Source organism: Pedobacter psychrotolerans (assembly GCF_004340665.1).
Classification (GTDB): domain Bacteria; phylum Bacteroidota; class Bacteroidia; order Sphingobacteriales; family Sphingobacteriaceae; genus Pedobacter; species Pedobacter psychrotolerans.
In genome coordinates, this window is sequence record NZ_SLWO01000004.1 from 403700 (window position 1) to 519042 (window position 115343).

Sequence of the window (115343 nt, forward strand, 5' to 3'; positions counted from 1 at the left end):
ACAAATAGCGCCGTACCTGACGTTTCTTTTCCACCAAAATGATTGGGATCATGTAAACTTACATTCCAGAAGCCATCGGCACGTTGCAAAGGCACCAAAGCTTTAATCATTTCATGATAGGTTTTTAAATATTCATCATATCCAATTGCATCTTTAGGCATCGTTTCCATCACCCGAACCAAGGCCGCAACTACCCAGCCATTTCCACGCGACCAGTAACAATCTTCGCCATTAGGCTCTTTATATGGAGGCACAAAATCCTTATCCCGCCACCAGAGTCCATCTTTTGCGTTATATAAACCACCGCCCTCTACGTTTTTACTGTGGAGGTACATTTTGTACATATATTCATAATAAACAGTATCTTGATATACTTTACCCAATTTTGCAAAAACCGGCATAGCCATTTGTAAAGCATCAATCCAGGTCCAGTCTTTTATTTTATTGGATAAAATCATCAAATCCATTGAAGCTTTAATGTCTCTGATGCGTTCCGGCTTTTTATCGATGTTATATAAATCAATATAGGTTTGGCCGCAAGCCTGGTTATCTGCATCTCGGGTTTTAACACCATCCCTCAATCCCCATTGATGTTTCTCACCCCATTGAACGGCATAATCATAATAAGTCTGATCAGGATGAATCTGATATAAAGCCATTAAACCTTCGTAATAAACCGCCCTCGTCCAAAGATTACTTGGTCTTTCCTTATTGGTGATGATGGATTTACCAGCATCCGGCCACTTATTCATAAAATAAGCATTGGTCGATTTCAAGGCTTTCAACACTCCTTTTTTATTCGGGATTTTTTGAGCAAAAAGCATTTGGGTTGATAGCCCAATTAATAAGGCTGAACTAAATATAAATTTCTTCATAGTAATGTATTCGTTAATATCTTGAATGCGGTGAAATGATAAAGTCTACTTGCATATTTCAACTCCTGCTTTAAGATTGCTTCATTCCTCGCTATGGCGATTTTTTGATTTTAATTGTTTTTTGATTTTGGTTTTAATTCATCCGGACTATCTTTCGTAAAGGTATTGAACTGAATTTTGGATGGACTTTCAAAGATGTCTTTCACCGTTTCGAAGGCAACTTCATATTTTGGATTAAATTTCTCTGACATCATATATTTTTCCAAGCTAAAATACAGTTGTTGGGCAGCAGGTACATCTTTTAAATTGGGAGATAAGTTAGCACTGGAAATCAAAAGCTTCCCCTTCCCTACTTTAGCTTCCATCACCAAAGCTAACCTGCGGTTTAAAAACCAGGTATCGATCGGCTGGATAATTGGCCTGAAACCTGAAGGGAAATCTTCAAGGTTCATCACCTGCGCTTTATTTACAATTTCCCACCATTGCATATCGCTGTGATTTTCGGTCGGGAAATTTTCAAGTGCTGGATTTTTGGGATCACAAAGAATGCCCAAGGTATGTGGCGGACGCATCTTAAACCAGGAAGTGTTCCAGAAAACAGGCAAAAACGTTTGAACCACTTCCTTCCCTTTCACCACTTTGCCTGCAACATTTAAAAATACATTTCCACCCTCATCTAATATTTTTCTGGCCTGATCATCCAGCTGTTCGGTATAATAAAAACTGGTTTTCAACTTTGGAAGTTCTGCAGGATAAACCCAGAAGTTCCAGTCATTGGCGAACTTAGTTCCATTGATAGATACCTCTAAATTTAGCTGTGTAGCTTTTTGAATCGAATTAAGCGCAAAACGAATGTCTCCAATCTGAATACAATTGCCTATAGGTAGAGATTTTTGGTCAAATGTTCCTTTTTCTAAAATCGATCCTGATACATCTTTAATTCGCCATGAGATTTTGGCGTTCACTAATGGTGCCTGGCCAAAATGAGCCACTTCGATTGAAGCATTGAGGATTTCATTATTCGTATAAACAAATTTCGGAACCTTAAGCAATGGAACTGTACTGTTAGAAAACCGTTTAAATTCTTTGGCCGTGATGTAACCTTTCTCATCCCAAAAAGCATCCAATACACCAACCAGAGCAGTTCCTTGTCCGGGATAATCATTTAATGAAAGCAGCTGAAAGCCATTATAGTTTGGTGTTCTTAATGCTTTCTCAATTTCGTTTTTATAACACAAAGCCTGCAATTTGCCTGAAGCCATTAAGAAATCCTTCGCCTGATCGGCCATATCATGATCAGCTAGATCTTCCTGAAACATTTCAAAATTCTTCGCCTTGTAAACACCTGTGTATTTTTTAATCTCCTCAAAATTTGGAAAAACACAGTACTGCCCCATTTCATGTGCAACAAATGGTACGGTAAATTGCTCAATCTGTTTGGCATAGTTAGAAATGCTTTCTGGTTTGTTCCCCCAGTCTAAGCCCCTCGCCCCTGCCCGAACCATGAACTCATTATTTGGAATTACAGGCCAACTGCCACCAACGGAGGCACCCGTATATAATCGACGTGAGTCTTTCGCTTTCCAGTAATTATTAAATTTAGTTAAATATTCTACTTGCCTGCCCCGAGGTTCGTTGCCATAAGCCATCATACAAAACGATGCATAATTGCCATAATTTTTGCTCATCCGGTTAGTTTCATCATAAATGAACTGATCAATGGGTTTTCCTTCACCTATAGATGTACCATGATTGGCCCAACTTGGCCCTTCTGGTTGCAAATAGAATCCTGTCAAATCTGCGGCAATAAAAGCAGCTTCAGGAGGGCACCAGGAATGAAAACGCATGTGATTTAAGCCATGTGCTTTAGAAATTTTAAAAATTCTTTCCCAAGCTGCCACATCCATTGATGGATAGCCTGTTAGTGGAAATTCGCAATTGTTTACGGTTCCACGCAGAAATACCGGGCGACCGTTGATTTCAAAACTTCTGCCCACAGCTTTAAATTCACGCATACCAAACTGAATTTCCTTTTCATCTTTTTTGCCATCATCAGCGAGCAAAGTAGCGGTTAAGCGATACAGCGCCGGATCAAATTCATCCCATGTCGCAATTTTATCTCCCATCGGCAAATCAATTTCTAGCAGACCAGTTCCATTTTTGAGCTGATAAGGGACCGTCACAGGCTTCACCTGAATGATATTATTTGTGTTGAAGCTTTTGGCTGACAAGGTAATTCTACCTTTTGAAGCCAGATGATCTCCGGATTTTAATTCTATCTTAACTTTTGCAGATTTTTCCTTTAGATCGGGATAAACCTGAACATCTTCAAAATAAACCGGTGAGCCTGCCTGTAAAAACATTTTACCCACAACCCCATTCCAATTTCCCTGTGTATGATCCGTCAAGCTATGTGAATCCTGGCCAACATTTATAGCCTTAATCCGATTATCAATCAAAAGGGTAATTGTATGCTTTCCAGGCTTTAAATTGATCGGTAGCTCGAAATTTTGTGCGACCACAAACGTATACTGCGTGCCAATTTCTACATGATCAATCCACACACGTGTTTCTGAATGTGGATATTCTAATGATAGAACCACTCTCTTATCTTTCCAGCTTGCTGGAATTTCAACATCTTTTTGATACCATGCTGCGCCCGTGTAGTGCTTGGCTGGCGTGAGCCAAAATGGAATTTTGATGTTTCCTGGTTTACGATATTTTTCCAATCGGGGATGGAAAAAGTAGGAGCTATCGTAAATACTTCCTGTCCATTTTGTTTTTAAGGTGATGTCGTCTCCTTTCAAATTCTCGGCCATAGAACCCGGTAAATTAACGGTCTCTGACAAAACTGATGAATACCATTTTGCCTTGATTCCTTCATCTCCGGCATCCATTTTAAACCTCCATTTACCCTTTAGTGAAATCGTTTGCGCAGAAGCAACTATTGAAAATATGGAAAGGAAGCAAACCACAACAAAAATCCACTTAGGGAATAAAAATTTTATTATTTGCATAATTTTTAAGCGAAATAAATGCAAAAGCATTCGATATACTTGGTTAAAGTCTCTATTATAGGATTAAAAACATGCCTGGGCAACCTGTAGTGTCCTGCTTTATTTGGATCAATTGCCTAAAAACGTTAAAATTAGGTTGATAGCTTCTGTAAAATATTTGAGACGGTGCGAATGTGTATGGTTTTTGATTTAGACTGACGAAGTTTCCCAGCACGCCCATCTATCGGTTGGTGTCTCACCAACCGAAAAGATCATGCATATAAATTCAAGTATATTAACGTAATACTTAAGCTCGTTGGTGAGACACCAACCAGTAGGTAAGTAAGTCGAACAGCCAACTTGCAAAGTTTCAAAGGCCTTAGCGAAGCAGAACTTCGTCAGTTTTACATATGATTTCTATTTTAGACCCATCTTTCGGTTGGTGCCTCACCAACCGAAAAGATAATGCATATAAATTTAAGAATATTAACAGAATACTCAAGCTGGTTGGTGAGACACCAACCATTAGGTAAGCACGCTTTCCCAACGAAACTTCGTAAGTCGGTTAACCTACGAAATCATTTCAAATAACTTTTAAGCGGGTTTGATTTTAGCGCTCTTACGCCTTCAGCAACCAGAGATGCATTTAATTTGGCACCGGCCTCATTCGTATGCGTATGATCTTTTTCTGTAAAATAAGCCTGCACTTGCGCTGCTGATAGGTTTGCATATTTATCCTTAATCAGCTGATTTAAGGGTATAAAATCTACTTTTTCTGCTTTGGCTACTTCCTGCGCCCAGGTAGCATATGAATCATCCACTAAAACCACATTCCCATCTTTTACCGGATTGCGTGGAATAGAAGAACAAACTATTGGTGTGGCACCTTTAGCTTTAATGTCGCTGATAAATTTACGCATATACCAGCCGTAAGTATAAACCACTTCTTGCTTTTTCTTGATGGGATTGTAGATATTTCTGCTTTCTATCCCGATGCCTTTAATGGTTCCGCGGGCACGGGCGGTATCGTCCAGCGGACTGCTATCATTATGTCCGAACTGCATCATCACAAAATCTCCTTTTTTTATTTTTGCCAGAATAGGTTCCCACAAACCATTGGTTTGAAAAGTTCGGCTGCTTGTTCCGCCAAGGGCATCATTTTCGACATTAATTTTATCGTTATTAAAAAAGTCGCTGATGAAACTTCCCCAGCCCCATAAAGAGCCGTCGCCTTTTCCTTTCCCATTTTTGACTGTAGAATCGCCAATCAAAAATAAAGTAGGTTTATCTTTTTGCTTTAAAACGATACAGGATGAAAAGATGATGAATGCAGCCAATAAGAGCAGACTAAAGTATTTATTTTTTGATTTCATTTCATGATAATACTAAGTAGATGATGATACCGATTTTTAGATTAAGTATGCGAGTTCAACCTGGTAGGTTTACAGTAGATAATTTTTAAGCTTACAACTTTTTAATTTTTTAATTCCTTTAACCACCGATTGTGCATTCAATTTAGCACCTTCCAGATTGGTATGGGTATGATCGCCCGGAAAAAAAGCTTTAACTTTCTCTGGTCCCATGGCATCATACTGATCTGCCACGATTTTATTCAGGTCGACAAAGTAAGCATTTTCCTCTTTTGCGACAGTTGCTGCCCATTTCCCAAAATCCTGATCGGCACGAATGACCTTGCCATTTTTAAATTCATTTCTTGGAATCATTGAAACCACAATTGGCGTGGCACCTTTGGCTTTCGTATCCCGAACAAACTTCCTGAGATACCAACCATAAGTATGTACAGTTTCAACTTTTCCATCCGGCCAGGTTAGTACTTTTATTTCTTCACCTGTTCCTTTTAAAACGCCTCTTCTACCCGCTTTGGTGGTATCTGGTACGCTGCCATCGTTATGTCCGAATTGCATGGTGACAAAATCTCCTGGTTTTAAAGTTTGTAAAACCTGATCCCATCTTCCTTCTGATAAATATGTTCTCGTGCTTCTTCCAGCTATTGCATTATTTTCAACTGTAATTTTAGTCGTATCAAAAAGCAAAGCAATCGGTGTTCCCCATCCCCAGGTTTCCTTGTTCAAATTTCGAACAGTAGAGTCGCCAATGATATGCAAAGTGGGTTTAGCCGGCTTAATAAAATCGAATGTAACCATCATGATTGCAGCTACAAGCAGGAATTTTAATGTTGGTGAATTCATTTAATTTTTAATATTATTTCAATTCTTGTATCCTTTTAATACGATCATCATATATTCGATGACACCATTATTTCACAGGTTCTACGAGTACAATATTAGGTTTTGGTGCTTTTTTCATTCCTTTCCCGAAATAAAAACCTGTATGTGGTGGTTGGTTATAACCTACATTTTGCCAGGCAATACTCAATCGATATTGAGGATCGTGCATTAAGGTATAATTTCTGAGATCGGTTGGAATGGTTGTGGTGTAAATCCGGAGGCTTTGATTATCATAAGACCGAAGAATAAGCTCTTCACGCCAATCGCCCAGAATATCTGCACTTAATGCTGGCGTAGCCTTGGTTCCATTATTGGCGATAGCGCCATCAGCGGTTAAAAGTCTCTTTCCATTGTATTTATCAATATGGTTGCCATCCAAAAGTTCACGCGAAAGATCATCATCCCAATAAATTAAAAAGTTGGTAGAACGTGGTTCCTCCCCAATTCTATGCCCTTTTATATCAAACAATCCATTTGAACCAGACCACCACATCTGTGCACCTACCCGTGTGTTGTCGATATTATCGGCCACACCTCTACCCACATCTTCATCCTCTGATCCACGCCATAAAATTTTGCCTGTTCTGGCATCATAAAGTGCCGCCCCCGGTCCTTTTGTGCCTTCTTCAATTTCGTGAACACCAAAAACTTCCAGACCGGGCCGTTCAGGATCGAGATCAGAAACATGCAATGCATCCCCATGTCTTAAACCAGTGGTGTATAAACCCTTGCCATTGTCATCCACACACATAGAACCATAGATGATTTCATCTTTTCCATCGCCATCCACATCAGCAACCGTTAAATTATGGTTTCCCATACCTGAATAAGGATTGCGCCCATCTTTGGTATCAAATACCCATCGGGAGGTTAGTTTTCCATTTCGCCAATCCCACGCTGCCAGTACTGTACGACCATAATAGCCACGGCACATGACCACACTTGGATGGATGCCATCCAAATAGGCAATACAGGCCGTAAACCGATCTACCCGGTTACCCGAACTATCATTTTTTCCGTTTCCGCCCCTGCCGCCCCAGGCACCGATATTCCCTCGGGAAGGAATATAGTTTGTAGTGGCTAAAGCCTGACCCGTTTTACCACTGAAAATGGTGAAGAACTCAGGGCCGTCCAACACCTTTCCATTTTGGTTTCGGTAATCTTTAGTGGCATCGCCTATTACTTTTCCCTTTCCATCAACTGTACCATCGGCCGTTTTGCAGGCAAATTCTGCAATGCCATCGCCATCTAAATCATACACCATAAACTGGGTGTAATGTGCCCCTTCTCTAATGTTTTTACCCAAATTAATTTCCCATAAAAAAGTGCCATCTAGTTTATAAGCCTGGAAAATTGGTGGATCTGTTATTCCATTGGAAGCGTTATCGCGGCTTCGACCAGTTTGATGCAAAATAATTTCGTATTCTCCATCGCCATCAAGGTCGCCAACCGATGCATCATTTGGTGTATAGCCCTCTGGGGTTCTTAATGGAATAGTCAGGTATTGCCGAATAGGCGTATTTGCAGCTAAAACAAAAGGTTTATCGGCTGCCAGTTCATGAGTATTTAAGATAGGCTTGATGAAATAGCGATTAACCTTATTGAGATCAGCACCAACATCATAAAAACAAGTACCTTTAGTTAAAGGCGATGCATTCAACTTTTTTTCAGCTTCGTTTCCTGTTTTGCGGTAAAGATTAAAGGTAATATCTTCAGGTTCAGTCCCTAAAATACGCCAGCTCACAAAAACGGAATCTGCACTTTTCCGAACTGCGACAATTCCACGATCTAATTTCTCCATCTGGCGTTGCGCAAGTGCGTTTATTGTGCAGCAGAGTATGATGATCAACAAAATAAACTTTGATCTAATTTGCCTAAATGCGGACATTGAACTGATGCTATTGACCGGATGTAAATGAAATTTCATAGATCTTGCCTGGACTTGTTTCCATCGTATTGCTGTAATATCCATTCTTTTTAATCTGCTGATTGCCTTTTGCTTTGATATCCACATTTGTCAGAAGGTTTAAAGCACCTCCATTTTTAGATAAGACGGATGCTTTGGTAAGCTGGCCATTGTCCCAATACAGGTCTATCACGAAACCACCACGGGCAACCAAACCTTTAACATTCCCTTTTTTCCAGGCATTTGGAAGTGCAGGTAATAATTGTACTTTCCCCAAATGACTCTGCAAAAGCATCTCTGCTATTCCTGCTGTTGCACCAAAGTTTCCATCAATCTGAAATGGCGGATGCGTATCAAACAGATTATTTAATGTCGAATTTTTAAGTAATTCCTGATACATTTTGTAGGCATGGTTTCCATCCAGCAATCTGGCCCAAAAATTAATTTTCCAGGCTTTACTCCAGCCTGTTCCTTCATCACCTCTTAATAAAAGCGTTTTAGTGGCCGCATTTGAATAAACGGTATCTATTAGGGGTGAAATCTCTCTGCCAGGATGTAAACCAAATAAATGTGAAACATGACGGTGCTGGGGTTCTACATCTTCAAAATCACCATACCATTCCTGCAAATTGCCTTTTTTTCCAATCTGAAGGGGACGAAGCTGATCTCGTTTTTGTTTGATAAGCTTTGCAAAAGCCTGATCCGTATTCAAAACTTTAGATGCGTCAATGATATTGTTAAAAAGATCACGAATAATAGACAGATCCATCGTAGAACCAATGGTTACCACCTCTTTACTTCCATTAGGCAATAAATAGCTATTTTCAGGTGAAGTAGATGGAGCAGTAACCAGGTAACCATCTTTTTCTACCAGCCAATCCAGACAAAAAAGTGCTGCTCCTTTCATTAAGGGGTATGCTGTGTCTTTCAGGTATTTCTGATCTCCCGTAAAAAGATAATGTTCGTAAAGGTGCTGTGAAACCCAAGGACTTCCTAAGGCCCAGTTGGCCCATTTTGGATCGCCTGTTCCTTCCCCAACCGGATTAGTCTGCGCCCAGATATCAGAGTTGTGGTGCAATGCCCAGCCCTTTGCACCATAATAATTTTTGGCTGTTTTTTCGCCATTTATCGCCATGTGTTTAATTTGGGTGATTAAAGGCTCTGTTAATTCAGAAAGATTGGTCATTTCAGCTGGCCAGTAATTCATTTGGAGGTTAATGTTGGTGGTGAAATTACTTCGCCATGGTGGCCTGATGGAAGCATTCCAGATGCCTTGTAAATTCGCTGCGATTCCACCTGGTCTTGAGCAGGAAATCAACAAATATCTGCCAAATTGGAAATAGAGTTCTTCTAATCCAAAGTCTGGCTGACCATTCTTATAGGCTTTTAAACGTTCATCTGTTGGTACATCCGTCAATAAACCTCCGGCATCATTAAGATTGATGGATAAGCGGTTAAAATAATTTTGATAATCCTTAACATGAGCTTTCTTTAAGATTTCAAACGGCTTTATCTCAGCATTTTTAATAAAACCATTTGCCTTTGCGTTTTCGTCGAGCCCGTTCTGATCCGGATACTGGTCAAAACCGTTGTAGCTGGTCGCACCAGAAATCATCACTAGAATTTCTGAAGCGCCACTTACATTCAAGAGACTATCATAGCTTAATTTTCCATCTGTTTTTATAATTTTTAACCTGGCTTGGTAACGCATTCCATTGTGGTGAAGGCTATCTGCGTAAATTAATGGTCTAGTGTTACCTGGTTCATCAGAGGTGATTCTGGCTTTACCCGTAAGTATAATTTGATTCTTTCCTTCGTGCTTCACTTGATGTTCAAGCTCATGCCCCAAGCCAAAACTCATATTTAACTTATTTTTTTGACTTGCTGTTAAACGCATAACCATCACCTGATCGGGATAAGAAGAAAATATTTCTCTTTTATAATTGATCCCATTTACGGTGAACGATGTCGTTGCAACTGCATCAGCAATATTCAGGGTTCTGAGGTAATTACTCACTTCTCCATCAATTTTTTGCTTCAGAAAAAGATTGGCCAGGGGTTGATACATATTCGTATTAGGTCCCTGCATTTTCTGCATCAGTTTTACTACCTGATCATTATTTCCACTAAATAGCTGCTTTCTAACTTCCGGCAAATATTTAATGGCATCAGGATTTGGATTGGTATCTGCCGGGCCACCAGTCCATAAGGTTTCTTCATTAAGTTGAATCAGTTCATTCTCCACCCGGCCAAAAACCATAGCACCTAACCTTCCATTCCCAATAGGTAATGCCTCATTCCAGTTTTTGGCTGGCTGCTTGTACCATAAAGTTTTACTTCGATCAGATTGTTGTGCCTTTAAAGTGGTGCAAAAAGGAATCATTAACACCAGTAAATTGAGGTATAAAAGTCTCATAAATTTTAGTGATTTAGGTGTTGAAAGATACTGATATTTGATATGAATATGATTTCAAATGCCCAATATAACTTGTAACTTAACAAGTTCCATCCTGTATCATCCTGCCTTCATAAACTTTAGATACCATCTGAGACACTAATAATAGATGAGCATAAATCTTTAAAAAATAATCGTATATATAACGTTTATTATCTGAAATATTTTACTTTTACATTTAGAAACGATTTAAAATTGAATAAAATTTCTAAGTAATCTTTGGTAGCCTGACTTGCTTTGGATTGGTCGAAAAACCTTTCCATAATAAGTAAGAGATTCGGCAAATTTAAAGAAGATGAAAACTGAAATTTATGCAGTTTCTGAATAATCAACCAAATATTAAATTTAATGAAATCAAGTACGACATTAAAAAGCATACTTTTCGGATGCATTTCCGCTTCGTTTAGTATGATTGCTTGCCCAACAGTTTTAAAAGCACAGACTAAAATTGTTAAAGTTAACATCGATCAATCTATCGCCAAAGTTCAGCCTAATATGTGGGGTGTCTTTTTCGAGGATATCAATTTTGGTGCTGATGGAGGAATCTATGCTGAATTGATCAAAAACAGGTCTTTTGAATTTACAAAGCCATTAATGGGCTGGACAGTTCAACGCAAAAAAGCGAATGAAGGAGAGATTTTGGTTGTTAACCGAGCGGATGTTAACTCCACCAATCCACGGTATATTCAAATCAACAATGAAAATGGTGTCTTCGGGATAACCAATGAGGGTTTCAAAGGAATAGGCGTTAAAAAAGGTCTCAAATATAATTTCTCAGTGATGTATCGTCAGCTGGCAGCTGGTGTAAAACTACGTCTTCAACTTCTTGATGCTAATAATCAGGTAATTGGTGAGGGCAACCTTGTTCCAGCTGACACTGGCAATGAATGGAAAAAGCAATCTACCAGTTTTACGGCTACCCAAACAGATCCAAAAGCAAAATTTGCCATTACTTTTGAAGGAAAGGGTAAGATAGATTTAGATATGATTTCCTTATTTCCGGGCGACACCTGGAAAAATCGTCCACAAGGTTTGAGATCGGATATGGTGCAGCTTCTGGCGGATATGAAACCTGGTTTTATCCGTTTCCCAGGCGGTTGTATTGTAGAAGGAACAGATTTGGCCAATCGCTATCAATGGAAAAACACGATTGGTCCGATAGAAGACAGAAAGTTAATCATCAACCGTTGGAATACAGAATTTGCAGACCGTTCAGCTCCCGATTATTTTCAGAGTTTCGGACTTGGCTTCTTTGAATATTTCCAGCTGGCAGAAGATATTGGCTCAGATGCATTGCCGATTTTGAATTGCGGAATGGCTTGTCAGTTTAATTCTGGTGAAGTAGCTGCATTGGATGAATTGGACCCTTACGTTCAAGACGCACTTGATTTGATCGAATTTGCGAATGGAGATGTAAGCACCAAATGGGGTAAAAAAAGAGCAGATCTTGGACATCCTAAGCCCTTTAATTTAAAAATGATGGGAGTTGGAAATGAGAATTGGGGGCCTCAGTATTTAGAGCGACTGGCCATTTTCACCAAAGCCATTAAAGCAAAATACCCTGATTTTAAACTGATTAACAGCTCAGGAACAGATCCACAAGGTGATCGCTTTAATTTACTTAATACCACATTGAGAGAAAATAAAGCTGATTTTATAGATGAACATTACTATCGTCCGGCTGATTGGTTTTTAAAAAATGCAGGTCGCTATGATAATTACCCAAGAAACGACACTAAAGTTTTTGTAGGAGAATATGCAGTTCATGCCGATCAAAGCCATGTAGGCAGCAACCGCAACAACTGGCAAAGTGCGCTGGCCTCTGCTTCATTAATGACTGGTTTGGAAAGAAATGCAGATGTGGTTCAAATGGCTTCCTATGCACCACTCTTCGCACATATTGATGCATGGCAATGGGCACCTGATATGATTTGGGTAGATAATCTCCAATCTTACGGAACTCCAGATTATTATGTACAGAAATTATTTTCTACCAATAAGGGAACCGATGTGGTTTCCATTACGCTGGATGGAAAGAATATCATTGGCCAGGACGGAATTTACGCCTCTTCTGTGATAGATTCTAAGAAAAAAGAATTGATTATTAAAATCTCAAATAGCTCTGATCAGCCAAAAACCATAGATTTTGATCTGGAAGGAAAACGAAAATTACAAAGTAAGGGCACTGTAGAAGAATTGACCAGCAGCAATTTAAACCAGGTAAATTCTTTTACTAATCCTGAAGCCGTTAGCCCTAAAATATCAGCTATAAAAATTAAAGATAAGAAACTGAATATCAACTTAAAACCCTATTCATTCAACGTATTTAAGATTCCATTTAATTAATCATCCTAACCAAATATAATGAAAAAGACACTTCTCTCCATAGCACTGTTTTGCAGTGCTATGTTTGCCTGTGCGCAAACAGAAACCTTGCTGACCATAAAATCATCAGGAGATCAAACCGTGAGCAGGCATATTTATGGTCACTTCTCTGAACATTTAGGCCGCTGTATTTATGACGGTTTCTGGGTGGATGAAAATTCTACCATCCCAAATAAAGGCCGAATCAGACTGGATGTGGTTGAGGCTTTAAAAAAGATTAAGGTACCCAATTTGCGCTGGCCTGGTGGTTGCTTTGCAGATGAATACCATTGGAGAGATGGCATCGGCCCTAGAGATCAGCGCCCGAAAATGGTCAATACAAACTGGGGCGGCGTAATTGAAGACAATAGTTTTGGTACACATGAATTTCTTGATCTTTGTAAAATGCTGGATTGTGAACCTTACATCGCCGGTAACGTGGGCAGCGGCACCGTTGAAGAAATGGCCAAATGGGTAGAATATTTAAATTTTGATGGGGTAAGCCCTATGACGGCTATTCGCAAGCAAAACGGAATGGATAAACCCTGGAAGGTTTCTTTTTGGGGCGTTGGAAATGAAAGCTGGGGCTGTGGTGGCAACATGACGGCCGATTATTATAGTGACCTTTACAGAAGATATGCCACATATGCGAGAGATTATGCAGGCGCTCCATTAAAGCGGATTGCCAGTGGTGCCAATGCAGAAGATTATAACTGGACAGAAACCTGTATGAAAAATATTGGTCCTGGCAGGATGTGGGGACTTACCTTACACTATTATACCTTACCTACAGGAAACTGGAAATCGAAGGGTTCGGCAACAAAATTTGATGAGGAACAATATTTCAACACCATGAAAAATTGTTTACGCATGGAAGAAATTGTTAGCAAACATGCTGCAATTATGGATAAATATGATCCGAAAAAGAGGGTTGCCCTAGTGGTAGACGAATGGGGAATCTGGACGGATGTGGAGCCAGGTACAAACCCAGGATTTCTTTATCAGCAAAATAGCTTGCGTGATGCCCTCATTGCCGGAACAACGCTGAATATTTTCAATAACCATTCAGACCGGGTTAAAATGGCAAACCTGGCGCAGACAATCAATGTTTTGCAAGCACTTATCTTAACCGAGAAAGATAAAATGTTGCTCACCCCTACTTATCATGTATTTGACTTATATAAACTACATATGGATGCAAAGTATTTACCGATTAATTTCGCCAGTCCAGATTATAAATTAGGCGATAAAAAGATTGCAGCCTTAAATGTTTCAGCTTCACAGGATTCTACAGGTGCCGTTCATATTTCACTGGTTAACCTCGATCCAAAAAATAAAATTTCTTTAAATACCGATCTGGGTAATCTGAAATGGAAAACTGTAACTGGCCAAATTTTAACTTCAGCTCAATTAACGGATATCAACACATTTGCTGTATCAAATAAGGTGGTAAACGCAAAATTTAGTGGCGCTAAAAAATCAGGAAATATGCTTAAAGTAGAACTTCCTGCGAAATCTATAGTGGTTCTGGAATTAAAATAACTAAACATGAAATACAAAATTATCACCATTGCCCTTTCTATATTTACGGTTTTACAAACGGTTAAAGCCCAAACTAAATATGAAATCAGCAGTCCTGATCAAACACTAAAGGTTAACGTTTTTTTAAAAGACCAGCAGCTGTTGTACACGATAAGTAAAAACGGAGCACAAGTTTTGAACACGTCAACATTAGGTTTAGTTAGAACTGATGAAGATTTTTCTAAAAATCTTCGCCTGCTTTCCGTTTCTAAAAATGAAACTGTAAAGGATATTTACACGCTAAAAAATGCCAAACGATTGGTCAATAATTATTTAGCCAATAAGAGAATCATCCATCTTGAAAGTCAATCTAAAAAGAAAATGGATTTGATCTTTCAGGTATCGAATGATGGTATTGCCTTCCGGTATTATTTTCCAGATCGCGATGCAAATGTTAAAGCCTTATCAGAAGAAAAAACCTCTTTTCATTTCTTTGAAAATTCAAAAGCATGGATGCAGCCCATGTCAGTTGCTAAAACTGGCTGGGAAGGCACCAACCCATCTTATGAGGAAAATTATAAAAAGGAGATTAATGTAGGTACACCTTCGCCAACACAAGCGGGGTGGGTTTATCCGGCTTTATTCCATTATAAAGACACTTGGTTATTGGTTTCGGAAACTGGTTTAGATGGTAATTACTGTGCTACCCGCCTGAAACAAAATTCTCCAGATGGCAACTACCAGATCGGCTTTCCGGATCAAAGGGAGGCATTTACCGGACAGAATGTAAATCCTGAATCTTCATTGCCATGGTATACGCCTTGGCGGATTATCGCTGTGGGCAGCTTGAAAACAGTAACAGAATCTACCTTAGGCACAGATCTGGCCTATCCGGCTAAAAGCAATATTAATCCCGATCAGTTTAAGCTGGGTAAGGCTTCCTGGAGCTGGATTATTTTAAAAGATAATTCCATTGTTTACGATGTTCAAAGAAGGTATATAGATTTTGCTGCCGATATGAAATGGGAATATTGCTTAATTGATGCCGATTGGGATAGAAAAATTGGCTATGAAAAAATGCAGGAACTGGCCGATTATGCAAAAACAAAAAATGTTGGACTGCTCCTTTGGTATAATTCTGCCGGCGACTGGAACACCGTAAAATATACACCCAAAAATAAGCTGACCATTAAAGAAAGCCGTGAGAAAGAATTCGCTATGCTCCAAAAAATGGGAATTAAAGGCATTAAGGTAGATTTCTTCGGTGGCGATGGGCAATCGATGATTAAATATTACTTAGAAATTTTTGAAGATGCAGCGAAATTTGGTTTGAGTGTAAATTGCCATGGCGCTACTTTGCCAAGAGGCTGGCAACGCACCTATCCAAACCTGGTTACCATGGAATCAATTAAGGGAATGGAATTTATCACTTTCGAACAGGACAATGCAAATGAAGAGCCTGCTCATGCTACCACCATTCCATTTACCAGAAATGTGTTCGATCCGATGGATTTTACGCCAATGTCGCTAAATAAACTGCCAAACATTAACCTTAAAACCACCAGTACCTTTGAACTGGCTTTACCAATCATTTTCCATTCTGGCATACAACACCTGGCAGAAACACCTGAAGGAATGGCGAAAGTTCCTGCCTATGTAAAAACCTTTTTACAAGAGTTTCCAGCAAGCTGGACAGATACCAAACTAATTGATGGTTATCCTGGAAAGTTTGTGGTAATGGCTAGAAAGGCTGGAAATAAATGGTATATCGCTGGAATTAACGGTGAAAATAATGCGAAAGAAATATCCTTCGACAGCACTAAATTTGGTAAAAAAGGAAAGTTGATTCTCGATGGTAACGAAGATCGTTCATTTGTTCAAAGTGATCTAACATCAAGCACCAACACTAAAATAATGATGAAACCTTATGGTGGATTCGTGATGGTTATAGAATAATAAATTAGCTGATGAGAAAACTGTTCTATATAACTTTATTATTGCTTTGTGCACATTTTGATGGGCAGGCTCAATTGAATAAGGATGTTTATTTATTTGCTTATTTTAAAAATAACGGGCAAGATGGTTTGCATCTGGCCTACAGCCATGATGCCTATCAATGGAAGGCTTTAAAAAATGATTCATCCTTTTTAAAGCCTTCCGTAAGTAAGGATAAGTTAATGAGAGATCCTTGTATCATTCGTGGCGCAGATGGATTATTTCATATGGTATGGACAGTGAGCTGGAAAGATAAGGGCATCGGCTACGCCAGTTCAAAGGACTTAATTAACTGGAGTGAACAACAATTTATTCCGGTTATGGCTAAAGAAGAAGGTACCCGAAATACCTGGGCACCTGAAATTACTTATGACAGTGGCACCAAAACCTACATGATTTATTGGGCTTCTACGGTTACAGGTAAATTTCCCGAAACGGCATCGAAAATGGAAGATGCTTATAACCATAGAATATATTATACTACTACCAAGGATTTTAAAAATTTCTCTGAAACGAGATTGCTTTACGAGCCTGGATTTAATGTAATTGATGCATCCATCGTAAAGGATCATGGAAAATTCATAATGTTTATAAAAGATGAAACCCGGGAGCCAGTGCAAAAGAATATTAAAATTGCTTACGCAGATCAACTTATTGGCCCTTATTCAACAGCCATTGAGCCGATAACAGGGAATTATTGGGCCGAGGGACCAACTACTGTTAAGGTGGGAAAAGATTGGCTGGTGTACTTTGATAAATACCGCGACCATCAATATGGCGCAATCCTGTCATCAGATTTAAAAAACTGGAAAGATGTTTCGGATCGGATTTCTTTACCAAAAGGATTAAGACATGGAACAATTTTAATCATAAAACAGAAAGAACTTAACCTGTTGCTAAAGCAGTAAACCAACTTGCGAAGTTTCAAAGGCCTGAAGCGTAGCAGAACTTCGCCAGTTTTACGAACTCATTATAATTTACATTTAGATTGACGAAGCTTTCCCATCTCACCTATCTACCTAAACTTTGTAAACCAAGTGCTAACTTGCGAAGTTTCAAAGGCCTGAAGCGTGGCAGAACTTCGCCAGTTTTACGAACTCATTATAATTTAAATCTACATTTAGACTTACGAAGTTTTGCCTTCCACATACCCACCAAAACTTCGTAAGTCGGTGATAAATTTAATTCCCATCAGGCTTAACCAAACTGCTTTTAGGACTTTCAGACCAAACCCAACTCATTGGATCATCTGGCTGAGTTGGATCAAAATTTGGTTGATCATTTATTAAATATTTGCTTAAGCCTAATTTTTGCTGCTTAATTCCAAGAACCACACATTTAGCAATTTCATAAGCGCCATATGGGTTAAAATGGGTATTATCAGCTAAAGGCTTATCTTGCCCAGGATAACGGTTTGCAGGATAATGTACGAAAGCTTTTTTTGATCTCTCTTCAGCTAATGCATTAAACAATTGGGTAGTCATCTTATTCAAATCGATTAAAGCGACGTTTTCAGATTTAGCCACCTTCCTGGCAGCATCAGGAAAATCGCCTAAAGTATTTTGAATTTTACCTGTCGAATCAAATGACCTTCTGCTGGTTGAAGTGACAATTACCGGAATCCCACCTTTTTTTCTGGTTTCGGCAATAAACATTTTAAGCCTTTCGGTATAAGATTGATAGGCACCATTATTCGCTCCTTTCTCTTTTTGGTCGTTGTGTCCGAATTCGATAAATAAATAATCTCCGGGTTTCATTACACTCAAGACTTTGCTTAAACGCTTGCTCCCGATAAAAGAACCCAAGGTTAATCCAGATTCTGCATGATTGGCAATGGCTACGCCGGGTTTAAAAAACCGGGGAATCATTTGTCCCCACGAGGCCCAGGGTTCATCATCCTGATTGACCACCGTAGAGTTTCCAGCCAAAAACACAGTGATCTGATTATCCACTTTTTCAATTTCTATAGTCTTCAGCACAGTATGACCGTCAAATTCCAAAGTTAGCTTATCATCCCAATCCAGTTTGGTGAGTTCGCGGGGTTTTAGAGCTACTAACTGGCCGCCTGCAATATTTCGATTTTTAATATTTACAATAAAAGTTTTTTTTAGAAACTGGCCGGCTTTCGTTTGTACATTTTCTAACATCAACCTGCGAGATTCCGCCTTAACAGTGGTTGATGTTGCTATTTTTGCATCTCCCATGGTTAGCGTTACCTGGTAATTCCCTTCGGGTACAGCCACTGAAAAGTAAAAAGGTTGATCACCCATTACGCCATCAGTCAAATGGGTATTTTTACCTTTCTGTTTTATACCTTGAACTTTAGAGTTAAAATCGAAACCATATTTTCCATTGCTTTCAAATCTGGTTTCAGGTAAAACATTTAGGCTAACTTTAGAAATTTTTCCAGAACCAAAATCAAATTTATAATGCGTTTGCTGTGCAAATGATGAAAATACCGTAAGCAGGAAAATTTTGAGGAGCATTACAGGCTTATAATTCATGAGGGTTCTTGAATTGAAGGTTAAAATTTTTGCTGTTCACCAAAATTCCTTGCTGATTTACGAAGCCCGAAATGTTTTATAAACATTAATATTTGGTTGCACTAAACTAAAAATTTAGCGTTCAAATGTGCAAAAACTATTGTACCGAACTATCCTGTAGTAACCTGTTCTATTGAAAAATAACCTAATTTTTAAATCAGCTGGGATAAAAATCAGCTTTATAGCATATTGATGATGCTGTGGTAATACACACTTGATTTTGGCGATTGGTCTTGTTCAAACGCCATTAGGGCAAATTTAACTTTATGTACTTTCTTCGGACTAAGGTTTAGTTTAGCATAAGGTATAAAAATAAATAGTCCTTCATTTCCAATTGAATTCTGGGATGATGAATATCCAGCCGAAGCAATTTTCCCACTTTCGCAACAATAAAAGTTGTTAAATCTATTTAATTCCTTTCCATTTTCAAGATAAAAACAGGTATTAAATAACAAATCTGCATGATCATTTCTTCTACCTTGAATTTTCGGATAAATTTTCATTCCCTTTTCTGCTTGATAAACCGCGTCATATACCACTTTTGCAGTAAGCGCTTTTGGTTTTTGCTGTGCATTTAGCTTTACAAAAGCGGATAGGAGCAAAAATAAAATGGACAATTGTTTCATAATCAGATAATTTGACGCAAAATTAATGCTGATCGGCAGCAATTCATCAATATCATCTGATTATGATCAAAAATTGTAAAGCCAAGTTTACACTATTATACAGATTTACACAGAATTGTGTTGCCTGATTCTATGAATTCGAGATTATGCATGTTTTAGAATTATATAAACGGCTATAAAAAAAGAAAAAGGCCTTTCAATCCTGAAAAGGCCTTTTTTTAGTTGTCTATCCCTATAAGTAGGAACTCAAAACTAAATAATCACTTTAACATTCTAGGGGGTTGAATAAACTGAACAGAAAAAAATTCAGTTCATTTTAATCTGCATAAATGAATAGAATATAATATACACATCAAGAGCTTATTATTCAACACCTTTCATGGTCGTTTTTATCATGTATAAAGACTTAGATGCTGTGATAAAAAGGATATTTCGATCTTTTCCACCAAAGCAGATATTGCCACACCATTCTTCCGGCACATCAATATGTCCGATTTTTTCACCATCTGACTGATAAATATCCACACCCTTTCCAGTAATATAAATGTTTCCAGCCCTATCTAATGTCATCCCATCTGATCCTTGTTTAAAAAGAAGTTTCCGATTGCTTAATGAACCATCAGGATTGATCTCATATCGATAGGTAACATCAGCATTTCTATCGGCAACATATATATATTTTCCATCAGGCGTACCCACAATACCATTTGGCCGTACCATTCCTTCTGCTACTATTTTTGCTGACTTTTTCCCTTTTGCCAGATAATATACCTTTTCACCATCAAGCTCTGGCGATTTTCTTGTCCAGTAATCACGCTGGTAATAAGGATCAGTAAAATAAATCCCACCTTTGGCGTCTATCCAAAGATCATTCGGACCATTTACCTTTTTCCCTTCAAAATCGGAAAATAAAACAGTTACCTTTTTATTCTGATCAATTGCCCAGATCTCATTGTGTTCATCAGCGCAAACGATCAAATTGCCTTTTTTATCAAAATAAGTGCCATTGGCCCTACCCGATTTTCCCATAAACAAGCTCAGTTTTCCATTGATGTCATATTTCCAGATTTTATCATTCGGCTGATCGGTAAAGTAAACATTGCCCAGCCTGTCAACAGATGCGCCTTCGGTAAACTTAAATTGCGAAGAAATTAGTTTTAAACTATCCTGAATAAATATAGGACGGGTTGCCTGTGCAAAAACTATGGAATAAATTCCGGTCATACACCACAGCATCAAGAAGTATTTTTTCATCATATGATATTTGGCTCGCAATGTGGAGATTTAATTTTCGGCATACAAGTGAAAAGATCATTATTGATGCTGGTTTCTCCGCCTAATTTATGCCTTCAAATTTAAAAAAGTCATCACATTTGCTGCTGTCTGATTACCATTTAAATCTGCTTTCCAATTTCATTTACAGGAAAATAGGGTCAGACTTAAACCCAAAAATCATTTTAACAGCTTTTATCATTGAAGAACAATGCCTTATCATTTCTCTTTGAAAAATGACCATCCACAAGAGTTTTAGCGCAATATTTTATAATTTTACCGCTTATGGAAAACAAAACCATCGCCCGTACGCTACGCTTTTTATCGCAGTTAATGGAATTGCATGAGGAGAATCCTTTTAAAATAAAATCAATCGCCAATGCTTATTTTAAAGTAGATAAATTACCTTTTGCACTGAAGGATAAGCCCATAAATGAAATTGATCAGATTGAAGGGATAGGCAAAGGTTTAGCCGCAAAAATAGTAGAGTTACTGCAAACCGGCGAGTTGAAAGAACTCAATGATATCATTGGGCAAACGCCGGAAGGTGTGATTGAAATGCTTGGTATTAAAGGTATTGGCCCTAAAAAAATCCTGATCATCTGGAGAACACTGGGTATTGAGAGCATTGGTGAGCTGTATTACGCCTGTAATGAAAACCGCTTGATTGAGGCTAAAGGTTTTGGTTTAAAAACCCAGGAAGAGATCAAAAATGCCATTGAATTTAAACTGGCAGCGAATGGCAGATTTCTTTTTGCACAAGTGGAAGGCTATGCCAACACATTGTTTACACAGATTTCAGAGTGGTTGATCACCATAGATAACCATTCGTTACTGGGATTTGCAGGGCAATACCGCCGGGCCTGTGAAATTATTGACGAGCTTGAAATTGTTATCGGAGCGGAAAATATAGAACATGTTCAGGATCAATTAACATTTTTTAAGCCCTTATCACTCATTGCTGGTGAAGAAGCTTTTATGACCACTACTGAGGCCGGTTTAAGAGTTAAAATCTTTGTAGTTAATAAATCAGATTTTTATCTGGAATGGTTTAAGCTTACCGGAAATCCTGAGCATGCAGAAAAAGTACTTAAACTTGCTGGTGATGGTCCTTTTGCTAATGAAAATGAAATTTACACCAAAGCTGGACTATCTTTTATCGAACCTGAACTTCGTGAAGATTTTGATGAAATTGAATTGGCTAAAGCCGATAAGCTACCAGTTTTAATAACCGACAAGGATTTAAAAGGCAGCCTGCACAATCACTCTACCTGGAGTGACGGCGTACATACTTTAGAGCAGATGGCGGTTTATTGTAAGGATGTTTTAAATCTCGAATACCTGGGAATCTGCGATCACTCCAAAACTGCGGTTTATGCCAAGGGGTTAAATGAGCAACGGGTATTTGGCCAACATCAGGAAATCGACGAATTGAATCAAAAACTGGCTCCTTTTAAAATCTTCAAGGGGATTGAGAGTGATATTTTAAGTGATGGCTCTCTTGATTATTCAGATGATGTTTTAAAAACATTTGATTTCGTAGTGGCATCGGTGCACAGTAATTTAAGAATGGATGAAGCGAAAGCAACAGCCCGTTTATTGAAAGCGATTGAAAATCCATACACCACTATTTTAGGGCATCCAACAGGCCGCCTGTTGTTGAGTCGTGCGGGTTATCCCATTGATTATAAAAAAATTATTGATGCCTGTGCTGCAAACCAGGTGGTGATCGAAATTAATGCAAATCCACTAAGATTAGATTTAGATTGGCGCTGGCATCGTTACGCGCTTGAAAAAGGTGTGCTGCTTTCTATAAACCCAGATGCCCACAGAACTGATGGTTTTCATGATACACGTTATGGCGTTCTGGTTGCCCGGAAAGGTGGCTTAAGTGCAGATAAATGCTTGAATGCTTTTTCTTTAGAAGAAATTTCGAAGTATTTTGATAGTAGAAAAAGATAGCCGCAGATGCGCATATTAAAATTTTTTAATAAAACGGCTTAGTTATAAAAATCTGCGAATCTGCGGCTGAAAAATATTTGTGCTAGGTTTAGGGTTTAGGGAAAAGTTAATTCCCATTATGAGGTTTAATCTTCTGAAAGAATCTATCCAATCAAATAAAAAATCTGTGTAATCTTATCATCTGTGTAATCATCCTAAATTTAATATCTTTGCCCTCATGATCAGTGAAATTGCCAACCGCATATTTAATCAGGTTATTACCGATTACCATCAATTCGACGATATTGACTACCCTGTTGAAAATCCGTACGATGCAGAAAGCCTGGAGCATCTTTTATATGTAAAAAACTGGATCGATACCGCACAATGGCATATGGAAGATGTGGTTCGTAATCCAAACATTGATCCGGTTGAAGGTTTAAGCTGGAAAAGACGGATAGATGCACAAAACCAGGTACGTACAGATATGGTTGAATTTATTGATGGCTATTTCCTGAATCTTTACCGCGGAATTACTGCTCTGCCAGAAGCTAAAATCAATACAGAAAGTCCGGCATGGGCTATTGACAGACTTTCGATCCTGGCGCTGAAAATTTACCACATGCAGGAGGAAGCAGAACGTGTAACAGCTACAGCCGAACACCGTTTACAATGCCAAACTAAACTTAATATTCTATTATCGCAGCGCGAAGATTTATCAACCAGTATTGATGAATTACTGGCAGATATTGAAGCAGGCAAGAAATACATGAAAGTGTATAAACAGATGAAAATGTATAACGATCCGAGTTTAAATCCGGTGTTGTATAATAAAGCTTAGTTCTAAATTCTTCATTGAACAAAGAAGAAATCTTTTCGCAATGAGGAGCAATTGACATCAACATGGCATCAACAGAAAAAATTATCGTTTTACGTTTTTCAGCCATGGGCGATGTAGCGATGGTAGCTTCTGTATTGAAAGAATTTTCACAGCAAAATCCAACTGTGGAAATCATCATGGTTAGTCGGGAAGCTTTTCAGGCATTTTTTGGAGGAATCGAAAACCTCACCTTCCATGCCATTCAGCCTAAAACAACCCATAAAGGTATTTTAGGATTGTTCAAACTTTATCAAGAACTTCAAAAATATAAACCTACCGCTATAGCTGATTTGCATGATAATCTCCGCAGCAGGGCAGTTTCAACTTTCTTCCGTTTTACAGGAATAAAAATTAAAAGAATTGATAAAGGAAGAGCTGAAAAGAAAGCATTAACGCGTTCAGTCAATAAAATCTTTAAACCCCTTCGTCAAACCGTTGAACGCTATGCAGATGTTTTTCGAGCATTGGGTTTTAAGCTTGAGTTAAGCCAAAGGCTAAATCACAAGCCGCAAATAATACCAGAAAAAGCTAAACATTTATTTGCCGATAAGCTTAAAAAAAAAATAGGGATCTCCCCTTTCGCACAACATATTTATAAAGTTTATCCCATAGAAAAGATGGGGGAAGTAATCGCGAATTTATCGGAATCTGGTTGTGAAATTTTCATCTTTGGAGGAGGTCGGCAAGAGCAGGAAACTGCTGAAAAGTGGGCTTCAAATTTCCCTAACATTCATAATTTAATTGGTGATTTCAATCTTTCTGAAGAACTCGCTATTATTTCTAATCTCGATTTGATGGTAAGCATGGATTCTTCCGGCATGCATATGGCATCATTGGTAGGCGTACCTGTAGTTTCCATTTGGGGACCAACACATCCTTATGCTGGTTTCTTAGGCTATGGGCAATCCGAAAGCAATTGTGTTCAGATCGAACATCCCTCAAGGCCAAATTCTATTTATGGAAACAAACCTTGCCTATGTGGTGTTGAAAGTTGCATGGACATTATTGAGCCACAAACCATTGTAAATAAAATTAACGAAAACTTAAATGGCTAAGCAATTATTGTTGGTTCGACATGGAAAATCTGACTGGGGAAATGCAGGTTTAACAGATTTTGATCGTCCGCTGAATAAACGGGGCAAAGAGAACGCACCGGAAATGGCAGAGCGATTGATCAACCGTGGTTTCAAATTTGATTTGATAGTAAGTAGTCCTGCAAAACGGGCAAAATCTACTGCAAAATATTTTGCAGAAGCGTATCAGGTTGATGAGATACAATTTGAAGAATTAATTTATGAAGCAAATTCTAAAACGCTTCTAAAAGTAATTAATGGTTTGGATGATGCTGCAGATACTATTGTGATGTTCGGCCATAACCCTGGATTTACAGATTTAGCGAACGAATTAAGCGATGCTGATATTTATAATATTCCAACTGCCGGAATGGTGTTGATGAATTTCCCTTTTGATTCATGGCAAATGGTCAGTAAAGGCACCGGAGAATTGGTATTTTTTGATTATCCGAAAAATAGTGATGAAATGTAATTTTTGGTTGGTGATTACACCTCAGTTGTTCGGAAGATTAATGGTAGTTTACATTATAGAGCTATGAGGGGAACTCCCCTCCTAATTTAGGAGGGGCAGGGGGTGGTTAACCATCTGTAACAGTTTTCAAGTGACAATTCATAATCTTCAGAACACTTATGATAATTACACCAACTTTAAATTAAGTAAAAAGCAATTTTACTTGTCGTCATTTCGACCGCAGTAGAGAAATCTTTGTAACTAACTGATAGGAGTACTTATCTTAAAGATCTCCCCATTCCGCTGCACTCCAGTCGAGAAGACGATGCACAGTTTCAAAAGCACTAATGAACGTACATTCCCAAAAAATAAAAATAATAACATTTGTTATAAAAAGATTATCTTTGAACTATAAATAACGAAAGTCCGGCAATAGACATTTCGGTGAATTCATAACCTTATCTCCTTTGGTTATTTCATAATTCGTATCGCCGGAAGATTTATCCATTAAATTATCTATACATGAATTTTGATTATAATACGACGCGCAGTCACCTGATTTTATCAGAATATGGCCGCAACGTTCAGAATATGGTGAAGTATATTTGCGAATTACCTACCATTGAAGAACGCAATAAATATGCCCAGGCAGTAATCGACCTGATGGGATTTTTACAACCTCATTTACGTGATGTTGCCGATTTTAAACACAAGCTTTGGGATCACCTCCACATCATTTCTGGTTATCAGATCGATGTGGAAAGTCCATATCCGAAACCACTTCCAGAAAACGCCTTTAAAAAACCAGAGCCTCTTCCCTATCCGCAGCAGCGAATTACCTACAAACACTATGGTAAAACGGTGGAAAACTTAATTGAGAAAGCTATGCGTGAAGAGAACCCGGAAAATAAAAAAGCCATGGTTCAAGGTATCGCAAACTTTATGAAAATGGCTTATGTTACCTGGAACAAGGATAATGTAAGTGACGATACCATCATTAAAGATTTAAAATATCTTTCCGGAGGCTTGTTATCTCTCGATGAAGGCGTAAATTTGGCTAAAGTAGAATTTAGAGCACAGAATCCGCGTCAGAATAACAATAATAACAACAACCGCGGAAGAACAAATAACAACAACAACGGAAAAAACCGCCAGAACAATACCAATAACAATAATAACCGCGGAAGGACTAATAACAACAATAAACCAAAATATTAATAACCACACTTCATTCTGAACTTGATTCAGAATCTTTGAAAATAGATGCTGAAATAAATCCGATAGCTATCGGATCATGATGACGAACGGGTTAGTAAAAGAAAAATATATGAACGCATTTGAAATAACAGGCGGAATTAAATTAAAAGGTGAAATCACCCCACAAGGCGCTAAAAATGAGGCTTTGCAGATTTTATCAGCAGTATTGCTTACCGAGCAAAAGGTAACCATCAGCAATATTCCGGATATTAAAGATGTAAATAAATTAATCGAACTACTGGGCGATTTAGGTGTTTTGGTTGAACGGATCAATAAAGACACTTACACTTTTGAAGCTAAAAACATCAATCTAAACTTCTTCGAATCCGAAACTTTTAAAGCTAAAGGTGGCGGTTTACGGGGTTCAATTATGATTGTTGGTCCGCTTTTGGCCCGTTTTGGTAAAGCTGCTATTCCTAAACCAGGTGGCGACAAAATCGGCCGCAGAAGGTTGGATACACACTTTATCGGTTTCGAAAAATTGGGTGCTAAATTCGTTTATGATAGCAAAAAGGCTTTCTTTAATGTAGATGCCACCAACCTGCAAGGTGCTTATATTTTATTGGATGAAGCTTCAGTAACCGGAACAGCCAACATTGTGATGGCTGCAGTTTTAGCTAAAGGAACAACCACCATTTATAACGCAGCCTGCGAACCTTATTTACAACAGCTTTGCAAAATGCTGAATCGTATGGGTGCAAAGATTACTGGTATAGGTTCAAATTTATTAACTATCGAAGGCGTTAAAGTTTTAGGTGGAACAGAACACAGAATGTTGCCTGATATGATTGAAATTGGCTCTTTCATTGGAATGGCTGCAATGACGGAATCTGAAATTACCATCAAAAATGTGTGTTACGATGAGCTTGGCGTAATTCCGGAAGTATTCAAGAAACTGGGGATTAAACTTGAGCGCAGAGGTGATGATATTTACGTTCCTTCACAAAAACATTATGAAATTGATACATTTATAGATGGTTCTATTTTAACCATTGCAGATTCTCCATGGCCAGGATTTACACCAGATTTATTGAGTATCGTTCTAGTTGTGGCTACACAAGCGAAAGGAAATGTTTTAATCCACCAGAAAATGTTCGAAAGCCGTTTGTTTTTTGTGGATAAATTGATAGATATGGGTGCGCAGATTATTCTTTGTGATCCACACCGTGCAACCGTTAATGGTATTGATAAAAAATATAAACTTCGTGGAATCAGCATGACTTCTCCTGATATCAGAGCTGGAGTTTCCCTGTTGATTGCAGCATTATCTGCTGAAGGTAAATCCACCATTTACAACATCGAACAGATTGAACGTGGTTACCAGGATATTGATACGCGTTTACGTGTCTTAGGTGCGCAGATTAAACGAGTGAATGCTGATGCGCCAAGCCACTAGAAAGGTGGAAGGTTAGAAGGCAGAAGGTTGGAAGGTTAAGACTAAAACCGAAAGACCAAAGCTTAAAGCGAAGATAGTGATAAAATAAAAGAGCCTTAGATAAACAGATATTTGATAAAATCCATTTAGCTAAGGCTCTAATCTGGTTGAAATCGATTATTTTTTTCCAGCAAAAGAGCGTAGCATCCAGGTATTTTTCTCTTTAAACTGCATGAAACGGTTCACCATATCATTTGATCCGTCATCTCCAGCCTCATCTGTAGCATCTAAAATTTCTCTTTCCAGCTCAATTAGTTTAGCCATATCATCTAAAATAGCATCAACCATATCAAGATCCTTCATTCCAATGGTATCTATCTCTTTAATGCTAGATTCTTTGATGTAATCTGCAAAACGACTATGTGGTGGTTTTCCAAGGGTGAGCACACGCTCAGCAATTTCATCAATGGTTAATTGTGCATTGGTATACAACTCTTCAAATTTAACGTGTAGCGTAAAGAAGTTTTGGCCTTTAATATTCCAGTGGCAACCTCTTAATTTTTGATAATGGATATGATAATTAGCCAAGTAATCATTTAGAAGATCAACTACCGGTTTAACCTCTTTTTCGTTTAAGCTTATTTCTTTAGCGTCCATATTAATTGTTTTTTAATGTATTTAATGAGTTCGTAACAATTGAAATCTTTAAAAGTTTTAACCTTAAAAGTGCATTGAATACAATACCTTATTTATATGTGCGTTTATAATTCAACAAGGCAGTAATTAACCCCTTTACAAGTAATTGTGAATGAATTATATACCATTAAAATAAAGCTTAAGTTATTTTAATTTTACAAAACACTGGTTAACTGATGTGAATATGGTTAATTATATTATTCGTATAATTGCTTTCTTTGACTTAGAAATTACATAAAATAAATGCATAAAATATATTTATCTGCTGTTGTTTTATTTGCATTAAATATTGCAAATGCGAAAGCCAACACAGCGAGAGATTCCATCGGCGTGGAAAATAACAATGGCAAAAAACTGATCGTTCATCAAATCGTAGCCAAAGACACTTATTATTCTGTTGGAAGAAGATACAATGTATCACCAAAGGATATAATGGCTTTCAATGAAAATAAATTTTTGCAAGTAGGTGTAATCATTAAAGTTCCAACCAATATTCCTTGGGGATCAAACAACACACCTAATCCTGCCACTACATTTTCTACTGATGGCGGTATTATAGAATATACGGTTAAAGCAAAAGATAACCTGAATGCCATTGCAGAAAAATACGGCACAACGGTAAATGAGATTAAGAGATTAAATAATCTTAAAGGAAACAATTTAAGCATTGGTCAACTGCTTAAAATTCCGGCAAAGAATGGTTCGGCATCAAATACTCAGGAAACTCCAATACAGACTGTAAAGGCTGATCCGACACCTACAGTACAGCCTACTACTACTACTACTACTACTACTACTACCGATCAAACTATGATTGAACATACTGTAGCACCAAAAGAGTTTTTAGGGAAAATTGCAGAAAAATATGGCACAACAGTGGAAGAAGTTAAAAAGGCCAATAACCTTTCTGGCAACAATCTTCGTATCGGTCAGAAATTAAAAATTCCGGCCACCAAAAATGTTGATGAAAATAAAGTAGTCAGTGTGTCTGAACAAACCACACCTGTAACGGATGCAGCAAAACCTGTAGATGCTGTAGGTACTCATACCGTTTTAAGAAACGAAACCATTTTTACTGTTGCTAAACAATATGGCATTACAGCTTATCAACTAAGAAAATTAAATAACCTACCAGATAATGCCATTGCAATTGGTCAGGTATTAAAAGTACCTGGAGGCATTATCACTGATGTACAGGTACCTAAAGATAAGCAGGCAGAACAAATTACAAAGCCAGCTTCATCTAAAGAAGAGAGCTTTATCCATACCGTTGCTGATGGTGAAAATATTTTTACCATTGCCAAAAAATATAATGTAACGGCCTATCAGATCAGAACAGCAAATAAAATGGATGATAATACCATTAAGACTGATCAAAAATTAATTATCCCAAGGCCACCACAGGCAAGATCTGTAAATGATTTATCAAAAGAAGAGCAGGTTAACGAGCCGGACAGTACCATGGTAAAAGATCCAAAACTTCGTCGTGATCCGAGTGTTTATGGCTTAAGCCAGATTGAAGAAAAGGGTACTGCAATATGGATTGCTGATGCAGACTTAGATAGTTCAAAAATGTTGGTATTACACCGCACTGCACCTGTTGGGCGGGTTATTAAACTTACCAACCCGATGACAAACCGCACTACCTTCGCCAAGGTTGTTGGTAAATTTACAGAGAACGAATCAACAAAAGATGTTATCATTGTAATGACTAAAGCTGTTGCAGATTCGTTAGGCGCTTTAGACAAGCGTTTTTTATGCAATTTAACCTATAGTGCTCAATGAGTTTAAACAAAAAACCATTTGTAATTGGTATAGCCGGTGGTAGCGGATCTGGCAAAACTTTTTTTCTAAACTGTTTCCTTCATCATTTTAAACAGGATGAAGTAACACTGGTTTCTCAGGATGATTATTACATTCCTGCCGGAGACATGAGTCAGGAAGAAAATAAACTTTATAATTTTGATCTTCCATCTACAATAGATAGTCAGCAATTTTTGAAAGACATTAAACAATTGTTAGATGGTGAAGTAGTTTATAAAAAGGAATATAGTTTTAATAACCCATTGGCTGTTGTCAAAATCCTGGAGATTAAATCAGCACCTATCATAATTGTCGAAGGACTCTTTATTCTACATTTCAAAGAAATTTCAGACTTATTGGATCATACCATTTTTGTTGATGCAGATGAACAGGTAGCCTTAGACAGGCGTGTAAAACGGGACGGTTTAGAACGCGGTTATCCTGAAGATGATGTAATTTACAAATGGCATAATCATGTGGTACCTGCCTATAAGGAATATCTTCTACCCTACAGAGAAAGTTGCAATAAAGTGGTGATGAACAATACCAATGAACCGGATGAACTGATTGCCATTACGGAAGACATTTCAAATGACCTTCGAAATAATATTTTGGTAAACATATATTAGAACACTGTATCATAATTATGAATTTGTATTAAAATTTGTCATGTTGAGCTTGTCGAAACACTTTTAAGAACAGTTTTTAAAAGTCCTTCGACTGGCACAGGATGACAGCAAAGGTTGAAAGATTACTTTACGCATTCATTCTCGCGATCGGCACCCTATTATTCACTCCATGCTATCCAAATTCTACTCCCTCTCCATTCAAATCGATCCTCCTTCAACCAAATGCGACTCATCAATAATGGTTTGTGCGAATGAACTTCCGGCAATACAGCGCATCATTCTGTTTAAGGCAAGTTTCCCCAACTTAAAACCGCTGGTTTCGGCATAAGTAATCTCTGGATAGAATAATTTCGGTATCATACCATCACTGATGCTGATAATGCCTATATCCTGTGGAAACTTCAAGCCCTTGCGCTGTACAGCTTTCATTACGCCAGCAAGGATTTCATCACTCATGCAGAATATGGCAAGATACCTCCCTTTAAAATCGGCGAGTGCAGTTAAAACGATCTGTTCTGCCTCATCAGCACTGCTTGCATTCACGCTTTGCAGTTGAATCTTCTGATTACCTTCATTAAGCACCTTATGAAAGGTATGATAACGAACCTGGGTGATCGACATATTTGGATCACCAAAAATACCCAATACATTTTGAACACCCTTTTTCAAAATTGCTGAAGCCGCCAGTAATGCCGCATGCTCATCGGCTACGCAAATTTTATTACACAGTTCACAAGCAGGTACTTTATCAAAAAAAATCACCGGGATACCATATTCATCCAGTTTTAAAAAAGGCGCAATATCTTTGGTTTCCGTTGTGACGGAAATAAATACACCAGATACCCGCTTAAGTCTGCAACTTTTTAAAATTTCTAATTCAATCTGCGGATCATTCGAAGAACGGTAGATAAATACAGAATACCCGTGTTTCCTCGCTTCCTCCTCAATTGAACTGATGAAAGAGTGATAAAAGAAATTGGATAAGCTAGGCACCACAATGGCAAACTCCTTATTGTTGTGTGTGCGCAGGTTTACCGCATAAGGATTAGGGTCATATTCAATCAGTGCGGCTAGCTCATTAATTTTTCTTTTGGTTTCAATAGAAATATCCGGATGATCTTTTAAAGCTCTGGAAACTGTTGAAATACTAACATTCAGTTGCGCTGCAATTTTTTTAAGTGTTGGGCTAGGCTTCATTTAAATATTTGGTTAATCAAATATAAGTTTTCTCCAACAAACATTTCCGCAATTATTACCGCAAACGTTTGCGGTAATAATTAATTCATTTTCATAGTTTTAAATGTGAATTTAGCATACCTTCACAGTATTAAAATGCAGTAACCCATTAAAGCGATCCCGGCTTTAAATCTGCAGATAACCAAATATGAATTGTTGAGATGGATAAAATCCATTTTCAGCCTAACCGTACGTGATATGAGACTAAATCTTTTATATATTTTATATTTTCCTGATTTATTTACTGCACAGAGTAATACTCATAAGGCCAATTTACATCCTAAAAAGTCGGTTGCAATGCAACAACAGTCGTTTGAGTTATCGTTAATGACAATCAAAGAGCGGTAAAATGATTAACATTCAACCTGTAAAAACGGAAAACGTTTTAACTGCTATGCAACTTAATTTAAGTTCCATCATTGCCATGCACATGGGCTTTTTTGGCATTCCATACAGCTTCAGTTTCCAGGAAACCCATATGGTACCCATTTATGCTTATTTAGGACTCAATGCAAATCAGTCACCATTATTAAATTTAGTCAGCCCTGTAACAAGCTTACTCATTGAGCCTGTTATAGGCGCAATGAGTGATAAAACCACTTCAAAATTCGGAACCTGGCACCTGCATCGATGATGCCCTTAAAACGGTTAAAAAAATTAAAAATCTTCTATAATTACCTTTCAAACAACTAACTAAAACCAATATAAACATGATTAGCACACTACCACCTTAAAGGCACATTTGATTTTAAATCAATTTTTTACTTACCAACTAATTAAAACGAATATGAACTTTACTTTACTTAGCAATCAGACTGTTTTTAACTATAAACAGAAATTGCATTTCCTACGAAAGCTGACGACCCTCATTTTTTTAATGATAGCGCTCAGCATGACCGCCTTTGCCCAAACAGTGGTAAAAGGAATTATCTATGATAATGACAAACTGCCATTGGTTGGCGCAACCATACAGGTAGCAGGCACCAACGTAAAAGCTCAAACAGATGCTGAAGGGAAATATCAGATCGCCGTACCTTCTGCAACTTCAAAATTGATTGTAAGCTTTGTAGGCTTTGAATCTCAAACTGTTAGCGTTAACAATCAAACTTTACTAAACATTACACTTAGCTCTCTGAATAATCTGGATGCAGTTGTAGTTGTGGGTTACGCCTCCGTTAAGAAAAGTGATCTTACAGGAGCTGCCGCTACCGTTTCAGCAAAAGATTTTAATAAAGGGCCACTTAATGCCCCAGATCAGCTTATCCAGGGAAAAGTAGCCGGCGTACAAATGATCAGCAACAGTGGCCAGCCAGGTGGTTCCTCTACGGTTCGCATCAGGGGAAATTCGGCCATTACCGGATCCGGACAACCTTTGTATGTAGTGGATGGTGTGGCATTGGACGGACGTTCAGCCAGGCCTTCTACCAGTGCAGGGATTGGTACTGCTCCTGACGGAAATCCACTCAATTTCATCAACCCGGCTGACATCGAATCCATGGAAATTCTGAAAGATGCATCAGCTACAGCCATTTATGGCTCAAGAGCAGCTTATGGCGTAGTTTTAATTACCACTAAGCGTGGAAAATCTGGTGATACTAAAATAGACATCAGCGCTTCTGCAGGTGTGGGAAATGTTGCCCGCAAGGTTGATGTTTTAACAGGTGATGAATATCGGGCCGCACTCAAAAAATATGGTTTAACCAGCGGCGACTTTGGTACCAGCGTGAATGCTTTAGATGAAATTTTAAGAACCGCTTACAACCAAAACTATTCTGTAGGCATCAGTGGAGGTACTAATGGCAATACATTCAGGGCATCTTTAGGTTACCAAAATCAACAAGGAATTATTAAAGGCTCTGATTTTAAAAAATACAGTGCAGGTTTCAACGGTAACTTTAAGTTTCTGGAAAGCAAAAAGCTTGGTTTGGATGTAAACATGATCAGCAATCAGTATTTGGAAAGTATTGCACCAATTACCACAGATGCAGGCTTCACCGGAAGTTTGATCAGTCAGGCATTATCCTGGAACCCAACTCAATCTTTCTACAATCCAGATGGAAGCCTGTTTATTGATTATGGTTCTACCACCATCAATCCTTTAGCGGCATTAGCGGCAAACAGCGATAAAGCAAAAGTATCGACCATTTTAGGAAGCGTTTCGCCTTATTACAAAATTACACCATGGCTGGAATACAGAATGTTAGCCAGCGTAAATTATAGCACAGGGATTAGAAGAGCCTCAACCAGAAGTACACTGAACTTACAAGGTATTCAACCTTCGGGAGACTTTTTAGGTGGTTATGCCAGCTATTCTAACACTGAATTAGTGACACAGCAGTTTACCAATACCTTAAATTTTAACAAAGAGATTGTTATGAAGCTGAATTTAAATGCCGTAATCGGTTATGAATATTCAAATTTTATAAATAAGAGTGCAGTAAATACAGCCACAGGTTTCGGAAATCTGCCTCTTGATTATACGGATGCTTTTGAGGCAACACTTAAGGCGAACAGAACTTTTGTAACCAGTCAGGATCCAACAACAGAGTTACAATCATACTTTGCCAGGGCTATCTTTAACTATGATAATAAATATATACTAACGGCAACCGTTAGAGCTGATGGTTCAACAAAGTTTGGTGCAAACAATAAATATGGTTATTTCCCATCATTTGCTGCAGCATGGAATATTAAAAAAGAAAGTTTTCTTGCTAATGTAGTCTGGCTGGATTTATTAAAAATCAGAGCAAGTTATGGTATCACCGGTAATCAAGATTTCCCTTCGGGCTCATCTCAACAACGTTTCGTATATAGAACACCAAGCAAAGCTGGAGATCCTATTCCTCAAGTTGGTATAAATAATCAGAACGATAATTTGAAATGGCAAGAAGATAAACAAACCAATGTTGGTGTAGATTTTGGCTTATTTGGCAATAAACTAACGGGATCTATTGATTACTTCAATAAAACCACAAAAGATTTATTATATCCGCAAACAGCATTTGCTCCGGCCGAGCAAGGCAATGTAATCACATGGAAAAATTTAAGTGGTGAGATTATTAACAATGGTGTGGAGATGAGTTTAAATGCAAACATTATTGAAAAAGATAACTTATCATGGTCTTTAGGAGGTAACGTAACCTATATTAAAAATAGAGTTGAAAACCTGAATGACTTGATCAAAACCGGCTCATTAAGTGGTCAGGGATTAAGTGATGTAACCACAGAAGTGATTCAAAATGGCTTACCATTATTTGCCATGGTAACCAGACAATATAATGGTTTAGATGCCAATGGATTCTCTTTATATACTGATGATGGATTTACAAAATACTATGTTGGCAACCCTAATCCAAAATTCATTATGGGTTTAAGCACAAATTTAAGATACAAAAAATTATCTTTCACGGCTAACTTCAATGGTTCATTCGGACAAAGTGTTTATAACAATACAGCAAATTCAGTTTTAGCGATTTCCAACCTGGGTTCCAGAAATGTGTCATCAGGCATTCTTTCTTTACCAGTTCAGGAATCTCTCGCCAATCCAATTGCTGCATCTTCGAGATACATAGAAAAAGGAGATTATGTAAAATTAGCTAACGCAACTTTAAACTATAATTTCGGCAATATCGGCAAAGCAATCAAATCATTAAATGTTTACGTCAACGGCCAAAATCTTTTCGTAATTACAAAATATACAGGTTTTGATCCGGAAGTAAATGTAAACAAAAGTGTAAATGGTGTTCCTTCTGCCGGTATAGATTATACAGCATATCCAACAGCGAGAACATTCAATTTTGGTGTTAATTTCTCTCTTTAATCATTCAATTGAAATCAAATGAAAAATAAATATATAATCGGCTTTATAGCAGCAACACTAGCGCTATCTGGCTGTACCAAACTAGATGAGAATTTAAATGGTCAGGTAAATTCTGGTACACTTTCTCAAGGAAACGTACCAGGGTTAATTTCTGCAGCTTACATCGCCATGAGAGGTCCTTATCAAGCACCTTGGAACTGGTCTGCTTTGCAGGAAGTAACATCTGATGAAGCCATTGTTCCAACAAGAGCAGGTGATTGGGATGATAACGGCGCATGGAGAGCACTTCATTTACACAAATGGGCTGCAGATGATGGCAGAATCTCTGGTGTATTCAGAGATTTAAATAGTATAAGTTATGCAGCTACTACAGTTTTAAGATTTAGTCCAACTCCCGCACAATCAGCTGAGGCACGTTTCCTGAGGGCTTTTGCTCAATTCTCTATTTTAGATGGCTGGGGCCAGGTTCCTTACCGCGAAACTGGTGAGGGTGTAATTCTTCCTTCCAAAGTGAGAAATGCATCTGAAGAAATTGCTTATTTAATCTCAGAGTTAACTGCAATCATTCCAGACTTACCAAATGGTCCTGCAAACGTATCAAACAAGAATGCAGCAAGAACTTTATTGATGAAAATCTACCTTAATAAAGGCGCATTCTTAAACCGTAACGCACCTACATTTGATGCTGCTGACATGGCAAAAGTAATTTCATTGGCTGATGAAATTGCAACAGGAGGATATTCACTTTCCACCAACTATTTTGACAACTTCGCTCCTTCAAATAATGTTATTTCCAGAGAAAACATTTTTACTGCAGAGAATACCGCCGGAAATGATGGAAGTGATTTAGATGGTATGTGGAAATGTACCCTACACTACAATCAAAATCCGAACGGTTATAATGGATTTGCAACTTTATCAAATTTTTACGACAAATTTGAGGCTACTGATAAAAGAAGAGGTGATACCTATACGGGGCAAACCAATATATCGGGCATTAGAGTAGGCTTTTTAGTTGGTCAGCAATTTGATCAGACTGGCCTGGCTTTAAAAGACAGAAAAGGAAACCCATTAGCCTTTACTCCAGAAGTAAGCATTATCGAAAGGGATCCAAATCACCTGGAAGTGGCTGGAATTCGTGTTGTTAAATATCCTATTGATTATGCAAATGCTGGTTCAAGAAAACCAGATAACGACTGGGTATATTACAGGTATGCTGACGTTTTATTGATGAAAGCAGAAGCTTTGCTTAGAACGTCACAGGCTGGCGCAGCCCTAACCATTGTCAATTCCATCAGAACAGTTAGAGGCGCATCCACTTTAGGAAGCTTGACCGTGGATAACCTGTTAGATGAACGCGGACGTGAATTATACTGGGAAAGTTTTAGAAGACAGGATTTAATTCGTTTTGGTAAATTCCTGGCTGCTTGGCAAGAAAAACCAGCCAGCGATGCGAAATATCTTTTATTTCCGATTCCTGACAATCAACTCGGTAATCCAAATCTTGTTCAGAATCCTGGATTTTAAAAGACCTTAATATTTAATACAAATGCTAAGTCCGGCCCTGAATATTCAAGGCCGGACTTAGCATTTTTTATGTCTTTAAAACTGGAGAAGTTCTGCCCTGCTTTTAACTTACGAAGTTTCGGCAGATTTGCGTCGTGCTGGGAAAACTTTGCATTCGACTCAACTTACGAAGTGTAGCTGGATTTGCGGGCCAGAAAAACTTCGTCAGTTTAATGGTAAATCTTGAAGCTCCTTTACCAACTTCACAAGAACTAATGGCTAAAATTTAGCCTTTTAAATAAAGTCTTTAAATATCTTCAAAACTGGCGAAGTTCTGACCTGCCTCAGGCCTTTGAAACTTCGCAAGTTAACCTAACTAAACTTCGCAAGTTGACATCTATCGCTTCAACAGCTTAAGCAATACACCATTGGTCCAGCCGAAACCATCCTGTAATGGATATTCACCCCCTCCTCCACCTTTACTATTGGTTTCCACTACATTGTATTTTTCCATCAACTTACCCGTATTCTTAAAAACAGCTATGTTCAGATTAACCCATCTATTGGTTATCGTATCAGCTAATTTATGGTAGCCATAATGATGTAATCCTGATATACTCACCCATTGTAAGGGAGCCCAGGCATTTGGAGCATCCCACTGTTCTTTGGTTGTTTTTAGTGTTGTAATTAATCCACCCGATTTAAGAAAGTCTTTTTCTAATTTTTCAGATACAGCCTTGGCCTGAACTGCAGTAGCCAATTTGAAATAAAGCGGAAAAGAAGCCGCTAGGGTTAATTGCTTAGAAAAACTTTTATTTTTCCAGTTATAGTCTGTGAAGAAATTTTGTTGAGCATTCCAAAAATATTTCAATATTGCAGCTTTGCGTTTATTTGCTCTGGCAGAAAACAGACTGGCTTTTTTGGTATCTCCTGCCTCTTGATTAGCAGCTGCTATGGTACGCTCCAGATTATACATCAACGTATTTAAATCAACAGGTAAAAGATCAGTGGTAATAATCTGACTAAAGCTTAAGCCATCGGCAAACCAACGACTACTAAAATCCCAGCCTGACTCTGCAGCGGAACGCACATTTCTTAAAAAGGTAGCTGGGTTTTGTTTCGTTGACTTTGCTGCTTCATAATCTTCCCTGTATGATTCCTCTCTCGGCTGATCACCAGCATCATAATATCGGTTTAAAATGGCACCATCACTCAGCTTAACCACGTGATTAATGGCGTTACCTGGTTTCAGCTGTTCAGCACCCTTCATCCAGAATTGGTATTCCTTTTCCAAAGCATCTTTGTATTCATTTAGTTTAACGTCTGGATTATCCAGTACAAGCAACTGAACCATCGCTGCAAAAAAAGGCGGTTGCGAGCGGGTAAGATAATAGCTTCTGTTTCCATTGGGAATAAAACCATAGGTATTGATCAGGTATGCAAAATTATCGACCATATCTTTCATTAATTTTGTTTTACCTGCTTCTTTTAAACCCAACATAGTGAAGTAAGAATCCCAATAATAAACCTCTCTAAATCGTCCTCCGGGTACTAAGTATGGCTTTGGCAAGGGAAGTAATGAAGATTGATAAGTGGTAGTGGTATCAGGATTTCGTTGTAAAACAGTCCATAAAGTATCTAAATGCCTTTCGATACCAGCCTTTATATCCGATTTATACAAGGCAGTGTGGCTTTCAGGCAAACTAAAATGCGAATCAACAAAATTTTTGAGGTTAAAATCCTTACTACTTTTTTGATTCAGATAAGCCTTCATAATCGAAGCAGGATCTGCTTTCGGCACTGCATCAGCAAAAGATTTCCCATCTGCATATATCCTGGATAATTGCACTTCCTCAAATAAACCTGGATAAATTAATCTTGGCGATTTTTGATGCTGTGCAAATAATGCGTTTGAAACAAAAAGGAGGAAGTAAATAATAGTTTTTTTCATATTGAAATTTATACAGATTAAATTTTAACGGAACTGATATGTATCTCTATCCAAATTACTAGGCCAGCATATCAGTTCTACACGTAACAATTTATTGAATCTAAAGCCTGCCGTCAACCAATTTTAGACCAAAATTTAGTTAAAATATAAATAACATTAGCGTTTTACTTTTCAATAAATTATTTCTAAAAATACACATTCTATTGAAAGGACTCCTAATTTTTATTACTACACCATAATTAAGTTTAAAACATTTTAGTATGGTTTTGATCACGTTAAAAAAATTATTTTTATAATTTCTACACTAGATAAGAATATCTTGTAAATTACTCCTAAGTTTTTTTAATTTAGCTGCTGAAAAATTGATGCTGCTGGTAGTAGATAATAGTAAGCAAAGCCTTACGCGTCAGGCGCTCAGCAAATGTTGTGGTGAGGTCAGGAAAACCTGTTATTGAGAAGGGACAAAATCTACGCGATCGGCGTTCCTTTAACAGCAGCATCAATCTTCATTATTGCTAAACTGCGATACAGAAATACCTTTGTAACGTCTGAAATTGGTACTAAAATTTGTTGCATTTGGGAAGCCCAAAATATATGAAATTTCATCTATGGAATATTCACTATGCAGCAATAACAATTCAGCTTCTCTCATTACCCGATCTTTAATTAATACAAACAGACTTTTTCCAAGGATACGATCCAGAAAAGCATTTAATTTTCTAGGGCTCATTGCCATTTGATTGGCATAAAACTGAATAGACTTTTCTTTTTTATAGTACTTTTCAAAAACCGCTTTAAATCTCAGTATCTGCTGTAACTCATCCTGTGTAAGGGCGGTCAGGTATCCATCAAAGCCAGCCGTAAAACCTAAAAATAAGGAGAGGCATTGAGACAGTAGTAGCGAATCTTTTTTTAAGTCCATTTCTTTTTTCAATTGCGCTAGTAAACTGAATGCTTTCTTAAGCGCATCGCCACTCCAATCTCTAAAAGACAAGTTAAGGAAAAGGTTTTTGGCTAAAGGATCTAAATGTTGCTTGAGAAATTCGGAGTATAACGAACTACTAAAATTTAACCAATAGCCTTGAAGAATTTCACCTTCAATTCTTACCAACCCCTCCTCGGGGATAAAAAATATTCTGCCATTTTTTAATTCATAATCTCCCGAATTCATACAAAGAAGTCCATTTCCATCTTTGATTACCAGAATTCTCATAGGATGAGTTGCGGTTAATGCAATTTCTCTTTTAAAGATTCCTTTAATAAGTTCCAGTTTTATCATTGTACTTGAATGCGCTATCTTTTTTTCTGGGTTAGATTAACTTCCTGCTGTATGGTTACATATTATTTAGCTGGTGTTGATTTAAAGAAAACAATTTGATCAATTAAGGGATATTTTGGGTTTTACTTTCCTTTAAATCCGCTTTGCCATCAAGGCTATGGTATTGTTGAGAGAATTGATTGATCTACAAAAATATTATTTCCATACATATTTCCATCAAAATCAAATTATTAAGCTCTTCATGAATAGAATATTACCCATAATAAAATAAGCAACCTCTAATCAAATAATTGTTTTTTTGTAATTTTTCATCTACCAATAGTCAACAAAAAATACAAACTTAATACATGTTAATCAAGATTATTTTAATAAATCCTCAACAATCTGGAAATCATTCATATGATTATGAATTCATAAGCAAATAAAAATAGGAGGAATTATAAATCAGATTTACGCTGTTTTTTTAGGTTTAGCGATCACTCCTCTCTTGGTAAAAGTAACAGAAATCTAAATAGGGCCTTACGTATAATAGATATTTGAAAATAGTTCAACTCACGTAACATCAAGAATATCAAATATTTGAAACCAATTATCAATATTGCCTGTTTGTAATAATAAATCTAACCGTCATAAAATAATTATACCATGATAAATGTAAACAAGAAAAGTTCTACGCAACAACTTGATGAAGTTAAACAAGGTGATATCATCAAAGACGAAACAGGCAAAATAGGCGAAGTTGAAAATATCGAAGTGATTAGCCGAAAAAATGAAACACAATATTATTATAAGATTAAAAACGACGGGACGGTTTTAGTGATTAAATAAATCGATCTTAATCTTTAACAGCTTTCTTATTTTTTAAAAATTATAGCGCCTAATAATTAATGATGATATTTGCAAAAAGTTCAAACACTTATGCAAAATATTAAAAACATCATTTTTGATTACGGAAACGTAATTTTCGACATTGATTTTAAAATTGCTCAGGCATCATTTCAAAAGCTTGGCATTACCGATATCGAAAACTTTTTTGCCCATAAAGCTCACAATCAACTGTTTGATGATTTTGAAACTGGTGCAATTTCACCTGCCGAGTTTCGTGAAGGCATTAGAAAAGCTGCAAACAAACCCGAGCTTACTGATGCCCAAATTGATGAGGCTTGGAATAGCTTATTGATTGGAACCATTCAGGAAAACCATGATGTTCTTTTGAAAGTGAAAGATCAATACCGCACATTTTTGTTAAGCAACAACAACGAAATCCATTACGACTGGATCATTAACTATTTAAAAACTACCTTTAATTTAAATAATTATGATACCTATTTTGAGAAGGCCTATTTCTCTCAACATATGAAATTGCGTAAACCAAACACCAATATATTTGAACAGGTTTTAAAGGATAATCATCTTAATCCTGCAGAAACCTTATTTATTGATGATAGTCCGCAACACATAGAAGGTGCAAAAAAAGTTGGTTTAAATACTTTACTTATGACAGAAAAGCCGGCAAAATTAGCATCTTTTTTGGAAGCCAACGGAATTATATAGCAGTCATCAAACTGAATTCATTTCAGGGTCTTAATAGCGAAAAGATGCTGAAATAAATTCAGCATGACGGGCTTAATAAATGAACGGTCGTCATCCTGAATTCATTTCAGTGTCATAATACCAAAAAGATGTTGAAATAAATCCAGCATGGCGAGCCTGATAAATGAACGGTCGTCACCTGAATTCATTTCAGGGTCTTAATATCAAAATGATGCTGAAGTAAATCCAAAATGACCAGTTATATCATATCTCACTGAAATCGTAAACCCTATACCTTCCTTCTTTTCAATTCCCTTTCAATTAATCCTAACTCTCTTCCGGTTTGGCCGGCAACGGAAGTATTTTCCTGAGCCCTTCTAAACAAATAAGGCATTACGGCTTTAATTGGGCCATAAGGAACATATTTAGCTACGTTATAATTAGCATCAGCAAGGTTAAAGCTTAAATTATCACTCATACCCAAGAGTTGGGCGAAATATACATGAGGATGATCATGAGCTATCTTTTTCTCATTTAGAAGATAGGTAAGCAAACGGCTACTGTCTTCATTATGTGTTCCGCAAACAATGGCGATATCTTCAATGTGATCAACACAATAACGCAACGATAGGTTATAATCTTGATCGGATGATTCTTTATCAGGCTGAATTGGAGATGGATAACCCATTTCAGCAGCACGTTTGCGCTCTTTTTCCATATACGCCCCGCGAACCATTTTTACACCCAAAATAAAACCAGCAGCTTTCGCAATTAAGTGATCGGCTTTCATATCGGCCAGTTTATCATGGCGATACATTTGATAAGTATTATAAACGATAATACGCTCTTGATTAAATTTACGCATCATATCTAAAGCCAACTCATCAATTGTATTCTGAATCCAGGTTTCCTCGGCATCAATCATAATGGGCACACTCTTTTCAAAAGCTGTTCTGCAGATCATCTCACAACGCAATTTTACTTGATTAAACTCAGCTTGTTCCTCAGCAGATAAAGTTTTTTTAGCGTCTAATTTCTCTAATAATGCAAATCGACCTATCCCAGTAATCTTAAAAACCGTAATGGGAATGTTTGGATCACCATCTGCACGAAGAATCGTTCTGATGATCTCCTGGCAAGTTTCGTCAAAAACAATTTCCTCTTCCTCACCTTCAACGGAATAATCCAAAATGGTTCCTACTCCACCCTTAGCCAACTGAGCAATGGCATGGTCACATTCTGCAATGGTTTCACCACCACAAAATTGCTGGAAAATAGTCGCCTTAATGGCACCCTGAACTGGCAAGCCTATATTCAAAAAGAAATTAGTAATCGGTGGGCCTACTTTTGTTAGAAAGTTGCTGCCAATCATTTTGAAAAGCCAGAATGCTTTTTTGAGTTCGGCATTTGTTTTTTGACGGAATGCTACCTCTGTATTGTCGAAATTAGGCTGTTTATTGGGGGATAATTCCATTTTAGCTATATAATAAGTCAGTTGGATGCAAAATTATAAAAAGCATCCATTGTTAAAACTAAAAACCTGTAAATAATCGTATTTTTGCAACTAAATGATACAATTCAAATTAGAAGGCGAATTTATTCCATTAATCCAGCTGTTAAAGGCTACGGGATTAGTTGGCACCGGTGGAGATGCTCAGGCTGCCGTAATGGATGGATTAGTAAAATGTAATGGAGAAGTGGAATTTCGTAAACGATACAAAGTTAGAGTTGGCGATATCATCACTTTTGAACAAGATAAAATCGAAGTCATATAATGGAAACTTTAACCAGCGCAGGCCATTCACTTTACTTCGAAAGTAATTTAGATGCCTTAAAAACCTTATTGGAAAGCGGCAAATACAGCAAAGTATTTATTCTTGCAGATGAAAATACCAGTGAAATCTGTCTGCCCGTTTTTCAAGCCTTAATGGATGATTTTTCTGACTTCGATTTGATTGAAACATCAGCCGGTGAAGAAAATAAAAACATTGATTTTTGTATTGGCATTTGGAAAACCCTTCTGGATTTTGAGGCTGACCGCAAAAGTTTGATGATTAACCTTGGCGGTGGCGTAATTACCGATATGGGTGGTTTCATCGCTTCAACCTACAAACGCGGCATCGATTTCATTAATGTGCCTACTACCCTGCTTTCACAAGTTGATGCTTCTGTAGGTGGCAAAACTGGGATTGATATTGATAATGTGAAAAACATGGTGGGTACTTTTACCTTACCGCAAATGGTTTTCATTGAAACTGAATTCTTAAAAACTTTGCCAGATCGTGAGCTTTTATCGGGTTTTGCTGAGATGATTAAACATGGTTTGATTTACGATAAAACTTACTATGAAAAACTCAAAACCACCAATTACCTAAAGCCATCAGCTGAAGACATTTACCGCTCTGTTGAAATTAAAAATGAGGTAGTTACCATTGATCCACATGAAAAAAATCTACGCAAGATTTTAAATTTTGGCCATACGATTGGGCATGCTGTAGAAAGTTATTCGCTGGCAAATGATGAAAATCCACTTACCCACGGTGAGGCTATTGTGATTGGTTTCGTCTGCGAGGCAGCATTATCCATTAAAAACAGTGAATTAACAAAAGAAGAATTGAAAGATATCAGCGATTATTTATTGTCACTATATCCGAAATACCAGATCAAAAAAGAAAGTTTCGAAACGCTTTTGGAATTAATGCAAAGCGATAAAAAGAATGAAGATGGAAATATTTTATTCTCGCTTTTAGAAACTACAGGCAAATGCACGTTTAACTGCCGTGTAAGCAACGCCGATATTTTAAGCAGTTTAGATTATTATAACAGTTTATAAGATGACATTTACCGAAAGTGATATTTCTGTAGGCGGATTATTTGGCTTTGTGATTGTTTTAACCTTGGTTGAAATGTACTTTAGCTATGCGCACGACAAAAAATTATATACCAAACGCGACACCTGGACCAACATTTATTTAATGACTGCCGCTGTAGTGATTAATTTGGGCATGAAGACCGCCACTTTTTTTCTACTGGAATATTGCTATCAGTTCCGTTTATTCCAAATCTCCAATGTGTGGATTTATTGGCTGGTATTAATTTTAGCACAGGATTTCTTGTACTGGTTTTTGCACACTGTTGGTCATTACGTTCGCTTTTTCTGGGCTATGCATGTTACCCATCATTCGTCAGAACATTTTAACTTAACAACGGGATTTCGATCAACCGTTTTCGAACCTTTGTATCGGGTATTCTTTTATTTGCCATTGGCATTTATGGGTTTTACCGCAATGGATATTTTGTTTGCTTACCTCGTAACACAAATTTATGGTAACCTGGTGCATACACAGTATAAAATTAACTTCCCGAAATGGTATGAGTATATTTTTGTAACGCCATCCCACCATCGTGTGCATCACGCCAGTAATGTGCGTTACCTGGATAAAAACATGGGGATGGTTTTAATTCTTTGGGATAGGTGGTTTGGAACTTTCCAGGCAGAATTATCTGAAGATATCATCAAATATGGCTTAACTACTCAACCAAAAGATACAGGACCAGTCAACATTATTTTCCATGAATTTATTGCCTTAAATGCTGATATAAAAAAGGCCCCCACTTTTATGGATAAGCTAAAGTATATTTTTAATCCCCCAGGCTGGAGTCATGATGGCAGCACGAAAGTTGCTAAAATTATGCAGCAGGAATTGTGGGAAGCGGAACAGCTGGCTAAGCAAAACCTAGACAATCATAAGGTTAAAGATTTCAACGAACAGCGAAGAACATTAAATTCAACAGGATAAAATTAACGGTCTGTATTTTACAGGCCGTTTTTGATTTACAAAATTTGGAAATGTAGTGGTTTTGAAATTTAGCACATTCAGTCCTGTTACCCACTCCAATCTTTTAAAAACTTCTGTCATGCTGAGGCACGAAGCATCTGTATTATAATGGGCAGGTCCACTCTGTAGCTGCTTCGCGGTCTTCTTGCGTAGGAATGACAGCATATTCAGGGTTGCTGCAATTTTATATTTGTTTCCATTGCTATCAGGTTCAAGAACATGTAATTAAGTTCTTAGAAAAAACATTTTCAACACTATAATTTAATTTTGTATTTTTGAGTAAAGCCGATCTTATTATGACAACATTAACGATACAAGTAAAGGATAACGATACTCAATTTCTTTTAGAAGTATTGAAAAGAATTGATGCGAAGGTTATTCAAAGTTCTAAAAAGCAAAATTTGCTTGATGGAATCAAACAAGGATTAAAAGAAGCTAAAGATATTAAGTCCGGCAAAATTGCACCATTATCGCTAACTGATATTTGACAGTGGGAATTAAAATTATATATTCCCCTATTTTCATCAAAAAATCCAAACAGCTTAAAAAGAAACATATATCATTAGTCAACGATTTAATTCATTTAGAATCAATACTACAACTCAAACCAAAAACTGGTGTTGATTTAGGTAACGGCATTTTCAAGATCAGGCTTGCAATTAAAAGCAAAGGGAAAGGAAAGAGTGGAGGATATAGAGTCATTACTTATCTTCAAACCGAAAATGAAATCATAATGATTTATATTTATGACAAATCTGAAGAAGCTACAATTTCAAAGAAAGATATTCAGAACATTATTAATAATTTATTTTGAAGTTTAAATCAACATTCCATACCCATCTCCAAAACAGTCTAAATCAAACAAAATTAAATTTTATTAAAAATAATTTCATTTTCCTATTGACAAATTAAATTTTGTTGCTACATTTGGCTCATTCAAAAACGAAAATGAAATTATTCAACACATATTACTTTGGTTACTTTTACTATTTTAGTAAGAGCCGGGGCTAATATGCAAAATGATAGATAACAATATTAAAATGTATAAAAAAGTCCCGGCAAGTAGCCGGGACTTTTTTTGTTTACGCAAAAATGGAAACGACAAAACGAGTAGCAATTCAAGGCATTAAAGCATCCTTTCATGAAGAAGCAGCCTACAAATTCTTTGGTCAAAACATCGAAACTGTAGAATGTAATTCATTTAAAGAAACCTGCGATAAGCTGGAAAAAAACGATGCCGACTTCGTGGTGATGGCCATTGAAAATTCAATCGCCGGAAGTTTATTACCGAATTACACGCTGATCCGCGATTATGGATTCTCAGTCGTAGGCGAAGTTTACCTTCCTATCCAATTGCACTTAATGGCATTGCCTGGGGTGAAATTTGAGGACATTAAAATCGTAACCTCCCACCCTATTGCTATTCGTCAATGTATCGATTTCTTTTACGATTATCCACATATTAAAATTGTAGAAAGCAACGATACTGCTGCTTGCGCAAAACGGATTCAGGAAGAAAAATTAACCGATACAATGGCTATTGCAAATACTTTAGCCGCAGAACTTTATGGTTTAAACATTTTAGAGCGTAGAGTAGAATCAAACAAGAAGAACTATACCAGGTTTCTCATTCTTAAAAAAGACAAAACAGACGAAGGAAAAAAAATAAACAAAGCATCCATCTGTTTTCAGGTTGGCCATAAAGCAGGCTCACTGGCAACAGTATTAAATATCTTCGCAGAACAAGAGGTAAGCTTAACAAAAATACAATCTATGCCGGTATTAGGGAAACGAAACGAATATTACTTTTATGTCGATCTGGAATGGCCAAGCACAGAAAAATATGATAAGGCCATTAGAAAGGCATTAAAATATACCTCGAACTTCAACATCCTTGGAGAATATTTGAAGAACGATAAAGTTTAAGATGAAAAGTTGTTAAGTTGGTAAGACATATATTATTCCATTTCATCAATTTAACAACCAAACAACTAACCGATTCATAAAAAAATAAACGAATTATAAAATATTACAATCCATAAATCATGAAACTTAATTTAAACATTCAACCCTTAAACACTTGGTTAAACGTAAACAACGAACCATTAATTATCTCTGGACCGTGTAGTGCTGAAACTGAAGAGCAATTGTTAACTACAGCACATTTATTAGCTGCAACTGGTAAAGTATCAGTTTTAAGAGCTGGTATCTGGAAACCACGCACCCGTCCGGGAGAATTTGAAGGAATTGGAAGTATCGGTTTAGAGTGGTTAAAACGTGCTAAAGCAGAAACAGGTTTACCAACAGCTGTTGAAGTGGCAAATGCAAAACATGTTGAAGAAGCTCTAGCTGCAGGAGTTGATATCCTTTGGATTGGTGCACGTTCTACTGTAAACCCTTTCACTGTTCAGGAAATTGCTGATGCTTTAAAAGGTCACGATGTACCTGTATTAATTAAGAACCCAGTTAACCCTGACTTACAGTTGTGGATTGGTGCTATTGAGCGAATCAATGGTGCAGGTATCACTAAAATTGGTGCAATTCACCGAGGTTTCTCTTCATTCGAAAAAAGCTCTTTTCGTAACGAACCAATGTGGGAAATGGCTATTCAATTAAAAACTTTATGCCCTGAATTGCCAATCATTAACGATCCAAGCCACATTTGTGGTAACCGTGAATTAATCCCTTACATCGCTCAAAAAGCTTTGGATTTAGACATGCAAGGTTTAATGATCGAATCTCATGTTGATCCTTCAGTAGCCTGGACAGATGCCAAACAACAAGTTACTCCAGCTGCATTAGCAGAATTGGTTGAGCGTTTAACGGTTCGTGAACCAGAGGCACCAAATGAAGCTTTCGCAGATAAATTAGCTGATTTACGTAAATCAATTGATAAAATTGACGATATTTTATTACAGAAATTAGCAGAACGTATGTCCATCGTGGAGAAAATCGGTGAATTTAAACGTGATAACCAGGTAACCATTTTACAAGTAAACCGTTGGGATGCAATCATTAAAAAAGGGCATGCCTTTGCAAAAGCTTTAAAATTAGACTTAAATTTCACAGAAAAATTCTTAGAATTGATGCACGGTGAATCGATCCGTAAACAAACTGAAATTATGAACGCTGGTAAGTCTGAACAAGGAATTGCAGCTGAACAACATACTGAAGTTAAAGCTTAAGAATAAAGCTGAAAGACTAAAGCGAAAAGCAAGGTCTAAGCACAACGTCATAGCGAGGTACGAAGCAATCTTATTTTAATTGTTTCAAACCTCACATCAATGATTTATAAATTTGCAAGTACTAAGCTCATTATAAAGCCCTCCCTTCTAGGGAGGGTTGATGAGACTAAAACCAGAATACCATGTCTAAAAATGCCTTAGTTTCTTTTAAAGGAACCAAGAATATAAATACGGAAATCCAATTAACCGGTTCTAAAAGTGAATGCAACAGGGCATTAATTATCAGTGCTTTAAGTAATAGACTTGTTAAAGTTGAAAATTTATCTAATGCAGCAGATACTGTTACGCTTGATGGGATTTTAAATTCCTTGAGGGAAGACTCCGAACTAAAGACTCAAGACTCAAGACTGGTTGACGTTGGCCCGGCTGGAACAGCTATGCGTTTTCTTTCTGCTTACCTATCGGCAAAAAATGGAAATTTCTTGTTAACTGGAACTGAACGCATGAAAAAACGCCCCATTGGTATTTTAGCTGAAGCGCTTAAAACCATTGGTGCCGATATTTCCTATGCTGAATCTGATGGATTTCCACCCCTAAATATCAATGGTCCCTTAAATCAGACAACCGCGGAAGTGAAGATCAAAGGTGATATCAGCAGTCAGTATATTTCTGCATTGCTGATGATCGCCCCTATTTTGCCGAAAGGGTTAACTTTGGAAATTGAAGGTGAACTGACCTCCAGACCTTATGTAGACATGACTTTGGATATGCTTGCAGAGGTCGGCATTAAACATACCTGGAGCGAAAATTCAATCACCATTGAACCGCAAGCTTTTAAAGCCGGAACCCTTGTTGTAGAACCAGACTGGAGCGCAGCATCTTACTGGTACAGCATTGCGGCTTTGGCAGATGAAGCAGAAATCAGTTTACCGGCATTGAAAGAGAAAAGCCTTCAAGGTGATAGCCAGATTCAAAAAATCATGAAGATTTTTGGTATTGCAACGAGCCAAACGGAAACAGGAATTTCGATTAGTAACCTGGGGTTATCACTTGATACAAATCAGGTTATGGATCTAAAAACCTGTCCTGATTTGGCGCAAACCATTATTGTTATTGCAGCTGCCTTAGGTAAAAATATGTCTTTCACAGGTTTAGAAACCCTTAAAATTAAAGAAACTGATCGTGTTGCTGCTTTACAAAACGAACTGGCTAAAATCGGCGTAACGTTAACAGAAAATAATTTGGTTTACACACTAAATACTGATGAACTTCATTTTCCTGAAAAAATAACCATTGCTACTTATGAAGATCACCGGATGGCGATGGCTTTTGCACCACTTGCGCTATTAATCAACGAAGTGGAAATTGAAGACATGCAGGTAGTTGAAAAATCTTATCCTCATTTCTGGGAAGATTTGAAAAAAGCAGGGTTTGAAGTAAAAGAGATATGAAAATTGAGACACGAGGTGTGAGACTCAAAAACAATAAAAAAAATCTAACCTGATTTAGATATACTTTGAGGGAAAAATCTCAAATCTAATATCTCAAATCTAACATTTAAAATAAGCATGGCAGGCAATTCATTCGGACAATTATTTCGCATTACTACTTTTGGTGAATCTCATGGCGTAGCTATTGGAGTCATTATTGACGGCTGTCCGGCGCAATTGGATCTGGATCTGGATTTTATTCAGTCAGAATTAGATAAACGAAAACCAGGTCAATCCAAAATTACCACACAAAGAAAGGAAAGCGATACCGTTCAGATTTTATCTGGCATTTTTGAGGGGAAAAGTACCGGAACACCGATAGCATTATTGATTCCGAATGAAGACCAGCGATCAAAAGATTATGGACATAATGTAGATGTATATCGGCCAAGTCATGCAGATTATGTTTATGATGCAAAATATGGGATCCGCGACCACCGTGGTGGTGGACGTTCATCTGCACGCGAAACAGCCGCACGTGTTGCCGCAGGTGCCATTGCTAAATTATTCCTGAAACAACAAGGCATTGAAATTTTTGCTCATGTTACTTCGGTAGGAACCATTGAGGCACCAAATTTAGAAAGCAACGATTTATCAGCTTTGTTAAATATCAGAGAAGAGAACATTGTTCGCTGTGCTGATCCTGCTACCGCTCATGAAATGATTGAATTTATTGATGCCATCCGAAAAGATGGTGATACCGTAGGTGGTAAAATCAGCTGTGTAATTAAAGGTTGTCCTGCCGGTTTAGGCGAGCCGGTTTTTGATAAATTACATGCAGATTTGGGCAAAGCAATGTTAAGTATTAATGCCGTTCATGGTTTTGAATATGGTTCGGGCTTTGCCGGAAGTGAATTAAAGGGTTCACAGCACAACGATATTCCTCAACCTAAAGCCGCTGATTCAAAAATTTTCAAAACCACTACCAATTTTGCTGGTGGTATTTTGGGCGGAATTTCGAATGGGATGGATATTACGTTTAAAGTGGCCTTCAAACCTGTTGCTACCATCATGCACAATCAGCAAACCATAAATGCAGCCGGAGAGATTTCAGAAATTAAAGGTAAAGGCCGCCATGATCCTTGTGTAGTGCCAAGAGCGGTAGTGATTGTAGAAGCAATGGCTGCCTTGGTTTTAGCCGATCAGTTTTTAAGAAATAAAGTGAGTGTGATCTAATATTATGTCGTCATTGCTAGGTAATGACGACTATTTAATTTGTAATTAACAAACTATGAAAATCTTCCCTATCCTATTACTTTTCATTAGTTTAAATACTTTTGCTCAATCCTATTCCGAGCAAATTACCAAGCATCGTGAGGTGTATAAACAAGATTTTCTAAAGGATAGTCATTCGCCATTAAAGGAAGCAGATTTACAACAGCTGCATTTCTTTGAAATAGATAGTGCTTACAGAATCATGGCAAAAGTAGATATTTTAACAAACGAAAAGATTTTTAAAATGCCGACCTATGATGGTACCAGTAAAGAATTTTATCGTTACGCTAAAATCAGCTTTAATTTAAGTGGAACGTCAGTCAACATGACGCTTTATAAAAATGTAGCACTCTCCATGAATCCGGCTTATAAAGATTTACTCTTTTTGCCCTTTACAGATCAAACAAACCAAAAGGAAACCTATGGTGGTGGTCGATATATCGATTTAAGGGAAAAGGATATTAAAGACCATCAAATCGAAGTTGATTTTAATAAAGCTTATAATCCTTACTGTGCTTATAGTGATGGTTATCGATGTCCTGTACCGCCAGAAGAAAATGATCTTCAAATAGAAGTCAAAGCTGGCGAAAAATTATATACCGGTAAAAAAAAGCATAAGAATTAAAACATTAAGGTTTAATATTGTGAGACTTTTCTTAATCATTATGTAATCTAACCAACGATTTATAAATAAAAGATAATAATTTTTAAATTCTCTTAAGTTATTGGGAATTTGAATTATATTTAATGCCTGTATAATATGTTATCCTATATTATATTGATTTCAATAAATCCCCCTGAATGCGCTACAAATGTTTGATTGTTGATGACCATGAGATCGAAAGAGATGCTCTGGAAATGCATCTGCGAAAAATCTCACCATTAGAAATTATAGCCGTTTGTAAAAGCGGAATTGAGGCCGCTGACATATTATCCAGAAACAGCATCGATATTGTATTTTCAGATATCGATATGCCAGAATTGTCGGGAATTGAGTTATTAAAAAGCTTCAAAAACCATCCACTTTTCATATTTATTACGGCACATGGCAAATATGCTGCTGAAAGCTATGAGGTAGATGCCATTGATTTTATTGTCAAACCTGCAACTTTTGAAAGGGTATTAAAGTCTGCAAACAAAGCGATAGAATACCTCGAATTGAAAAAACAGGTGAGTCATGTAGCCGAAAATGCTTACAAGGCGCCGACCAACCAAGATGATCATTTCTTTTTTAAAGAAACAAAGGGAATTACCAAGCTAAAATACGATGATGTGATTTATATTGAGAGTATGGGCGATTTCTCTAAAATCTTTACCAGAAACGATATGCATATTATTTTGGTGAGTTTGAAGAATTTAGAAAAGCAACTCCCTAAGAATTATTTTTCCAGGGTACACAAGCAATATATCATTAATGTAAACCATATTGCCACTTTAACCAATCATGAAGTGCATCTGAATCACGATTTTGTGGTTCCAATCAGTGCGGCTAATCGCCAGGAGCTACTCGAGCACGCAATAGATAAAAAAATCTTATCCAGATTTATCAAGTAAAAGCTGAAAACGACCTAATAAACAGGATGCTGAATTGCGTTTGAATTTAATTTATTTAGGTAAGCTAATGGTAAAAATGGTCCCTGCAGGATTATTTTTAGTTGCACTTATTTTACCGCCCATAAGGTCTATAAATGTTCTGCAAAGTATTAAGCCTAACCCGGTTCCCTTTTCTTTTTCAGTACCCAAGGTACTGATCCCCGCACCGTTATAACTGGTTTTATTAAAATGTTCCATTTGCTGATCACTCAGGCCTATACCATCATCAGCTATGATGATATGCAGCTCATTCTCTAAACTTTTATCTGATAAAGTAATTAACCCGTTTCTTGGTGTAAACTTGATGGCATTGCTGATCAGGTTGCGAACAATTAGCGAAAGCATATTGGCATCTGCTTCAACATGCATTTCTGGATCAGTTTTATTTTCTATTTTGATGTTTTTAGCATCTGCATGATGGAGCACAGCATCCATCACCCCGTTAAGTAACTGATGAATATTCAAGGTTTCCATATCGGGATGAAAACCCTGCATCTGACTGGCTGCCCAATTTAAAAGATTCTCCATCATCGTTGACGTATAACTCAAATTATGCTTGAGTGTAGCTGCATATCTGGTGAGTTTTTCCTGATCGATGTTCCCACCTTCCAATAGCTGAATAAACGAAATTAGTGCGTTCACCGGAGTGCGCATATCATGACTTACCACACTGAAAATCTTATCCTTAACCCTGTTTAATTGTTCGAGTTCTTGCCTTTGTTGATTAATGACCTTATTTAAAAGTTTGGTTTTGCGCTGATTATAATAGATGATAGCAGCGATAAAAAGTACAAGTGCAAGGCCGATGGAGAGGAAAATTTTGATTCTCCAATCGAACTTAATTTGTTGCTCTTGTTTTGATATTTGTTTGTCTCTAAGAGAGGTTTCGTATTTCGCCTGAAGTTTGGCACGTTCAAATTTCCCAGACTGATTTTTTTGGGCAATTTCCAGATCTAGCTGCTTTTTTAAAAAAGTAAGGCGTTGCAGGCTTTTTTCCTGGTCACTTAATGCCAGTTGTTGTTTTTTTAAATAGAGCTCTTGTTGTTGTTGCTTAGCCAGAAGTACCTGTTTTTGCAATTCTATTCCCGTAATCTTTTGTTTATAGCGATATTCATTTTCTTTGAAACCAAAATCAATTTGCATTTGTCGCCTGGTGATTTCTTTTTCCTTATCCTCATTAAAAATCTGATCTCTCAGCACAATATATTGTTTATAAAAGCTGAGCGATTGGTTATAGTCTTTTAATTCATTATAGGAATCACTCAGGCCAAGTGCTGCATTTCTTTTCAATTCAATAAGATTATTTTCATCAGCCATTTTGTAGCTATCTTTAAATAGCGCCAAAGCATTTGCATGATCATGTTGCTGCTGGTAAAACATTCCTAAAGCATATAGACAGTCTACGTAGCTTGATTTATCATCAAGATCTTTGCCAATCTGAATGGCTTTTTGATAGGTGCTTAAGGCCAGGTCTTTTTTATCCATTGCATTGTAAACATCTCCCATACTTTTCCTCACGGATGACATGATGCTTTTATCATTTAAAAGATCTGCTACCTTTAATGATTTTTGATAGTATTGCAAAGCCACACCTAAACGATCCTTAGGAAGAATACCCATTTTTTTCAATTCAGAGGGATTGGCCTCATAATACGCAGTCCCGATTAATTCATTGACTACTGCTACTCCTCTTGACTGTGCACTCTCATTGGTGAAGATTTTTAATGCCATATTCAGGTAAACCAGCGATTGGCTATGGTTTCCAAGACTTTGGTAAACAGCAGAAAGATTGGTATAACAACTCGCCAAATCAGATTCATTGCCCATTTGTTCATAAATGGCAATTGCTTTTTGATTGACTTCTAAACATTTTGCATAATCAGGAATCGCAGTATATAAAGCACCTAAATTTAAATATGTTCCGGCAACCATATCTAAATTTTTAGCTAGTTCAAATTCAGTAATCGCCAGATGATAGTATTCTTCGGATTTTGTAAAAACAGTTTTGCCATGATAAAATTTTGCCCGGCGATACAAAGCAAAACCTGATATGTTCCGCAATTTTAACTTTTGGGCCAAGGCAACGGTTTTATCTACATATTCTTCAAATTTACCGACATCTTTTAACTTCAAATAACCTTTATAGATCTGTTCAAGTAGCATAACTTTAACCGAATCAACTTGGGGATGCGATTGATTGAGCGCTAACAAGCTATCTACCTTTTGAGATTGATTATTCTTTTGTGCATGCCCTTCCTGACAGAGGAGAAAAGTGAAGAAAAAAAAACAGAAAATCGATTGTTTCCAGTACCCTGAACAGGTATAAACCAAATCAGCTAATAAATTCTCCAACCGCTTAAATGTTATAAAAATGGAAGAAGTTTAAAACAGGCAAAATGGCACCAGCTATTCCACTGAAAGCAATTACATGAAACATAAATGGGACGATAATAGATAACTTCACCTAAGATATCTATTTTACCATTAATTATAAAAGATTTTTAAAATTTAAATTGAGTCCGGATTTATATTATATAGAGCAAGACCTTCCGCCAGCTACAGCATTAATAAATTGCTGGAAACTGACCCGGATTGGTTTCATGCATCATTTCATAAATGGTTTCAATAATATCATCAACAGAAGGTTTGCTAAAATAATCACCATCTGATCCAAAAGGCGGACGATGCGCCTTGGCACATAGTGTTCTAGGTTTTCCATCTAACGTAAAATACCCGTTTTGATCTTCCAGTACTTTTTGCAAAATGTAAGCTGAGGCACCTCCCGGAACATCTTCATCTACAACTAAAAGTTTATTCGTTTTGGCCAGAGAGGCCGCACAAACTTTATTCAAATCAAATGGCAATAAGGTTTGAGGATCAACAATTTCCACTGAGATACCAAAATTAGCCAATTCTTCTGCAGCTTCCTGTACCAATCTTAAAGTCGATCCATAAGATACTACTGTAATATCCGAACCTTTTTCCAGTACCTCTGCCTTTCCAAGTGGTACCGTAAAATCACCGATGTTATTGGGTAATTTTTCTTTTAAACGATAGCCGTTCAGACATTCGATTACTACTGCTGGTTCATCGGCTCTGAAAAGCGTATTATACATTCCAGCTGCCTGAGTCATATTTCGTGGCACACACAAATGCAAGCCTCTTAACGAACCCAATAACATACTAATGGGGGAGCCTGAATGCCAAACGCCTTCTAAACGATGTCCTCTTGTTCTAACAATAACAGGCGCTTTCTGAATGCCTTTGGTTCGGTATGAAAGGGAAGCCAAATCATCGCTCAGCACATTTAAGGCAAAGATCAGATAATCTAAATATTGAATTTCAGCAATAGGTTTTAAGCCTCGCATAGCAAGACCAATCCCTTGGCCCATGATAGTCATTTCCCTGATACCAGTATCAGTAACCCTCAGTTCACCAAACCTAGCCTGCAAACCAGCAAAACCTTGATTAACATCCCCTATATTCCCTAAATCCTCACCGAAAGCCACCAAACGTTGATCACGAGCGAAGTTCTCATTGAAACAGGCATTAAGCACTTCTCTCCCATCCACCATTTTTGAGAGTTCATCGTATTCGGCATCAATCACAGCAATTTTACCTGGACTTTCTATCCCATTTGTATGAAGTTTTGAATTATAACGGTCGAAACTTAATGCTTCCTGATCTTGATACCATGTTAATAGTGCTGTTCTTTCTTCAGTATCAAATTTAGCTGATAAGCGAATGGCTTTACGGGCAGCGCTGAATACCTCTCTCCGCTGTGCATCTGCAGTTGCAGCTAACTGTGCCGCTATCTTCGCTAATTCTGGTTGATGTTTAGCGAGCCCGCCTATTAAATCAATCACTGTTTTTTGCTCTGGTTTGATGCTATCTAAAAACTCATTCCAGGCTTCTTTTTGAGCATTACGGACAAATACTTTTGCTTTTTTCTCTACTTCAGTGATTTCTTCTTCAGTAGCTATCGCAGAATCCAGCATCCACTCCCGCATCTTGAGCAAACAATCATATTCGCTTTCCCAGGTAAGGCGATCCTTAGATTTATACCTTTCATGAGAGCCCGAAGTGGAATGCCCCTGAGGTTGTGTAAGTTCGGTTACGTGAATCAGTACAGGAACATGCTCTTCTCTGCAAACCTCTATGGCTTTTTCATAAACTTCACATAAGGCTGGATAATCCCAACCCTTAACCTTATATATTTCGTATCCGGGTTGATCAGCATTACGCTGAAAACCTTTTAAAACTTCTGAAATGTCTTCTTTAGTTGTTTGGTATTTTGCCGGCACAGAAATTCCGTAAGCATCGTCCCAAATGGATATAGCCATCGGAATCTGTAGTACGCCAGCAGCATTTATGGCTTCAAAAAAAACGCCTTCGGAAGTTGAAGCATTGCCAATGGTACCAAAGGCAACCTCATTACCATTAACGGAAAAATGCTTGAGGTAATCAAGTTCCTTATTGTTTCTAAATAATTTTGATGCATATGCCAGGCCAACCAGACGAGCCATTTGGCCTCCTGTTGGAGATATATCAGAAGAACAATTTTTGATTTTTGTTAAGTCATTCCAGGTCCCATCCTCATTAATGGATTTGGTTGCAAAATGACAGTTCATTTGTCGTCCACCTGAAAAAGGATCGGCACCATTTGTAGGATTAGCGTATAGCTGAGCAAAGAATTCTTTAATGGTTGATATGCCTGTTGCAAAGGCGAAAGTTTGATCTCTGTAATACCCTGAACGCCAGTCGCCATTTTTAAAAGCCTTAGCCATAGCCACTTGAGGAACCTCTTTACCATCGCCAAAAATGCCAAATTTAGCCTTTCCCGTCAACACCTCTCTGCGACCCAATACACTAGCTTGTCTGCTTTCGTAGGCGATCTTATAATCATTCATTACGATTGTTTTAAAATCGTTAAATGTTAATTCAGAATTGTCAATAGAATTGGTTATAAATTTTTCATTCTGCATCATAATCAAATATTGGTTCTGGCAAATATATGCAAAATTAAAAGCTTGCCTTAATCTTCAATTGTAAAATTATATATGGACTGACAAAATATAATTGGAATAGTTTTTGTTTTAATACTAAATTGTTAAATTTGTTTTAACCGTTTAAAAAAAATAATTTCTCATATAACATGAAAAAGATCTTAGTATTATTCGCCTTCGTTTTAGGTTTTGGCGTGATTGCAAATGCGCAATCAAAACCTGCAGATTTTAAGTTTGAATCAGAAACTCACGATTTCGGTAAAATTCCGATGGGTAAGCCAGTGACATATGATTTTAAATACACCAATGTTGGTGAAGAACCATTAATTATTACTAAGGCTGAAGCTAGTTGTGGTTGTACTGTTCCTAAATATACTTCTACACCAATTAAAAAAGGTGAGACTGGTGTAATTTCTGTAACTTTTAATGCAGCTGCTGGTCCATCAGCATTTTCTAAAGCAGTAACTTTAACTTCAAACGCAAAAACACCAGTAAAAGTTCTTTACATTAAAGGTGAAACTGTTGCAGCAAGCTCAAAATAATTTTTCTAGAAATAATATTTGTAAAGTCCCGATAATCATCGGGACTTTTTTATTTTTGTGCCATGCCAAAGATTTCACTAAAGGGGGAGCAAATGCCAGCTTCGCCAATCAGAAAGTTAACGCCATATGCTGATCAAGCTAAAAAAGATGGTAAGAAAGTTTACCACTTAAATATAGGTCAGCCAGATATTGAAACACCCGAAGGAATGTTGAATGCCATTAAAAACATAGATTTCAATGTTTGGGCTTATACGCCATCCGAAGGAACACTTGCCTACCGTTTAAAACTTGCAGAATACTATAATAAATTAGGTTACGGCATTACTCCAGAGGATATCCTAGTAACCGTTGGAGGATCAGAAGCCATTACCATTGCGATGCAAACTTGTGTGAATGAAGGTGATGAAATTATCATCCCTGAGCCTTTTTACGCTAATTATAATGGTTTTGCCTGCATGAGTAATGTAGTTGTAAAGCCTATTTTATCTGTGATTGAAAATGGATTTGCCTTGCCTCCTATTGCTGAATTTGAAAAACTGATTACTGAAAAAACGAAGGCCATTATTATCTGTAATCCAAATAACCCTACGGGCTATTTATATTCAAGGGCAGAACTAGAAGCATTAAAAACACTCTGCAAAAAATACGACTTGTTTTTATTTTCTGATGAAGCTTACCGTGAATTTTGTTATGATGGCCGTGAATTTATTTCACCAATGCATTTAGACGGATTGGAAGAAAATGTAGTGATTATGGATACTGTTTCTAAACGTTACAGTGCCTGTGGTGCGCGTTTAGGTTGTTTGATTACCAAGAATAAAGCAGTAATTGCTTCCGGATTAAAATTTGCCCAAGCCAGGTTAAGTCCAGGTATGGTTGAACAAATAGCTGGTGCAGCTGCAGTAGATACGCCAGATAGTTATTTTGAAAAAGTAAATCAAGAATATACGCTACGTCGTGATACCTTAGTGGGTCGTTTAAATCAGATTGAAGGCGTATTTTGTCCCAATCCAGGCGGTGCTTTTTATGTAGTTGCAAAATTCCCGATTGATGATGCGGATCTATTCTGCCAATGGATACTGGAAGATTTTGCACATGAGAACCAAACCGTGATGATGGCACCTGCCACCGGATTCTATTCAACGAAAGGTTCTGGAAAACAGGAAGTTCGTATGGCCTATGTACTGAATACAACTGATTTGAATGCAGCAATGGACTGTTTAGAAATCGCATTAAAACTATATCCTGGAAGAACGATATAGTTTACATTACAGGTTTTCAATTTGAATTTAGATGCCAAATATTAGTTTACAGCTGTATTTGGCATTTTTTTTGTACATTTGTCGTTCGGTTTTACTCGATACAGAAGAATTGAGATAAAACTAAAAAACCGGGGCCGTTCTTGGATTTGACAGGGTGGCGAAGGTTATGTTAGCATGCAGTGCGTTGTTCGGAGAGCACTTAAAGTGAACGATCACATTTTAGTTGGCGAAAACACTTACGCCTTAGCTGCCTAGTTTAGAACTAAACAGCTTTTGTCCCTCTAACTGTTGCATTGTTGGGTTAGAAATCGGGGCATCGAAACAACAAAGCTGGCTTCAAGTAGATACGACTTGAAGTGAGATAAAGTATCTAAGGTTATAAACAAGGTCGGTTTTCAGCCCGTTTATAGCTCGAAAATTAATTGAAAAATAAGCATGTAGAAGGTATAATTTATCTCACAACTGGACAAGGGTTCGACTCCCTTCGGCTCCACAAAATTAGTATTAAAAGCCTGCAAATGAATCATTTGCAGGCTTTTGTTTTTGTATTTAGTGACTTTTGACACCGCTTTTTTCATATGTTTGGTGAGTAATTTGCACAAATAACTACGAAAAAATTCGGACTCTACTTATACCCGAGAAAGCAAACCCCTCAAGAACCTATCCTAATACCGGACAATAATCCGCTCCATAAAATGGATATAATGATGTGATGTTCGAAAAGTGCCTGGTGGATTCTACGCCTATAGGTTCTTTCAGTTTTGCAGTGTCAACATAGTGCATGTTATAAAGGCGCTAAAAATGGCCTGTACTAATTCAACATCTTCAATGGATAATGTCAGAAATGAAGCAGCATTTTAATTAAATTGTTAGGATAAACACGATTTAGCCCAGTCGTTAAGGGTAGTCTATGCATCTCAACAGTGGCTATCTTATACACTGTCTACCCATCGCCATTGGAATGACAGACTTACTATGTTTCTTTAGTGACACTGAATATTTGTAAAAAGCAGAAGTATAATCAAACCTCCATCAAAATTCCAGAAGCTAAGCTACAGTTGACCTATGGGCAGAGTAGTTTCGCAGCCCTTTTCAGAGCTCCGGAATTAATAGGTTAGTTTTATACTGTGAAACCTTCATAAGTGATTAAAACGTCAGCTTCTCACCTTGCCAGCCAGTGGCATGTAAAAACTGTTCCCAATTCATGCTGTTTTGATTAACATGCCGGCTCCAATGTAAGTCGCGATCTTTTTTAAAATAACCATATTCAACTGCGTATTCTGCCATTCCCAATATCTCACTAACTAACAACTCATTATCGGCAAATTCTGGAAAATGACGAAGCATCTGCTCACGCGTAAAAGCAGAACTATATACCGCCTTCTTTCCTGTAACCCGGATAAAAGTATTAACCATTTCCTGTGGAGAGATTATATCGCCGATTACCGGCAAGGACTTACCGACATAAATCCCGGGATGTGAAAAAATCTCCATCACAGCCGGTCCGGTAGCCGTAAGTGGATCCACAAATGGCGCACAGAAATCCTTAGGTAGATAAATAGGGAACACCATTGTATCTCCCTCCATACAGGGAGTGTAAAATTCTATAAGGTTGGTATAGAAAAAAGCCATGTAGATAAATGAGCTCTCGACTGGAAGTGTACGTATATATTCTTCGATTTTGGCTTTATCTGTAAAATGAGGTGCAAATTTCCTTCCCTGAGTAATTTTATCTACATTTTCCAGACTGCTAAAAATGATATGCTTCACCCCTGCTTCAACTGCTGCGTCGGCTAACTCAATACCCAGTTCCATCTCATGGGTCTGAGGAGGTGCAATGCTTGGTGTCATCATGAAAACACCATGTGATCCCCGGAATGCTTCGACTAAATCTTCTTTATAACCTATGTTAAGCGGTATGCCCATCAGTTCAACGCCCTGTTCTTTCAAATACTGCGCTTCCGGGGAATCAATCCTACGGGTGATCCCACGCACACGGTACTCTCCGCTGCCTAACAACGTCCGCGCAGCACTCAGTCCCTGTTTACCTAAAATACCAACGATGGTAATCAGGGGTTTCTCTTTTACTTTCCTGACTTCATTTACTTTTAAGTCTGATTTCATTATCTATTGCCTTAAATTAACTATAGAAATTATAGTTGCAAAAGTATTTTTAGTAAGCTAGATTAGCAATAACTATCTAAAAAGATAGGCCCAAAATTATCAACGAAAACAAAATTTATCCCTGATTATGTAATAACTAAATGGAAAGGTTTATCCCAGTACGGTAAGTATTGCAATGGATTTGATAGGCGGTAGAAATGTTTAATAGACCAGCGTATTCGCCAGGCCGTTTGAGTGTACGGTAATTGGCCTTTAGTGATTGCCTGAACGTTTTTGCAACTATTTCAAATCTGGAAAGATTGGCTTCTGACTTATGTTGATCCAGAAACTGTGAGGTCAAAAAAGCAACCAGAGTATTGAACTGTCTTTTAACAAATGAAAACTAAGCCTATTGGCTTTTTGATTAAAAAACTTCAGACAAAGCGAAAATATTTCCGAAAAGATAAGGTTGCTTTCTTTGGTTAGTTTCAATGGCTTTGCAGGTGCTATTTCTTCCAGAAACTTAAGATAATCGGGATTCAGGTTTTCGTTTTTGATTGCCAGAGAGCAGACTGTAATATTTCCAAACTCCAAAATCCGATGCACTTGATTCGGGTGCATATAAACAACCGCAGGTCCTATGATTTTATATTTTATAAAATCGATTTCAATATGCACCATTCCCTTTTCGACGATGTGAAAGGTATACCCCTCATCACGATGCGATTGCGTTAAATTTTCGTATTGATGGGCTGTTTTAAAGTCGGATTTGTTAAAGCTGTCCCCGTCTACTGATATACTTTGACAAAAATTGTCGGTCATCGCATTAACGGGAATATTCTTATTGTTTCTAGGCATTGAATTTTCTCAGGCAATTAAATATTTACAGAAGCGGTTAGGGTTACCGATAAAGGTTTATACCTTACTCTGTTGGGAAAATCAGGAAACCTGAGCTCAAACCATGTGCTAAAGATAAATTAAATAACTAAACCTTGTCCTTTATTCTTCGCCCGCTAAAGCCAACTCCCTGTTCTATGTGTGCGTCAGCTTATCAGATATAGTCCGGGCTTTTGTAAAGACTGAATTGTCGTATGATTAAAGAAAGCAAATAGATGCTAGCACGAAATTGTTAGGTGAAACAAAAAAGAAGCAGTTAAAACTTGGAACGCAGCATATCAATTATGAGTATAAGTTACCCTGAAGACTGCTAACGGATAGCATATTGTGCGGCAATGGGCAGTTCTGATTTCTAGCACTTATTATTTAAATATGTATGCTTCCGTGAATGGCAGCTTTTTTTTTGTGGAATTGACTTTAATGAAGAAGAAGGTAGAAATAAATAAGGACGTCATGTTAATGAGCAGATACAATATAATTTCGCCATATTTGACTTAATGGAAAATCATGAGCTTTTAAAACAAAAGCCCAAAACTCAATGGTTGAAATAAGAGTGATGAAATTTGGAAGTATTTTTATGCAGTTAAAAAAGAGTGTCTTAGCAGGAATTTGTATTGGGATCATGTTTGTCTTTTTCACTTCTTGCACTTCTGCACAGTCTAGAACAGCTATAAATATGCAGGCGGGTAGCGGATATGAGAAAGCAGATAAGGAACTTAATTTGGTATACAAACAAATTTTGAAAGAATACGCTGCGCAGCCGCTCTTCATAAATAAACTAAAGATTACTCAACGATTGTGGGTCCAGTTAAGAGACGCGGAACTTGGTGCTAGATTTCCTGAAACCGACAAATATGGCTCCGTGCAGCCTACCTGCGAAGCAGGATACCTTGAGCAACTGACCCGAGAAAGAATAAAGTTCTTAAAGGTTTGGTTAAACGGAATACCGGAAGGAGACGTTTGCAGTGGATCTGTAAAAATTAAGTAGATTAAGCGCTATCTTTTAACTTTATTAATTCCACCCTCCGGTTTTTAGCTTTGTTTTCTTCTGTTGTGTTGGCGACCAGTGGTTTTTTGGAGCCAAAGCCATTTGAGATGAGTCGTTCGTCTGCAATTCCTTTTTTAATTAATGCAGAACGCACTGCAGCAGCTCTTTCTTTTGAAAGGATCAGATTTCGTGCTTCATTCCCTGTATTGTCAGTATGCCCATTGATCGCAATTTTCAAGCTGATATCAGCACTGAGCACCTTATTGATTTCTTCTACTGCGGTTTGTCCTTCGGGCTTTAAAGATGATTTGTCGGTATCAAAGTTGATATATAGAACAGCTTTCCCCGCACGATCTAATTGTTGTTTAATTTCATCCGCTTTAATTAGCGAGATCGTCTGATGAAAACTTCCTTTCTCCGCAATTTGTATTGCGCCGCTGGTGCTGGTGGTTTGCAGCTGGATATAAACTATATCGCTATCTGAACGTTTGATTAAATAAGTTTTAATAGGGATATTGCTCCAATAGTCAAAAGATCCTTCATCACCACTTTTCAATTTATCTTTTCCTACACGGTCAACTTCCTCTTTAGTTACTACTTCCTCAGCTATTTTTACCCCACCTAAACTTACAATCATATCTTCATAGCTATTATCTACATAGAATTGTTGCCACTCTTCCCCATCGGCAGCTTGTATGTATGCACTAAAAGAAGGTCCCTCTACAGGAGTCAATATGCCGTTGACCGGGACATACGTTTGATCAAAGTCTTTTTTCTTTCCGCCGCCATTGATGTAAACAGTTTTTTTAGGTGCTGAAAAATAAGGGAATACCCCAAGATCTTTTTTAGTGACAGGAATGTTGCGGATATCAAACCCTCGCTTTTCGACAGGTTGCGCTTTGCTTGAATCAGCAGCCGGGTTTTGAACTGTATCAGCTACTGTACTTTGTTTGGTGTCTGGATTTGAACAGGAAACCACCATTAATGCGAATGAAAGGAAATAAATCAATTTTTTCATAGGATGTATTGTAAATTCGACGTATTAGATTTTAAACAGGATACCCATCACTTGACTGGCAATGTGTACTGCGTCTTTCGAATAATTATAGACAGGTGAGGACTGCTGAATTTTCATTTCTTCAGGACTTATTTTTGTGGCTTCAACCTTTTTAAAGCGATATATAATGGCCACATGCTCGTCTGTAGTATAAAAAACTTTCAGTTTCATTATTCCGCCTTTTTCATTGATATATAAGGGATTTAAGAAGTTAACTGATGATGGCATTTGATCTGAAGACCAAACCTCTATCTTAGCGACTGTAAGGGAATTAGATACCAATCGAGGGTTGTTTGCATTACCCGGATGCTTCAAGGTATAAATGCTTTTTTTGCAGGTAAAACCTGCGATGTTTTCAATAATAGGTGTCTTTTCTATTGTATAGTCTTCACTGCGTATCGTAGATTGAATACCCGCTTTACCGAGTTCATTTTTTTGATAAGTGAAGGTGATTTTCTGGTTCTTATTATCCTGTGTACTGATAAAAAAGGTACCGTGCCCAGACTTATCGTCCACCGTATTTTCGCCATGATAAGTTAAAGCGTCAAACTTCGCTGTTGCTTTACCTGGCTTTAGGAAAATGGATGATTTCCAGGGTAACAGCATAAGGTTGAGTAGCATCATGGGATTTTTATTACTGATGGACTCAAATTCCAGCTTTGTTTTAGGGCTTGATAATTTGATAGCATTTTCGAGCTGTTTACGGACATTTCCTTTTTTAGAATCTACACTTCGGAAAATTTCCCCCAATGATGTTCCAGGGGTGGTAATTTCGATTTCAATTTTACCTTCAGTAAACTTTTGCCGATTATCCTGAACAGTATTTTGATCATTATTTTTATCTAATACCTGTTTTTTATCAGCGTTAGGAGCTGTGCAGGAACTTATGGCCAACAAATAAAATGTCAACACAAATAGTTTTTTCATAACGTTTGGTTCATGCCTAATAGTGAAATAGCACTATAGTTAAAAGATATTCTATATAATTTTAAGTTGTATTCTGATCCTGACTGTCACTTTCAGTATCATATGCACAAAATTATTTCGGCAGCACGGGCCATACAATACCTGTTTACATGTAATTGTTTCTACCGGTTTTTAGGTATTTTGTTCTTGTTGAATGTTTTCGAGCAACACTAATCGCTATAATTGCGGTGTACTATTATAGCTGTTTTGGGTTTATAATCGTAGCAAAATTTTCAGCAGCTCTATTTACTTAACTCATATAAATGGCAAAAAAATATATACTTGTTCTTTTAATATTGCCGTTGTGCATCGCCTGGTGTAAAGCGCAGTTACCCTTAAACCAGGAATCATATGCAGACAGCCTGAATAAGAGCTTAAAGCTGAATGTATCTGACAGCACAAAGGCCAGGAAATTTTTTCTTTTATCATATTATTACCACAATAAACATGAAGATCAGCAATCAAAGTGGTGTTTAGATAAGGGCCGGGAATTGGGTAACAAATACCCCTACCTGCAGGCCATTTCCTATTTTTACGAATCTATAGTATTCCTGGAAAGCGATACTTTAAAAAGCCAAAAAGCAAGAATTGAATTACCAGCAGGAACTGAAATACATGGTTCAGCAATATCAGGTTAAACTAACGCGTGCGATGATTAATGGGCAGGATGAAGAGCGGAACAGGTTAGGCCGCGATTTGCACGACGGACTTGGTGGGATGCTTGCGGCTGTTAAAATAAACCTCTCGGGATGGTCTGCGAAGTCAAGTATGACCGATGATCAGGAATTGGGATCAATTGTGAATCGCCTGGATAATTCCATCACTGAATTGAGATCAATTGCAGGTAATCTGATGCCTGTTTCCTTACTTAAATTTGGCCTTGAAGTTTCTTTAAGAGATTTATCTGAGTCATTTATGTCAGATAGCTTAGTGATTGATTTTCAATGCCTTGACGTAATTGATGGTTTGCCTGTTGATCAGCAGATGACCATCTATCGTATCGTACAGGAGCTATTAAATAATGTTGCAAAGCATTCAAAAGCAAAAAATGTGTTGTTGCAATGTAGCCTGTCCCTGAATAATTTTATGATTACTATTGAGGATGATGGTGTAGGCTTTGATATGGAAAGCTTGAAAGAAAAGAAAGGAATGGGGATCAGTAATATCAAGACACGGGTAGCCTATTTGGATGGAAAATTTGATATCGTTTCAGGTAATAATGGACAGGGAACCCATGTTAACATAGAATTAAAAGTTTCCATTTAATTGTTTGTCAAAGCATTAAGAAAAGACTTGATAATTTCTTGTAAACTACCTATAAATCAGCAGATAAAAAGCCCTAAATAAAGGGATTTCATTTACCTAATCTATGCGATAGTTTTGCACTGTACCTTATTAATCATAAACTATGAAAAAGATCATGATCATTTGCGCTGGCCTAATGTTATTCGGTTCAACATTAACAAAAGCCCAAGCCATTCTTGACAAAATCGACAGAGCGTCTGACAGAGCAGACCGTGCCGGCCGCACTGCCGACCGGACAAAAACTACCGGTGACAAAATAATGGGTTTGTTTGGAAAAAAGAAAGATGGTACATCTTCCGGAACCAGAACTACTGTAAAACTCAGTGGGGTTGATTTTGCAGCACTGAAAAGCCTCAATGAAAAACTCCAGGGGGTAAAAGGTATTGAAAGTACGAAAATGAAATACAGTACTTCAGGATCTTCGATTACACTTCAGCATTCAGGTACTACCTCGGACATCCTCAAAGCCTTGCAAAAAGCTTCACCTGTAATATTTGCGGAAAAGAATATAGATGGCATGGATGATGGTGAGATCTCTGTTAAGCTAAAATAAAGATTTTTCATTCCTTATATATTCTATGAAAAATCTGAAATAAGAGTACAACTTGCAGTATTAGCTTTGGCAATACTTGGCTTGTCTCCAGCATATTATTGGATTTCCATCTAATTAAATCTATCAAAAGTTCAAAGAGTACATAATATTGAATATACTCTTTGAATAATTGATTTAATTTTCTCTACACATTAAAGAAGTTGACAAATTTGATAGTATCGATAAATCTGCAATAAAATAGTTCGATGATTGTTCATGTTGAGTTCACTAACAAAAAAAGCACTTCAAAAGTCACTAAGGAGCGCTTTTTTCACACCTCTGACCTAAAATTTTTACCCATTTTTTCTCCGATTGCGTAATAGTGTCTAAATTATAAATAAGTGTTGACCATTTTGATGGATCAATATAGTCTTGGTTGATTACCAACTTTTCATGTACTCTAACATTAACCACTTTCATGTGTAAGCTAGCAGCTAAAGGGATAAAATCTATAGAAGACTTGATCGGCGCTGCGATGTTAGATAAAATGATTATGACCACTGGATACGTAGAGTACAGAATTCACGCACTTTTATCATTACGTCAATAGGGAAAAACAACATATATGAAAGGCTAGAATTGGAAATTTAGTAGAATAACTTTCGGTAAATGATAATTTACTGTTTTGTTCACCACTAAACTTTTTCGACGGCCAGAGCCACAAGATCTACGATGAATTCCTGAAATCTACAAACATAATTTCTAACTTAATCCATCTGTTATTTTTATATAGTTGCTAATAAAATTTCACACTAGGTGTTCTGTTAATCCAAAAAATTTAATGGCTAATCATTTTGCTATCTTCGAGTTTATCTAAATAATAGCGGATCAAAGCGCCTGCATTAGAAAAATAAATTCCAGATTAAATATTAATTATCATGGCAATTTATAGAAAAACACATTTTATTTTCAATTGCTAATAATACACTTTGACAAATATCAAGAAATGACAGGAAACCTATGTTTTGTAAATCTATGAATACTATATTTGCCGCAATAAAATATAAATTACCCAGCTATTCCGTTAAATAGGCACCTTATATCAGTAGTTGTTTAACGTAAATTAAAACCATTTTTCACCAGAAAGGTGGATATGGAATTGAATTTACCATTAGATAAATAAGGTTAAATATTACTAGATAGTGATTTCGAAGTCAATGAAATTCATACCACAAACACCAGATCTCGATTTACTTGTTCCGTCTTCAGACACGGTCAAATTCAAAAGGGATAAATGGCTTGAAAATAGCTGGTTTCCGGATACCACAATCATAGTTAAGGCAAAATTCGAAAGCACTCATCCTTTCTTTGGGTTAATCAACCAGATTTCAATAAATGAATTTATTTTTCTGAAAACTTCGTTCCAGGCGATAAGTATGCAGGTGGATTACTTACATATAGAAATGGAAAAAATAAAGGATTTAGTTGGGAAACAAGTAAAGACACTAAAAAAGAGGCTGATACTTCTGCAGGAAATTTTATCAAAAATTGAAATAAACCACATAGGCATCAGCATAGAAGCGGTCAAAACTTCAAATGAAATCTTAACTATCCAGTATGAAATAAATAATCTATACCACCATAAAAAATATAACCTCCTTTCCGACCGTTTATCCCGGGTTAGCATAACTCCAATTGATACACTTGAGGAAAATGAACTAGCCAATTTGATTAGATTAGGCCTCCTGGAGAAAATACTACCTCCCTTTACCCAAAAAAGGGAAACCGAAACATCGGATAACGATAAAGCTATTGGCGCTGATCTAAATGTGAACCAAAGTATGTATGGTTACTCAAAACTTGGGCTAGCGTTCATGAAAGCATGTGAGCAAGAAAACCGTAGATTTAAGGAGTAACTTCAGATATGAAATAATATTCATAATCCTGTGTTGAATTGATATTTGAGATTGCCCATGCCCTTTTAATGTTTTATAGGAAAAGGCATTAAATTCTTTGATAAATATATTTTTCAGGTAGAAAAACTTAGTGTTATGCTTCGCCTTGCATGGCTAAAGCATTCTAATCTAACCATGTTATTTTTAGCAGAATTAAATTGGAAAACATGTTAACTTTGTATTAATAAATTAACGTATTTATACTATCATATGAAATTTGGGAAAAATAGAGGTGATAAGTATCTCAACGAATTTAAAAACATAGACTTTTCCCAAACTGAAGAGTTTCAAACCATCATAGATCTGGCTATTGAAATCTCTGGTAAAAAAATCGCACTTGTAACTTTTCTGAATGAACAATATACATTAACTAAAGCTGACGATTACCAGGATATTGATCTTATAGCCCTTAAAAACACCTTCAATCACAAAAAACAACAATCGCCTGATATATTCATCATTGAAGATACACAAAAAGATCAGCCGTTAGCTCATTACGCTGACGTGAAAGAAAGTAAAGATATTCGCTTTTATGCTTATTTACCAATCCTCTCAAAAGATGGATACAAACTTGGCGAACTTTGTCTGTTTGATGCCTCTCCCGGAAATTTGTCGGAGCAACAGCGAAGAATGCTCAATATGCTTTCTAAACAGATCATCTACTTGATGGAAATGAAAAAAAGTCAAGAGCTGTTAGAAGAAGCGCTTGAGCGTACGGAGCGACAAAAATCTGCTTTAAAGCAAATTGCCTTTATTCAGTCCCATGAAATCCGGCATCCACTCACCACCATTATGTCTTTAGTTGATCTGGCTAACAAAGGTTCATTCACTTTCAATCAAAAATGGATTGCTATGCTATATGAGGCGGCAATAACGCTTGATGAACGCATCAGAGCCATTGTTGACGAAACTTACACGGAAAAAGACGTCAAGCTTGTTCGATTTAACAGGATGGTTCAAGAGATCGAAGATTATGCTATACTTCTTTTAGATGAAGACGGAAAGATAGAAAATTGGAATTTGGGTGCAGAATTGGTAAAGGGATATAAGCGAGGAGAAATTATTGGCAAAAATTTCAGTGTTTTTTATAGCCCGGAAGATGTTGCTAACGGCAAACCTCTTAGCCTTATTACTGAGGCAAAGAAACTTGGTAAGGCAAGAGATGAGGGGTGGCGGGTTCGTAAGAATGGGTCTCGTTTTTGGGCCAGCGTACTTATCACAGCAATCCACGATGTAAACGGCGGAGTAATTGGTTTCACCAAAGTGACAAAAGACCTTGGTGAGCCTGGTATCAGATAGCAGGATTATTGGCTATCCTACTTAAAATCTATTTTATAGACCAATTGTGAAGATGAGATCACGACAAACATTTTAATTATTAAAAAACAAATACTAAGCGGCAAAGGTTACTACATTAACCTTTAACAAATGAATAAAACTGTTTTAATGATTGATGATGACCCTTTTGCGTTATTTATTAATCAAGAAATCATACAACCTCTTATTATATCTGCCCCGAAAACATACTTTCTGGCTAAAGATGCATTGGAATTTTTGAAAGAAAATCACTCTAAAGATACACAGATTCTTATTTTTTTAGATTTAAATATGCCTGAAATGAATGGTTGGGAATTTCTGGATGAAATTGACAAATCTGATTTGAAGAAAAACATATATGTTGTCATTATTACTTCTTCAATAGATCAGCGGGATTACAAAAAAGCCCAGCAGTATCCTAATGTAAGTGATTTTATAGTTAAACCCATCAACCAGCAGGTTATTAAAAACCTAGTGCAAAATCGGCAAATCTCTAATTTCTTCAAATAAGACCACTGATCTATTAATAAAATAGTTATTTAACTATAATGAAACTGCAAGACCAATATTCCACCCAATCCAACTTCCAGAACTATTATTTCCATCATCGTATCCCTTTGTTATAGAAGCTTTTTGATCACGATAAACCGAAACATCATTGGACAATCCTTTCAAATAACTATAACCCGGTCCGGCAAAAACTTCTAGCCTGGATAAGACCTTCAATTGAATGAGCGCTTGTAGCCGGTAGATCAGATCTGCCGTTTTAAAATGATCTGGTGATAAGGATTGAATGGATCCTTCTGCGGCGATGTTAACATTTTTGTTCAATAGAAATTCATGACCAAATCCCAATCCGAAAGTAAGTAATCGTGTAGTATCCGAAAAATTTCTACCTACAATCATTAAGGAATAGAACTTTGCAGTTCCTGTTTTAAAGGCAATATTGGTATTGACCAGTTCATTGGAATAAAAATTAAACTTTCGGTAGCCATTCTTATAAAGGTTGATTAAACCAACACCTATACCTGAGGCAGAATCGGCCAGGTTCAGCAAGCCAAACTGAAAGCCATCCATCCTTTTGGCGTAATTCACCAGCCCTGAAATCTGCCCTCCTTTTAATCGATCACCGACTTTGTTTAGCATGCCTGCCAGTTGTAGCCCACTAATATTTTTACTGGTGTTAACGATTCCGGCCAGCTGTATGCCCTGAACCTTTTCCCTGGTAATGTTGTAAATGCCTGCAAGTTGTATTCCGTTAACATTCCCATCTACCCTATTTACAATGCCTGCTACTTGTATTCCATCGGTATTGAGTTTTACCCTATTATAAGTTCCTGATAACTGAAGAGCCTTTACTGAGCCGCCTACTACATTGAATAAGCCAGCGAACTGGATTTTTTTGATGTTACCCTTTGTTAAATTGAACAGCCCGGCAATCTCAAGGCCATTCGTTCCACCAGTATAACCTCCAAACACATTTAAGGAGACTTTATTGATGATGTTAGAACCCATACTGCCATGAGAACTTAAACCCGGCACTAAAGATGCTTGAAAAGGGGTCTGAGCGAAAAAACCTGAAATATTCAGATCCTGTATTCTCTGCCTTGAGGACAATAAAAAGCGCCAGATACCTTTCCCACTAAACGCATGCGAAAAAATAGCACTACTATCCTTATTGCGGTCTTTATATTTTGCAGGCTTTATGTTTACATCTGCCAGGAAAACCAGTGCGCTATCCCGGTAGTTCTCTTTACTGGCCGTTAAGATTACACCTTTTTGCTGGCCTTTAAACCGAAGTTTAAAATAACCATTTTGATCCGTAAGTGTGGATTGGAGTAAGTGCTTTTCGTAAACGCTGGCTTGTCTGACCATATTCCCGGTTCGCGTATCAATGACGAAGCCGCTAATCATATATTCATTTTCAGTATTCTCAATCAGCGATGCCTGAATTGTCAGGCGGTTTTCGGCAGGGCGCAAAATAATATAACCAGCATCTTCCTTGTAATCCACTTTGCCGCTAAAAAGGCGATCCAAAACTTCCCGCACCTGAATGCCTTTTACGTCCATATCCACCAAGCTATCCTGACTGAACAAAATTCCATTATACGAAAAGTAAAATTCACCGGCTTTACTTATTAATTGTAAAATATCGCTGATGCGCTTCTTTTTTACATTTAATGTTACGGTTTTCGATAAATTCAACTGGTTATTTACTTTGCCAGACTGGGCTGCGCAAAAGGTTGATAATAAAAGAAAAAAGGCAACTAATACGATCTTCATTAATCTTTGTAAGTGAGTAAAATCTCGTTTCCTTTACGAGATAATTTTAGATCTAATGTTTCACAGATCACCCGCAAATTTTCATTAACGGAGCCCAACTTTAATGTCGTGCTGATGCTCAGGTGCTTCACATGTTCGTCAAGTATGATATTGGTATTATAAGCTTCATTCAATGCATTTACTAATTTTAACAGGGCGATATTATTCGCCTGGAATACATGAGATCGGTAATAGTTGTACAGCTGATCGATACTTTGTTCCTTAATTAATTTTTTCATATTGCTGGTAACCAACATCCTCTCGCCATGGTAAAGGTTCAGTTCCTCATTACCAAGCCGCACCTTTACGATACCCGTTTCCACATTTAATTCAGTACTATTCTTAGCGTGCCTGATATTGAAAGAGGTACCCACTACCTCTACCATAAGCTGGTCAATATGGATGATAAAAGGGTGGGTTTTATCTTTGGCTACTTCAAAAAAGACATCACCCTTTTCCATATTTATTACCCTATTTTCCTTAAAATCAGATGCGTAACTAATTTTACTATGCTTATTCAGCGTGAGGACAGATCCATCAGGTAAATGATCATTACGCACCTGATTTAAAGCAGTTAATACGACATAATTATCCGGGCCATATGCATCGTACATTAGCCAGCAGCCAACAGCTACAACGAATACCGCAGCCACCTTTAACCATATAGTCTGGAGCTTCCAGGTCTTTATCTTTTCAGTGTTTTGATTTTCTCTTCTTTTCTTAAAGCTTTCCCATGCCTGATTTTCGTCCCTTTTCTTTCCATTTTTTAGGGTATCGCTTAACTGCCATATCGTTTTAAGCTGAGCAAAATATTTCTGATTAGCCTCAGCAGCATCAAGCCAATACCTAACTTGTTTATCTTCCTCCTCACTGCTTTCTTTCAGAAGAAATTTAGCCAATAGTTCATCATCCATGCCTCTTATTCATTAGTTTATAAAAACTTTAAATACCATAATCCAATTAAGAACAGAATCAGGAAATCAGCCAGCCGTAGCCGTAATATTTTCAATGCTTTTCCCATCTGGTTTTCTACGGTCTTGATCGACAGCCCTAAGAGCTCTGCAATCTCGCGGTATTTCAACTCTTCGTACCTGCTCAGTTGGAAAATGGTGCGGCATTGCTCAGGTAACTGATTAAGTGCTACACCTAAGCGCTCTTGTAGTTCTACAAGTTCTATTTTAGCAGCTGCAGATTCGTGTTCAGTATCCATCGTATGTAAAGTAAATTCCTGATATTTAATCTTGGTTTTTTCTTGTTTAAGGTAGTTGAGGCTATCATGGTATACACACCTGTAAAGGTAAGCTTTTATAGAGTGTATCTGGAGATTTTGCCTCTTTTCCCAGAACTTTAAAAACATGCCCTGGACAATTTCTTCCGCAAGATCTTCATCTTTCAGAATTACCAGGGCATAGGCATGCAAAGCATTATAGTGCGTTTTAAATAACTGCTCAAATGACGTATCATCATTGTATCGATACCTGCTCCCGGAAGCTTCCGCTGTAAATTCCACTGCGTTAAAATTTCTCAAATATAGTAATAGAAGGTTTGTAGAAGACCATTTGAATTGGAATGCTAGACTTACACAATCAAATTCTTTAGAAATTAACGGCTAAACCACCTGTATAGCCAAAGAACATGCCGTGTAAAGTACTATTATCGCTATCCCAGGCGTGTAAATAGTGTTTCTGAAGTGCTTTACCTTCTGTTGTATTTGTTGAGATTAAGTTAAAAGACGGACCAGCGAATATTTCCAGATGGTTACTAATTCTCCATGCAGGAAACAGTTGCATAGTGGACTTAAAATAGTTGCCTTTCTTAAAATTCTGCAATGAACTTGCGGTTAGCTCGGTATGAAGTCTGAAATGCTGAGACTGAAAAAAATTTGCACCAAATCCTGCTTCAAGAGCATAGATCGCATCTTTGTTTTTAAAGTTATACCCTGCACCAATAATGCCATACAACACCCTTCCTCCTGAGCGGAAAGTAGCCATGGTAGTTAGGTTCTGATCTGTTGTGAAAGCCACACTTTTTTCTCCATCTTTAACAATATTGATAATTCCGATCGGATAGTCACTGCTATCAGCCACATTAATAAAGCCTGCAAGCTGAACACCTTTTACTTTTTTTGCGATATTGATAAAGCCTGAAATTTGTGCTCCTTTCACATCTGCTGCCTTGTTTAGAAAACCGGCGGCTTGAACTGCTGAAACGTTTCGAGCAGTCCAGTTCAAAAACCCCGCGAGTTGTATACCGCTATTACCCTTCGATATATTGGAAAAACCAGCCAAAGCAGATCTGCTATCATCTCCATAGGTATTGATAAAGCCAGCAAATTGAGTACCTTTTGCTTTACCTCCAATATGATTGGAAAACCCTGCTAATTGAACGCCATATGTGTTTTTATGTATAATATTGGATATGCCAGCGAAAGAAAGTCCCTTTTCTGTAGCTGAAACACCTACCAGGGCATTACATGAAAAAACATTGGTATCAAGCGCTGCATGCCTTCCGTTTGTACTTACAGGATATACTAAACCTATATTTACACTTGTCTTTCTATGATTTTGCGAAAAGCTGTTTAGCGTATTGCCTAATAATATAATCAGGCCTAATACTAAATACCTTAACTTTTCCATAATGTTCGCATTTAAACTGCACTTAATTGTTTTTAAAGTTGTTTTCATTTCTCGTTATTTTAAAATGAGACAACGAAGTGCAGACTTACCCCTATGTGATGAGAAAAAATATTTATTTTGCAATTGGAAGGACCAATCAATGCAGAGAAATGATCGTGTCATTATCACTCTTAAAAAAAATATTAAGTAGCAATATGAGAGTAATGAAGATTGCAATCCACCAACAGTTGTTAGTGTTATTGCTTTTTTACTACCACGGTATTTCGCCTGTTTCCGGATTGCTTTCTTCACTGAAGAATTTGCCAGTCGGGCCATCCTGATCAATTAAGGCATATTTAATGATGCGTTTTGCAGCTTCTTCAACATCACCTCCATTTTGGTTAGTGAAATCGGTTTTCGTATAACCAGGGCAAACTGCATTTATTTTGAATGCCGTATCACGTAATTCGTATGCTAAATGTACGGTGTACATATTCGCAGCAGCTTTAGAAGAACCATAAACCACCATTTTTGCATAATCATAAGGTGGCCAATCTGGGCTGCTCTGGAGCGAAAGAGAACCCACGCTCGTGCTTACATTTACAATTCTTGGCTCAGATGATTTTCCTAATAAATCAATAAAAGCCTGTGTAACCCTTACCACGCCATACACATTGGTTTCATACACTTCTTTAAAGCTGTCGATACTCGATTCGAGTGCGCTTTGTGGTACAATTCCACTAATCCCGGCATTATTGATCAGGATATCCAGATGTCCCTGCTCCTTTTCAACAGTATTTTTTGCCGATAAAATGGTATCAGGCTGAGTCACGTCTATTTCAATGGCCCTGACATTTTCAAAACCCTTTTCTTTCAACTCTTTTACAATGGCTTCCCCTTTTCCAATATCACGACTACCTAAATAAACAAACAGTCCTTTTTTTGAAAGTTGTTTTGCCGTTTCCAAACCGATTCCTTTGTTCGCTCCTGTAATTAATACTATTTTCATTTTTATCATTTTAAGTTAATGAATCAAAATTGCAACGTTAAAAAAGGAAACCGTTTACCATTTGGTAAAAAGCAGATCAATGAATGTTTTTTCGTATCCTGCTTAATGATTGCTGCGTAACCCCTAAATAAGAAGCAATATAGGCCAGTGGAATGCGGTTAATGAGTGATGGATGATTTTGCATAAATTCCAAATACCGTGTTGTAGCATCCTGTGAAATGACAGGGCCTTTTCTGGATTTTTGAAACATACATTTTTGAACCATTTTGTTTTTAATATTATCCCAGCCAACAATGGTTTGAGAAAGCTCTTCCCAATCCTGTTTTGAAAATAGAATCAGCCGGCAATCCGTACAGGCTTGCAAATATTCTGAGGAGAAAGCATTTGCCTCAAAATTTACATAATCAACTACCAAACTGTTTTCGCTGATTAAGCAACGGGTGATTTCTTCACCTTTATTATTGTAGTAACAACCACGGATCACTCCTTCCAACACAAAGCCAACCCGTTTTGGAACTTTCCCTGCTTCAGAAAAATATTCGTCCTTTTTAAGGCTTATTACTGTTACTTTTTGTTCAATGAAGGTTATTTGTTGTGGGTTCAGGTTGCCGAACTGCAAAATGTACTCAATCAATTCTTTCATAGCGGCAAGTTAAGCTAAGTTAGGTTTAAGGCGTTTATCATTTGGTAAAAAGTGCGAGGTAAATGATTGTAGATTGATGTCTTTATCAATTAAGCACCATGATTAGTTACAATAAAAACTTAATCATCGCTTCAGCGGTCTCTACAGGTTTTTCCTCCATAATAAAGTGGCCAGATCCAGCTATAGAGATACAGGAATGATTATCCACTATTTTGCCCAAGGCTTCATCCAGCATATGATTTCCTTCACTTGCAATGCCAAGCACAGGTACAGCTAGTTTCCCGTAGTTTTTACTGTCAATCACATCCTGCGGAAATGCCTGATACCATTGGTTTGCAGCACGGATGCTTTCTGCTTTATCATAAACAGAGGTGTACACCAAGCGGTCTTCTGCTGTTAAACTGTTTCGGTCGGCAGTAAGATTATCAAACAGATAGTCAAGCAAGATATGGCTCCTGTTTTCCAGCAGCTTTTCAGGAAGATCTTTTACCTGATTAAAAGCCAGCCACCAAGGGTACATACTGCCAGCACCATTGCCCGGTGGAGGAAGCATGGGCAGGCGGTATATATCCTCATCAATAGGCCAGGTGTCTAAAAAAACCACTTTAGCCGTTACCTGTTGGAATTGAGCAGCAAAGCTATGAATGATGGTTGTACTGATGTCATGGCCGGCAATGCAGACTTGGTTAAAGCCGTAATGCTTAACCAGCTCATAAATATCTAAAGCCATATTCTTTTTATCATAGCCATTTTCAGGTTTGGTAGAACTGCCCATGCCCCGTACATCAATGGCAATTACCTTGAAATGCTTAACAAGCAATGGCATTAATTTATGGTAGGCCCACCAGGTTTGCGGCCAGCCTGGTAAAAGCAGTAATGGCATGCCCTGGCCACCTTCTACTACATGGAGTGTGGTGCCATTTACATCAATGTATTTATTGGTAAAACCAGGCAGCTTGCTGATTAATTGTTCATCTGTTGATATGGTCATGATTATTGTTTTTATCGATAATAGCTATAATCCGATGCTTTTACTGAATGAGTACCAGGCAAAGGATTTGATATCATTCGGTGCCACATCGCCTGATTGTAAGGCATCAATGGTGTTGGTGATCATCCCCCCAAACAGCGTAAATATCCAGGCAATAGAAAGTTGACTGTGGATTAAATGCTGATCTTGAAGCTGCTCAATTAGTTTAAACCAGCGGTGTTTTATGCTATCAAATGTTCCGTTTTTCTCCGCTTCAGGCACCTGCGCATATGAACTTTTTCCATATAGTTTTTGTAGAAAAGCGTATTTCGCCCCGCAATCAATCCCTGCATAAAGCATGAGCTCTAATTGTTTTTTAGGATCAGCAGAAGCATGGTAAGCGTCGGTCATGGCCTGCTGGCAGGTCACCATCATATCGTTTTTGCAGCACTCGATAAGTTCCTGGCGGCTTTTAAAATTTAAATGCAGTGTACGGCGATGAACATCTGCCCGCTCAGCAACACAGTCAAGCGAGGCCGATAAGTCATCATTAAAAACTTTTATAGCAGCGTCAATTATGATCTGTTTAGTATTTTTCACAAAGCAAACATACGAATACATACACAAATATGTGCATATATTTATATTAATATGCATGATAAAAAACCAATCTCAATTAATCTGCCTTAAAAATAACACTTCGGTCTCCTGCTCTTTTTAGTTTCGATATAATAGCCTACAGAAATTTCGTGCGAACCATAATCATAATTACCCAGTTTATTCAAACTATAATCATAACCATAACCAATGCGCAAATTAGATCGGATAAAAAATTCGCTGATGAAACCTGCCGCAGCCTTACTGTTCAGATCGCGCTGCAGGTTGTCTTTAGGGTAAAGTTTTACCGAGGTACGGTAAACTGCACCTAGCCACAAACGTTCTTTGATCAATAAAAAGGCATTTAAATCCAATGAGGTTGGCCCATGTAAATCATCCTTAATTAAAAAGGTGGGTTTAAAAACAAAATCTTCATTTACAGTAAATGCCATGCCTGCGGTGAGGTAGAAATGTGGTTGAATTTTAATGTTAAGCGCATTGTAATCGCTAAATACCGATAGTGATTTAGCCAGAAGGTTGTTTGCAGAAAAACCGATAAAAAACTTTTCGTTAGAATAATGTATACCGGCCCGTACATCGGGCATGGTTTGACTTACCACTCCTGTAATGATGCGATTATCGCCTTCTTCGATAGGATCTAACAAATTGCCGTTTAAGGAAGATTGGATTACGCCTACGCCTAAACCAAAAGCAAGGATATTGGTTTCAGTACGATCGAGTTTTATCCGGTAGGCAAAGTTTGCCGATGCATTTAAACTATTTTGTGCGCCTATTTTATCTTTGGTAATGATCATGCCAATGCCTAAACTTTCATCATTAATTGCTTCATCTGCAGATATGGACAGGGTTTGTGGCGCACCCCGAACACCTGTCCATTGTGCTCTTGCAAAAGCCTGGAGATAAAGCTCTTCCTTATAACCCGCATAGGCAGGGTTAATGTACAGACCATTAAATACATACTGCCCAAATTGAGCGTCCTGCTGCGCAAAAAGCTTAATGGCTGATGTAATCATGATTAAAACAAAAAATATCACTCTCCAAATTTTCATGTTTATATATTTTATCATATTTACCGTATTACAGTTACATAACCTTTGTAATCTTCCCAAGCTGAATTTCCGTTCTTCACCTTAATTATGTAGAAATAAGTTCCGTCTGCCAGTCCCGGAGCAGTCCAATCATTCTGGTAGTGATTGGATTGGTAAACCGTACTCCCCCAACGGTTAATAATGGTCACTTCATTTGATTCAAAGGATTCCAGGAGTTGGATATAAAAAGTGTCGTTCTTGCCGTCCCCATTAGGCGTGAAAACATTTGGTATTCTTAAACCTGAAATCTCTTTTTGATCGGTTGATTTATTATTGGCCAGGTTCGGATCAAATTCTGTTGCCGTAACCACTGCCGTATTGCTGACCATACCTGGCTGTTTGGATCTTACTTTAATTACCAGTTCGGCAAACTTACCATTGGCCAAAAAAGGGATGTTCCAGGTAATGGTCTGTTTAAGCTGATCGAAGGTGGCTATGCCATCTGTGGATTGCCCCAGGTGTTCAAATAATAGGTTTTTTGGAAGTGCATCTTCAATCACCAGATTGGTGGCATCATTAGCCCCATTATTTCTAACGTTTAGATAATAATCAAAAACCTGGTCAACGACTACAATCTTTGATTCCGATCGCTTTGTGATGGCCACATCAGCAACAAGTCTATGTGGCACAACCACTTCTATTTCTTCAGAAATATCAGAGAAACAGCCAAGCGCATTCCATGTAGCCACTCTATAAACTCCTGCAGTTGCGGTAATCAGTGTCTGGTTATTTTGTCCATTAACCAATACATTATCTTTATACCAGATATACGAAGCTGCCCCTGCCGAATTTGCACGCAAAACCACTGACGATCCTGGTGCGATCGCAATCGTTTGCCGCCCTTCGGAAGCAGTCTGGCCCATTGCTGTTTGTATAAAAAACAACATTATAGCCAATAACAGAAAGGAGAATTCCCTTCGCATCATTTATACCTTATATTTCAGAAAATGTAAACCTTCTACCTAGAAAGTAACTGCTGTGGCAGTACCTATTAGGGTTCCTGGCGTAATGGTTGGTTTTGTTGGTTTAGCTGTTACGGTAATATCATGATCAGCAGTTTGCGGGCAATAGTTTTTGCCGCCAATTACATAACCTACTTTTAACCGATGTTTTTTGGTTCCAACTGTAGCAGGTGCTGATGGGGTATAATCTTTTGCTATTGCACCAGATATTGCCGTTTCATTTGCACCATCAACTGTATACCATTGATAGGCTAATGTGGTAATGGTAGGGTCTTCCGGATTGGTAACTAAACCTACCTGTGCCAACGGGCTTTCCAAACAGAAATTGGCAGGTGTAAAATCAACCACCAAAGGCTTAAGTACATACACCGGAATTTCCTGTAACTCAGATTCGCAGGCACCTGCTGTGGTTGATTTGGAACTTAAATAATAGTAACCAGTATTTAAATCAGCGGCGGCGATTTTACCTGACACTAGCGTTACGCCTGTACCTGGCGTTGTGGTTTGGGTTGCACTGTATTTCACGATCCAGTCTTCTCCAGCTGGCGCAGCAGGCAAGGTAAGATCTGATCCTTTACAGAATAAACTCACCCCAGGGGTGGTTGGGAGTACCTGTGCAGATAATTTTGAGAATGCGCAGAAGATTACGAAGATAACTGCGAAGATTGTTTTTGTAGTTGAATTGTTCATGGGGACTGATTTTTTTGTTTGATTAATATTGTGATGTAGTTTGTACCAGCACATGCGGTGCTGATGGTTTTGGATTTATTTTAATGTTAAAATTTAGCTGAGTACTGCAACCTGTTGCATTCTTAAGGGTTAATACGCCAGTGTGCATACCCACCGGGGCATTAGCTGGGATATTAAATGGGATGCTTCCTGCTGGCAAAAGCTGATTGGTAATGGGGTCAAAACCTGTTGTATTCCAGATAATGCTATAAGTTACAGGGTTATTTAACGGATTGGTATAACTTAATGATGAAGTAGTAAAGCCCTGGCAAATTTCGGGTTCAGCACCGAGCGTTAAATCTGGCAGAGCACTTACTGCTACCATAAAATCTGTTTTTTTCTCTTCGCAACCTCTGGCAGTTGCGGTGATGGTTGCGGTACCTGCAAATGTGTTACTCCAGGTTACTTTACCACTGGCGGCATCAATAACCCCAGCCGCTAAAGGCAATAAAGAATATACCATTTCTGTGGTGTTGCTAGCAGTTGCCACATAAGTGTCCGTACCAGCACCGACACATTTCTTGTCAGTTAATCCGCTATTAAAAACGGGTATGCTCACCTTTCCGTTCACGGTAATATTTCCGGTGATGGTTAGTGCATTTCCGGCCGTACCCGTTACGGTGTAAGTTTTTATTGGCCCTGCGGTGGTGGGTGTACCGCTAATGGTTAATTTCTTTCCTCTATTATCGTAAGCCCAGGTTATACCATTTGGTAATCCGGTAACATTAACATTATTAGTACCTGATGGGATATTAAAAATAATATTATCCATCACTGTACCTACACAAACTACTCTATCGCCAGAACCCGTATTGGTTGTAACCGAACTCTGATCATTATTGGTTACCTGATCAGGTTGAGGGCCTGTAATGGTAGCGGTGTTTACATTCTGGCCAGTTTTTACCACCTTTGCCGTAATTGTTAAACTCATACTGGCATTACTGGCCAAATCTCCAACAGTCCATATCCCTGAACCCGGATCATAACTTGTACCCTGCGGTGCTACGCTTGATACGTAGGTAAATCCACTTGGAAGCAAATCTGTAACTGATACGCCAACGGCATTGCCATCACCTAAATTTTCTGCTTTAAGGGTAAATACTACATTGCTGTTTAGTTCCGGGTAGGCTACATTAATCGTTTTAGTTATGGAGCGGTCAATATTACAAAGCAAGATGTTTACGGGTAAAGATGGTGCGCTGATACCACATTCTAATTGCGTAGTTACACTATAATTTCCTGATGATGTGGCCACATACGTATTATTAGTAGCCTCGTTTATCAGCACACCATTTAGATACCATTGATACGGACCTGCATTTGCTTTAGCGGTTAATGTTGCAGTAGTACAATCGGTTTGACTGTAAGTAGGCTGTTCTCCTTTTTCAGGAAAACGTGAAATAAAGTTCGACATCGAAAATCCATTACCTTGTTGTACCATCGAAACCGTAAGCCGATCGGCGCTGGTTATAGTGATTACCTTTGGCGAGCCAATATCTGCTTTCGTAAAACTTATTAAATACAAGCCAGACGTTCCGAGAGGTTTCCGGGTACCAACACTTGCTATCGCTTCAATATCACTATTGGTATAATTGGTTGTGCCAAATTGGGTTGTAAGGTAGATTTTAGCAGTGCTTTGTGTAATGATGTAACCAAAATAGGATAAATCACTATTATTATAAGCGGTGAAATTATTGGTTTCTACCCTCTTAGATCCTGAACAACTGGATATCGGAACCAGGGTGGCTACATCAACTTCGCAACCACCGCCGCTAGAAATGCCGGCCGTACCAGAAAATACACCTACATTTTTAGTCGCCTCAATTCTTGAAGACGAATACCTGCCTGTATTTATACCCGGCGGATCTTGCGCACTATAGGTTCCGTCAATAAAACCGTGGTCGAAAGTTTTAAAATCTCCAGCTTGCACCAGCGTAAATGTTACTACGCTTTTCTCCACTCCATTTTTATCAAAACTCGTAACTTTAACAACAGTATTCGGTTGTGTAGCAATAACTGTTGTTTTTTCTGCAGTGGAATTACCTTCACCTCTAACTACCATATATTCCTGCCCCAACGAAGCAATTGGCGGAATGGGATTGTATGCACCATCGCCGCAGCCTCCCGGGGCATCCAGATCTGCGGCAGTGTTCATTACGCTAGATTGTGAAGATTCAACTAAAGTTCCGATGGGTGCATTGAATAAATAACTCTGTCCGGCATTTAAGGTTGCGGTAGCCACACCACCTATTTTAACAATAGTATTATTTTGGGTGGCCATAATGCTATAGATCGGCGGGTGTGCAGAACCCTCAAGATTCCCATCCCGATAGTACCCTACCCTAAAAGATGTTCCTATTGCCGCATCACCAAAACTAAAGAGCGAAGCATTCCCTTTAATATCTGCATCACTACCATCAGTCCCTAAATTATCAGAGGCTACATTTCTTAAATTAACTGAAATAGATCCTGTAGCCTCTACTATTAATCCGGCTCCGCTTAGCACCTTATTTAATTCGTGTGCAGGTACATCTTTAGGCGGCCCAGTAAAACGATAAACAAAAGGCGATCCTTGGGCAGAGGTAAAAGTGGTAACAAAAGTGCCATCGCTTTTAGATATGGTGCCGGTAACGGTTCCACTTTCTGATGCAATTACTATTTCGTTGGCCTTGCTCCAGTATTGCCATGGTGCGGGGGCAATATAATGTAGAGAATAACTGGGTGGAGATAAAAATTTTCCAATGTTTATGGTTTCTGAATGAGAAAAAGCAGATAAACTATTTAAGCTAATATCTGTTTTGATTTTACATTGCACAACAGTAATATTTACTGCACCAAGCAATATTAATCCAATTAACCAGTTAAATATAAACAGTAGTAAACCTTTTATCATATACAAACCATTAGAAAGCCCAATATGCGCCTTAACATGGTTCTGATATTTATTAAAATGTGGGGCACATCTTAATAAATTTTACATAATCAGGTTAATAACTTTTAAGCAGTATCAATCTATTTACGTAAACGAAAAATGTATGGTTTTTGGGGATCTTACAGGCTAATGTAAAGAAAAATTTTGCAGTAAAACCTACCATCAATATTAATTTTAAAGCATCTGGAGGCGGTTTAAAACCAATGTTATGCAAAATAAAATAGGCTGTATTTCTACTGATACGCAAATCAGAAAAAAAATAATTTAGTTTGTCTGTTTTTTAAATTCTGATTCTTTTCAAATGTCTTTTATTGAGGTTTTTAAATTGTTTTTGTTTCCTAAATTTACATTAGGAAAAGGTTTTTAGGTTTTCTCTTAAAAAAAAGTGATAAATGCCTACGTCATTTTAAAATTATAGACAAATAGAAAAAATATGAGGCTGGTGATCTGCATTATTAGGTTTTAGTTTCCTGAAAACGAGTGGTGAAGTTTGTGGTTTCTTCGAAATCCCCAATAAATCACGTCAGAAATAATGCTTCAAGTTTTAGTTAAAAAAAATAGGAGATTAAAATCTCCTATTTAATTATTTAACAAAGGTTTTTAAATATGTGAAGCCTGTTGTCCAATCGATGTCTGGATAACGTTGATTAGCCAGCTGATGATGATGGGTTGTAAACATGGAATACATATATTGTGCCTGTTGCCATTTGGCATACAATTCATTTTCCCCAGCCGGGTGATCAGCTCTTTGTTTTTTAATAAATTCCGCAAAATCTTCAAGACTGGAAAGTTGCTGCATCCTAAATTCCTGACCTGTTATTTCTTTTATATCAGTCCATATCATTCGTGGACTGATCTGGAAACTTGCAATCTGTAAATCCCGGGGTGCGTGGTCATCCATGGCGACCGCAGCTGTAAAGGCAGCAGTATCATCCATAGTGGTAAAATCCAATTTCCAGTCTTCCTTTTCGCCCCAATATCCTATACTTCTATCTTTCAGATTTAGTATGGGTGTGTAATATTTCAGGATATCTGCAAATGCACCATTAAAGATGGATGTTGCTTCAATCGAAGTGCTATCCAGGTAAGTTTTAAATTGTCTTCTTAGATCGAAATTCCTGTTTTCACCTGGTACCAGGTTATTATAGTCAGTACAAAAATCGGAAGGGATAAATCTTGGCACGCCCGCCTGTATAGCACCGTCCAAAATTCTTTTCTGCAGATCGATAATCACATCATCCAGACCTGCCAATGCCGATACCACACATGCTATATCCGAACAGGCATCGGTGATTTCACCAATATTATTTAAATCTGCCAGGATAACCTTAACACCAATATCTTTTAAGGCTACTATCTTCTCTGGATCTGTAGCGGTTCGGACGATGGCACTTACGTCTGCATCTCTTTTTATCAATTCCCTGCAAATTCTATTTCCAAGGTTTCCGGTAGCACCAGCCACTAAAATTGTTTTTTTCATTTTATAAACTATTAATTAATGCTTCTATGATGCCAAAAAGTGGAAAACAGCGTCCAATACTTGTTCAGGTTTTTCTTCAAATAAATAATGGCCGCTTTCTAACACAGGAATTACTTTTAAATTATTTGCTACGTAAGGTAATCCCATTTTCATGTAATTGTAGCTCACATAACTCCCGATACCAAGTACGGGCATGGCTAGCTGGGGGTATAACTTTGCATCTTCAATATCCTGCGTAAAGGTTTGGTACCAGGCGTTGGAGGCTCTGATACTTTCTGCTTCATTATAAACTGAAGCATACAACGCTCTTTCAAATAAACTCATTTTACTCTCATCAATCATTACGTATTTAAAAAGCCAATCCAGTAGGTATTGAAAACGACCTTCCAGGATTTTCTCTGGTAATTCTTTCACCTGATTGAATCCCATCCACCAGGCATAAGGCATATTGGCATCCATTTTTGTTTTGAAGGTTCCTGCCGCAGGTAGTAATGGCATTTGCATCCTCCCCTCACTCGGGTGTGAGCCATCCAAAACAATTAACTTTTTTGTAAACTGCGGATAGTTAAATGCAAAACTCATTGCAACCATCCCACCAATATCATGCCCCATGATATGAACGCCGGATAATCCCAACTGCTGAATCAATTCCAGTATATCAGTGGCCATGGTTTTCTTATCAAATCCTGATGCAGGTTTTTCAGAACTGCCCATCCCCCTGATGTCTACTATAATTACGCGGTATGTTTTTGCAAGTGGTAAGGCTACTGAACGGTAAGAATACCAGTTTTGTGGCCAGCCGGGCAAGCAAATTAGCGGGGTGCCGCTACCGCCATCAACGTAATGCAGCCTCACTCCGTTAACCATCGCATATTGATTGGTAAAGCCCGGAAAATCTTTAATCAGCTCATCATCAGTATATTGAATTTGAGGCAATATCGTTTTATCATCCATTTGAATCTTAATATTTTGTAGACTCAAATGTAGCCTGCTATAGCGTGTTAAAAACTACCAATTGGTAGAAAATCAGCCTACCGGATATTTTTCCTAATCCGGCTCAAAGCATTAGGTGTAATGCCAAGTACTGCGGCCAGCTGCTTAACGGGTACCTTTTGTAATAACTCAGGGTTATTCATAAATTCACGATACCGTTCTTCGGCAGAAAGAGTCTGAAAATTTAAAATCTGGTCTATCATTCTCACAGTCACCTCCTCCCATATTTTTCTACCAAACTCTTCCCAAACGCTGATGTGTCCGTATAAAAAATCCATATCCTTCTTCTCAATTACGATGAGTTTGGTTTCTTCTATGGCCTCGATGTTAAACCTGGAGGGCTTCTGTGGATTAAGGCTGGAAATTTCAGTGAAAAATTCATTTTTAAATGTTACCCAGGTTGTATTTTCCTGGTCATTTAAATTGTAATAAAATCGCACACCGCCAGACACAATGAAAAAATATTGATTGGCAATTTGCCCTTTTCTCAGGATTAATTTTCCTTTTGGCACCTGCCTTTCCTTACACCTGGAAATGACCAGTTGTAGATCCAGATCATCTATCCAGATCATTTTTCTAATAAATAAAATAAACTCTTCCATTATAATTTTTCAGTTAAAATTGCTACAAAAATTTGGTTACAACAAAGGGTCGGAAAGTTCATCTTGTCGATCATGATTAAAAGAGGTTCAGTCTTCCTCGAAGCACTTAATCAGAACACGAACAAATCGCTACTTCACCTGGCTTTGATAAAGCGGCTATTTGATTAAATTGCCAGGATAAATACCGATTTAGCCCAGTCAGTCAAGGCTTTCTATACATCTCCACAAAGGCCTTTAAAGCCCTGCTTTGCGGAACATTCTTACGAAATATCAGCACGGTTGACATGGTACCCAATTCTTTATTCAGCGAAAATGACTTCAGTTTACGGCCATTATAGTATTGGGCGATCAGTTCGGCGGGCAAGATACTGATGCCAAGGCCTGCTTCTACAAAGTTTATAATGCCATCAACCGAATTTAAAACGATGCTCTTATACTGGATAATGCCTTTGGAATTAAGCCAGGATTCCAGCCTGGCACGAAATACGCAGCCCTGATCAAATACGATAATTTTAACCGGCTGATCAGCCAGTAGCATTTTTAATTCCGGTGCATTTGCAGCAGCAAAAATTGCCAATTGCTCATCCTTAATATGCAATTGATCAAGCCCGGGCGTATTAATAGGTGCCGATACAAAGGCTGCATCTAATTTGTAATTCATCACATCACTTATCAAATCCAGCCGCATTTCAGATTTAAACTCTAAATCTACATTAGGATATGCTTTGGTAAAGCAGGAGAGCATATCAGGTACCTTAAAAGCCATTGTCGTTTCAATACAGCCAATTTTAAGCTGACCGTTCACCTGGTTAGATTTTTCTATATCCTCTTTTGCTTCCTGAATCAGGTGGTCAATCTGTTTGCTGTAATGCATCAGTGTTTCTCCGGCATTGGTTAGGGCAACTTTGCGTGAACTGCGTTTAAACAGGGCGGTGCCAAATTCTTCCTCCAGGTTTTTGATGCGCGCCGTCACATTTGATTGTACAGTGAACATGGCTTCGGCAGCTCTGGTGAAACTACCATGAGCAGCAACAGCTTCAAATATTTTCAGATCGTTGGTATTCATATCATTATTTATGATTTATTTAATCATTATTAATCGTTTTTGGTAATCAAATATCATGATTAATTTTGGATAAACAATAACATATGAAAACAAGCACTTTAATCAATACCAGTTTAATTACCATTGCAGGCTTACTCTTGTTAAGCAACCTGGCATTGGCTCAATCAACAAAAAACATAAATAAAATACATATGGAAACTTCAGCAGTTCATTACCGCAATATCAAAATTAAAGGTTTAAATATATTCTATAGGGAGGCTGGGCCTAAGGACGCACCCACCATCTTATTGCTTCATGGCTACCCTACTTCATCGCATATGTACCGTAATCTCATCCCGGTTTTAAGCAAAAAATACCATGTACTGGCACCCGACTTTCCTGGGTTTGGCTATTCAGACGCACCTGACCGTTCTCAATTTAACTATACGTTTGATAATCTGGCCAGCACGATGCAAGGTTTTATTAACGAACTTGATCTTAAACACTTCGCCATTTATATATTTGACTATGGCGCACCTGTTGGCTTGAGGCTAGCCTTAGCCAATCCCGAAAAAATTACCGGGATTATTACACAAAATGGCAACGCTTATGAAGAAGGGCTAAGTAGTGAATGGAACCCTATCCAAAAGTATTGGAAAGAACCATCACAAGCCAATAGGGATGCACTTAAGGATTTTGTATCTAAAGAAGCAACATGGTACCAGTACCATGAGGGGGTGTCTGATCCGACACTGATTGCACCCGAAACGTACACTTTGGATCAACACTTTTTGGATCGTTCAGGAAACATTGAAATACAGCTTGATCTTGTAAAAGATTATAGAACCAACGTAGCCATGTATCCGAAATTCCATGCCTATTTCAGGGCGTACAAGCCACAACTTTTAGCCGTTTGGGGTAATAAAGACCCTTACTTTTTACCAGCTGGCGCCGAAGCCTACAAACAAGATAACCCCAACGCCGTTGTTAAATTTTATAACACGGGCCACTTCGCCCTTGAAACAAATGTTAAAGAAATCGGCCAGGATGTTCTAAATTTTTTAAATGGATTGCCTAAGTAATGGGATGCATTGAAAAGGAATTATTTTTTCGATCAGCTTGATCCTGCTACTACTTAAGGGTTAAACAGGGCTTGTTTAGTAGCAAAAGAGTGGTCATATCGTGGACTACAGGAAAAATACAAAAGTTTAATCTTCAAGTATCTTAACGTGAATATTGTTAATAAATAAGGGGAATCATCCGATGGACAATTCCCCTTATTTTTTTTTCATCTTTCACAAGATACCCTGTTCCTAGAACTGGCTTATGCTATACTTTAAAACCAGGCTAATCCGGCTTTTCGTTATTGTAGATTTTCAATACTTCATCCGCAGTTAAAGCCTTATTGTAGTACCTGATATCATCCATAGATCCTTTGAAAAAAGCAGCACTCGAGAAATAAAACGGACTGGTTTTATCCGTAAAACTCAATATGCCTTTAGGAAGAATTTGCCCGATCGCTAAATTTACCGGAGTGGTCAGTGCAAAGGCAGTACCTGCAGCACTTTCAGATCTGGTTTGAACACCATCTACATAAAAGGTAATTGCGCCGTTCCCCGCCGTAACCACAGCATGATGCCAGGCTCCAACTTCCATTTTTCCTGGATTACTGTCCCTATCATAAGTAGCCGCAGGGGTTTTCAGCGTCATAAATAGAAAATTATCAGATTGAAGCTGGAATTTAAAACCATTCCATTTATTCAAAGACAGCAGATAATTATCAGCAAAAGCTTCCTTAACATTGATCCAGAGGCTAATACTCAACACCTGCGGATTAAGGGCTGCACTATATGGAACCTCAATATAAGCACCCTGATCAAAAGCATAGGCATTACCTGTCTGGCCAAAGCGATCGGTTGTTGCAACTGGCAAAATTCCACCATCACGGTGATTATCAGCTGTTCCGATAATTCCTGTCATTAAAGTTCCATCATGACCATTACCAGTAGCATCTGCTGTATTACCTTTAAAAAGCCATTTCGCAACCAGATTGGATGCTGCAACTTCTTCAATTTTTCTGGCACCAAACGCAGTTGCCGCCCGCCTTAAATTGGCTAAGGCGTTATTCACTTCCTCCTGCGTATATGCGCCTGAGCTAACTGCACTGGCCAGATCAATAGCAGATTTAAGTTGAACCCGTGCTTGTTTAGGATACTGACCAATATCATGTCCTTCCGCACTTTGATTATACACCTGCTTTACAGAATCAGTAAGTTGCGTGAGGCTTGATTTGTTAGCTGTATAATCTGGCAGATTGGCATCATCTTTACAAGATGTAAAAATCGCAACAGCCAGCAATAAATAAAACGGGAATTTAAGCGATGATTTATAATTTTTAAAATTCATTTTAATGGCATTAAAGTTTACCGTTAGCATTTAATTCCGTTTGAGGAATTGGAAAAAACCGGTTATTTGTATAATTAAAATTCGGTGATCCGGGCTTCATTGCAGCATCGGCATAGGCCTGACCATAACGGATGACATCAAAGAAACGTTGAAACTCCAGAGCAAGTTCTGAACGTCTTTCCCTGCGGATGACATCTCTTAAATCTGACTGGTTCACCACGGTTATCGCAGCGAGCAGATCAGCCGGAGGCGTACCATCATAATTTTTTCTTGCCCTTTCCCGCACCTTATTGAGTGGCACTAAGGCAGCGGCAGATTGACCTGATTCGTTCAATGCCTCAGCCTTAATGAGCAATAAATCTGCAAAACGCAAAGCTTCGTAATTCAGGTTGCCATCGTTTTTAGTCGTGGTGGGTACCTCGCTCACTGGCTGAATATGCTTTTTAGAAAGGTAACCAGTACTGCTCCATGAAGGATCAAAAGTACTATCATAATAAGGTTTGCCTGCCCTTTCAATGGTAAGATCGAGCCGTGGATCATTCGCTTCAAAATTATTCACCAGACTTTGCGTAGGAAAAAAAGTGCCTGCACCATTTAAAGAACGAGGCGCAAACCAATAATTTAAGGAATTTCCCTGCGAAGGTTGCGATCCACGGACGTGCCACACCGAAAATATTACCTCACTATTGGTTTTGGCAGATGCATTGAAATTATCTGCAAAGCGGTCAGTTAAGGCATAACCTAAAGCTTCTACTTGCTCACTGTATTGAATGGCCTGGGCATATTTCTGTTGAAAAAGAGATGCCTTTGCCAATAAAGCCAATGCAGCACCTTTGGTTGCCCTCCCCTGATCAGTATTTGAATCCCATTTTTGCGGTAAACCAGCGGCAGCTTCCGTCAGGTCTTTTTCAATCTGGGTGTACACTTGCGCCTGTGGTGATGCAGCCAGCGCAGCATCTGCGAGCGTACTCACTTTTAAGCGCAACGGAATATTACCGTAAAAATTGGTCAGCATGAAATAGTAGTAGGCCCTAAGAAATTTCGCCTGAGAAAGTAATTGTGTTCTGGCTGTTTCAGAGATGTTGGCATTATCAGCCGTAAGCCCATCTGTAATTACGTTGCAACGATTAATGCCATCGTAATACCTCGCCCATAAAGATTGCACAGCAGCGTTTCCTGGCAGGATATTGTACAGATCAATCGCAGTGTAGTCCGCCTGCTCACCTGCATTGCCTCCAATAACAACATCATCAGTAGCCACGTCGCCCAATACCCAAACAGGATTGCTCGAAGCATCGGTAAATGTAAGCGGAATATAAGCCGCGTTAACAGCAGTTTTTGCTGTAGCTTCATTGCTGAACAGATCGGCATCTGAGTAATAACCCAGTGCAGGCTGATCCAAAAATTTCTTGCACCCTGTTACAGAAATCAGGCAAATGGCAAGAGAAAGTATATATAATTTTTTCATCAGATTAGAAGTTAAGGTTAAGACCAAGCGTGTAAACTCTAGCCGAAGGATAAGTTCCCCAGTCGATACCAACGGCTCTTACGCCATCGCCCTGACCATTGCTACTGGTATAAATCTCCGGATCGAGGCCAGTATATTTAGTAAAGGTTAAAAGATTTTGTCCGCTCACATAAATGCGCATCGATGCTATTTTCAAAGCAGAAAGTACTTTCGGACTCAAACTATAGCCAATTTGCAGGTTTTTTAACCTTAAATATGAGCCATCTTCCAGGAATCGTGTTGATGGTCTTTTATTATTGGTAGAAGAAGCAGAACTCCAGGTTAGGCGGGGAAATTGATTGGTACTCCCTTCTCCATTCCAGCTGCCTGTAGCCACACGTTCGGTAATATTAAAGGCACGATAGAATCCTTCAGTATCTGTTGCCACCTGGTTATACAACTTATTGCCATATGCCCCCTGGAAGAATACACTCAGGTCAAACTGCTTAAACTTCAGGTTTCCAGTAAAGCCATAGGTTAGTTTCGGGATAGGACTTCCTGCAAACTCACGGTCCTTTTCATCAATAATACCATCGCCATTGCTATCTTTATACTTCACATCACCAGGCTGAATGCCTGTACCTTGGTAAGCGTGTGTAAAAATATCCAGGTCGTTCTGGAAAATCCCTTCCATAGGCAGTAAATAAAATGCGCCAATGGGTTGCCCTACAGCGGTAAGTGTAGCATAATATTCATTATCAATTCTTCCACCCACAATCGACGATCCAGCCAGCGAAAGCACTTTATTTTTTAGGGTAGCCATATTTCCGGATACATCATAACTCCAGTTTTCAGAAATCTGATCGCGATAAGAAATTTGAAGTTCAAGTCCTTGATTACGCACTTTACCAGCATTTACGTACGGACTTCCACCTCCGCCTGCACTTGGTGGCAAAGGGTTAGCGAAAAGAATATCAGAATTATCCCTGATGAAATAATCTGCACTGAATTGAAGCTTATTATCAAAAAATCCGGCATCTAAACCGAAGTTGGTTTGTGTACTGGTTTCCCAGGTGATGTTGGCATTTCCCCTTGAGGTGAGTGAATTGCCAATTACCGATGTTCCACCGAACGGATAAAACCCGACAAAAGAATTCAGTGAAGTATAGGCATAATTGCTGATTTCCTGGTTACCGGTTTGCCCGATACTTGCCCTTAATTTTAGCATGGAAAGCGACTTGAAATTTTTCAGAAACGCTTCCTGATCCAATCTCCATCCTACTGATCCGGAGTAGAAATTACCATAGCGGTTAACCGGGTTTAACCTGGAAGATCCGTCTCTACGTACGGTAAAGCTGGCCAGGTATTTATCTGCATATTGATAATCAGCACGACCAAAAAGAGAGAAAAGTGCCCACCGGGATTCATTTTCGCCATTTTGCTGTACGCCGATCCCATTATCGAGGTATTGAAAATCTTCAGATTGGTTCGGGAAAATTGATCTGGAGGCAGAAAGGCCATTGGTGCGGCTTTTAATATTTTCTGTTCCTGCCAGGATATTCAGGTTATGCTTTTCACCAAACTTCATGTTATAAGTTAAAGTATTGGTCCAGTTGTAATCCAGTTGATTTGCATTGGAACGGGCCAAACTGCCGGGCGAATTCTGCGCACGGTCTCCCCAGATTTTGAAGAACTGTTTAAAATCGGTAATCACCAATGTTCCTCCCAAAGTGGTGCGGAATTTTAATCCGTCGATAATTTTAGCCTCCAGAAATACATTTCCCAGCGCACTGTATGCATTGTTATTCCGGTCGAAATTATCGGCATAACCTACGGGATTTAATCCATCACCAAAGAAATTCGAATTTTCCGGAAGATCTACATAATCGCCATTGGCCTTAAATACCGGCGTTGCCGGTGTGCGAAAAAGGGCATAACGCATTACGCTGGCGCCCTGATTTCCATTCCCAAAACCATCTCCAGAGGCACCTACCTGTTTGGTTTTCGCATAAGAAAGATTCAGGTTTAATCCGGTAGAAAAGATTTTAGACAAAGTACTGTTTACCGCTGTACGCAGGTTAAACCGATCATAAGCACTATTATTGATCAGTCCATCCTGTTTATAATAATTGGCTGCCACCAGGTAATTCCCGGTTTCATTTCCACCACTTACGGAAAGGTTACTATTATTAATCAGTGCCGGTTGCAATACTTCTTTCTGCCAGTTTACATCGGGCAAACTTGCAGCCAGAGAAGCAGGAATTTGCGTCCGTCCATCAGCCGCAGCAGCAGCATTAAAGGCCGCAACATATTGTGGGGTATTGGCCATTTTAATTAAATCGCCATGAACCTGAACACCCGTATATTGTGAAAGATTAACCGTCGATTTACCCGATTTACCTTTTTTAGTGGTTACCACAACAACACCATTCGATGCTCTTGCCCCATAAATGGAAGCTGATGAAGCATCTTTTAAAATACTAATGCTTTCAATATCTGTTGGAGAGATCTGATTAATACCGGAAGTGCTCGGTACACCATCTATCACATAAAGCGGATTATTATTGTTGATGGTACCTACTCCACGAATCCGTACAGCAATACCTTCGCCAGGAGCGCCGGTACCTTGTGTAACCGATACGCCGGCCGCTTTTCCCTGCAATACCTGATCGACACCGCCTACTGGCATATTATCGATATCGCTCGACTTGATCTGGGAAACGGCTCCAGTGAGATCCTTCTTTTGCTGGGATGAATAACCGGTAACCACCACATCATCTAATTTCTGATTCGATGGAACTAAAGAAACTGATACTTCCGTCTGGCTGCCTGGCTTTAAAGTTCTGGTGGCATAGCCAATAAACAGTACCTGAATGGATGCATTACGATCGGGTAAATTAATCGTAAAACGCCCATCAGCATCAGTGGTAGCTTTATTTGGCTTCCCTACTACTTGCACGATGGCCCCAGGAATAGGAACACCTTTTTCATCTTTCACGATACCTTTCAAAACCCTTGAAGTGGTATCAGAAGCATTTGGCCGGGAAGTTTTGGTTAGTGTATTTTGACCTGCGGAAGCCGGAGTGGCAGTTTTTACAGGATTAGGAGTTTGAGGAACGTTAACAGGCGGTGTGGATGCGGGTTGTATTTTTAGAACCGAATCTGGCGGACTTTGTGCTTTCGCCGTGGAATCCGGTCGCCGCTTCAGCGAGTCTGGAGCAGTTTGGGCCTGTGTACTGGCTGCAGCAGATAGGACAAAAAACAGGAAATACCTTCTTAACAGTAGCTTCATATAAAATTTCGGGTTAATGATCTTAATCTTATCTGCAATACAATCGAGAAGGGGTAAATGTTTTAGGATAGATTCATTTTATTTTTAACACAGAAGGAAGAAATAACAAAACATGGCTTTCCATTAAGTATATAGCGAAACAAAAAAACATCACAGATTTTGCAAAGTTGTAAGCTTTCTGTTAACTACAGGCTTGAGTATAAAGAGTAAGAATCATTACAATGGATATACTGGATTGGTTTATCCAACCTTCACCCCTTTCCAAAACGCAACATAACCTTTAATTTCTTTAGCAGCATCCTTTGGTTCTGGATAGTACCAAGCAGCATCTTCGTTCTTTTGACCATCAACGACCAAAGTATAGTAAGATGCTTCTCCCTTCCATGGACAAACGGTATGTTTGTTTGATGTCTGAAAAAATTCCTGTCTTACAGAAGATGCAGGAAAATAATGATTGTTTTCAACTACGATTGTATCGTCACTCTCTGCTAAAGTTTGATTGTTCCAGGTGGCTTTCATAATTTTTATTTCTTATTAAGATCAACCGATCAATCTGGATTTTGTTTTGATGAAAAATGCTTAGAAGTATGAATGGCTTTGGCAACTGTTTTAAATGAACAATGATTCAGGAAGATCACTCAGCAAACACCTTCAACTTTTCGCAATTTTTTTGATTAATGCGATGAGAATTATCGAATATATCAAGGTACAAAATGAAGCGTCCAGATCATCAATGATGATCTGGACGCTTCATGTTTATAAATGAGTTAAGATTATTTAGACAGCATTGCAGATTGATCTGCATGCATGATCGCTTCTGAAGCGTAAGATGCCGATTTTAGACTGGCGAAATCGGCTAGCTTTACATTTTTCATATTGCTGGCAATCATAGTGCTATTACCGGCAGTACCATTTAATTTCAACACTGCATCTTCTTTTACTACGGTATATAAACTGGCCGTAGTCGTTTTGATTCTGGCTGTGGCACTTTGACTGATAAACAACTGCAGGTTTTTAACATCGAAGTTGTTACTGGTAACCACCACTGATTGTCCGTAAGCTTCAATCCTTTCTAAATCTTTCAAAGTAATGTTAAGGGTTACCTGATTGGTTTCTTCTGAATTGATAAATAAGGTTTTACCGTCAGTAGATATGGAAGTTTTGGCTGTACTGTAATTCTCTGTACCTGTAATATTTTGTTTTTCACCTTGTGTTAAAACAATTTTTACATTCCCGCTTACCCAGATGCGGTTTACGGTTGATAATTTAGAAGTTTTTGTTTCAGATACAATTGGTTCAGCTGCAAAAGTAGAAATGGCTGATGAAGTAAATACTACTGCTGTTAATGCTGCTGCGAATAATGTTTTTGTTAAAGTTTTCATGTCTTTATATTTAAGTTTTTTCTTTTGTTTTTTTGATAATAAGACGCCATCACTCCAGATAAGTTGCAAGCAAAATCATCATATTATACCAGTACAGGTAACATCCAGACCAACGCCTGAAATTTCACGACGAACCAGATGTAACCTTCGAAAATTTTAGCACTTAAATAGAAATATAGTTTGAGCATAATGAAAATATAACATCTCTGAAATGGTTTAAAACCCTACAATTATGCAATTATTTAACAATGAGGTTAAGCAAACCTAATGTAGTGTAAACATACCAAGGCTATATTTGGACTTAATTGTCTTTCACATGAAATATGAGCATGTTCAAACTGCAGATCAGGCAGCTGAAACCCATAGAAATATCCAGGTGGAATTTCTCAATATTTTTAAATTCAACCAACTTATGCTGATCTCAAAAAAGCTAAACAGTGTAATGGATGCTAACTCACATGGCCCGGAGCATAATACTTATACCATGCATGAGGAATAAGTATCTCTAATTTTATCTAATTATTAAGATACAAAGAACAAGGTGTAATGAAGCAGATGACTGTTGATAAGGGAAAGATAATCGATTTCGATTTCAGCCGTTTTCGTTTGCCTACCTATGTGATCGTGTTTAAACCACTACTCTTCCAGGAAAGAAGTAGATATATTGCAGTTCTGGGGCCTGATCTTGAAAGTGGAATAACAGGCTACGGTGAGACTCCGGAAGATGCCCTGATCAACTGGAACGATAACTTAAGATCACAAATCTATAATCTGGATTTAAAGAATGAAATCATAGATGATATCAGAAATAAAGTAGCAGCTAAAGGTAAAATAATCTAAAAAGCAGATACCTCTTATAACATTTGTCTCTGCAAAACACCTTGCATCTTTTCAATTAATAGAAAAATCAAATTCAGCTTCACATTTAAAAATTTTCTTCCACCAATTTGCCATTGATTACAGCTCCAGCTATCCCGCCGGTAGAAACAGCAAGGGCAACAGAACGCATCATGTTCGTATTATCGCCACAGGCATATATGCCGTCGATATTAGTTTCTTGGAAAGGTCCCACTTTAATATATCCATGTTCAGTAAGTTCACAGCCTAACGATACGGGTAGATTAGAATGTTGCGTAAATGGCAAAGCCGCATAAAGTGCTTCAAAACGTCTTGAAGTTCCGTCAGCGAAAATTACTTGCTGAATAATTCCATCCTGATGTTCAATAGCTGTGATGGCTGTTTCAATTATTTGAATACCATGCTGCTTTAATTTTAAGATTTGTTCATCTTTAAAATCTGGCTTACCATTGGTTAGTAATGTGACCTGATCTGTTAGGTTATTGACCATAGAAGCTAAATGAAAAGCCCTTGCGCCATTCGCTAAAATTCCGGTAACCTTACCTCTAAACTCATATCCATGACAATACGGGCAATGAATTACTGAAATTCCCCAACACTCGGCGAAGCCTTTAATATCAAGCATGGTATCTTTTATACCAGTCGCAAAAATTATTTTCTTTGCATAAAATTCTATACCTGATTGAGTGATGATTTTAAAACCTTCATCAACTTTTTCAGCGCCAATAGCGATATCTTTCAAAAAAGACACCGTTTGATATTTCAACACTTCAGCTTTTGCTTTTTCTGAAATTTCGCTTGGTTTTTCCCCATCGTGGGTAATAAAGTTATGGGAATAAGGTGTTTGCCTGTTACAAGGTAGGCCACTATCAATAATTAAAACTTTTCTTAATGATCGCCCTAATGCCATTGCAGCTGAAAGTCCTGCATAACTTCCGCCAATAATGATTACCTCAAAATATTTAATGTCTGCCATAAAATTATGCTATATCAATGTGATTGATAGAAAAAAGTAAAGCCAATACCCGGGCTTTTTACCTGAAATATAACTTTTATCCTACCCCGTTTCTATCTGATCATCAAATATAGACATAGATTATATAATGCAACTATGATGCATCAATTATTGCAATAATGTTGCAAATAACCTTTAGTCACCTCTTTATAATTAACCTGAATCAGTAATGCTACTTCTTTCTATTTTGAGATCTGTTTGTGAGATATTGCTGCGTTTTGATGTTTTCCCACATGATTAACTTATCCTCAATTTTTGAAAATGCACGAATATCTCCATCCTGAGAAATGACCAGCCCTAAAGCCGTTGGATGGTTCCAGCAATAGGCAATCATAGATCGGTGCCTGGTTCCGTAATAACGTGGATCGTGTGCTTCAAGCGACTTTGGTGTAGCCGTCGCGGTGGTGGAAACAAAAATTTTCCTTGGCATTTTCTTCGCTCGTAAAACTGCGCCGAAGCCATTGGTGACCATGCTCCTGTTAAAAAGCACAACTCCATCTACACAACTTTGTGAGGCTATGAAGTCGATGGCTCCCTTAATTTCATCGGCAGTTCCTTTTTTGTTGTAAAAAGATGCCGATTCACGCAGGTAAAGTTCTTTACTGATGGTTCTTTTACCTGTATGCATGCCACCCTCAATTGTATTTTCCGAAACAAAATTATCAACAGCAGCCTTGGCATGTGCAACCATCGCCAAGGTAAGTCGCTCATAATGAATCCGGTATTTTACATCAAGGTCTGCACTGTCATCTGCCAGCAGTATGGCTCCACCATGCTGATAATTCTGAATCTTAAGCAATAACCTGGAAAAAGTCTGGATCCACAGCCCATCCAAAAAATCTTCCCACTCCGCATATTGCTCGTTAGGATGTTCTTTTTCCAGATATTCACGAAGATTAACCTTTAAAAATTCCGCATTTTTTCTCAGGATTTTTGAAATCGGGCCTATCGTAAGCACATCCAGATAGCGTTTAACCAATATGTTTTGCTTCAAAGTGGCCAATAATTCATAATCAAAAAGCACATGCAATGTTCCAATATCACTCACTGATACCTGAAACAATCCAGGTTGTTCTGAGCCCGTATCCGATTCATAATTCAGGAAATTCTGGTAATGCATCGCCTGATCAATCATTCCCCAAATATAAAGCTTGCCTTTCTCATCGTAATAAACAGCCAGAGAAGAACTCGCCGGATCGGCAGCCTTAGAAAGCTTGGCCAATGTTTTAGTATCCATGATTAAAGCCTGCTCAAAGGCAATACAGCTCCACCTTTCAGGAACAAGATGGCTTGGAGGTGCCGGATCTGGATTTGAGGGATCAATAAAGGTTACGGTTACCCTGATCAAATCGCTTTCTTCTTTGCACATGCTCGAATAGAACAGGCAGTCGAATAAATCAACTAATACCTCAAGATTGGGAAGCGGAAATTTTTGCTTCGTCAGCCTGAGCTTATCGTGGACCAGAACGGCAAGGTCCTGAGGGCGTGAATTTTCCAATTTGATCTTCGTTTTTTACTATAAACACAAGGTAATCAAAATCGTTTGGTTGTAAAGATCGTAATTCCCTTCTTTCAGAGGGTGGTCGTAGATTGGGGGTATTAAAAGCAGTATTAATAAATCAAATTATGGTACTTAAACAGATTAGATTGCTTCGTGCCTCGCAATGACGATATATGCATTAAATGATGCCTTTGCATAAGGGTGCTTGCTTACTGTAGTGTGAAAAGCTGTGAACAATAACTTGGAACTTCTAATCATCCAATTTACCTACATAAATAAATACCTGATACCTAACTGCAGACTATACGTGGAATTGAAACTCACATCATTTCTAAAGGTTTGAGAAACAGGTACTCCTCCAATGCTACTCAGGTTAAATTTAGGTTGTATATTTCCATTAGGAGAAATCTGATCCAGGTTAACGGGCACCAAAATCGCCGCATTATTGACCAGTTTTCTCAATCCCCAGTTGGGATTGAAGAGATTTGCGGCATTAATGAGATCAACTCCTATTTCAATATGGTGTTTTTGCGGATTGGCACCCACATCTAACCGGGCTGCAAGCCTTAAATCCAGCTGATGCCGCCAGGGAAAAACTGCACCATTTCTTTCTGCATAACGGCCTTTTCTTGTTCGGAGATATTTATCCTGTTCAACGTAGGCAAAGAACAAATCGCTTTGCTGTGCACCAGTATAACGCACTGCTTTGCCATTTTGAACGAGTGTTAAAGGCGCAAAGCTAATTTCTGAGGCATCTTTTGGTACATATATTAAAGAACGGTTCGTTCCATCTCCAACCAAATCACGTGCATAGGTATAGGAGAATCGTCCTTCTGAACTTCCCTGATAAACCAGGCCAAAATTTAAACCCAATGTTTTGGTTAGTTTTACCGGATAGGTTAAGGTCAACACCAATCTATCCGGAACCACATAGCCGGCATAACCCAACTCCGGATTGTTAATTCCATTTACAGTTGGCGTGGCGTTAAGTGCTGAAAGTGTTTGATCGCCCTCGCCATCATTATAGCTTTTGGATATTGCTTTAACGTAGGATAACGATAAGCCAAGCTGATGTTTAAATTGTTTACTAATAGCCGCCATAACAGCAAAATAATAGCCACCGGAAGCATTTGAAATGGACACCACATTAAGCGCATTATTACCTTCAGGATCAGGTAATCCAGCCGCATTAAGCCGATTGATAAATTTGTTGTTATTATTTTGTGGATAAACAAGCCTGTGATCAGGATAATCCGTTACGCTCAGTTGTGTAGGCTGAATCAGGTTCAAATCTTGAAAATAGATACTTCTGATGTCCCGATTGTAAAACGTTTCCAGTGTGGCCTTAAATTCACCAGGCAAATTAGCATCAATGCCAATACTCGATTTCCAGCTTTGAGGCATCTTAAAATTACTGGAAAGAACGCTACTTACTGACGGCAGAACATCTTTTGTATCCTTATTTAAAGGCACTTTATCATCCGGACTGAAAGCAAAGGGGGTATTGGCTTGCCCTTGCCAGGTTTGACTAATCTGTTTCACACCAGAATACCTGGCCTGGCTGATTACCCACACTGAGGGGATTCGACCGGTGAAGATTCCGCTGCCAAGTCTAAGTGAGAGCGAGTGGTCATCCAAAATATCATAACGGAAAGAGAATCTCGGTGCCAGCAATAAAGCTGGCTTTGGAAGCTTTGAGGTATTAATCATTGTACCACCTGCAAAAACCAATTTTGATAGCGCCATATTTTCAGGAATGGCTTTCGGAAAAACAGATAGATCACCCCTTAAACCTGCGGTAAGTGTAATCCTCGAACCCAGGTATAAAGTATGCTGTAAAAACACAGCCATGTTCAGGTAATCGAAATGATAGCTGGGTAAAGCATCCTGATACTCTGTAGGGTACGTCAGTGCATAGTCTATAGGATTTTTACCAGATGTAAAATCTTCCCAGGAAGAAAAAGTATAATAACCAGTTCCAAAAGGCATATAGCTGTTTTTGGTATTGATATAATCGGCTTGTAAACCAAAATCCCAGCTATTTCTTCCTGGTTTCCAGTGCAGAATATTGCTAAGAGAAAACAACCCTACTTTTCTTTTATTGTTGTAGGAGAATGGTTCATAACCAAAAGAAGTAAAAGGAACACCGTTTTTTAAAATGTCTACAAATGGAAAGGGTTCACTGTCTGCATTCCGTTTTTCAAGCTGCCCGGTGTACGAAGCCCTGATCATATTACTTAAGGATGCGGAGAATCTGCTATCCCACTCTACTGAAAGGGAATAAAACTGAGATTCGGTCGTAAAATTGGTATTGGAAAATGGCAATGCATTAATGTTCCGCCTGCCAGCACTGGACGCAAAAGGCACAAGCGGACTTCTTGATCCATTTAGCAACTCTGGCTTATCGCTATTCAATTGATTATATCGAATACTCAGGGTATTGTTTTTGGCAATATTCCAATCGGCACGAAGTAGAAACTTTTTGCTTTTATTTTTAAAATCATAATCCTGGTACGGCCCCGTATGGTAACCGTAAGTTTGCAGCAAATAATCGCTGATGTGATCCAGCTCCGTAACAGTTGGCCTCGCAATATTTGGCAGACTGCCATAAGGCTGTGAATCTGTAGCGGCCTTAAATACTTGAGGCTGATAAACTTCATGTTCCTGCTCATAGCTGATGAAATAGAAAAGCTTGTTTTTTAATATGGGCCCGCCAATGCTGAATCCATTTAACAGGTAGCTTAACGGACGTTTATCTAACTTTTGAGAGCCTACTGATGATCCATAACTCTGCTGGTTGCGAAAGTAGGAATATAAAGAGGCTTCTACATCATTGCTTCCTGATCGGCTAACGATATTGATTGATCCTCCGATAAAGCCTGATTCCCATATTGAACTATAAGGTGCCGGGTTTACCGCAATTTCTGAAATGGCATCAAGCGCAATAGGCTGTGCACCATTACCAGGAATATTATCCCCAACGCCAAAATTATTATTGAATTCTGAGCCATCTATCGTAATGAAGTTTTGCCGGTAATTCCCTCCTGCAATTGCGGCACCAAAACTTAAAGGGCTAAGCCTTGTAAAATCACTGATGCCCCTTTTAATGGTTGGCAACATGCTGATTTGCTTCCTTTCCATGTTAAATGAAGCAGGCGCAGAACCTGTTTTAAGCACATTGCTGGTTTTTGGAAGACTGATCACTAGATCATTTAAAACGGTAACTTCTTCCTGCAGTTTAATGTCCATTAACTTTCCTTCATCAAGTTGAAGAAATAGATCAGCTAAACGATAAGGCTTAAAACCAATTGATTTAACTTCTAGTAGGTAAGGGCCACCTGATCTGATATCAGCCATCAGGTAGCCCCCCGCTAAATTACTTGCACATCCATAAACGGTATGGGTGGATGTATGAATAAGGGTAATGGAAGCACCACTTACCGCATGGCCCGATTCATCTTCTATTCTTCCAGACAAAAATGTCCTTGTAGTCTGCGCGGTGCAGTCAATAGAAAGAAATAGCAGATAGAAAAACAGCAGCCTCATGGATTAAATGCTATACCACACCTCCCATTAACGGATCGGTTTTACCTACACGGCCGGTTTCTACCCTTCCGGCAAAACGCTCGATGTATTGATCTTTTCCCGCTACGCTGATACTGAAATCGTACCAGTTATAACTTTTTGACAAATCAATCAGCTGGTTTGCTGTACTTTCTGCAGCAACCTTGATCACTTTACTTCCGGATTTGTAACTTAGATCCTTAAAAGTGACAGCAACTGCCTGCCTTCCCGTATTTTTTATGGTTAAAACAATATTACCCGTTAACTTCCCTGCCTGCTTTTCATAGGCACAATTCACCGAAATGGCTGGATTATGTTGATCACCGGCAAACTCTCTCAAGAATCCGTTCGGACCATGAACCTTTAAATGATATTGGCCATTTTCAAAATCTGCCAAAGCAAATTCATCCTTTAACACATCACCAGCTTTTACGGTATAATCCCATACTTTTAATTGTTCTCCTTTAAATGGCTTCATGCCATAAACGGTAAAAGCAGAACCCGCAGCCTTTTTAGCAAAGGCAGTATTGGCGGCATTCAATTGAAGTTCGAAATGATTTCCTTTGAGTGTGCCATTAACATAAAATTCATATGGCAATGCACAGGAAGCCCTGATTCCTTTTTCCTGCTGAGGGAAATAGGGCGAAAGGCGATGATCTGTATTGATTACCTTTATTTCTTCCTGACTTAATTTTCTGTAATTATCAGGGAGTTCTTTAAATTTAGCAGAATAGATGGTTTGCATGAAAGGTTCTTTCTCCATCAAGGTAGGCTGGGTAATCTTTTCTCCATTGTAAGGTCTGAACACCGAACTTAAATCACCACAAACCGTTCTTCTCCAGGGGCTGATATTTTCCTCCACGATTTTTTTATTGTACTTTTTCTCTAGAAAGTTTTCTAGAAACTGAAGTGAAGAAGTATGATCAAACACTTCAGAGCATACAAAACCACCACGGGTCCACGGAGATACAATCACCATTGGCACGCGGTAACCCAGGCCAATCTGACTTTCTCTAATGTTGCTTTCTTTGGTAGAAGGATTGGTTTGCTGATCTTTTGCTGCGTAATCCAATAAGGTATCAATCCCTTCTGAAACTTTCCCTGCATTTTCTTTAAAAGGATGTGGTGGCACGAAAGGAGGCACATGGTCAAAATAACCATCATTTTCATCATAAGTCATGATAAAAATGGTTTTTTTCCACTGTTCCGGATTTTTGGTCAGGATTTCCATTACTTCACTTACAAACCATGAACCAAACCAGGGAACACCCGGATGATCGGAGAAATTAGCTGGAGTCATTAACCAGGAAACGGTAGGCAATGTTCCACCATCCACATCTTTACGGAACTGGTGAAGAATATCTCCTTTTGGAATATTCAGTTCTCTTTCCACGCCGTTTTCATCATATTTCAATGGACTCAAACGGTGAAAATCAGGATCATTTGAATTGATTCCAAAAGCTTTGGCATTTAAGTTTTTTGATTGTTCAGATAAGGCCGCATGGTTTTCCATGGTATACAGTTTCATTTCTTCCTCTGTTTTTGCCAATAACTTTTTAATCGCCTCCACTTTATTCCGCTCCTCATCAGTAAGTTGCTGCTTGGCAGAATCGGCAATTTGTTTCAGCAAAAGTGCCTTCTTTTCAGTTAGATTAGCAATTGCGCCCGGATGCAAACGAACGTTATACTGCTGAAAATATTCCATCACATTGGTACCGAAATTACTCAACCACGAACTCTCCTCTCCATTAAGACCAAAGCCCATGGTTAATTCATTTTGATAAATTTTCCATGATACATCATTTTCCTCCAATCGTTCTGGAAAGGTTTTCCAGTTTAATGTTGGCTTGTCGTAATTGTTGTTATTCCATAAATGCGCCACACCTTCTGGCTTATTGCTTTCCCTTACCGTTCCGGTCATCCAGTAAAAACGATTGGGGTGTGTTCCTGCAATAACGGAACAAAAATTCTGGTCGCAAACGGTAAAGGCATCCGCTAACGCATAGTAAAACGGAAAGTCTTCACGCTTGCAGTAACCAATGGTCAATGGCATATGGGCATAGGTAGGTTTATACGCCTTTTTAACATCCAGCCATTTATCGTACTTTCCGCCATTTCTCGCATCTGTCTGATCCGTCCAGTTGTGAGGTGTAGAACCCATCCAGGCAATTTTCGTTTCTTTAATATTCAGGTGCCACGGCGCATAGGTTTCGCCTTCTTTGTTGGATTGAAGCCAAACCTTATTCTGATTGGCCAAAGTAATGGCTCTTGGATCATTAAAGCCCCTTACCCCTTGCATCATCCCAAAAGTATGATCGAACGAACGGTTTTCCTGCATCAGGAAAACAATATGTTCTGCATCATAAAATGTACTGCCAATAGCAGGATCAATGGCAAGTGCCTTTTGTATTGCCGGTGGCAACATACCTGATAAGGCAGCGCCTCCTGATAGGAGGGCTGCCTTTTTTATAAAATCTCTACGGGTATCCATTATATTTTATTTATTATTTTAAAACGAGTATCTGGCACCAAGTTGTATCTGGTACGGCGTACCTGCTGCCTGCGTAACACCAACATTTTCATTCACACGGTATTCATATTGCTTTTTAGCCTGATCAAAACGGCTAACCAACAACAGGGTTTGATCGCCAAGATTATAATTTACACCCCATTTCTTATTTAACAGGTTAGCAAAGTTGAAGGCATCAAAACTTAAGGTTAACTTCTGGTTTTTATAGGTTTTGAAATCCTTTTGTAACCTCAGGTCGAAGGTTCCGGAGAAAGGATTAACGCCACCATTCCGGTTTGCAATTTTGCCCAGGCTCTTTAGAATATAATCCTTTGCCCTGTTATCCGGATTATTTAAAACCTTTTCCATAGAGGCTTTAACCGATGCACTGGTTGCGGGATTGTTAGGATCAAAAACAAAGGCCAGATCATTATCATTACCTGGTCCGCCTACGAAATCGCCGTTCAGGTCGGCATCAACCGTCATGGAATAACGCGTACCGCCAATCCCCCTGAAAGTTGCGCCCAAAGAAAAGCCTTTCCATGTTGGCGTGGTTCCATAAACCACCAGTTTGCTCCGGTATTGGTTATCTGAATAATCGATTGAGGTTAAATCTCTCGGATCAGACTTAACGGGCCTGAAGGTTGAGGTATTGGCCACATTACCATTATAAGAAGAGTTATCTTTTGCATCGTTTAAGGTGTAGCTCACATTCAGGTATCCATCTTTTAGGTAGCGGAAACTGGCATCTAAAATCATGGCTTTCTGCTTCAGTTCGGCACCATTGGTCAGCATCAGCACCCTGCCTACTTCATTTGTTTTTCTGCCCAATACATTATTGGTAATTCCAGATGCAGTTATAGAAGCCGCAGGAACAAAAACACCGCGATTTTCTTCATTCGCAAGGGTGAAGTAAGGATTGTCTGCAAGGTTTCTATCCAGATAAACATAATTGTTTTTGGTATAAGAATACAATAAGTTTATCCCCAGCCTCAAACGGTCTCCAATGATTTTGTTGTAACTTAAATTGGCTTTAAAAATGGAAGGCATTTTAAGGTTCGGATCATTGAGGTTAATGGTTGATACGTAAGGTACGCCTGCGATGATACCTGGAGCAGAAGATGGGTTTCTGCGGTAAGCAGGAAAATCAGGAACTGGTACCAGGCTTGCACCTGTAGCCGGACGAGAAACATCTATCGAAGCCACCTTCGTACCACTATTCTGGATGTTATTTACCTGCGCATAATTCACCGGGTAAGAAGAGAACAATCCACCTCCAAAGCGGATAATATCTTTTTTCTCTCCAGCAATATCCCAGGTTAATTGAATACGGGGTTGAATTTTTCCGGCATCGGTGATCCTGCTGTCGGTTCTTAAACCTAAGGTACGTTCAACAACAGGATTATAATCTGCACGTGTTAAAAAGCTGGTTACATCATAACGTAAACCAAACATGGCATTGATGTTTTTGCTGATATCAAATTCAACCTGTCCGAATAATGAAGCATTCAAAATATATTGCTGCACAGATGGTATACCATTTATGGGTGCTTCCCTCGCATATCTGGAGGCATTCAGGTTATTAAAATCTGCCAGACTGTTAAAAATGAACCTACCGTTCTGTTCACTGGAGATATAAGTGTCCATATAGGTCAGCGTATTATCAGTACCAAAGGTGAACTTATATTTATCCACCGTGAGGTATGACGTATTAATTAACTGAAACTGATTTTCTAGATTATTCTCCGGATAAAAACGCTGGCCACCCAATTGTACGGTTTTACTGCCCAAAGTTCCGTTTGGCAATGTTGATCTTACGGTCACAATTGCTCTCGGAATATTATCAGCAGGCAATTCACTGTTTGGCACATAATTACGTGTGGCAGACTGATATTGAAGTTTAAATTCATTTAAAAATGTTGGCGTAAATTGTGAACGCAAGGCAACAAGTGTGGTATTTTCTCTTGATTTGAAATCACCCCAAACTTCATAAAGGTTAATATTGGAGTTATCGCTGTTACTTACCGGGTTTAACCAATCGCTATAATTATTACGGATGGTTAACCTGTGCTTATCATTAATCTGCCAGTCTAAGCGGGCAAAAAAAGTATTGGCGAGTGTTTTACGTTTAAACTCACCAGTTTGCGGACCACTACCCAGGCCATATTTTGCCCTTCCGATATTAACCACACTATCTAAAGCACCCTTGCTGATTCCAAGCGAAATTTCATCATCACTGTTTTGGATATCAGCAATAAAAAATGGCATGGTTTCATCCTGACGATCGAGCGCAGTAAAGAAATGCAGTTTATCTTTAATGATTGCACCACCTAAACTAAAGCCATATTGGTTGGTCGTAAATTTCTGTGTGCGTTTGTTTCCCCTGATGTCATAAGGACTGGCGAGAAAATCAGACCGGTAATAATCAAACACAGAACCCGTTAGTGTATTCGTTCCGGATTTGGTTACCGCACTCACCGTACCTCCACCTTCTCTACCCCTACTTACATCGTATACGTTTGTGGCTACTTCGAACTCACGAATGGCTTCGAGTGATAGAGAATAAGGTCCGCTACCAATGGCTCCTGAAGTCAGGTTATTCCGGGCACTTGCTCCATCAATTACATAATTGGTTGAAGAAGCACGCTGACCACTGATGTTGGTTCCGTTGGTGGTTGGTGCCAGGGCAGACAGATTATTAAAGTTCCTGTTTTGTGTGGGCAATTGTTGAATATTCTGTGAGGTAATCGCAGTACTGGAACCCAACCGATCGATTCGTTTCGTTAATGAATTGGCACTTACCACTACATCATCCAGGTTAGTATTCGATTCCTGCATCTTAAAATTGGCCACAATATTATCACCTTGATTCAGGGCAAAATCAGATTTGACTTGTTTAGGATATCCAATGAAACTTACCGTTACCGTATAAGGCTTACCAAGTGGCAATTGAATCAGGTTGTATAAACCATCTTTATTGGTTGACACTACCGCACGAAATCCGTTTGATTCGTTACGAACCACAACAGATGCCCCGGGTATGGCGGCCCCATTCTGATCAACCACTTTCCCTGATATGGAAGCATCAGTAGATTGAGCCATTGTGTTGAAACTAATTGTGGTTGCCAAAAAGAATGTCATTACATTCAATAGAATTAATAATAAAAGATTTATTTGCTTTTTTTTAAAAAACTGGTAATAATGTTGCATATTTAAATTGCTTTAATTGATTTTTCGGAATTGATTAATAAGGACTGCACTGCTTCAGTGCTTTCCAGGCCGGGTTTCTATTGCAGTAGAAGTCCGGCCTTAATTTTTAGCGCTTAACTCATCTGCCTGTTTTAATAATTAGTGATTGATTTGTTAATTGATAGTTTATACCTGTTTTTAGTGCCAGTGTTTGAACGGCGTCTCCTATTTCAGGTTCATTAAAAGCAATGGTATATTTTAGTTTCTTTTCATTACCCAATAGTACTTTCACGGGTATGCCATATTGCCTTTCCAATGCCTTTCCAATCTGAATTAAATCCATATCTTCTAGTTGAAGGTTTTTTCCAGAAGTCCAGGCCATCAGGTTTGCAGCGTTTCCATCTTTAATAACCAGAGCATGCGTCTGCTCATTAAAAATCAGAATTTGGTCTTTTATCAGTCCGGCACTTAATAGCTGAGGTTTGTTTTCATTCATTTTTTCTACTCTAACCTTCCCGGTATTTACAGCAACCTGGTAGCCATTTTCTCCTGCATAGCTGCGAATGTTAAACGAGGTTCCCAATACGGTAGTGATGTAATTTCTGGTTTTCACCTGAAATGGCTTCCTGGCGTTAGGTTTAACCTGAAAAAATGCCTCACCATGTTCCAGCCGAATTTCGCGAATATTAGAAGTGTTAAATCCCTTAGGAACTTTGATAACGGTTGCAGCATTCATCCAAATGGTAGAACTATCCGGAAGCATAATTTTCTTTACTTCGCCGTTTCGGGTTTCGTAAATCCGGTAGGTAACCTGATTTTGTTGTTGGGCGTGTTTTTGGGTATAAACCAATAAAGAAGCAATGCTGATCACAACCAAAGCTGCAGCAATTTTTATATAGCGATGTTGATACCAGTGAGTGGTATGTTGTTTTTCAATGCCTGCAAGTATTCCGGCAAAAAGACGTTCCTCTAATTCGGCCTTTGATGTAGCATCCAATAAAACCTGAGGTTTATGTTGTGCAGTTTCCTTTTCGTTGAACCAATTTTCAATGAGGTGCCTTTGTTTATCCCCAAGCTGTTGCTGTTGAAATTTTTTGAACTGCGCCGAAAGGAATTTATTTACTTTGAATTTCATGCACCTATAAAGCGAACAAGTACCCGGAAAGTACTTTAAAATAAAGTTACCATTACGTTAACTTTATGCGTTTTCGAAGCCTGTTCAGTGCTTCCGAAATATTATTTTTTACGGTTTGTTCAGATAGTGATAGTTCTTTGGCAATGTCGCGGATGGATTTGTTTTCATACCTGCTCAGCTGAAAACATTTTTTCATACTCATAGGCATTTTGATCATCTCCACCTCGATGGTAGCGTTTAGTTCTTTGGTGATAAAGAGGTTTTCAGGATTTTCAACTGCATGCAAGTCCCTGGCCAACAACTCCATCCCATCCAATCTTACTTTATTTTTTCTAAAAAGAGAGATGGTTTCATTTCGGGCTACTTTTATCAGGTAAGGCATTAAACTATCACCAATGATCAATTGATTTCTGTTTTTCCAAACCACAATAAATGTATTCTGAACAATATCTCTAGCCTGTTCATCCTCTCCAACCATCCTACTCACAAAGGCAAATAATGCCTCCCAATGCCTGTTAAAGAGGTTACGAAAGGCTGTTTCATCCCCAAGGCATAATGCTTCCAGAAGTTGTTTGTCAGTTTTATGATTGCTTACCATTGGCATTACAAAACTACCAAACAGGGTATTAAGCCAATATTAAGTGTGTGTTGCCAAACAGTTTTGTTACGATAAGCCCTATCCGCCTGTCAGGGATGAATAAGCCCCTATCCGCCTAGCGGCACCTTTCCACTGAAAGGGAAAGGGCGAGTAAAAACCAATTCACTCGGAGAAATCGTCATTCCGACCGTAGTGGAGGAATCTTTGAACCTTGCATCCAAATTAATAAGCCCCTATCCGCCTGTCGGCACCTTTCCCCTGAAAGGGAAAGGGCGATAAAAATACATTTCTCGAAACGCATATCGTAAAATCAAACATTAACTTACGAAGTTTCAAAGGCCATTTGAGGTGGAAGAACTTCGTCAGTTTTTATAGGAAGTTCACCCCTATCCGCCTGTCGGCACCTTTCCCCTGAAAAGGAAAGGGCGAAGTAAAAACAAATTCCACTCGGAGAAATCGTCATTCCGACCGTAGTGGAGGAATCTTTGAACCTTGCATCCAAATTGATAAGCCCCTATCCGCCTATTGGCACCTTTCCCCTGAAAGGGAAAGGGCAAAAAGAAAAGTTCATCAGCAATTTACCCTATATAATTTGTATTCAATCTAAATAAGGATATATTTGCGAAAAGTATAATTATCAAAGCGATTCCTGATTTAAGCCATTACTTATAATGTTTAAAAGAAACTATTCCTATTTCTTAAATTTTAGCACAACTACTCTCCTATTATTTCTACTTTTCCCACTGCATTCCATTGCCCAGCAAAAGGATTCACTTACAGCTACTTTATCGGGCACAGTAAGTGATACAGACGGACAACCATTACCCTATGCAACAATAAGCATCAGTAATGGAAAAAAGAGTCAGACTGATATCTCAGGTAAATTTATTTTAAACAACTTATCATCTAGGAAATACAGCATATCCATCAGCCTAATTGGCTATGAAACTTTAAAAAAGGATATTGTACTCGCAAATGATTCAACCCTTAATGTCGCCTTCGTGCTTCAGCCTGCAAATTCACTTAATGAAGTCATTGTAACAGCAGGAAGGAAAGCAGAGAGTTTAAAAGACGTTCCTTCTTCTGTGACCATTCTAAATTCACGTGAGGTGAAGGAACAATTAAACGTCAATCCATCTGTTACTGCCATACTAGGGAACACTGTACCCGGACTCGGAACCTCAAACAATAAAGCCACCAACGCCGGGCAAACCCTTCGCGGCCGGCAGGTTTTGGTTTTAATTGATGGCATTCCTCAATCTACCCCCTTGATGAATGGAAGCCGTGATATCAGAACGCTAGATCCTGCAGTTATTGAAAGAATTGAAGTAATAAAAGGCGCAACCTCTATTTATGGAAACGGATCTGCAGGCGGTATTATCAACTTCATCACTAAAAAAGCTGCTGCTGATCAAGCACTCAGCGGTACCTCAAGCATGGGGATTAGTGGTAATTTAGCGCATCCATCCAATACTTTAGGTTACCGTTTTTCCCAAGGTTTTTCAGGAACGTTAAATAAGTTTTCTTATGTAATTAATGGCACTTATAATTATACAGGCGTACAGAAAGATGCCAAAGGCAATGTCATTGCCCAACCTGATGGCCTCGGAGAAAACTCATTGTATAATGCCTTTGTTAAACTTGCCTACAAACCGAATGACCATAGCGAAATCGTGGCTTCTTATAATCTGTTCAGAAGTGTCCAAAACAGCGATTACGTTAATGTGGTAGGCAAATATGGTGTTACCCCTTCAGTAGGCGAAAAAGGTGATGACCCTGGTGAGGCAGCGGGTACACCTTATAACCATAATGCCTTAATTGCTTATCGAAATAATGCCCTCCCCTTATCAAACAGCCTTGATTTATCGGCCTATTACAATGGATTTGTTTCCATGAACCGCTATGTTGCACAGGGAACAGCCTGGTATGGCCCCGGACAAACTAAAATACAGTCTTTCAAAAAAGGGATCAGGCTAACCTTAAATACGCCATGGAAAGCGGGAAGTTTAGGAAACGGTGAATTAACCTATGGACTGGATTTATTAAATGACCGTACCAATCAAGTGCTGACAGATGGAAGGGTATACATCCCTGATATGAATATGCTAAATGTAGCGCCATACGCCCAAATGAAATTTGATATCCTCACCAACTTCATCCTTAAAGCAGGCATCCGTTATGAAAACGCCACCGTTAAGGTAAAGGATTTTAACACCATTGCCCGCGGACCTAACGGACAAGGAAGTATTCCGGTTACCGGAGGAAAAATTCCTTATCGTGCCACCACTTATAATGCTGGTTTAAGGTATAATAAATATGAAATTTTTAACCCTTTTGTGAGTTTTTCGCAAGGCTTTGCCATCAACGAATTGGGCCGAATCCTAAGAACAGCGACCAGCAGCACGCTGGAAAGTATTGCCACTGACCCCATCATCACCAACAATTATGAAGCAGGTTTCAGCAGCAGGTTAGGCATTTTGAACGTAACAGCAGCCTATTTCATCAGTACTTCAAAACTAGGCGCAAACCTGGTAGATGTTGATGGATTTTTAGTACCACAGCGTGAGCCAGAGAAAATAAAGGGCTATGAAATTACGGCAGATTTAAACGTTAGTCCACAATGGTCACTTGGAGGCAGCTATTCTTATACCGAGGGAAAAGCAGAGCAAGCCAATGGAACAAAAGTTTATATGAATGGCTTGCGCATTGCCCCGCCAAAAGCAACCGCTTATCTAACTTATCGCCCCGTATCAGCACTTGATTTAAAATTATTCTGGGTTTACACCGGAAGCCGTGATCGGTTTGATGTTCGTGCAAATGGCCTGTTTGCCAATAGTGAAGGTGATGTAAAAGAAGTAAGTCTCTTTAACCTTTCGGCGGGCTATCGCTTCAGTCAGAAATGGTCAGCAGGTTTAGGCGTAGAAAACCTGCTAAACAGTTCTTATTACCCTGTAG

At 38.3% G+C, this 115343-nt stretch carries 89 protein-coding genes and 1 other RNA gene (2 of these 90 running past the window's edge); 42 read left to right on the forward strand and 48 right to left on the reverse strand.

Going from position 1 to position 115343, the window contains the following annotated elements; all coding sequences use genetic code 11:
- From EV200_RS12040 to EV200_RS12065, 6 genes are all read right to left on the reverse strand, one after another.
- On the reverse strand, window positions 1–875 hold the 5' portion of the coding sequence (locus EV200_RS12040; RefSeq protein WP_132532897.1) for a glycoside hydrolase family 88/105 protein. It extends 253 nt beyond the left edge of the window; only the first 875 of its 1128 coding nucleotides appear in the window; its start codon is at window positions 873–875; the stop codon falls past the left edge of the window.
- A 110-nt stretch (window positions 876–985) separates the two neighbouring features.
- The gene (locus EV200_RS12045; RefSeq protein ID WP_208864542.1) at window positions 986–3892 is read right to left on the reverse strand and encodes an exo-beta-1,4-galactosidase; all 2907 of its coding nucleotides are present in this window, start codon (window positions 3890–3892) and stop codon (window positions 986–988) included.
- A 557-nt stretch (window positions 3893–4449) separates the two neighbouring features.
- Entirely contained in the window at window positions 4450–5244 is a 795-nt protein-coding gene (locus EV200_RS12050; RefSeq protein WP_132532901.1) for a rhamnogalacturonan acetylesterase, read from the reverse strand.
- Window positions 5245–5313: 69 nt separating this feature from the next.
- Window positions 5314–6081, reverse strand: coding sequence for a rhamnogalacturonan acetylesterase (locus tag EV200_RS12055; protein ID WP_132532903.1), 768 nt, complete (start codon window positions 6079–6081; stop codon window positions 5314–5316).
- A 67-nt stretch (window positions 6082–6148) separates the two neighbouring features.
- Window positions 6149–7969 (reverse strand): rhamnogalacturonan lyase, encoded by a 1821-nt coding sequence (locus EV200_RS12060; RefSeq protein ID WP_244312994.1) that lies wholly within the window; start codon window positions 7967–7969, stop codon window positions 6149–6151.
- Window positions 7970–8018: 49 nt separating this feature from the next.
- Entirely contained in the window at window positions 8019–10442 is a 2424-nt protein-coding gene (locus EV200_RS12065) for a glycoside hydrolase family 95 protein (protein WP_132532905.1), read from the reverse strand.
- Between the two features lie 387 nt (window positions 10443–10829).
- Here EV200_RS12065 and EV200_RS12070 point away from each other — a divergent pair, with 387 nt between their 5' ends.
- The 4 genes from EV200_RS12070 to EV200_RS12085 are packed head-to-tail and all read left to right on the forward strand — an operon-like array spanning window position 10830 to window position 17269.
- Window positions 10830–12827 carry an alpha-L-arabinofuranosidase C-terminal domain-containing protein gene (locus EV200_RS12070; RefSeq protein ID WP_229676726.1) on the forward strand — a complete coding sequence of 666 codons (1998 nt, stop codon included), beginning with the start codon at window positions 10830–10832 and terminating at the stop codon, window positions 12825–12827.
- An 18-nt stretch (window positions 12828–12845) separates the two neighbouring features.
- The gene (locus tag EV200_RS12075) at window positions 12846–14387 is read left to right on the forward strand and encodes an alpha-N-arabinofuranosidase (protein WP_132532907.1); all 1542 of its coding nucleotides are present in this window, start codon (window positions 12846–12848) and stop codon (window positions 14385–14387) included.
- Between the two features lie 6 nt (window positions 14388–14393).
- The gene (locus EV200_RS12080; protein WP_132532909.1) at window positions 14394–16322 is read left to right on the forward strand and encodes a glycoside hydrolase family 97 protein; all 1929 of its coding nucleotides are present in this window, start codon (window positions 14394–14396) and stop codon (window positions 16320–16322) included.
- An 11-nt stretch (window positions 16323–16333) separates the two neighbouring features.
- Window positions 16334–17269: a glycoside hydrolase family 43 protein gene (locus EV200_RS12085; RefSeq protein WP_132532911.1), complete on the forward strand. Its 936-nt coding sequence runs from the start codon at window positions 16334–16336 to the stop codon at window positions 17267–17269.
- A 273-nt stretch (window positions 17270–17542) separates the two neighbouring features.
- Here the strand turns inward: EV200_RS12085 and EV200_RS12090 are convergent, their stop codons facing one another.
- From EV200_RS12090 to EV200_RS12100, 3 genes are all read right to left on the reverse strand, one after another.
- A complete protein-coding gene (locus EV200_RS12090; RefSeq protein WP_132532913.1) occupies window positions 17543–18865 on the reverse strand; it encodes a rhamnogalacturonan acetylesterase in 1323 nt (440 codons plus the stop codon).
- A gap of 218 nt (window positions 18866–19083) precedes the next feature.
- Window positions 19084–19530 carry a hypothetical protein gene (locus EV200_RS12095; protein ID WP_132532915.1) on the reverse strand — a complete coding sequence of 149 codons (447 nt, stop codon included), beginning with the start codon at window positions 19528–19530 and terminating at the stop codon, window positions 19084–19086.
- Window positions 19531–19893: 363 nt separating this feature from the next.
- On the reverse strand, window positions 19894–20784 hold the full coding sequence (locus tag EV200_RS12100; RefSeq protein ID WP_132532917.1) for an SMP-30/gluconolactonase/LRE family protein: 891 nt from the start codon (window positions 20782–20784) through the stop codon (window positions 19894–19896).
- Window positions 20785–21087: 303 nt separating this feature from the next.
- On the opposite strand from EV200_RS12100, the gene EV200_RS12105 reads away from it, so the two are divergent.
- The 6 genes from EV200_RS12105 to murA all read left to right on the forward strand — a co-directional run bounded on the left by EV200_RS12105 (window position 21088) and on the right by murA (window position 27800).
- A complete protein-coding gene (locus EV200_RS12105; protein ID WP_132532919.1) occupies window positions 21088–22764 on the forward strand; it encodes a DNA polymerase/3'-5' exonuclease PolX in 1677 nt (558 codons plus the stop codon).
- A 217-nt stretch (window positions 22765–22981) separates the two neighbouring features.
- The gene (locus EV200_RS12110) at window positions 22982–23584 is read left to right on the forward strand and encodes a DUF4254 domain-containing protein (RefSeq protein WP_132532921.1); all 603 of its coding nucleotides are present in this window, start codon (window positions 22982–22984) and stop codon (window positions 23582–23584) included.
- A gap of 62 nt (window positions 23585–23646) precedes the next feature.
- Window positions 23647–24678, forward strand: a complete 1032-nt coding sequence (locus tag EV200_RS12115; protein WP_132532923.1) for a glycosyltransferase family 9 protein — start codon at window positions 23647–23649, stop codon at window positions 24676–24678.
- Window positions 24671–25168 carry a SixA phosphatase family protein gene (locus EV200_RS12120; RefSeq protein WP_132532925.1) on the forward strand — a complete coding sequence of 166 codons (498 nt, stop codon included), beginning with the start codon at window positions 24671–24673 and terminating at the stop codon, window positions 25166–25168. Before EV200_RS12115 ends, EV200_RS12120 begins: the two co-directional genes overlap by 8 nt.
- Before the next feature lie 501 nt (window positions 25169–25669).
- On the forward strand, window positions 25670–26365 hold the full coding sequence (locus EV200_RS12125; RefSeq protein WP_132532927.1) for a DUF4290 domain-containing protein: 696 nt from the start codon (window positions 25670–25672) through the stop codon (window positions 26363–26365).
- A gap of 109 nt (window positions 26366–26474) precedes the next feature.
- Window positions 26475–27800 (forward strand): UDP-N-acetylglucosamine 1-carboxyvinyltransferase, encoded by a 1326-nt coding sequence (gene murA, locus EV200_RS12130; protein ID WP_132532929.1) that lies wholly within the window; start codon window positions 26475–26477, stop codon window positions 27798–27800.
- A gap of 156 nt (window positions 27801–27956) precedes the next feature.
- Here murA and EV200_RS12135 read toward each other — a convergent pair whose 3' ends face one another.
- Window positions 27957–28436 carry a Dps family protein gene (locus EV200_RS12135; RefSeq protein ID WP_132532931.1) on the reverse strand — a complete coding sequence of 160 codons (480 nt, stop codon included), beginning with the start codon at window positions 28434–28436 and terminating at the stop codon, window positions 27957–27959.
- Window positions 28437–28718: 282 nt separating this feature from the next.
- Here EV200_RS12135 and EV200_RS12140 point away from each other — a divergent pair, with 282 nt between their 5' ends.
- Window positions 28719–30260: a muramidase family protein gene (locus EV200_RS12140; protein ID WP_132532933.1), complete on the forward strand. Its 1542-nt coding sequence runs from the start codon at window positions 28719–28721 to the stop codon at window positions 30258–30260.
- On the forward strand, window positions 30257–30907 hold the full coding sequence (locus EV200_RS12145; RefSeq protein ID WP_029284770.1) for a uridine kinase family protein: 651 nt from the start codon (window positions 30257–30259) through the stop codon (window positions 30905–30907). Before EV200_RS12140 ends, EV200_RS12145 begins: the two co-directional genes overlap by 4 nt.
- 198 nt (window positions 30908–31105) lie before the next feature.
- On the opposite strand, the gene EV200_RS12150 is transcribed toward EV200_RS12145, so the two are convergent.
- The gene (locus tag EV200_RS12150; RefSeq protein ID WP_132532935.1) at window positions 31106–32104 is read right to left on the reverse strand and encodes a LacI family DNA-binding transcriptional regulator; all 999 of its coding nucleotides are present in this window, start codon (window positions 32102–32104) and stop codon (window positions 31106–31108) included.
- A gap of 388 nt (window positions 32105–32492) precedes the next feature.
- On the opposite strand from EV200_RS12150, the gene EV200_RS12155 reads away from it, so the two are divergent.
- From EV200_RS12155 to EV200_RS12165, 3 genes are all read left to right on the forward strand, one after another.
- On the forward strand, window positions 32493–32777 hold the full coding sequence (locus EV200_RS12155; protein WP_132532937.1) for a hypothetical protein: 285 nt from the start codon (window positions 32493–32495) through the stop codon (window positions 32775–32777).
- A gap of 258 nt (window positions 32778–33035) precedes the next feature.
- Window positions 33036–35963, forward strand: coding sequence for a SusC/RagA family TonB-linked outer membrane protein (locus EV200_RS12160; RefSeq protein ID WP_132532939.1), 2928 nt, complete (start codon window positions 33036–33038; stop codon window positions 35961–35963).
- 18 nt (window positions 35964–35981) lie between these two features.
- Window positions 35982–37490 (forward strand): RagB/SusD family nutrient uptake outer membrane protein, encoded by a 1509-nt coding sequence (locus tag EV200_RS12165; protein ID WP_132532941.1) that lies wholly within the window; start codon window positions 35982–35984, stop codon window positions 37488–37490.
- A 376-nt stretch (window positions 37491–37866) separates the two neighbouring features.
- On the opposite strand, the gene treF is transcribed toward EV200_RS12165, so the two are convergent.
- Entirely contained in the window at window positions 37867–39420 is a 1554-nt protein-coding gene (gene treF / locus EV200_RS12170; RefSeq protein WP_132532944.1) for an alpha,alpha-trehalase TreF, read from the reverse strand.
- A 499-nt stretch (window positions 39421–39919) separates the two neighbouring features.
- A complete protein-coding gene (locus tag EV200_RS12175) occupies window positions 39920–40699 on the reverse strand; it encodes a helix-turn-helix domain-containing protein (RefSeq protein WP_132532946.1) in 780 nt (259 codons plus the stop codon).
- A 645-nt stretch (window positions 40700–41344) separates the two neighbouring features.
- On the opposite strand from EV200_RS12175, the gene EV200_RS12180 reads away from it, so the two are divergent.
- Together EV200_RS12180 and EV200_RS12185 are read left to right on the forward strand one after the other, a co-directional pair.
- Window positions 41345–41527 (forward strand): hypothetical protein, encoded by a 183-nt coding sequence (locus EV200_RS12180; protein WP_132532948.1) that lies wholly within the window; start codon window positions 41345–41347, stop codon window positions 41525–41527.
- A gap of 90 nt (window positions 41528–41617) precedes the next feature.
- Window positions 41618–42253, forward strand: coding sequence for an HAD family hydrolase (locus EV200_RS12185; protein ID WP_132532950.1), 636 nt, complete (start codon window positions 41618–41620; stop codon window positions 42251–42253).
- A 268-nt stretch (window positions 42254–42521) separates the two neighbouring features.
- Here EV200_RS12185 and EV200_RS12190 read toward each other — a convergent pair whose 3' ends face one another.
- Window positions 42522–43706: a proline dehydrogenase family protein gene (locus EV200_RS12190; protein WP_132532952.1), complete on the reverse strand. Its 1185-nt coding sequence runs from the start codon at window positions 43704–43706 to the stop codon at window positions 42522–42524.
- A 94-nt stretch (window positions 43707–43800) separates the two neighbouring features.
- On the opposite strand from EV200_RS12190, the gene EV200_RS12195 reads away from it, so the two are divergent.
- The 11 genes from EV200_RS12195 (at window position 43801) to EV200_RS12245 (ending at window position 53515) form a co-directional block, all read left to right on the forward strand.
- Window positions 43801–44007, forward strand: coding sequence for an RNA-binding S4 domain-containing protein (locus EV200_RS12195; protein WP_025142770.1), 207 nt, complete (start codon window positions 43801–43803; stop codon window positions 44005–44007).
- Window positions 44007–45065 carry a 3-dehydroquinate synthase gene (gene aroB, locus EV200_RS12200; RefSeq protein ID WP_132532954.1) on the forward strand — a complete coding sequence of 353 codons (1059 nt, stop codon included), beginning with the start codon at window positions 44007–44009 and terminating at the stop codon, window positions 45063–45065. The genes EV200_RS12195 and aroB overlap by 1 nt, the downstream gene beginning before the upstream one ends.
- Window position 45066: 1 nt before the next feature.
- Window positions 45067–46032 (forward strand): sterol desaturase family protein, encoded by a 966-nt coding sequence (locus EV200_RS12205; protein WP_132532956.1) that lies wholly within the window; start codon window positions 45067–45069, stop codon window positions 46030–46032.
- A gap of 314 nt (window positions 46033–46346) precedes the next feature.
- Window positions 46347–46559, forward strand: a complete 213-nt coding sequence (locus EV200_RS12210; protein ID WP_132532958.1) for a hypothetical protein — start codon at window positions 46347–46349, stop codon at window positions 46557–46559.
- Window positions 46560–46561: 2 nt separating this feature from the next.
- Entirely contained in the window at window positions 46562–46885 is a 324-nt protein-coding gene (locus EV200_RS12215) for a type II toxin-antitoxin system RelE/ParE family toxin (protein ID WP_165877922.1), read from the forward strand.
- 278 nt (window positions 46886–47163) lie between these two features.
- Window positions 47164–47997 (forward strand): prephenate dehydratase, encoded by an 834-nt coding sequence (locus EV200_RS12220; RefSeq protein ID WP_132532962.1) that lies wholly within the window; start codon window positions 47164–47166, stop codon window positions 47995–47997.
- A gap of 119 nt (window positions 47998–48116) precedes the next feature.
- Entirely contained in the window at window positions 48117–49256 is a 1140-nt protein-coding gene (locus EV200_RS12225; protein WP_132532964.1) for a chorismate mutase, read from the forward strand.
- 182 nt (window positions 49257–49438) lie between these two features.
- Complete coding sequence (gene aroA, locus EV200_RS12230) at window positions 49439–50707, forward strand: 3-phosphoshikimate 1-carboxyvinyltransferase (RefSeq protein ID WP_132532966.1); 1269 nt, start codon at window positions 49439–49441, stop codon at window positions 50705–50707.
- 117 nt (window positions 50708–50824) lie between these two features.
- Complete coding sequence (gene aroC, locus EV200_RS12235) at window positions 50825–51922, forward strand: chorismate synthase (RefSeq protein ID WP_132532968.1); 1098 nt, start codon at window positions 50825–50827, stop codon at window positions 51920–51922.
- A gap of 55 nt (window positions 51923–51977) precedes the next feature.
- Window positions 51978–52586 (forward strand): DUF1684 domain-containing protein, encoded by a 609-nt coding sequence (locus EV200_RS12240; protein WP_132532970.1) that lies wholly within the window; start codon window positions 51978–51980, stop codon window positions 52584–52586.
- Window positions 52587–52762: 176 nt separating this feature from the next.
- Complete coding sequence (locus EV200_RS12245; RefSeq protein WP_132532972.1) at window positions 52763–53515, forward strand: LytR/AlgR family response regulator transcription factor; 753 nt, start codon at window positions 52763–52765, stop codon at window positions 53513–53515.
- Window positions 53516–53566: 51 nt separating this feature from the next.
- On the opposite strand, the gene EV200_RS12250 is transcribed toward EV200_RS12245, so the two are convergent.
- Together EV200_RS12250 and EV200_RS12255 are read right to left on the reverse strand one after the other, a co-directional pair.
- Window positions 53567–55906 carry a tetratricopeptide repeat-containing sensor histidine kinase gene (locus tag EV200_RS12250; protein WP_132532974.1) on the reverse strand — a complete coding sequence of 780 codons (2340 nt, stop codon included), beginning with the start codon at window positions 55904–55906 and terminating at the stop codon, window positions 53567–53569.
- Window positions 55907–56118: 212 nt separating this feature from the next.
- A complete protein-coding gene (locus EV200_RS12255; RefSeq protein ID WP_132532976.1) occupies window positions 56119–58542 on the reverse strand; it encodes an alpha-ketoacid dehydrogenase subunit alpha/beta in 2424 nt (807 codons plus the stop codon).
- A gap of 167 nt (window positions 58543–58709) precedes the next feature.
- Here EV200_RS12255 and EV200_RS12260 point away from each other — a divergent pair, with 167 nt between their 5' ends.
- The 3 genes from EV200_RS12260 (at window position 58710) to ssrA (ending at window position 60860) form a co-directional block, all read left to right on the forward strand.
- Window positions 58710–59102 carry a DUF1573 domain-containing protein gene (locus EV200_RS12260; protein ID WP_029288648.1) on the forward strand — a complete coding sequence of 131 codons (393 nt, stop codon included), beginning with the start codon at window positions 58710–58712 and terminating at the stop codon, window positions 59100–59102.
- Between the two features lie 62 nt (window positions 59103–59164).
- Window positions 59165–60364, forward strand: coding sequence for a pyridoxal phosphate-dependent aminotransferase (locus EV200_RS12265; protein WP_132532978.1), 1200 nt, complete (start codon window positions 59165–59167; stop codon window positions 60362–60364).
- A 130-nt stretch (window positions 60365–60494) separates the two neighbouring features.
- Window positions 60495–60860, forward strand: a transfer-messenger RNA (tmRNA) gene (gene ssrA / locus EV200_RS12270).
- Between the two features lie 650 nt (window positions 60861–61510).
- Here the strand turns inward: ssrA and EV200_RS12275 are convergent.
- Entirely contained in the window at window positions 61511–62488 is a 978-nt protein-coding gene (locus EV200_RS12275; protein WP_132532980.1) for an NmrA/HSCARG family protein, read from the reverse strand.
- 336 nt (window positions 62489–62824) lie between these two features.
- Entirely contained in the window at window positions 62825–63325 is a 501-nt protein-coding gene (locus EV200_RS12280) for a hypothetical protein (RefSeq protein WP_132532982.1), read from the reverse strand.
- Between the two features lie 577 nt (window positions 63326–63902).
- Between EV200_RS12280 and EV200_RS12285 the strand changes: the two genes are divergently transcribed.
- Window positions 63903–64352, forward strand: a complete 450-nt coding sequence (locus tag EV200_RS12285; protein ID WP_208864543.1) for a lysozyme inhibitor LprI family protein — start codon at window positions 63903–63905, stop codon at window positions 64350–64352.
- 1 nt (window position 64353) lies between these two features.
- Here the strand turns inward: EV200_RS12285 and EV200_RS12290 are convergent, their stop codons facing one another.
- Together EV200_RS12290 and EV200_RS12295 are read right to left on the reverse strand one after the other, a co-directional pair.
- On the reverse strand, window positions 64354–65370 hold the full coding sequence (locus EV200_RS12290) for an OmpA family protein (protein ID WP_132532984.1): 1017 nt from the start codon (window positions 65368–65370) through the stop codon (window positions 64354–64356).
- Between the two features lie 24 nt (window positions 65371–65394).
- Complete coding sequence (locus tag EV200_RS12295; RefSeq protein WP_132532986.1) at window positions 65395–66336, reverse strand: hypothetical protein; 942 nt, start codon at window positions 66334–66336, stop codon at window positions 65395–65397.
- Between the two features lie 302 nt (window positions 66337–66638).
- Here EV200_RS12295 and EV200_RS12300 point away from each other — a divergent pair, with 302 nt between their 5' ends.
- From EV200_RS12300 to EV200_RS12325, 6 genes are all read left to right on the forward strand, one after another.
- A complete protein-coding gene (locus EV200_RS12300) occupies window positions 66639–67013 on the forward strand; it encodes a hypothetical protein (RefSeq protein WP_132532988.1) in 375 nt (124 codons plus the stop codon).
- Window positions 66964–67641: a sensor histidine kinase gene (locus EV200_RS12305; protein ID WP_132532990.1), complete on the forward strand. Its 678-nt coding sequence runs from the start codon at window positions 66964–66966 to the stop codon at window positions 67639–67641. The genes EV200_RS12300 and EV200_RS12305 overlap by 50 nt, the downstream gene beginning before the upstream one ends.
- A gap of 142 nt (window positions 67642–67783) precedes the next feature.
- On the forward strand, window positions 67784–68233 hold the full coding sequence (locus EV200_RS12310; protein WP_132532992.1) for a hypothetical protein: 450 nt from the start codon (window positions 67784–67786) through the stop codon (window positions 68231–68233).
- A 1196-nt stretch (window positions 68234–69429) separates the two neighbouring features.
- Entirely contained in the window at window positions 69430–70128 is a 699-nt protein-coding gene (locus EV200_RS12315) for a hypothetical protein (RefSeq protein ID WP_132532994.1), read from the forward strand.
- Window positions 70129–70377: 249 nt separating this feature from the next.
- Window positions 70378–71466, forward strand: coding sequence for a PAS domain S-box protein (locus EV200_RS12320; RefSeq protein WP_132532996.1), 1089 nt, complete (start codon window positions 70378–70380; stop codon window positions 71464–71466).
- Between the two features lie 129 nt (window positions 71467–71595).
- Window positions 71596–71994 (forward strand): response regulator, encoded by a 399-nt coding sequence (locus EV200_RS12325; RefSeq protein WP_132532998.1) that lies wholly within the window; start codon window positions 71596–71598, stop codon window positions 71992–71994.
- A 33-nt stretch (window positions 71995–72027) separates the two neighbouring features.
- Here the strand turns inward: EV200_RS12325 and EV200_RS12330 are convergent, their stop codons facing one another.
- From EV200_RS12330 to EV200_RS12405, 16 genes are all read right to left on the reverse strand, one after another.
- Window positions 72028–73767: a peptidase associated/transthyretin-like domain-containing protein gene (locus tag EV200_RS12330; RefSeq protein ID WP_132533000.1), complete on the reverse strand. Its 1740-nt coding sequence runs from the start codon at window positions 73765–73767 to the stop codon at window positions 72028–72030.
- A complete protein-coding gene (locus tag EV200_RS12335) occupies window positions 73767–74720 on the reverse strand; it encodes a FecR family protein (protein ID WP_132533002.1) in 954 nt (317 codons plus the stop codon). The genes EV200_RS12330 and EV200_RS12335 overlap by 1 nt, the downstream gene beginning before the upstream one ends.
- Window positions 74721–74737: 17 nt before the next feature.
- The gene (locus EV200_RS12340; protein WP_229676724.1) at window positions 74738–75334 is read right to left on the reverse strand and encodes an RNA polymerase sigma-70 factor; all 597 of its coding nucleotides are present in this window, start codon (window positions 75332–75334) and stop codon (window positions 74738–74740) included.
- 67 nt (window positions 75335–75401) lie between these two features.
- A complete protein-coding gene (locus EV200_RS12345; protein WP_132533004.1) occupies window positions 75402–76490 on the reverse strand; it encodes a hypothetical protein in 1089 nt (362 codons plus the stop codon).
- Between the two features lie 202 nt (window positions 76491–76692).
- A complete protein-coding gene (locus tag EV200_RS12350; protein ID WP_132533006.1) occupies window positions 76693–77430 on the reverse strand; it encodes an SDR family oxidoreductase in 738 nt (245 codons plus the stop codon).
- A gap of 76 nt (window positions 77431–77506) precedes the next feature.
- Window positions 77507–78073, reverse strand: a complete 567-nt coding sequence (locus tag EV200_RS12355) for a Crp/Fnr family transcriptional regulator (RefSeq protein ID WP_132533008.1) — start codon at window positions 78071–78073, stop codon at window positions 77507–77509.
- 106 nt (window positions 78074–78179) lie between these two features.
- A complete protein-coding gene (locus EV200_RS12360; RefSeq protein ID WP_132533010.1) occupies window positions 78180–79064 on the reverse strand; it encodes an alpha/beta fold hydrolase in 885 nt (294 codons plus the stop codon).
- 24 nt (window positions 79065–79088) lie between these two features.
- On the reverse strand, window positions 79089–79643 hold the full coding sequence (locus tag EV200_RS12365) for a TetR/AcrR family transcriptional regulator (protein WP_165877923.1): 555 nt from the start codon (window positions 79641–79643) through the stop codon (window positions 79089–79091).
- Window positions 79644–79729: 86 nt separating this feature from the next.
- Complete coding sequence (locus EV200_RS12370) at window positions 79730–80710, reverse strand: PorP/SprF family type IX secretion system membrane protein (protein ID WP_132533014.1); 981 nt, start codon at window positions 80708–80710, stop codon at window positions 79730–79732.
- Window positions 80711–80730: 20 nt separating this feature from the next.
- Complete coding sequence (locus tag EV200_RS12375) at window positions 80731–81675, reverse strand: T9SS type B sorting domain-containing protein (RefSeq protein WP_132533016.1); 945 nt, start codon at window positions 81673–81675, stop codon at window positions 80731–80733.
- Between the two features lie 36 nt (window positions 81676–81711).
- Window positions 81712–82401 (reverse strand): hypothetical protein, encoded by a 690-nt coding sequence (locus tag EV200_RS12380; protein ID WP_132533018.1) that lies wholly within the window; start codon window positions 82399–82401, stop codon window positions 81712–81714.
- Between the two features lie 22 nt (window positions 82402–82423).
- Window positions 82424–85333, reverse strand: coding sequence for a DUF11 domain-containing protein (locus tag EV200_RS12385; RefSeq protein ID WP_132533020.1), 2910 nt, complete (start codon window positions 85331–85333; stop codon window positions 82424–82426).
- 622 nt (window positions 85334–85955) lie between these two features.
- Window positions 85956–86852 carry an NmrA family NAD(P)-binding protein gene (locus tag EV200_RS12390; protein ID WP_132533023.1) on the reverse strand — a complete coding sequence of 299 codons (897 nt, stop codon included), beginning with the start codon at window positions 86850–86852 and terminating at the stop codon, window positions 85956–85958.
- Window positions 86853–86876: 24 nt separating this feature from the next.
- Window positions 86877–87806: an alpha/beta fold hydrolase gene (locus EV200_RS12395; RefSeq protein ID WP_132533025.1), complete on the reverse strand. Its 930-nt coding sequence runs from the start codon at window positions 87804–87806 to the stop codon at window positions 86877–86879.
- A 77-nt stretch (window positions 87807–87883) separates the two neighbouring features.
- Window positions 87884–88447 (reverse strand): Crp/Fnr family transcriptional regulator, encoded by a 564-nt coding sequence (locus EV200_RS12400; RefSeq protein WP_132533027.1) that lies wholly within the window; start codon window positions 88445–88447, stop codon window positions 87884–87886.
- Between the two features lie 202 nt (window positions 88448–88649).
- Window positions 88650–89513, reverse strand: a complete 864-nt coding sequence (locus EV200_RS12405) for a LysR family transcriptional regulator (protein ID WP_132533029.1) — start codon at window positions 89511–89513, stop codon at window positions 88650–88652.
- An 83-nt stretch (window positions 89514–89596) separates the two neighbouring features.
- On the opposite strand from EV200_RS12405, the gene EV200_RS12410 reads away from it, so the two are divergent.
- The gene (locus tag EV200_RS12410) at window positions 89597–90574 is read left to right on the forward strand and encodes an alpha/beta fold hydrolase (protein WP_132533031.1); all 978 of its coding nucleotides are present in this window, start codon (window positions 89597–89599) and stop codon (window positions 90572–90574) included.
- Between the two features lie 265 nt (window positions 90575–90839).
- On the opposite strand, the gene EV200_RS12415 is transcribed toward EV200_RS12410, so the two are convergent.
- From EV200_RS12415 to EV200_RS12435, 5 genes are all read right to left on the reverse strand, one after another.
- Complete coding sequence (locus tag EV200_RS12415; protein WP_132533033.1) at window positions 90840–91928, reverse strand: LamG domain-containing protein; 1089 nt, start codon at window positions 91926–91928, stop codon at window positions 90840–90842.
- The gene (locus EV200_RS12420; protein WP_132533035.1) at window positions 91909–93366 is read right to left on the reverse strand and encodes a RagB/SusD family nutrient uptake outer membrane protein; all 1458 of its coding nucleotides are present in this window, start codon (window positions 93364–93366) and stop codon (window positions 91909–91911) included. The genes EV200_RS12415 and EV200_RS12420 overlap by 20 nt, the downstream gene beginning before the upstream one ends.
- Window positions 93367–93370: 4 nt before the next feature.
- On the reverse strand, window positions 93371–96637 hold the full coding sequence (locus EV200_RS12425) for a SusC/RagA family TonB-linked outer membrane protein (protein ID WP_132533037.1): 3267 nt from the start codon (window positions 96635–96637) through the stop codon (window positions 93371–93373).
- A gap of 240 nt (window positions 96638–96877) precedes the next feature.
- The gene (locus EV200_RS12430; protein ID WP_132533039.1) at window positions 96878–97156 is read right to left on the reverse strand and encodes a DUF427 domain-containing protein; all 279 of its coding nucleotides are present in this window, start codon (window positions 97154–97156) and stop codon (window positions 96878–96880) included.
- Between the two features lie 254 nt (window positions 97157–97410).
- The gene (locus EV200_RS12435) at window positions 97411–98019 is read right to left on the reverse strand and encodes a GIN domain-containing protein (protein WP_132533041.1); all 609 of its coding nucleotides are present in this window, start codon (window positions 98017–98019) and stop codon (window positions 97411–97413) included.
- 316 nt (window positions 98020–98335) lie between these two features.
- Between EV200_RS12435 and EV200_RS12440 the strand changes: the two genes are divergently transcribed.
- A complete protein-coding gene (locus EV200_RS12440; RefSeq protein ID WP_132533043.1) occupies window positions 98336–98518 on the forward strand; it encodes a hypothetical protein in 183 nt (60 codons plus the stop codon).
- Window positions 98519–98574: 56 nt separating this feature from the next.
- Window positions 98575–98859: a hypothetical protein gene (locus EV200_RS12445; RefSeq protein WP_188754094.1), complete on the forward strand. Its 285-nt coding sequence runs from the start codon at window positions 98575–98577 to the stop codon at window positions 98857–98859.
- An 85-nt stretch (window positions 98860–98944) separates the two neighbouring features.
- On the opposite strand, the gene EV200_RS12450 is transcribed toward EV200_RS12445, so the two are convergent.
- From EV200_RS12450 to EV200_RS12480, 7 genes are all read right to left on the reverse strand, one after another.
- Window positions 98945–99853, reverse strand: coding sequence for an NAD(P)/FAD-dependent oxidoreductase (locus tag EV200_RS12450; RefSeq protein ID WP_132533047.1), 909 nt, complete (start codon window positions 99851–99853; stop codon window positions 98945–98947).
- 211 nt (window positions 99854–100064) lie between these two features.
- The gene (locus tag EV200_RS12455) at window positions 100065–101390 is read right to left on the reverse strand and encodes a putative sensor domain DACNV-containing protein (protein ID WP_132533049.1); all 1326 of its coding nucleotides are present in this window, start codon (window positions 101388–101390) and stop codon (window positions 100065–100067) included.
- A 270-nt stretch (window positions 101391–101660) separates the two neighbouring features.
- Window positions 101661–104870 (reverse strand): TonB-dependent receptor, encoded by a 3210-nt coding sequence (locus tag EV200_RS12460; RefSeq protein ID WP_165877924.1) that lies wholly within the window; start codon window positions 104868–104870, stop codon window positions 101661–101663.
- Between the two features lie 79 nt (window positions 104871–104949).
- Entirely contained in the window at window positions 104950–107448 is a 2499-nt protein-coding gene (locus EV200_RS12465) for a phosphocholine-specific phospholipase C (protein WP_132533053.1), read from the reverse strand.
- Window positions 107449–107466: 18 nt separating this feature from the next.
- Window positions 107467–110607, reverse strand: coding sequence for a TonB-dependent receptor (locus EV200_RS12470; protein WP_132533055.1), 3141 nt, complete (start codon window positions 110605–110607; stop codon window positions 107467–107469).
- A gap of 187 nt (window positions 110608–110794) precedes the next feature.
- Window positions 110795–111790: a FecR family protein gene (locus EV200_RS12475; RefSeq protein WP_132533057.1), complete on the reverse strand. Its 996-nt coding sequence runs from the start codon at window positions 111788–111790 to the stop codon at window positions 110795–110797.
- Window positions 111791–111842: 52 nt separating this feature from the next.
- Window positions 111843–112388 (reverse strand): RNA polymerase sigma factor, encoded by a 546-nt coding sequence (locus EV200_RS12480; RefSeq protein WP_165877925.1) that lies wholly within the window; start codon window positions 112386–112388, stop codon window positions 111843–111845.
- 671 nt (window positions 112389–113059) lie between these two features.
- Between EV200_RS12480 and EV200_RS12485 the strand changes: the two genes are divergently transcribed.
- Window positions 113060–115343: the 5' portion of a TonB-dependent receptor gene (locus EV200_RS12485; protein ID WP_132533061.1), read on the forward strand. It continues 83 nt past the right edge of the window; only the first 2284 of its 2367 coding nucleotides appear in the window; its start codon is at window positions 113060–113062; its stop codon lies beyond the right edge, outside the window.

What these genes read in the sequence shown, in the direction of transcription:
- EV200_RS12045 (WP_208864542.1), bottom strand. Translation starts at nt 3,892, where the DNA reads ATGCAAATAATAAAATTTTTATTCCCTAAGTGGATTTTTGTTGTGGTT.
- EV200_RS12050 (WP_132532901.1), bottom strand. Translation starts at nt 5,244, where the DNA reads ATGAAATCAAAAAATAAATACTTTAGTCTGCTCTTATTGGCTGCATTC.
- EV200_RS12055 (WP_132532903.1), bottom strand. Translation starts at nt 6,081, where the DNA reads ATGAATTCACCAACATTAAAATTCCTGCTTGTAGCTGCAATCATGATG.
- EV200_RS12065 (WP_132532905.1), bottom strand. Translation starts at nt 10,442, where the DNA reads ATGAGACTTTTATACCTCAATTTACTGGTGTTAATGATTCCTTTTTGC.
- EV200_RS12070 (WP_229676726.1), top strand. Translation starts at nt 10,830, where the DNA reads ATGAAATCAAGTACGACATTAAAAAGCATACTTTTCGGATGCATTTCC.
- EV200_RS12075 (WP_132532907.1), top strand. Translation starts at nt 12,846, where the DNA reads ATGAAAAAGACACTTCTCTCCATAGCACTGTTTTGCAGTGCTATGTTT.
- EV200_RS12080 (WP_132532909.1), top strand. Translation starts at nt 14,394, where the DNA reads ATGAAATACAAAATTATCACCATTGCCCTTTCTATATTTACGGTTTTA.
- EV200_RS12085 (WP_132532911.1), top strand. Translation starts at nt 16,334, where the DNA reads ATGAGAAAACTGTTCTATATAACTTTATTATTGCTTTGTGCACATTTT.
- EV200_RS12090 (WP_132532913.1), bottom strand. Translation starts at nt 18,865, where the DNA reads ATGAATTATAAGCCTGTAATGCTCCTCAAAATTTTCCTGCTTACGGTA.
- EV200_RS12095 (WP_132532915.1), bottom strand. Translation starts at nt 19,530, where the DNA reads ATGAAACAATTGTCCATTTTATTTTTGCTCCTATCCGCTTTTGTAAAG.
- EV200_RS12100 (WP_132532917.1), bottom strand. Translation starts at nt 20,784, where the DNA reads ATGAAAAAATACTTCTTGATGCTGTGGTGTATGACCGGAATTTATTCC.
- EV200_RS12105 (WP_132532919.1), top strand. Translation starts at nt 21,088, where the DNA reads ATGGAAAACAAAACCATCGCCCGTACGCTACGCTTTTTATCGCAGTTA.
- EV200_RS12110 (WP_132532921.1), top strand. Translation starts at nt 22,982, where the DNA reads ATGATCAGTGAAATTGCCAACCGCATATTTAATCAGGTTATTACCGAT.
- EV200_RS12115 (WP_132532923.1), top strand. Translation starts at nt 23,647, where the DNA reads ATGGCATCAACAGAAAAAATTATCGTTTTACGTTTTTCAGCCATGGGC.
- EV200_RS12120 (WP_132532925.1), top strand. Translation starts at nt 24,671, where the DNA reads ATGGCTAAGCAATTATTGTTGGTTCGACATGGAAAATCTGACTGGGGA.
- EV200_RS12125 (WP_132532927.1), top strand. Translation starts at nt 25,670, where the DNA reads ATGAATTTTGATTATAATACGACGCGCAGTCACCTGATTTTATCAGAA.
- murA (WP_132532929.1), top strand. Translation starts at nt 26,475, where the DNA reads ATGAACGCATTTGAAATAACAGGCGGAATTAAATTAAAAGGTGAAATC.
- EV200_RS12135 (WP_132532931.1), bottom strand. Translation starts at nt 28,436, where the DNA reads ATGGACGCTAAAGAAATAAGCTTAAACGAAAAAGAGGTTAAACCGGTA.
- EV200_RS12140 (WP_132532933.1), top strand. Translation starts at nt 28,719, where the DNA reads ATGCATAAAATATATTTATCTGCTGTTGTTTTATTTGCATTAAATATT.
- EV200_RS12145 (WP_029284770.1), top strand. Translation starts at nt 30,257, where the DNA reads ATGAGTTTAAACAAAAAACCATTTGTAATTGGTATAGCCGGTGGTAGC.
- EV200_RS12150 (WP_132532935.1), bottom strand. Translation starts at nt 32,104, where the DNA reads ATGAAGCCTAGCCCAACACTTAAAAAAATTGCAGCGCAACTGAATGTT.
- EV200_RS12155 (WP_132532937.1), top strand. Translation starts at nt 32,493, where the DNA reads ATGATTAACATTCAACCTGTAAAAACGGAAAACGTTTTAACTGCTATG.
- EV200_RS12160 (WP_132532939.1), top strand. Translation starts at nt 33,036, where the DNA reads ATGACCGCCTTTGCCCAAACAGTGGTAAAAGGAATTATCTATGATAAT.
- EV200_RS12165 (WP_132532941.1), top strand. Translation starts at nt 35,982, where the DNA reads ATGAAAAATAAATATATAATCGGCTTTATAGCAGCAACACTAGCGCTA.
- treF (WP_132532944.1), bottom strand. Translation starts at nt 39,420, where the DNA reads ATGAAAAAAACTATTATTTACTTCCTCCTTTTTGTTTCAAACGCATTA.
- EV200_RS12175 (WP_132532946.1), bottom strand. Translation starts at nt 40,699, where the DNA reads ATGATAAAACTGGAACTTATTAAAGGAATCTTTAAAAGAGAAATTGCA.
- EV200_RS12180 (WP_132532948.1), top strand. Translation starts at nt 41,345, where the DNA reads ATGATAAATGTAAACAAGAAAAGTTCTACGCAACAACTTGATGAAGTT.
- EV200_RS12185 (WP_132532950.1), top strand. Translation starts at nt 41,618, where the DNA reads ATGCAAAATATTAAAAACATCATTTTTGATTACGGAAACGTAATTTTC.
- EV200_RS12190 (WP_132532952.1), bottom strand. Translation starts at nt 43,706, where the DNA reads ATGGAATTATCCCCCAATAAACAGCCTAATTTCGACAATACAGAGGTA.
- EV200_RS12195 (WP_025142770.1), top strand. Translation starts at nt 43,801, where the DNA reads ATGATACAATTCAAATTAGAAGGCGAATTTATTCCATTAATCCAGCTG.
- aroB (WP_132532954.1), top strand. Translation starts at nt 44,007, where the DNA reads ATGGAAACTTTAACCAGCGCAGGCCATTCACTTTACTTCGAAAGTAAT.
- EV200_RS12205 (WP_132532956.1), top strand. Translation starts at nt 45,067, where the DNA reads ATGACATTTACCGAAAGTGATATTTCTGTAGGCGGATTATTTGGCTTT.
- EV200_RS12220 (WP_132532962.1), top strand. Translation starts at nt 47,164, where the DNA reads ATGGAAACGACAAAACGAGTAGCAATTCAAGGCATTAAAGCATCCTTT.
- EV200_RS12225 (WP_132532964.1), top strand. Translation starts at nt 48,117, where the DNA reads ATGAAACTTAATTTAAACATTCAACCCTTAAACACTTGGTTAAACGTA.
- aroA (WP_132532966.1), top strand. Translation starts at nt 49,439, where the DNA reads ATGTCTAAAAATGCCTTAGTTTCTTTTAAAGGAACCAAGAATATAAAT.
- aroC (WP_132532968.1), top strand. Translation starts at nt 50,825, where the DNA reads ATGGCAGGCAATTCATTCGGACAATTATTTCGCATTACTACTTTTGGT.
- EV200_RS12240 (WP_132532970.1), top strand. Translation starts at nt 51,978, where the DNA reads ATGAAAATCTTCCCTATCCTATTACTTTTCATTAGTTTAAATACTTTT.
- EV200_RS12245 (WP_132532972.1), top strand. Translation starts at nt 52,763, where the DNA reads ATGCGCTACAAATGTTTGATTGTTGATGACCATGAGATCGAAAGAGAT.
- EV200_RS12255 (WP_132532976.1), bottom strand. Translation starts at nt 58,542, where the DNA reads ATGATGCAGAATGAAAAATTTATAACCAATTCTATTGACAATTCTGAA.
- EV200_RS12260 (WP_029288648.1), top strand. Translation starts at nt 58,710, where the DNA reads ATGAAAAAGATCTTAGTATTATTCGCCTTCGTTTTAGGTTTTGGCGTG.
- EV200_RS12265 (WP_132532978.1), top strand. Translation starts at nt 59,165, where the DNA reads ATGCCAAAGATTTCACTAAAGGGGGAGCAAATGCCAGCTTCGCCAATC.
- EV200_RS12275 (WP_132532980.1), bottom strand. Translation starts at nt 62,488, where the DNA reads ATGAAATCAGACTTAAAAGTAAATGAAGTCAGGAAAGTAAAAGAGAAA.
- EV200_RS12280 (WP_132532982.1), bottom strand. Translation starts at nt 63,325, where the DNA reads ATGCCTAGAAACAATAAGAATATTCCCGTTAATGCGATGACCGACAAT.
- EV200_RS12285 (WP_208864543.1), top strand. Translation starts at nt 63,903, where the DNA reads ATGGTTGAAATAAGAGTGATGAAATTTGGAAGTATTTTTATGCAGTTA.
- EV200_RS12290 (WP_132532984.1), bottom strand. Translation starts at nt 65,370, where the DNA reads ATGAAAAAATTGATTTATTTCCTTTCATTCGCATTAATGGTGGTTTCC.
- EV200_RS12295 (WP_132532986.1), bottom strand. Translation starts at nt 66,336, where the DNA reads ATGAAAAAACTATTTGTGTTGACATTTTATTTGTTGGCCATAAGTTCC.
- EV200_RS12300 (WP_132532988.1), top strand. Translation starts at nt 66,639, where the DNA reads ATGGCAAAAAAATATATACTTGTTCTTTTAATATTGCCGTTGTGCATC.
- EV200_RS12310 (WP_132532992.1), top strand. Translation starts at nt 67,784, where the DNA reads ATGAAAAAGATCATGATCATTTGCGCTGGCCTAATGTTATTCGGTTCA.
- EV200_RS12315 (WP_132532994.1), top strand. Translation starts at nt 69,430, where the DNA reads ATGAAATTCATACCACAAACACCAGATCTCGATTTACTTGTTCCGTCT.
- EV200_RS12320 (WP_132532996.1), top strand. Translation starts at nt 70,378, where the DNA reads ATGAAATTTGGGAAAAATAGAGGTGATAAGTATCTCAACGAATTTAAA.
- EV200_RS12325 (WP_132532998.1), top strand. Translation starts at nt 71,596, where the DNA reads ATGAATAAAACTGTTTTAATGATTGATGATGACCCTTTTGCGTTATTT.
- EV200_RS12330 (WP_132533000.1), bottom strand. Translation starts at nt 73,767, where the DNA reads ATGAAGATCGTATTAGTTGCCTTTTTTCTTTTATTATCAACCTTTTGC.
- EV200_RS12335 (WP_132533002.1), bottom strand. Translation starts at nt 74,720, where the DNA reads ATGGATGATGAACTATTGGCTAAATTTCTTCTGAAAGAAAGCAGTGAG.
- EV200_RS12345 (WP_132533004.1), bottom strand. Translation starts at nt 76,490, where the DNA reads ATGAAAACAACTTTAAAAACAATTAAGTGCAGTTTAAATGCGAACATT.
- EV200_RS12350 (WP_132533006.1), bottom strand. Translation starts at nt 77,430, where the DNA reads ATGAAAATAGTATTAATTACAGGAGCGAACAAAGGAATCGGTTTGGAA.
- EV200_RS12355 (WP_132533008.1), bottom strand. Translation starts at nt 78,073, where the DNA reads ATGAAAGAATTGATTGAGTACATTTTGCAGTTCGGCAACCTGAACCCA.
- EV200_RS12360 (WP_132533010.1), bottom strand. Translation starts at nt 79,064, where the DNA reads ATGACCATATCAACAGATGAACAATTAATCAGCAAGCTGCCTGGTTTT.
- EV200_RS12370 (WP_132533014.1), bottom strand. Translation starts at nt 80,710, where the DNA reads ATGAAAATTTGGAGAGTGATATTTTTTGTTTTAATCATGATTACATCA.
- EV200_RS12375 (WP_132533016.1), bottom strand. Translation starts at nt 81,675, where the DNA reads ATGATGCGAAGGGAATTCTCCTTTCTGTTATTGGCTATAATGTTGTTT.
- EV200_RS12380 (WP_132533018.1), bottom strand. Translation starts at nt 82,401, where the DNA reads ATGAACAATTCAACTACAAAAACAATCTTCGCAGTTATCTTCGTAATC.
- EV200_RS12385 (WP_132533020.1), bottom strand. Translation starts at nt 85,333, where the DNA reads ATGATAAAAGGTTTACTACTGTTTATATTTAACTGGTTAATTGGATTA.
- EV200_RS12390 (WP_132533023.1), bottom strand. Translation starts at nt 86,852, where the DNA reads ATGAAAAAAACAATTTTAGTGGCTGGTGCTACCGGAAACCTTGGAAAT.
- EV200_RS12395 (WP_132533025.1), bottom strand. Translation starts at nt 87,806, where the DNA reads ATGGATGATAAAACGATATTGCCTCAAATTCAATATACTGATGATGAG.
- EV200_RS12400 (WP_132533027.1), bottom strand. Translation starts at nt 88,447, where the DNA reads ATGGAAGAGTTTATTTTATTTATTAGAAAAATGATCTGGATAGATGAT.
- EV200_RS12405 (WP_132533029.1), bottom strand. Translation starts at nt 89,513, where the DNA reads ATGAATACCAACGATCTGAAAATATTTGAAGCTGTTGCTGCTCATGGT.
- EV200_RS12410 (WP_132533031.1), top strand. Translation starts at nt 89,597, where the DNA reads ATGAAAACAAGCACTTTAATCAATACCAGTTTAATTACCATTGCAGGC.
- EV200_RS12415 (WP_132533033.1), bottom strand. Translation starts at nt 91,928, where the DNA reads ATGCTAACGGTAAACTTTAATGCCATTAAAATGAATTTTAAAAATTAT.
- EV200_RS12420 (WP_132533035.1), bottom strand. Translation starts at nt 93,366, where the DNA reads ATGAAAAAATTATATATACTTTCTCTTGCCATTTGCCTGATTTCTGTA.
- EV200_RS12425 (WP_132533037.1), bottom strand. Translation starts at nt 96,637, where the DNA reads ATGAAGCTACTGTTAAGAAGGTATTTCCTGTTTTTTGTCCTATCTGCT.
- EV200_RS12430 (WP_132533039.1), bottom strand. Translation starts at nt 97,156, where the DNA reads ATGAAAGCCACCTGGAACAATCAAACTTTAGCAGAGAGTGACGATACA.
- EV200_RS12435 (WP_132533041.1), bottom strand. Translation starts at nt 98,019, where the DNA reads ATGAAAACTTTAACAAAAACATTATTCGCAGCAGCATTAACAGCAGTA.
- EV200_RS12440 (WP_132533043.1), top strand. Translation starts at nt 98,336, where the DNA reads ATGAAATATGAGCATGTTCAAACTGCAGATCAGGCAGCTGAAACCCAT.
- EV200_RS12445 (WP_188754094.1), top strand. Translation starts at nt 98,575, where the DNA reads ATGACTGTTGATAAGGGAAAGATAATCGATTTCGATTTCAGCCGTTTT.
- EV200_RS12450 (WP_132533047.1), bottom strand. Translation starts at nt 99,853, where the DNA reads ATGGCAGACATTAAATATTTTGAGGTAATCATTATTGGCGGAAGTTAT.
- EV200_RS12465 (WP_132533053.1), bottom strand. Translation starts at nt 107,448, where the DNA reads ATGGATACCCGTAGAGATTTTATAAAAAAGGCAGCCCTCCTATCAGGA.
- EV200_RS12470 (WP_132533055.1), bottom strand. Translation starts at nt 110,607, where the DNA reads ATGACATTCTTTTTGGCAACCACAATTAGTTTCAACACAATGGCTCAA.
- EV200_RS12475 (WP_132533057.1), bottom strand. Translation starts at nt 111,790, where the DNA reads ATGAAATTCAAAGTAAATAAATTCCTTTCGGCGCAGTTCAAAAAATTT.
- EV200_RS12480 (WP_165877925.1), bottom strand. Translation starts at nt 112,388, where the DNA reads ATGGTAAGCAATCATAAAACTGACAAACAACTTCTGGAAGCATTATGC.